Here is a 111,594-nt window from a genome sequence, read left to right as displayed (position 1 = left end):
CTCACCGGCCTTGCCAATCGTCGCCGCTTCGACGAGCGGTTGAAGGAGGAGTGGGCGCGCGCCTATCGTGACCGCTCCAGCCTCGCTTTGCTGATGATCGACGTCGACCACTTCAAGGCCTACAACGATGAATACGGCCATCCCGCCGGCGATGCCTGCCTGCGTCTGGTCGCAAAGATCATCGCGGCCGAGACGCAGCGCGCCGGTGATCTGGCGGCGCGCTATGGCGGCGAGGAGTTCGCCGTGCTGCTGCCGAACATCGACACCGCCGGCTGCGCCCGGATCGGCGAGCAGATCCGCAGTGCTATTCACGGGGCCGGCCTCGTTCATAGCACCAATCTGCCGGCCGGATGCGTCACCGTCTCGGCCGGCGGCGCGACCTGCCGGCCGGCGCTGGAGCGCACGGCGGGAGTGGCCTCGCTGGTCGAGGCTGCCGACCGGGCGCTCTACGCCGCCAAGGACGCAGGCCGCGACCGCCTGGTGATGTCCGGCGAGGTCATGAACCTGAACTTGCTGCCCAAGGCGTCCGGCCAGTAACACCGATCAATAATGCGGCGGACGCTCGTTGGCGGGCCCCGGCGCATTTGCCTCGGCCTCCTGGAGCCGGTCGTTGAGCTGCGCGATCTGCCGCGTCAGCGAGTCGATCTGTGTCCACTGTGCGGTGATGGTCTGGTTCAACGTCTCGATCGTGTCGTCCTGGTAGGCAAGGCGCGTCTCCAGCGTGTCGATGCGCTCGCTCAGCGTCTTGATCTCATTCGTCACGGCCGTGCCCCTTCTCCCGTTCGCGCAAGCCAAGTTCTCGCAAACCGTGGCCGAGCGCCACGCGCTCGTCGAACACGAAGCATTCGCCGCGCCAGCGGCTCTCCGCCTCGGGCACCTCCTCGAGATATTTGAGGATGCCGCCTTTGAGGTGATAGACCTCTGTAAAGCCGCGCGCGAGCAGATGCGCGCTCGCCTTCTCGCAGCGGATGCCGCCGGTGCAGAACATCGCAATCCTGCGGTGTTTGGCCGGATCAAGCTCAATCGCGGCAAAGTCCTTGAACTGGCCAAAGCTCTTGATGCCGGGGTCGACCGCGCCCTCGAACGTCCCCATGGCCACTTCGAAGGCGTTGCGGGTGTCGAGCAGCAGCGTGTCGGGCTTCGCAATCAGCGCATTCCACTCGGTGGCATCGACATAGGTGCCGACCTGGCGGCTCGGATCGGCAGCCTCGTCACCGAGCGTGACGATCTCCTTCTTCAACCGCACCTTGAGCCGCCCGAACGGCATCGCGTCCGCGGTCGAGAATTTCAATTCGAGATTGTTGAGCCTGCCGCCGAACATGTCGCCGTGTGCGAGTTCGTGGGCGAAGCCATCGATCGCCTCCGGCGCACCGGCGATCGTGCCGTTGATGCCCTCCTGCGCCAGCAGCACGCTGCCCTTCAGCGCGAGACCGGCGCAGAAGGCGCGCAACGGCTCGCGCAGCTCTCGGTAGTCGGGGAGGGCGACGAATTGATAGAAGGCCGCGACCTTGGTGGCCGAAATCGGATCAGACATGGCGGCTCGTTTAGCAGGCGGCAGCCATCCGGAAAACCCATGGCTGCCGGCGTCGAGAACTCCATACGCCCAGCAGATGGCAGCCATTTTCCTGGTATGCCAGCATTGCCCCGCCGGGCCGGAATGTGTCATGTAGACGCGGTTTTCGAGATGGCGCGCCACTCGCGCCGACGGCCAAGAGAGCAAGAAATTCGATGAGAAACTTCCATTTCCCCGGCAGGTCCACGGTCCATGCCACCAACGCGATGGTTGCGACCTCGCATCCGCAAGCCTCGCTCGCGGCGATCGAGGTGCTGCGCGATGGCGGCACGGCGGTGGACGCGGCCGTTGCCGCCTCTGCCCTGCTCGGCGTGATCGAGCCGCAATCGACCGGCATCGGCGGGGACTGTTTTGCGCTGATCCAGCCGCGCGGCGAGGGCAAGATCATCGCCTATAACGGCTCCGGCCGGGCGCCCAAGGCGGCGAACGCCGACTGGTATCTCGAGCGCAAGATCAACTCCGTGCCGCTGACCTCGGCGCATGCGGTCTCGATCCCCGGCGTGATCGATGCCTTCGCGACGGTTCTGCGCGACCACGGCAAGTTCGGTTTCGACCGGCTGCTTCAGCCCGCGATCAAGGCGGCCGAGGAAGGCTACGTCGTCGCGCCCCGCATCGCCTTCGACTGGAAGAACCAATTCGAGAAGCTGAAGAATGGCACCAACACCGTGCGCTACCTGCTGCCGGGCGGCAAGCCGCCGGTGGCCGGCGACGTCATTCGCCAGGCCGAGCTCGGCAAGACCCTGCGCGCGATCGCCAAGGACGGCCGCGACGCCTTCTACAAGGGGCCGATCGCGGAAGACATGGTCGAGACCCTCAGGGGAATCGGCGGCCTGCACACGCTCGACGATTTCGCCGCGCATACCACTGAGGTAGCGACGCCGATCGGCACCATGTACAAGGGCTACGACTTCTGGCAGTGCCCGCCGAACGGCCCGGGCGTCACCGCGCTCCTGATGCTCAACATCCTGTCGCGCTTCGATCTGACCAAGTACGCGCCCGTCAGCGTCGAGCGTTTCCATCTCGAGGCGGAAGCCGCCCGCATCGCCTACATGAACCGCGAGATGCACGTCGCCTCTCCCGAGCACATGAAGATCAACGTCGCCGAGATGCTCGAGAAGGGCTTTGCCGACGAGTACATCAGCAAGATCCGCATGGACGGCATGCTCGACCTGCCGAATGTCGCGCCGCCGATGAACCCCTCCACCATCTACATCACGGTCGTGGACAAGGACCGCAACGTCTGCTCGTTCATCAACTCGATCGCGCATTCCTTTGGTTCCGCTATCGTCTCGAACAAGACCGGCGTCTTGTTCCAGAACCGCGCCGGCGGCTTCCGTATCCAGCCCGGCCATCCCAACTGCATCGAAGGCGGCAAGCGCCCGCTGCATACGATCATGCCGGGCCTGCTCACCAAGGGTGGACGCTCCGTGATGCCGTTCGCCGTGATGGGCGGACAGTATCAGCCGACCGGCCAGACCCATGTCTTGACCAACATCCTCGACTATGGCTGCGACGTGCAGGAGGCGATCGACATGCCGCGCGGCCTGCACTACGAGGGCCAATATCAACTCGAGGACGGTGTGCCGGCTGCGATCGTCGAAGGCTTGAAGAAGCTTGGCCACAAGACCACCAGCGTGGTCGGCCCGCTCGGCGGCGCCCAGGCGATCTGGATCGACTGGGACAAGGGCACGCTCACCGGTGGCTCCGATCCGCGCAAGGACGGCTGCGCCCTCGGCTATTGAGTTCGCGCGGAGTTCCGCGCGGCAGATCAGGAAAAGTTGACGAAGGGCGGCGCGGCATTTGCCGCGCCGCCCTTTCTCGTTCGGAACTGCACTCATTGCTCCAGGTTAAGGGGCGATGAGCAGTGCAGGCGTGCGCTGCTTTTCAGATCGCGGCGGAGGCCGGCCCATGTCCGACAAATCAAGTTCCAGAACATCATTCGATCGGCGCGCCTTCATGGCCGGCGCTGCCGGAACTGCGCTGGTTCCGATGACGGCGCGTGCGGTTGCGCAGGATGCGACGGCGCCCGTCGCGCAGGATCCGTCGCTTCCCGTCGAGGTCACGCTGCACGTCAACGGCAAGGACAAGCGCCTGAGCATCGATGCGCGCACCACGGTGCTCGATGCGCTGCGTGAGCATCTCAAGCTCACCGGCAGCAAGAAGGGTTGCGACCACGGCCAGTGCGGCGCCTGCACGGTGCTGATCGACGATCGCCGCGTGGTGTCGTGCCTGACGCTGGCGCTCGCAGCCGAAGGGCAGGAGATCACGACGATCGAGGGCCTCGCCACCGACGACCGCCTGCATCCCATGCAGCAGGCCTTCGTCGATAACGACGCACTCCAGTGCGGCTATTGCACGCCCGGCCAGATCATGTCCGCCGTGGCTTGCGTGAAGGAGGGACACGCGGGGAGCGAGGCCGACATCCGCGAGTATATGAGCGGCAACATCTGCCGCTGCGCCGCCTATCCCAACATCGTCGCTGCCGTGAAGCAGGCCGCACCCGAGATCATGAAAGGCTAGGCGCATGCGACCGTTTTCGTATCAGAGAGCATCCGACCCCGATATGGCCGTGCGGGCGCTCGGCGCCGCCGCGGCCGCCAACAATCCGCTGACGAAGGCGGTGGCACAGCCGCTTGCCGGCGGCACCACGCTGATCGATTTGATGAAGCTCGACGTGATGCGGCCGACCGCGATCGTCGACATCAATCCGCTGGCCCACGCCTGGTCGGCGATCGAGCCAGGCAGCGAGGCCTTGCGGCTCGGCGCCCTCGCAAAGATGTCCGACGTCGCCGCCCATGGCGAGATCCAGCGCAGCTATCCGGTGATCGCAGATTCGCTGAAGCTCGCCGCCAGCGCCCAGCTGCGCAACATGGCGACGCTCGGCGGCAACGTGATGCAGCGGACGCGTTGCAACTACTTTCGCGATGTCTCCTATGAGAACTGCAACAAGCGCAATCCCGGCTCCGGCTGTGCCGCGATGGACGGCGTCCATCGCATGCATGCGGTGCTCGGCGTCTCCGACCAGTGCATCGCGACCTATCCCGGCGATTTCGCGCAGGCGCTGATCGCGCTCGATGCCGTGGTCGAGATCACCGGCAAGGCCGGCACGCGCACCATGCCCTTCGCGCAGCTTCACAAGGCGCCGGGCAGTACGCCCGACATCGAGACCACGCTTCAGCCCGGGGAGCTGATCTCGGCCTTCTCGATCCAAGGCCGGTGGCCCCGTTCGGTGTATCTCAAGGCGCGTGACCGGCAATCCTACGAATTCGCGCTGTCCTCGGCTGCGATCGCGCTCGACGTGCAGGACCGCACGATCAGGGACGCGCGCGTCGCGCTCGGCGGTGTCGCCACCGTGCCATGGCGGGCACGCGAGGCGGAGGCGCTATTGAAGGGGCAGAAGTTCGACGAAGCGCTGGCACGGCGTGTGGCCGATGCCGCCTTTGCGGACGCCCGTGGCCGCCGGCACAACAGCTTCAAGATCGCACTCGGAAGGCGCGTGGTGGCACGCGCGCTTCAGCAGGCCGTAACGATGGAGATCTGACCATGACCGCTGCAGCTCCCGCGCCCAAGGCGAATATGGGGCAGCCCGTGCCGCGCTACGATGCCGCCGCAAAGGTCACGGGGCGTGCGACCTACGCCTCCGACATGCCGCTGGACAATCCGGCCTACGCGTTCCTGGTCACCAGCGCCATCGCCAGGGGTCGCATCGACCGCTTCGATCTCGATGACGCTAGAAGCGTCCGCGGCGTGATCGACATCATTACGCACGACAACGCCCCGAAGCTGAAGGAACCGAAACTCTTCAGCAATGGCGGCTATGCCGGCACCACGATCCAGCCGCTGAAATCGGCCGAGATCGCGCATGACGGCGAGATCATCGCTGTGGTCATTGCCGAAAGCTACGAGGCGGCGCGCGAGGCCGCCAATCGCGTCAAGGTCAGCTATACGGCGACGGCACCGAGTGCGAGCTTCGAATCGCCGGGAACGACTACGGCAGCCGCAAAGGGACAGAACGCCCAGTTCAAGGAAGATCCCGAGGTCGGCGACTTCGCCAAGGCCTTCGATGCGGCCGAGGTCAAGCTCACCGCTTCTTACGACACGCCGACGCAGCACCACAATCCGATGGAGCTGTTCACGACCAGCTGCGTCTGGATGGGCGACAATCTCGTCATCTACGAGGGGAGTCAGTATGTCCACGGCCTGAAGAACGGCGTGGCCGAGCAGCTCGGCATCGACGCCGACAAGGTGCGCGTGGTCAATCCCTATGTCGGCGGCGGTTTTGGTTCGCGCGGCTCGATGACGCCGCGCACCGCCATCATCGCCGGCATTGCCAAGCGCCTGAACCGCCCGGTCAAGCTGGTCCCGACCCGCGACCAGGGCTTTACCATCGCGACCTACCGCGCCGAGACGCGGCACGAGATTAAGCTCGGTGCGAGCCGGGACGGCAGGCTGGTCGCCTTGAGGCATGAGGGAGCCGAAATCTCCTCGCGCCCCGACGCCTATTGTGTTGGCGGCACCAAGACCACGACGCGGCTCTATGCGTGCCCGAATGTCGAAAGCCTGGTGTCGATCGTGCGGGCCGACCGTAACACGCCCGGCTTCATGCGCTCGCCGCCGGAAGTGCCGTATCTGTTCGCGCTGGAAAGCGCGATGGACGAGCTCGCCGTGAAGCTCAACATGGATCCGGTCGAGCTCCGTCGCATCAACGACACCACCACCGAGCCTATTGACGGCAAGCCCTACACGTCGCGGTCGCTGATGGCATGCTTCGACGAGGCCGCCAAGGCGTTCGGCTGGTCGCAGCGCTCGCCGCAGGCAAGATCGATGTCGGAGGGCGATTGGCTGGTCGGTTACGGCTGTGCCGCCACCTGCTATCCGACGCAGATGGCGCCGTCCGCCGCGCGCGTGCGCCTCCAGCGCGATGGCCGCACCCGTGTCGAGATCGCCGGCCACGAGATCGGCACCGGCGCCTACACGGTCATCGCCCAGACGGCGGCCGAGCGGCTCGGCGTGCCGCTTGATAAAGTGGGGGTCTTCATCGGCGACAGCGACTTGCCGCCCGCGCCGGTTGCGGGCGGCTCCAACTCGACCGCCAGCACCTGCTCCGTTGTGATGATGGTGTGCGATCAAATCCGGCAGCGTCTGTTCAAGGCGGTGATGCCGAGCGACAGCCTCGCCGACAAGGCCAGGGAAACCGTCGGCATCAGCCCGGCCCCGTCGACCCAGCCGGCGAAGAGCGACCGTCCGCTCGATATCGAGAAGGCGTTCGATGCGCTTGGCGTTGGCGTTGTCGAGGAATATGGCGAATGGAAGCCGGAGGGCGCACCGCCGGATTCGTTCAGGGCCATGCATGCCGGGCAGCCTCGGCTCGTCGGCGGCCATCAGATGAAGGACAAGATCGCCTACGCCTTCGGCGCCGAGTTCGTCGAGGTCCGCGTCAACCGCTTCACGCACGAGATCCGTTGCCCCCGGCTGGTCGGCGCGTTCGCTGCAGGCAGGATCATGAATCCGCGCACCGCGCGCAGCCAGCTGATCGGCGGGCTGATCTGGGGCATGTCCTCGGCGCTGCTGGAGGCCACCGAGATCGACGAGCGCAATGCGCGCTACGTCAACGACAATCTCGCCGACTATCTCGTGCCCGTGAATGCCGATGTGCCCAGCGTCGAGGTCATCATGCTCTCCGAGCAGGACGATCACATCAATCCGGTGGGCGCAAAGGGGCTCGGCGAGCTTGCCAATGTCGGCACCAACGCCGCGATCTGCAACGCGATCTATCACGCCACCGGCCAGCGCATCCGCAAGCTGCCGGTACGGCTGGAAAATATCGAGGTCTGAGGGGTGGAAACGGCGACGTCGTTGGGTTAGACACCTCCCGCCTCAAATGGAAGGTGCCCTATGCAGCGTTTTCAGCGCATGCTCCTCGCTATCGTGTCGGCATTCGCGATCACCGTGATTGGTGGCGTGTCCGATTTCGTTTCCACCACGGCCTCGGCCCAGACCGCAGGAAAGACCATGACCACAGCTTCAGGCTTGCAGATCATCGACTCCACCGTCGGCACCGGTGCCTCGCCGCAGCCCGGTCAGATCTGCGTGATGCACTATACCGGCTGGCTCTATGAGAACGGCCAGAAGGGCAAGAAATTCGACTCCTCGGTCGATCGCAAGGAGCCGTTCGAATTCCCGATCGGCAAGGGCCGCGTCATCGCCGGCTGGGACGAGGGCGTTGCCTCGATGAAGGTCGGCGGCAAGCGCACGCTGATCATCCCGCCGCAGCTCGGCTATGGCGCGCGCGGCGCCGGCGGCGTGATTCCGCCGAACGCGACCCTGATGTTCGACGTGGAATTGCTCGCGGTGAAGTGACGGCGTAGCCGGACGTCGTCATGCCCGGGCTTGTCCCGGGCATCCACGTTCTTCGAACCGCATGCAAAGACGTGGATGGCCGGGACAAGCCCGGCCATGACGTAGCGAGCAAGACAAAACAAAAAGACCGGCCTTTCGGCCGGTCTTTTCGCATTCAGATTGCCGGGCCGTCACTCGGCCGCGCGTTTTGCCGCGGCCGCAGCGCGATCCATGGCATCCTTCGCGGCATCCTTGGCGTCGCCCATGGCCTGCTGGCCCTTGCCCTTCACTTCCTGGACCACGCCTTCGCCCTTCATGCGATCGGACCCGGTGGCTTCGCCGATGCCCTGCTTGGCCTTGCCGATCGCCTCGTTCGCGGTGCCCTTGATCTTGTCAGTGGTGCTACCCATGAAATTCTCCTCTCGGTTTGCTCGCAATGGCAACGCCGAGCGGCTACGAGGGTTCCATTTTTAGTATGGCTTGCGGCTGCGGCTTTGGGTTAGTTTGCCGCGCACGAACCAACAGAAGGCAAGTACCCATGACCGGCCATGACCACTCGCATTCCCACCATGACCACGATCATGATCGCTGGAAGCATGACGGCGTGCGCGTCATTCCGGGCAACCAGCTCGACACCAACGTGCCCTCGACGGCCGGCATGGACCGCGCGGCCGCCATCAATTTCGCTCGCGTCGGCGCGCAGAAATTGTGGGCGGGCACGGTCAGCATCAAGCCGGATGCCAAGACCGGCGCGCATCATCACGGCCATCTCGAAAGCGTCATCTACGTGGTGAAGGGGAAGGCGCGGATGCGCTGGGGCGAGAGCCTGCAGTTCACCGCGGAAGCCGGCCCCGGCGACTTCATTTTCGTCCCGCCCTACGTGCCGCACCAGGAGATCAACGCCAGCCCGGACGAGGTGCTGGAATGCGTGCTGGTGCGCAGCGACGGCGAGGCGGTGGCGATCAATCTCGACATCGAGCCGGTGGAGAAGCCCGAGACCGTGCTCTGGATCGACCCGGTGCACCGCGATCCCAACGAGAAGAAGTAAGGCTGCCCGGCGCGCGGGGTTCGGTGCGACGGAACCCCGCAGATCGGGGTCCGAAAAATTAACCGGAAGCGGTGTCGGATGGCGGCCTGGCCGTCCGTCCTTGGGCAGAACCCCACCCGAGGAGCTTCCGATGCCCAAGATGATCTTCGTCAACCTGCCGGTGACCGACCTCAAGCGCGCGACCGCCTTTTATGAGGCGGTCGGTGCGGTCAAGAACCCGCAATTCAGCGACGAGACCGCGAGCTGCATGGTCTTTTCCGAGACCATTTTCGCCATGCTGCTGACCCACGACAAATTCCGCCAGTTCACGCCGAAGCCGATCGCGGACGCCAGGACCTCGAACCAGGCGCTGTTCTGCCTGTCCGCGGACAGTCGCAGCGACGTCGACGATATCGTCGGCAAGGCCGCGGCGGCAGGCGGCGTGGCCGATCCCAGCCCGAAGGACGAATACAGCTTCATGTACGGCCGCAGCTTCGAGGATCCCGACGGCCATATGTGGGGTGTGAACTGGATGGATCTCGCGGCCGCCCCTCTGCAGCCCGAGATGGCGAACGCCTGATCCGAGCCCAGAAGATCTGAAGAGGAGCATTCACGATGTCCAAGCTCGTGCCCTGCATGTGGTTCAACGGCGATGCCGAGGACGCCGCCAAATTCTACGTCTCGCTCGTTCCGAACTCGGAGATCACGCACGTCCAGCGCAACGTTTCGGACGGCCCCTCCGGCAAGGAGGGCTCCGTGCTCGTCGTCGAGTTCACGGTGGCCGGACAGCCGCTGGTCGCGCTCAATGGCGGCATGAAGATGGAATACACCCACGCGATCTCGCTGATGATCCATTGCGGCGACCAGGCCCAGGTCGACAGCGTCTGGAACGCGTTCCTCGCCCATGGCGGCAAGGAAGAGCAGTGCGGCTGGCTCCGGGATCGCTGGGGCGTGGCCTGGCAGGTGGTGCCGAAAGTGATGTTCGAGTTCCTGTCGAGCCCGGACAAGGCAGCGGCCGCGCGCGCGATGCAGGCCATGATGAAGATGGTCAAGCTGGATGTCGAAGCCTTGCGCCGTGCGTTCGAGGGCAAGCCGGCGGCGTGAGGTCCATGCTCGCGCCACACATTCACTGTCATCGCCCCGGCCTGACCGGGCGATCCAGTACTCCCAGACAGTGACGTGATACGGAGAAGCCGCGGCGTACTGGATGTCCGGCCTTCGCGGGACATGGCAGAGCCCTAGGGTCGGTAAAGGCGCAAAGCGCCGTGCCCACCATCCATCCACAACTGGGAAAGTTGGTGGGCACGCTTCGCTTTGCCCATCCTACGAGACCTCGCCAAGTCTCTCAGTAATTGATCCGCAGCCCGACGCCGGCGTGGATCGTGTTCCCGACCGGCTGCGGGCCCAACGTGCCGTTGGCGAAGAGATCCACGATCCAGCCCTTTTGCACGCGGAAGCCGAGGCGGCCGCCATATTCGAACCAGCCCTGGTTGCCCATGGTCGGCACCACCGTGCCGTTGCCGGTCACGGTGGCGACGATGCCGCTGTGACTCGCAAACGACTGCACCCAGCCGCCATTGATGTTTGTCTCGATGTTGCTGCCGAAGAGATGCGTCCACTGGCCGCCGATCTTGACGAGGCTGGTGCGGTCGGTGCCATCAGCGATGCTGGCGTCGAATGGATTGAAGGCCACCGTACTGTCGCTATAGCCGGAGACGCGCTGCCAGAGCTGCCAGACCTCGATCGAGGCCGCGACCTCGTCGCGCGGCGAGAGGCGGCTTATCCAGCCGGCGCGACCGTAGACGGCGTAGTTCGAGGCGTTGGTCGAACTGGTCACGCTCACCGGGCCGAGACTGGTGTCGTAGCTGCGCGTGTAGCGCGCCTTCTCCCATGGCGTCAGGATCGTGCCGACGTCGAAGAACGGCCGCGACGAGCCCCAATCGGTGAAGTCATAGCGCAACGCGAAAGCGCCGATCGGTGCGCTCGTAATCTTGTAGCCGCCCTCGTCGTAATGCGTGTAGGCGATGCCGGCGAGCAGCGACAGATTGTTGGTCAGCGCCTTGCGGCCGTGGATGCCGGCCGAGAACGAGCCGGCCGAGCCGAATGCGCTGATGCAGTCACCACAATTGACCTGCTCGTTGACGCCGAGCAGCACCGTGCCGAGCACCCGGTTGGTGATCATTTGGTTGAAGCGCTGGTTGGCGAGACCGACGATCGAATTGCCGCTGGAAGCCGCGCCGGTCGGTGTCGGGGCCGGCGACGGATACGGGCTGGGGGAAGGATACGGGCTCGGCGACGGTGAGGGCGCAGGGCTTGGTGAGGGCGATGGACTCGGGGAGGGCGCTGGCGAGGGCGAGTAGGTCGGCGACGGATAAGGCGTCGGCTCGCCGCACTCGGACCCGCACTCCGACGCCTGCGCAGCCACCGGGCGGGCCCCCGAGGCGACAAGCGCAAACGCGGCCAATGCGGTCAGCACGCCGATGAGGATCAGGCGCCGGAAGCGATATTTCGTCATCGTCAGCGCCCGCACAGCATGCCGTCGTCCTGGACGGCGGGCATGATGGTCGGCGAGGCGCCGGCGTACTGGTTGACCGCGCACAGTCCGGCACTCGCGGCGCAATTGGCGGCAAACGTCCAGGGCGGCGTATTGGACTTGGTGATGCTCACCTTGCCGCCGGTCGAGGTGATGATCGCGGTGTCGCCTGGCTGGGTGAGCTGCACGCACTGGGAGCTCTTGGTGCAGACGCTGGCCGCGCCGTCCTGAAGCACGACCACCGAGCGCCCGCGTTGCGAGAGGATGTCGAGCGTGGTGCCGCGCACACCGATGGTCGCAAGCGGCGTCGTGATCTTGTAGGCGGCTTTGTCGGAACGCCCGGTGACGAAGCGGAAGGCGCCGGTGGTCATGCGGATCGCGACGTCGCGATAGCTGCGCTCGTCGTTGAAGACGGTGCGGTCGAGCTTCAGCGTGGCGCTCGGGCCGAGCGACAGATTGGTGCTGTCCGCCATCACGAAACGCGCCGCGCTGTCGGCGCCGGTGCGCACGGTCTCGTCGCGAAGCATGCTGTCGCCGACATTGATCGGCGTCGTGGTCGCGGCCACGCGCACGACCTCGTTCTGGATCACGACGGCTTCGCCGACGCGAGTCTGCGCCTGCGCGCTGGAGCCGGCGCACAATGCGGCCGACGAGAGGATGGAGAAAAGCCAAAAACGCAAATTCATTTCGCAACCGATCGATATGTCCCTGATCGTACCGGATCGCGCTCGCTTGCGATGTGGCGAAATTATCACAAGCGGCGCGGGACGTGCGCTATGCTTAGTGACAGTTGCGGCAGAATGCGTTCAATGAAAACGACGATCCTTGTTTTTGTCCGCGGTGACGCAAATTTGCCACGCAAGATATCTCAACAGCAGCCGCTCGAGGCGTTCGCAGTTCCAAAACTGTCGCGGAGCGCAGTGATTGCTGTCGCGATTTTCCTGGTTGCACATCTGGCGCTGCTGATCGGTCTCGCCACGCCGGAGAAATTCGTCTTCGACGAGGTGCATTACGTGCCGGCGGCGCGGCAGATGCTGGCGCCCGTGATGTCGCAGCCGATGCTCAATCCGATGCATCCGCCGCTGGCCAAGGAGCTGATCGCGGCATCGATCGCGACCTTCGGCGACAACGCGCTTGGCTGGCGTTACCCCGCGACGTTGTTCGGCGCGTTGGCGATCGTTGCAATCTATCTGTGCGGGCTCGCGCTGTTTTCCGCGCAAGGGCCCGCGATCGCCGCGGCGCTGATTGCGGCGTTCAACCAGATGCTGTACGTGCAGGCTCGCATCGCGATGCTCGACGTTTTTGCACTCGGCTTCGGCCTGCTTGCGACCGCGGCCTTCATGCATGGCTTTCGAGGAGAGCGGCCGCATGCCTTTTTTTCCGCGGCAGGAGCTCTGTTCGGACTTGCTGCGGCCTGCAAATGGAGCGGCCTGTTTCCGCTTGGCGTCTGCATCGGCATCGTTGCGGTGATCCGCCTGATGCAGGGCTGGCATACGCGGTTCGCCGACGCGAGGCCGGAGGACTGGTATCGGCCGGAGCTGTGGCCCGGCTTGAGGCTGCATCATGTCGCGCTCTGCTTCGCCGTCTTGCCGATGGTGACCTACCTTGCCGCTTTCGTCCCGCTCCATGGGGTGTCGCTGCCGGATTTGATCGAGGCGCAGCGGCGGATCTTCGCCGACAACACCACGACGGCCATCGCCGGCCACACCTATATGAGCGCATGGCCGTCCTGGCCGTTGCTCGCGCGCCCGGTGTGGTTCCTGTTCGACAAGACGGGAGATGACAACGTCGCTGCGATCGTCTTCCTCGGCAATCCGCTGGTGCTCTGGCCGGCTCTGCTCGCGCTCGTCATCGTGTTGCGGGATTTCATCCTGGCGCGACGGTGGGATGCATTCCTGATCGTGGCATTCTATTTCGGTCCCTGGCTCGCCTGGGCGTTACTGCCGCGTACCCTGGGCTTCATCTACTACTACCTGCCGGCGGCGACCGCGGCGTCGCTGGCGCTGGTCTATGTGCTGCGCCGGGAGGGGCTGCCGCGCTGGCTGCTGTGGGCCTATGTCGGCGTCGCTGCGGCCGGCTTTGCGGTCATGCTGCCGATTTCCGCAGCCTTCATCGGCACGTCCATGCGAACCTTCGGCCGCCTGATGCTGTTTCAAAGCTGGATATGACATCGCCGCCTGCCGGGCTGCGGCAGGCGGCGTGTCTCTTGCGCGACGATCGCGCGTCTACTTCGCTGCGGTCTTGGTGTCCATGTTCACGACCTGGACGCGGCGGTTGATCGGGTCGGTGCCGTTGGCGGCATCCTTCAGCTTGGTCTCGCCGTAGCCGACGGTGACCAGATCGGTGCCGTTGAGGCCGTAGTTCTGCATCAGGTATTTCTTGATGGTGTCGGCCCGCCGTTCGGAGAGCCCTTGATTGTACTCTTCGCCGCCGGTCGCATCGGTGTGACCGGCGACCACGAAGGTCGAGCCCTTCAGCGCCGGATCGGACAACGCCTTGCCGAGCGCCTGCACCGATGCCACCGAGGTCTTGGCGATGTCGGCCGAGTTGTAGTCGAACTGGATCTCCAGATCGATCTTCGGCTTGGTCGCCGCGAGCTCGGCGATCTGCTCGCGCTCGCCGGTCGAGAGCGACCGGGTCGAGCGGTTGCGCACCGTGTTCAGGAAGGTCGCTTCCTTGGCTTGCGCGGTCGTGTCGGCCTGCGGACCGACGGACAGGCCGCGGGTTGCCGGCTTGGGCTTCAGTGCATCGATGATTTTGTCGGTGGAGACATTGCTGTCGCCGGCCAGGGCCAGGCCCGCCGTCATCGACAGGGCTGCGGTAAGAGTAATCGCCTTCAATGCAAAAGACTTATCAAAACGGGTCATTGTCGAATCCTCGCTGCTACGCCTGATGGCGATTTGATGCTGCGAGCCTAGGGGAGGTTCGAAAGCCTCGATGTGATCTTCCTCACATTCGAAATTGCCCGCGGCTCTGATCTGTCTCGATCGTCTGCGGCTTGGGGCGGGACTGGGAACCCCGGAAATCCCCGTTCCTGATCGCCGAAAGAGCGTCGGGGGAGCGCCCAAAAGCCGCACGCCGAGAGCGGGCTGATTCGGCAATGCGGCAACGAAATGTCTTCTCCCTGAAAAACTTGCCGTTGAAGAATGGCAGTTGTGGTGGCCGGCATCAGGCCGGCTGCCTGTCCTGGAGGAGAAGATTGATGAAGACCCTGTTGCTCGCGACGGCATTCGTGGCGCTTGCGCTGTCCCCCGCATCCGCCGCCAAGATGGCGTGCACCAGTGCAAATATGGCCAAGCTCGTTGCCGGGATGGGCGGCGAAGACACGCCGGGCAAGATCGCAGCGAGGAAGTCGATGACCGCGGCCAATTCCGACATGAGCAAGGGCAACATGCGCGGCGCCTGCAAGCATTATATGAGCGCCGAGAAGGCGATGGCGATGAAGTAGGCTCCCGCGATCCCGGACGTGATGGCCGCGCTGGCAGCAGATGGCAGCGCGGCTTTTTCGCGTCCCTGCTTCTTGCCTCGCGGCGAATCCGGCTACATTGCATTCCGCAATGCCCCGCGCCCCGAAACCACTTCCGCTCTCGACCACGCAGGCCCGGCAGATCTGGCTGCATGCCCAGCGGCTCGACGTGCGCACGCCGTTCGGGGAGGGCGCGCGGGCCGTCGCCGACGCGACTGCTCATCTCGGCTATGTGCAGATCGACACCATCAACGTCATCGAGCGCTGCCATCACCACATCCTGTTCAGCAGGATCCCGTCCTACCGTCGCGCCGATCTTCGCCAGGCCCACAGCGTCGACAAGAGCGTGTTCGAATACTGGACGCACGCGCTGTCCTACGTGCCGGCCGCCGACTTCCGGTTCTTCCTGCCGGCGATGCGCGAGCACCGGCGCGAGGGACACAGATGGTTCGGCTCGGTGAAGCCGGCCGACACGCGCAAGGTGATGCGACTGCTGCGCGCCGGCCCGCTGACGATCCGCGACATCGAGGACGACGTGCTCGTCGAAAAGGAGCACCTCTGGCAGAGCCGCAAGCCGTCGAAGCGCGCGTTGCAACTCGCCTTCTATACCGGCGCCGTCACCATCAGCGAGCGCCAGGGCATGCTCAAGACCTATGAGCTGATGAACCGTCATTTCGGCTGGGACAAGCTGCCGAGGCCGGCATCGGCAAGGGAGATCACGGCCTATCTGCTCGACCGCGCGCTGCGCGCGCAGGGCGTGGTCAGTCTCGATTCGATCTGCCATCTCGACGCGCCGAGCAAGAAGCCGGTCGCGCGCCTGATCGCCTCGCGCGTCCGCCGCGGCGAGCTCGTGCCTGTTACGCTCGAGGGCGCCGGCAAGCAGGAGCATTGGGCCTCGCCCGCAGCGCTGGAGGCGGGCGGCGAAGGGCCGCCGCCCGATCTCGTCCACATTCTTTCGCCGTTCGATCCCCTGATCATCCAGCGCAAGCGCACCAATCTCATCTTCGGCTACAACCATCTGTTCGAAGCCTACGTGCCGAAGGCCAAGCGCAAGCTCGGCTACTTCGCGCTGCCCGTGCTGGTCGGCGACGAGATCGTCGCCGCGCTGGATCTCAAGACCGACCGGCAGGCGAAGAAGCTCTTGATGCAGAAATGGACCTGGGTCGGGCAGGGAAGGAAGACCGCGGGGCGCAAGGAGCTCAAGCGTGTGATCGAGGAAGAGCTCGATCGCTTCGAACGGTTTCAGCTCACGGAGTGAACGTCATCATTCCCCTGTCTAAAGCGCGATGCGATTAGGATGAATCCCTGAGTGCGTGCGAGTCTCGCGGCTCGGCCCCAGGACCGGACAGCACGTACGCATACCGGTCCAGCACCTCGGCGGCGGAATAGTCCGAACGTCGCGCGAACTCGTCGCGCAGCCCCAGTCGCGCGGAGACTCTCAGGCGCTCGGTCGTGGCAGTCGTCATCACGGGGTCGAATCCCAGTTCCCGCAGGCCCGCCGCCACGCCATCCATCTCCACCGCCCGGCGCTCGGCATGAAGGACGTCGGAGCGGACGCACATGTCCAGGAACTTGCTGAACGTGGTGGCATCCATCGACGTGCAGATCCCGCGCATGGTTTCATCGCGCACGCCGGCAAGCGTTGCGGCGGTCAGAGCTTCGACCAGCAGCGCCTCCATGCCTTTCGTCACCACGCTCCGCAACATTTTCACGGCCGCTGCGGTCCCGGCTTCGGGACCAGCCACCTCGATGCGGAAGCCGAGTGGTTTGAAGATGTCGGCGAAGCGCTCGGCACCGCTGCCGGACGTGTAGAGCGTGACCGCGGCACCATAGAGATCGACGGAGCCCATCAGGTTCGCGTCCGCGAACAGGCCGCCGCGCGCCTCGACGGCTTCGGCGACACGGTTCTTCGTTCGCGGGGTCGCAGCGTTGATGTCCACCACGAGACAGCCGGGACGGATGATCTTCGAAATGGCCTCACCCGTCTCAGCCGCGACGGCAACGACGACGGCGGAAAAGATCACGTCCGCGTCCGTGAGGTCCTCGAGCCGGTCGGCGAGCGTGACGCCACAATCGGCCGCCACCGCGCGAAAAGCCCGAGAGTAGGGCGGCGCGTTCGTCTTGCCCTGACAGAATGCGACGATCCGTGCTCGGGTCTGGGTCGCGAGATGCTTTGCGAAGCATTGCGCGGCCTCGCCAAATCCAACGAAGGCGATCTTGGGCTGCTGCATGGCTGAGCTGTCTCCTGTATCCGACCGGTCCGATTCCGATGGAGGGCGAGGTCTCCTCGCGCGACTTCCCACCGCCGCCATTGTGCTGAGTTCGACGCCAGAGTCAATGAAACGGTTCATTTGAGGGATAATCGCCGGAAAGCAATTGTTGATCAGGTTGTTCAATCGTATAGCAAATATCAGGAGAGTGACTTGCCAGAGATCGTGAACCGGTTCATATGATGCCATGCCAGCGCAGACTCGCCGATCGCAAACCGTGAAGGTCAGGGACGTCGCCCGGGAGGCTGGCGTCGCGGTCGGCACGGTATCTCGTGTGCTCAACGACCATCCCACGGTGACCCGGGAGCTGCGCGAGCGCGTCGAAAGGGCCATGGCGCATCTCGGCTATGAGGTTGACGTCACGGCCCAGAGCATGCGCGCGGGCCGGTCGCGGCTCGTCGCCTGCGCCATTCGTGATTTCGACATCCCGCGCTTCGCGCTGTTCATCAAGGAGGCCGAAGCGGTCCTGCGTGAGGCCGGATACACGTTGCTGCTGGCGAGCACGACCAATCGTCCCGAAGTCGAGATCGCCCTGCTGAGTGCTTTCCGCAGGCGCCGGGTGGATGGCGTGATGATGACGCTGAGCGATGAGCAGCATCGCGACGTGCGCGAAGCGCTGTCGGAGGCGCCGATGCCGGTCCTGCTCATCGACCGGGATCGTATCGAGGCACTGGATCGCGTCACAGCCGATCATCGCCAGGGCGCGCGCCTTGCGACGAGCCATCTGCTCGGCCTTGGGCACCGGCGAATTGCCGTGCTTGTCGGCGACACCAAGGCCTTCCCGTCGCGCAGCCGCCTCGAGGGACTTCGTGAGGCCTATGCGGCGGCGGGCGTCGTGCCGGATCCGAGGCTGCTGCGCGACAATGTGCTCTCGAGTGAAGAAGCCTATCGGGCGACGGCGTCGCTGATGAGCCTTGCCGATCCCCCGACGGCGCTCTTCGTCGCGGCGATGGATATGCTCGGCGGTTGCCTGAGAGCGCTGCGAACGATGGGCATCGCGGTCGGGGACGGGATTTCGGTGGTGGCCGGCAGCGATTCGGATCTCGCCGAACTGCATACGCCGCCCATTACGGCGATTGCGTGGGATCTCGCGGCGATGGGCCGCCATGCCGCGACCATGCTGCTGGAGCGTATGCGCGGCGATGAGATCGAGCGCGGCCGTGGTCTCACCGTGCCGACGGAACTGATCATTCGCGGGTCGACGCGGCCTGTTGCGAATTGAGCGTGTTTGGCTGGGGCTGAATCCGGTTTCTCGCAACGCGGCTGTCGAGCCAGATGCCGACGACGATACCGATCAGGTAGGCCACCAGATTCCACAGCGAGAATATGCGACCGAGCAGCAGCGCGCCGGCTGCTGTCAGCCGGAACGCATCGAGCCATGGCGTGTGCACCAGGCGGGAGAATTCCACGACGCCCGCAATCGCCACCGCGATGGCTGCAATCTGCGTCCGCGTCAGGCGTGGCAGCACAACCCCGACCAGCAAGAAAACCATCGTCGCCCATAACAGCGAGCCGCCATATTTCACCACGAAGGCCGGAAGCCCGAGCGGAAAGCCGTACCAGCGCAGCGACAACCCGCAGACGATCACCATCGCGGCGAGGGCGGCGCGGATCAGCGATGTCAGGCGCGGCGCAACAGGTTGATCCGGCTGCGCCCCGCGCATTGCTCGTTCCATTGACTCTTTGCCCGCGATGCTCAAAACCGCCACTCAGCCCTAGAAAAGCAACAACCCCGGGGGGAAGCCATGAACCAGACCACCTATGCCGGTTCTGCCGGCGGAGCCAAGAGCGCCAGCAAGAGCGACATCGAGACCTCGACCATCCGCGCCATCTCCTGGCGCCTGATTCCGTTTCTGGTGCTAGCCTACTTCTTCTCCTATCTCGACCGCGTCAATCTCGGCTTTGCCGCGCTGACCATGAATGCGGAGCTGAAGTTCACCCCGCTGATCTTCTCCTGGGGCGCCGGCATCTTCTTCATCGGCTATTTCATCTTCGAGGTGCCGAGCAACCTTGCGCTGGAAAAATTCGGCGCGAGCCGCTGGATCGCCCGCATCATGGTGACCTGGGGCATCATCTCGGCACTGATGGCAATGGTCAGCGGCGTGACGAGCTTCTACGTCCTGCGCTTCCTGCTCGGCGTCGCCGAGGCCGGCTTCTTCCCCGGCATCATCCTCTATCTCACCTACTGGTATCCGGCCCAATATCGCGCCCGCTTCCTCGCGGCCTTCGCCATCGCCGTTCCGGTCTCGACCGTGATCGGCGCGCCGATCTCGGGCCTGCTGCTCGGGCTCGACGGCATGATGGGGCTGAAGGGCTGGCAGTGGCTGTTCATCATCGAGGGCATTCCTTCCGTGCTGCTCGGCATCGTCACCTGGTTCTATCTCACCGACAGACCGGAGAAGGCGGACTGGCTCTCGGCCGAGCAGAAGGCCTGGCTGAAGGCGAAGCTCGACTCGGAGATCGCGGCAAAGCAGGCAGTGAAGCACTTCTCGCTGGGCGAGGCGCTGTCGTCACAGAAGGTGATTGCACTCAGCCTGATCTATTTCGGCTTCGTCGGCGCGCTCTATGGCATGCAGTTCTGGCTGCCGCAGATCGTCAAGGCGTTCGGCCTCACCAACGCGCAGACCGGCTTCGTCACCGCGATCCCGTATTTGTTCGGCACCATCGCCATGATCCTGTGGGCGCGGCATTCGGATGCGAGTCGCGAGCGCGTCATGCATGTCGGCGCCCCGCTGCTACTCACAGCCGTTGCTCTCGGCATCTCCTCCTCTCTCACCGATCCCACCCTGACGATGGTGGCGCTGACGGTCGCCGCGATCGGCGTGTTCTGCTGCTTCGGCGTGTTCTGGACGTTGCCGACCGCCTGGCTCTCCGGCACCGCGGCGGCCGGCGCCATCGCCCTGATCAACTCGATCGGCAATCTCGCCGGTTTCGGCGGGCCCTATTTGATCGGCTGGGTCAAGGAAGCCACCGGCCAGACCTCGACCGGTTTGCTCGTCCTCGCCGTGCTGCCCCTGATCGCCGGCTTGCTGGTCTTCGTCGGCGGCCACGACAGCAAGCACGAGTTTGCCGAGCAGGGGCGGTAAGGGCGTCAATTAGTAGGGTTGGCAAAGGCGCGCCCCTTGCGCGCCGTGCCCATCATCTTTTCCTGCGCTGATCGGGTTGGTGGGCACGCTCCGCTTTGCCCGCCCTACAATCGCACCTTCGCAACATGGCCCCCCAACCCTTACCACCGCTTAACGATCACGGTTTCCTGATGACTGACGATTATTGACTTTCGTCAGTGATTAGTCGACATTCCTCAAATCGAGATGCAGGAGTGTCCTTCGATGTTCGTCCGGTCGGTTTTATCCAGCTATTCCAAGCTCTTGGCGGGTGTGTCGCTGGCTCTGATGGCCGCAGCCCTGGCCGGGTGCAATGATACTGTCGCCGAGAAGGCCGAGCCGCCGCGGCCGGTTTTGGTTGCGACCGCGCATTATAGTGCCGAGACGCCGGAGCGCAGCTTCGTCGGCACCATCAGGCCGCGGATCGAGAGCGATCTCGGCTTCCGCGTCGCCGGCAAGGTTGCCAAGCGCTTGGTCGAGGTCGGCCAGACCGTCGAAATCGGCCAGCCATTGGCCACCCTCGACGAGGTCGACCTGAAACTCCAGGCCGAGCAGGCCGTCGCCGAGCAGACTGCCGCGACCGGTGTGCTGGCCCAGGCCGCCGCCGCCGAGCAGCGCGCCAAGGACCTGAAGGCCAAGGGCTGGACCACCGATGCCCAACTTGATTCGAGTCGCGCCGCCGCCGATGAGGCCCGTGCGCGCCTGAACCGGGCCGAGCGCTCGGTCGAACTGACCAAGAATTCCCTTTCCTACGCGACGCTCAACGCCGACGCCCGAGGCGTCGTCACCGCAACGCTGATCGAGCCCGGCCAGGTGGTTGCCGCGGGCCAGGCCTCGATCCGTGTCGCCCGCTTTGCCGAAAAGGAAGCGGTCGTCGCGATCCCTGAGACGCTGGTCGGACGCGCCAAGTCGGGCGTCGCCAGCGTCACTCTTTGGTCCGAGCCGAACAAGAAGTATGCGGCCAAGCTGCGCGAGATCGCGCCGGCGGCCGACCCGGCCACGCGCACCTATCTGGCAAAGTTCTCGCTGCCCGAGGCCGACGACAAGGTCGCGCTCGGCATGACCGCGACGCTGACGCTGTCGGACGCCGCGACCGAGCGCGTCGCGCGGCTGCCGCTGTCGGCACTGTTCAATGAAGGCGGCAAGCCGTCCTTCTACGTCGTCGACGACAACGGTGCGCTCACTTTGAAGCCGGTCACGGTGAAGTCCTACGAGAGCAACGACGTGATCATCACCAGTGGCGTCGAAGAGGGCGCCAAGATCGTCACCCTCGGTGTGCAGAAACTCGATCCGGGCCAGCGGGTGCGGATCGTGTCGTCCCTGTCTTTCTAGGTTTGTTTACGAGTTCGTCCTTGCGAGGAGAGTTTCGGCCTTTGTCCCTAAGCAAAGGCTGAAGCGGCGAAGCGATCCAGAACCTGCCCAGCCCCCTGGATTGCTTCGCTGCCTCGCGATGACGGGGTGATAGAGCGGCTGTCGTATTTGCAACTGGATCTTCTTTTCGGAGAGAGCGATGAAGCGCTTCAACCTTTCGGCCTGGGCCGTCAGCCATCCGACGCTGGTTCTCTTCCTGATGATCGTGCTCGGCGTCGCCGGCTTCTTCTCCTATGAGAAGCTCGGCCGCGCCGAGGATCCTTTCTTCACGGTGAAGGTGGTCAACGTCTCCGTGATGTGGCCGGGCGCGACCGCGCAGGAGATGCAGACCCAGGTCGCCGACCCCATCGAGAAGAAGATCCAGGAGCTGCCCTATTTCGAGAAGGTGCAGACCTATTCCAAGCCCGGCTTCACCGCGCTCCAGGTTACGTTCCGCGACAACACGCCGCCGAAGGACGTGCCTTATCTCTTCTACCTCTTGCGCAAGAAGCTGGTCGACGTGCAGGGCCAGCTGCCGTCCGGCATCCTCGGGCCCGTCGTCAACGACGAGTTCTCCGACGTCGATTCCATCCTGTACATGATGACCGGCGACGGCGCCGACTATGCCCAGCTGAAGAAGGTCTCGGAAGGTTTTCGTCAGCGCCTCCTGAAGGTGCCCGGTGTGACCAAGGTCGACGTCTACGGCAATCAGGACGAGCGCATCTTCGTCGAGTTCTCCCACGCCAAGCTCGCCACCCTCGGCATCACGCCGCAGGCGCTGTTCGATTCGCTCGCCAAGCAGAACAACGTGACGCCGGCCGGCACGGTCGAGACCTCGTCGCAGCGCGTGCCGCTGCGCGTCACCGGCGCACTCGACGGTGCCAAGGCCGTCGCCGAAACGCCGGTCGAGAGCAACGGCCGCGTGTTCCGCCTCGGCGATATCGCCACCGTCACCCATGGCTTTGTCGATCCGCCGAGCTTCGTCGTGCGCCAGGAGGGCAAGCCCGCGATCGGCATCGGCGTCGTCACCGCCAAGGGCGCCAACATTCTCGATCTCGGCAAGGAGGTCGAGAAGGCGACCAACGAGTTCATGAAGGCCGTGCCGCAGGGCATCGACGTCAAGCTGATCGCCGACCAGCCCAAGGTGGTCGAGCACGCCGTCGGCGAGTTCGTGCATTCCTTCATGGAAGCGCTCGTCATCGTGCTGTTCGTCTCGTTCCTGGCGCTCGGCTGGCGCACCGGCATCGTGGTCGCCTTGTCGGTGCCGCTGGTGCTCGGCATCGTCTTCATCGTCATGAACACGATGTCGCTCGATCTGCACCGCATCACGCTCGGCGCGCTGATCATCGCGCTCGGCCTGCTCGTCGACGACGCCATCATCGCGGTCGAGATGATGGTGGTGAAGATGGAGCAGGGCTGGGACCGCATGCGCGCGGCGTCCTTTGCCTGGGAATCGACTGCGTTCCCGATGCTCACGGGAACGCTGGTCACGGCTGCCGGCTTCCTCCCCATCGGCTTTGCCAATTCCGCGGTCGGCGAATATGCCGGCAGCATCTTCTGGATCGTGGCGATCGCGCTGGTCGCCTCTTGGTTCGTGGCGGTGATCTTCACGCCCTATATCGGCGTCAAGCTGCTCCCGGACATGAAGGCGCACCACAACCACGATCCGCACGCGGTCTACGAGACCCGCATGTACCGCGGCCTGCGTGCCATCGTGCAATGGTGCGTCAATCACCGCATCACCGTGGTGGTTGCCACCGTCGTCGTCTTCGTCGCCTCGATCGTCGGCTTCGGCCATGTGCAGCAGCAGTTCTTCCCGCTGTCGGAGCGGCCCGAGCTGTTCCTCCAGTTGCGCCTGCCCGAAGGCACCGCTTTCAACGTCACCGAAAAGGCGGTGAAGAAGGCCGAAACGCTGCTGAAGGACGACAAGGACATCGAGACCTATACCTCCTATGTCGGCCAGGGCTCGCCGCGCTTCTGGCTCGGCCTCAATCCGCAGCTTCCGAACGAGGCCTTCGCCGAGATCGTCATCGTCGCCAAGGGCGTCGAGGCGCGCGAGCGCATCAAGGCGAAGATCGAGAACGCAGCTGCCGAAGGCTTCCTGACCGAGGCGCGCGTGCGCGTCGACCGCTTCAACTTCGGTCCACCGGTTGGCTTCCCTGTCCAGTTCCGCGTTATCGGCCCCGACGCCAACAAGGTGCGCGAGATCGCCTACCAGGTCCGCGACGTGATGCGGCAGAACAAGAGCGTCAAGGACGTCCAGCTCGACTGGAACGAGCAATCGCCTTACCTCAAGCTCGTCGTTGACCAGGATCGTGCCCGTGCCATGGGCCTGACCCCGCAGGACGTCTCGCAGGCGCTGGCGATGCTGATCTCGGGTTCGCAGGTCACGACCGTGCGCGACGGCATCGAGAAGGTCGGCGTGGTCGCCCGCGCGATCCCGTCAGAACGCCTCGACCTCGGCGGTGTCGGTGATCTCACCATCACCTCGCGCAATGGCGTTGCCGTGCCGCTGCAGCAGATCGCCAAGATCGAGTATGCCCATGAGGAACCGATCATGTGGCGGCGCAACCGCGACATGGCGATCACCGTGCGCTCCGACGTCGTCGACGGCGTGCAGGCCCCTGATGTCACCAACCAGATCACGCCGAAGCTGAAGGCGATCACGGACCACCTCGAGCCGGCCTACCGGATCGAGCCCGGCGGGGCGTTCGAGGAATCCGCCAAGGGCAACGCCTCGATCTTCATCCTCTTCCCGGTGATGGTCATGGTGATGCTGACGCTGCTGATGATCCAGCTTCAGAGCTTCTCGCGCCTGATCCTGGTGTTCCTGACCGCGCCGCTCGGCATCGTCGGCGCCTCGCTCGGCCTCAACGTCGCCAATGCCCCGTTCGGCTTCGTGGCGCTGCTCGGCCTGATCGCGCTCGCCGGCATGATCATGCGCAACACGGTCATCCTGGTCGACCAGATCGAGACCGACGTCTCGCACGGCCTGCCCCGGCGCGAGGCGATCGTGGAAGCCACCGTCCGCCGCGCCCGGCCCGTGGTGCTGACGGCGCTCGCGGCCATCCTCGCCATGATCCCGCTGTCACGCTCGGCCTTCTGGGGCCCGATGGCGATCACCATCATGGGCGGCCTGTTCGTCGCGACCTTCCTCACGCTCCTGTATCTGCCGGGCCTCTACGCCCTGTGGTTCAGGAAGAGCCTGGATGAGGCAGGTATCCCCGAACAGCCTGCCGCGCCGCAGCATGGGAGCGATGAGCATTCAGCTATTCCGCTTGCTGAAGCGGCTGAATAAGTGAGATGAAGTGCTGGCGGACGAGTCCTGACAAATGACACTGGTTGCGGAACATATCGAAGGCGAGACCCGGGATCGTATTCTCGAGGTGGCTGAGCGGCTGTTCCGCCAGATCGGCTACCAGAAGACCACGGTCGGGGATATCGCCAAGGAGCTCCGGATGAGCCCCGCCAACGTCTATCGCTTCTTCGAATCGAAGAAAGCGATTCATCAGGCGGTGGCCCGCTCGCTCATGGGAGAGGTCGAGCTCGAGGCCCGGGGGATCGTCGCACAGCCCGGTCCGGTCAGGGAGCGCTTCCGCGAGCTGCTCACCACCATCCACCGCATGAACACCGAGCGCTATGTCGGCGACAACAAGTTGCACGAGATGGTCGAGATCGCGATGCAGGAGGACTGGCAGGTCTGCGTCAACCATATGGAGTGCATCGCCGGCGTGGTCGGACAGATGATCGCGCAAGGCGTCGCCTCCGGCGAGTTCGAGGCGCCGGACCTGCAGCTGGCCTCGCTGTGCGCCTGCACCGCGATGATGCGGTTCTTCCACCCCCAGATGATCGCCCAGTGTGCCACCAAGCCTGGCCCGACCATCGATCAGATGATCGATTTCGTCATCGCGGGTCTGTCGCCGCGCCACTGACGAGGCGGCGGGTTTCCCTCTATAAGCAGTCGGCCGCCCCGGGCTGACCGGCTGGAAGCGGCCAGGACGGACCAACAAACTCCGTCATTGCGAGCGCAGCGAAGCAATCCAGACTGTCTCCGGGGAGGGATTCTGGATTGCTTCGCTGCGCTCGCAATGACGAAAAGGAAGCACCCGCGTGACCGACAAAGACCTTTACTTCTACGAGCCCTCCAAGGGCCACGGCCTCAAGCACGATCCCTTCAACGCCATCATCGCGCCGCGGCCGATCGGCTGGATCTCCTCCCGCGATACCAAGGGCCACGTCAACCTCGCGCCCTACAGCTTCTTCAACGCGTTCTGTTACGTGCCGCCGATCATCGGCTTCTCCTCCACCAACTGGAAGGACACGGTCGAGAACATGCAGCAGACCGGCGAGTTCGTCTGGAATCTGGCCACGATGGACCTGGCCAAGCACATGAACGCGACCGCGGCGCATGTCGCGCCGGAGGTCGACGAGTTCAAGCTTGCGGGGCTCACCGCCGTGCCCGGCAAGCTCGTCAACGTGCCGCGGGTGGGCGAGAGCCCCGTCGCCTTCGAGTGCAAGGTGTCCGACATCGTCCGCCTCAAGGGCGCCGACGGCAAGGAGGCCGACGCCTGGCTGACGTTAGGGGAGGTCGTCGCCGTGCACATCGACAAGGCCATGATCAAGGACGGCGTCTACCAGACCGCCGCCGCCCGCCCGATCGTCCGCGCCGGCCGCCGCGGCGACTATTTCGAGATCAAGCCGGAAAACATGTTCGAGATGATCCGGCCGGATTAGGCCGGCGCTTCTCTCTCCACATGTCATTCCGGGGCGACGCGTAGCGTCGAGCCCGGAATCCATTCATCCACCGACGCTGCCGCACGATGGATTCCGGGCTCACGCTTCGCGTGCCCCGGAATGACATTCTACCCCCATTGCCCCTCCCGGAACCGCCCCCGCACCCCGGCCGTTATGGTCCGGGGCCGCCCGGCCGCGTCAATGTCGCAGCCGAAGTCTTCACATCCGCCACCCACTTTCCGCTAAAATGCCTGCGAAACGCGCCGATCATGAGGTCTGCCATGAGCTTCCGCCGCGACACCATCACGAAGCCGATCTTTTCCTGGGCGCGCGGCGTGCTGCCGGCGATGTCCGAGACCGAGCGCGAGGCCCTGGAGGCGGGTGACGTCTGGTGGGATGCCGATCTCTTCACCGGCAACCCTGATTGGTCGAAGCTGCTGAAGGTGCCGCAGGCGAGGCTGACCGATGAGGAACGGGCCTTCCTGAACGGTCCCGTCGACGAGCTCTGCGCCATGCTCGACGAGTGGAAGATCTTCTGGGAGTGGCGCGACCTGCCGCAGGATGTCTGGCATTTCGTCAAGCGCGAGAAATTCTTCGGCATGATCATCCCGAAGGAGTTCGGCGGCCTCGGCTTCTCGCCTTACGCGCATTCGGAAGTGGTGCGCAAGATCCCGACCCGCTCGATCGCGGCGGCCGTCACCGTGATGGTGCCGAACTCACTCGGCCCGGGCGAGCTCCTGATGCGCTTCGGTACCAGGGAGCAGCAGGAACGCTGGCTGCCACGCCTCGCCGACGGCCGCGACATTCCCTGCTTCGGGCTCACCAGCCCCGAAGCCGGCTCAGATGCCGCCTCGATGGTCGACACCGGCATCATCTGCAAGGGCGAGTTCGAGGGCCGCGAGACCGTCGGCCTCAGGCTCAACTGGCACAAGCGCTACATCACGCTAGGCCCGGTCGCGACGCTTTTGGGCCTCGCCTTCAAGGCTTACGACCCGGATCGTCTGGTCGGCGATCAAGAAGAGCTCGGTATCACCGTGGCGCTGATCCCGACCAACCTGCCCGGCGTCGAGATCGGCCAGCGCCATCTGCCATCGATGCAGGTGTTCCAGAACGGTCCGAATTGGGGACGCGACGTCTTCATCCCGCTCGACTATGTCATCGGCGGCAAGGAGCGGCTGGGCCAGGGCTGGAAGATGCTGATGACGGCGCTGGCCGCCGGCCGTGGCATCTCGCTGCCGTCGCTCTCTGCCGCGGGTGCCGCCTATGCGGCGCGCACCACCGGCGCCTATGCCCGCATCCGCGAGCAGTTCGGCATCTCCATCTCCAAGTTCGAAGGTGTCGAGGAGCCGCTCGCGCGCATCGTCGCCACCGCCTACCAGCTCGACGCGGCACGGCGGCTGACCTGTGCTGCGCTGAATGCCGGCATTCATCCCGCCGTCATTTCCGGCATCATGAAGCTGCATGCGACCGAGCGGATGCGCACCGCCATCGATGCCGCCATGGACATCCATGGCGGCAAGGCCGTGATCGACGGGCCGCAAAACTATCTCGGCAATCTGCACCGCGCCGTGCCGGTCGGCATCACGGTCGAGGGCGCCAACATCCTGACCCGCAACCTCATCGTGTTCGGGCAAGGTGCCATCCGCGCGCACCCCTATCTGCTCGACGAGATGAATGCGCTCGCCGATTCAGACCGCGAGCGCGGCCTTACCGCGTTCGACAAGGCGTTCTGGAAGCATGTCGGCCATAGTTTCCGGACCCTGTTCCGCGCCTTGGGCCGCAGCTGGACCTTTGGCGCATTCGCGCCGGCGCCGGACGCGGGCGATGCGACGCCATTCTATCGACAGCTCTCGCGCTACTCCGCGGCCTTTGCGCTCTGCGCCGACATGGCGCTGCTAACGCTCGGCGGCGCGCTCAAGCGCAAGGAGATGCTGTCGGCCCGCTTCGGCGACATCCTGTCCGAGCTCTATCTGCTCTCGGCCGCGCTGAAGCGCTGGCAGGACGAGGGCCGGCAGAAGGAGGATTTTGCTGCGCTGGAATGGTGCATGGCGACGGGCTTTCGGACCATCGAGAACCGGCTCGCCGAGATCCTCGCCAATCTGCCCAACCGCTTCGTCGCGGGCTTCCTCAGGCTCGTGGTCCAGCCGTTCGGTGCGCGCGTGCTCGGCCCCTCCGACAGCGTCGTGCACCAATGCGCTGGCATCGTGCTGGAGCCGTCGGCGGCACGCGAGCGCCTCACGCCGGATCTGGCCCGGGTCGATGACGACGGCGGTTTTGCCCGGCTGGAGCGCGCATTCGAGCTGGTCGCCAGCACGGACGCCATCGCCAGGCGCCTGCGCGCCGCGCAGATCCGCGACTGGAAGGAAGCGGTCGCCAAGGGCGTGATCACGCAGGCTGAGGGCGAGCAGCTCGCCGCAGCCCGCGAAGCCGTCACAAAAGTGATAGAGGTCGACGATTTTGCGCCCGAGGCGCTGTCGCCGATTTACAAGAAAACCGTCAATGTGCATCAGTTCTTCCAGGAACTCGGTGAACAGAGGGCGGCGAGCTGATGGCACGACCGGTTTTCATCGTTGACGGCAGCAGGACGCCGTTCCTGAAGGCGCGTTCGGGGCCCGGTCCGTTCACGCCGGTCGATCTTGCCGTGCAATGCGGCCGGCCGCTCCTGGCGCGCCAGCCGTTTTCGCCTGACGCTTTCGATCAGGTCATCCTCGGCTGCGTCAACGTGATCGCGGACGAGATGAACCCGGCCCGTGTCGCCGCGCTCCGGCTCGGTATGGGCGAGGACATGGTCGCCTTCACCGTGCAGATCAATTGCGGCTCCGGCATGCAGTCGATCGACACCGCCTACCGCTACATCCGCGAGGGTCATGCCGACATGATCCTCGCCGGCGGCACCGAGGCGCTGAGCCACGCGCCGCTGGTCTGGCCGAATTCCGGCGTACGCTGGTTCGCCGGCCTCGCCACCGCCAAGGGCGTTGCCGCCAAGCTCGCGGCGGCCTTCAAGCTGCGGCCGCGCTATCTCAAGCCGATTATCGGCCTCGAGCGCGGGTTGACCGATCCCGTCACCGAGCTGAACATGGGCCAGACCGCGGAGGTCGTCGGCCATCTCTTCGGCATCACGCGCGCACAGTCCGATGCCTATGCCGCCGAAAGCCATCGCCGCCTTGCGTATGCGCAGGGCGCGGGTTTTCTCAAGGGCGAGGTCGAGACCGCGTTCTCCCGCGATGGTAAGTTCTTCGACCATGACGACGGTGTGCGTCCGGATTCGACGGTCGAGTCACTTGCAAAACTCCGGCCGGTGTTCGAGCGCCCCTGGGGACAGGTCACCGCCGGCAATTCCTCGCAGATCACCGACGGTGCCTCCTGGGTGATCCTGGCGTCCGACGCCGCGGTCGCAAAGCACGGGCTGACGCCGAAGGCCGTCATCGTCGACAGCAACTGGGCCGCGCTCGATCCCAGCATCATGGGGCTCGGGCCCGTGATGTCGGCGACGCCGCTGCTCACGCGCAACAATCTCACGATCAAGGATGTCGAGACCTGGGAGCTGAACGAGGCCTTTGCGACGCAGGTGCTCGGCTGCCTCGCCGCCTGGAACGACGACAAATTCTGCCGCGAGATTCTTGGGCTGGATGGTGCGGCCGGCGAGATCGACCGTGACAGGCTCAACGTCGACGGCGGCGCCATTTCGCTCGGCCATCCCGTCGGCACGTCCGGCAACCGCATCGTGCTGCATCTCGTCAACGCCATGAAGCGGCTCGGCACACGGCGTGGCGTTGCCACCGAATGCATCGGCGGCGGGCTCGGCGGCGCCATGCTGATCGAGGCGGTGTGACCATGGATTCGAAGATCATGACCGCGCTGGGCGACCGCGTCCTGACGCTCGGGCCTCCGCCCGCGGCGGACAGCCCATACAGGCATTTCAAGCTGACGCGTGACGCCGATGGGGTTGCCTGGCTGCTGTTCGACCGCGCTGATGCAAGCGCCAACACCCTGTCCTCCGATGTGATGGAGGAGTTCGACGCCGTTCTTGCCGCGATCGAGACCGAGCGTCCGGCCGGCCTCGTGATCCGTTCGGCCAAACCCTCCGGCTTCATCGCCGGAGCCGACGTCAACGAATTCCGCGGCGCCTCTGATCCCGCCATGGTGGAGACGCGCATCCGCGCCGCGCATGCGGTGGTCGACCACCTGGAAGCCTTGAGGCTGCCGACGGTCGCGGTCATCCACGGCTTCTGTCTCGGCGGCGGGCTCGAGGTCGCGCTCGCCTGCCAGGCGCGCATCGCCATCGACGGTGCGCGCTTCGGCTTCCCTGAGGTGATGCTTGGCCTGCACCCCGGCCTCGGTGGCACGGCGCGGTTCACCGCGCTGGTCAATCCGACCCAGTCGATGGCGCTGATGCTGACCGGCCGCACCATCGATGCGCGCCGCGCCAGGGCGCTCGGCCTCGTCGATACCGTGACGCAGGAGCGCCACGTCCACGGCGCGGTGAAGGATGCGCTGTTCGGCCGGCTGAAGCGGGCCAGGCCCGGTCTGCTCGCGCGCGCGGCCAATCTCGGGCCGGTGCGTGGCCTGCTGGCCAGGCGCATGCGCGCGGAGGCGGCGAAGGCCGCATCCCGCGAGCATTATCCCGCGCCTTACGCGCTGATCGATCTCTGGGAGACCCATGGCGGCAGCAAGGCCGCGATGCTGAAGGCGGAGCAGACTTCCTTCGCCAAATTGATGGTGACGCCGACCGCGCAGAATTTGATCCGCGTGTTCTTCCTGCGCGAGCAGATGAAGAAGGCCGCAGGCAGCGGCAATGCGGTCAGGCACGTCCATGTCATCGGCGCCGGCGCGATGGGCGGCGACATCGCCGCCTGGTGTGCGGGGCAGGGGCTGCGCGTCTCGCTCGCCGACATGAAGGCGGAGCCGATCGCGGGTGCGGTGAAGCGCGCAGCCGAGCTCTACGGCAAGATCATCCGCAAGCCGACCGAGGTGCGTGACGCGCTCGATCGTCTCGTCCCCGACATCGGCGGGGAGGGCGTCCGCAACGCCGATCTCATCATCGAAGCGGTGCCCGAGAAGCTCGAGCTGAAGCAGAAGGTCTATGCCGGCCTCGAGCCGCGGATGAAGCCGGGTGCGATCCTTGCGACCAACACGTCGAGCATTCCGCTTCAGGACTTGCGCACCACTCTGGCGCGTCCGGAGCGGCTGGTCGGCCTGCATTTCTTCAATCCGGTGTCGCGGTTGCAGCTGGTCGAGGTCGTCAGTCATGACGGCAACGATCCGCAGGTGCTGAAGGACGCGCTCGCCTTTGTCGGCGCGATCGACCGCCTGCCGCTCGCCGTGAAGAGCTCGCCCGGCTTCCTCGTCAACCGCGCGCTGACGCCGTACATGCTGGAAGCGATGGTGATGCTGGACGAGAAGACCGATCAGCGCCTGATCGACGCTGCGGCCGAGCAGTTCGGGATGCCGATGGGGCCGATCGAGCTCGCCGATCAGGTCGGGCTCGACATCTGCCTCGACGTCGGCGACATGCTGCGGACCAAGTTCGGCGATCTGCTGCCGCCGACGCCGGCCTGGCTGCGCGAGAAGGTCGCCAAGGGCGAGCTCGGGCGCAAGTCCGGCAAGGGCTTCTACACCTGGAAGGACGGCAAGGCGGAGAAGGCGCCGCTTCCCGAAACCAGCCCGAGGGTCAACGACCAGATGATCGACCGCCTCGTGCTGCCGATGTCCAACGTCTGCATCGCAGCGCTTCGCGAAGGCATCGTCGACGATGCCGATGCGGTCGATGGCGCCATGATCTTCGGCACCGGCTATGCGCCGTTCCGCGGCGGCCCGCTGAACTATGCGCGCACGCGTGGCGTGGATGACGTGATCTCCACATTGCGCGCGCTGGCCGAGCGATTCGGCGCGCGCTTTGCGCCTGATCCGGGCTGGGACAGTTTCAAGTGAGAGCGATATGAGCGAACAAGCGACGACCGGGCCGAGCGGCGATCTCTGCATCCGCACGCTGGCGATGCCGGCCGACACGAACGCAAACGGCGACATCTTCGGCGGCTGGCTCCTGAGCCAGATGGACGTCGGCGGCGGCGTGTTCGCCTCGAAGGCTGCGAGGTCGCGCACCGTGACGGTCGCGATCGAGGCGATGAACTTTCGCAAAGCGGTCTATGTCGGCGATCTCGTCTCGGTCTACGCCAATCTCGTGCGCGTCGGGCGCACCTCGCTGACGGTGCATCTCGAGGCCTGGGCATTGCGGCGCAAGGAGCTTCATCCGTTCCTCGTCACCGACGGCAATTTCACCTACGTCTCGATCGACGACCACGGCCGTCCGCAGGCGATCCAGCGAAACGATGCGCCGATCGCTACGTAATCGCGCGCGACGCTCTGCCTCATCCTGCGAGACGTGGCAATCGCTGCAAAACGCGGCGCGGGTGAGTCATCCTCGTCGCGGCTTCGCCAAGAACCAGTCATAAAACGGATGAGGTCCCGGCGTACTCAATTGCGTGTCGATTCGGGGTGGAAACGGCCTCAAATGCCTGGGAACCTTTGGGCAAGAGTGTCGTTATTTGCCCGCACTGAGGGATCCACGGACCATGCCGGACAGCTACATCATTGAAGTCAATTCGCAGACCGCAGGTATCGTCGTTCGCTCTCAAGGAGGCTACTGCTTCTTCGCCTCGTCCCACCGCTTCAACCGTCTCGAAGGCCAGCTCTTCCGTAACGCCCGCGAGGCCGAACGCGCCGCGCGCAAGCTGGTTAACGGCGACGTGAAGGAGGCGGCGTAAGCGCCGTCATTCCGGGGCGAGCAAAGCGCGAGGCCGGAATTTTTTGCCGAGCACACATCTGTCCACCTTCTCCCTTGTGGGAGAAGGTGGCGCGAAGCGCCGGATGAGGGGTATGCATCCGCGAAATTGCGAGAGGTTTGCTCGTTGATAGAATCCCTCATCCGTCTCGCGGCGCGCCACCTCTTCCACAAGGGGAGAGGGTTAAGTTAATACGCCATCACAACTTCGTCGCAGCTCGCGACAGCAGCTTCCACTCGTCGCCCTGCTTCTGCCAGTTCATCAGGATGTGAAGGTTGGTCGATACTTTTTTCCCGTCGGCCGTCATCTCCTGCTCGCCCAGCCAGTGGAAACGCACGATCGCTGCGGGGCCGACCACCTTGATGGTGGGGTCCTTGTATTCGATCGACAGGAATTTCGATTTGCCGTCGGTGGCGTTGGCGATGAAGGTCGCCTTGTCCTCGACCTTGCCGCTGGAATGGCTGTAGCTGAGATCGTCCCAGCACAGCGCGGCGAGCGCTTTCGGATCAGCCGCGATCTGGGCAAGGCGGAAGGCCTCGACCTTCTTCGCCACGGCTTCCTCGTCCGCCGAAGCGGCGAGCGCCGGCGTGGCGAACGCAAGCGCGGAGACGGCGAGAGTGGAGAGAGCCAGATCGCGTCGGTTGATCGTCATCGTTTCCTCCTTTTTGATCTTGCACCAAGTGTTGCAGCCGCGCGCGACTTTGTCGAGTGTCGCATTGTCGTCATGTGAATGCGCGATTGCGCGATCGGGGCCGTATTGATACGTCTCGCGCATCGATGCGTCGCGCATTTGGGAAAGTACAGAAATGATCGAGGCCAGCTACAATGCGATGGGCAGGGCGTTGTTGTTCGACATCGACGGCACGCTCGCCGACACCGATCCGTTGCACTTGAAGGCTTTCAACCAGGTGCTCGGACCTCGCGGCCATGTCTTCGATCACGCGCGCTTCTCCAGGGAGCTGCAAGGTTTCGCCAATGTCGCGATCGGCGAGCGCTTTCTGCCCGACGAGGCGCCGGAACAGCGGGCCATGATCCTCGATGAGAAGGAGGAGGTCTTCCGCACGCTCGTGACCGGACAGATCGCACCGCTGCCCGGCCTGATGGCGCTGCTCGACCGGGCCGACAGCGCCGGCATCCCCATGGTCGCCGTGACCAATGCGCCGCGCCTCAACGCCGAGCTGCTGCTGTCCGGTCTCGGCATCACCCATCGCTTCAAGGCGCTCGTGATCGGCGCCGAGCTGCCGCACGGCAAGCCGCATCCGCTGCCCTATCAGGAAGGGCTGCGTTTGGTCGGGGCGAGGCCGGAAACCTCGATCGCATTCGAGGATTCCCGCACCGGCGTGCAATCCGCCACGGCGGCCGGAATTCCGACCGTCGGCATCCGGACCAGCCTCAGCCATGCCGACCTGGTTGCATCAGGCGCGGTCACTTCTGCCAGCGCCTTCGACGATCCGGCGCTGCTCGCGCGTCTTGCGAACGCCATGACTTGGTAAGAAATGGTGTGGTGAGGGCCTTTCATCCGTTAACCGTGATCGGCGCGCGCATTGACCGAAGGCGCGAACCGCCGCACCATGCATCCCTCTGATTTGAGGCCGTTGCCGTGACCGGACTGACCCATCGCCAAGCCGAAATCCTCAACATCGCGCGCGCTTCGGGCCGCGTCATGGTCGAGGAGCTCGCGCGCCGCTTCGAAGTCTCGGCGCAGACCATCCGCAAGGATCTCAACGATCTCTGCGAACGGAGATCGCTGACCCGCATCCATGGCGGCGCCATCATCGCCTCCGGCGTCGAAAACCTCGCCTACGAGGCGCGCCGCTTCGTCGCCGCCGACGAGAAGAAGGCGATTGGCGCGGCGGCGGCTTCGCTGATCCCGAACGGCTGCTCGCTGTTCATCAACATCGGCACCACGACGGAGGAGGTCGCGAGCGCGCTGACCTCGCACGAGGACCTGCTCGTCATCACCAACAATCTCAACGTCGCCATGCTGCTCTACCGCCATCCCCGCATCGAGGTGGTGGTCGCGGGGGGCACGGTGCGGCGCGCCGACGGCGCAGTGGTCGGCTCGACCGCGACGCAGCTGATCGGCCAGTTCAAGGTCGACTATGCCATCATCGGCGCGTCCGCGATCGACGAGGAGGGGGCGTTGCTCGACTTCGACTATCGCGAGGTGCAGGTGGCGCAGGCCATCATCGCCAATGCCCGCAGCGTCATGCTGGTCGCCGATTCCACCAAGCTTCGCCGCAGCGCGCCGGTGCGCATCGCCCACATCACCCAGATCCAGACCTTCGTCACCGACCAGGAGCTTCCCGAGCGCCTCGCCACCATCTGCCACAGCAAGGGCATCGAAGTGGTCGCGGCGATGCCGAAGGACGCGGACATCGACGATGCGCCGGCCGACGCCCAGGATGCGGTGCCTGAAGCCGCGCCGGTGGTGCGGCTGCGATAGCCCCTAGGCGTCGCCCCACGGATTGTGCAGCGGGACGCCGAAGGCCGTAAAATCCTTCACGTTGCGTGTGACGAGCGTGAGGTTGCTGACGAGCGCGCTGGCTGCAAAGAAGCCGTCCATGACGGACAGTGCAACACCAGTGCGGCGGCTCTGCGCCATCAGGTCGCCCCATCGTTCAGCCACGGCATGGTCGATCGGCAGGATGCGCCCTGCAAATCGCGCTGGCAGATCATGGGCGAGCCAAGCTGCTAAGGCCGTGCGCCGCCGGGCGTCGTCCAGCAGAGCGATGCCGCGGCGGAGCTCGGCAATCGAGGCGACGCTGATGAACGCGCGGTCCTCATCGATTGTATCGAGCCACGCCAGGACTTTCGGGGAAGGCGCCGGCCGACGAACCTCCGACAGCACATTGGTGTCGAGGAGCAGGTTCACGGCATCTCGTCGCGCGGTTCATCCCGCATGCGTTCAAGCTCGAGGTCAGTGCCGCGCAACGGCGAAGCCAGCAGGAAGTCGGCGAGCGTGCCTTTGCGTGCGGTCTTCCGTGCCCATTCCTCAGCGGAAACGACCACTGCATTTGGTTTGCCGTGCCGGGTGATGATCTGAGGGCCAGCTTGAGCGCGGTCGACCACCTCGGACAGCCGTGCCTTGGCGTTGGCGAGTGTCCAGATGTCATCAGCCGGAAGCGGATCGGGTGCAGTGTTTCGGTCGACCATGCGCGAGAGAACCAATATGACTATTATGACTATAGTTCTGTGATGCCGACCGATCAAGGGCGGCGCTGCCTCGGGAATTGGCTTCGAAATTGCTGATTTCTTCAGCCCATTGCCCACCAAAAAGTTCTGCTTTCGCTTCCTTTCGCTTCTCTTTCATCTTGCTTTCGCTTTTCGGTGTGATCTAATCAAAAGCGAAAGTAGCCGCTTGACGGAACGAGCGGTCGCCCGGGGGATGCGTCTGTTGGAGCGTATTTTCGATCTCGCCATCATTGGAGGCGGTGTTAACGGCTGCGGCATCGCGCGTGACGCGGTGGGCCGCGGCAACACAGTTTTCCTGTGCGAAATGAACGATCTGGCGAGCGGGACGTCGTCCTGGTCGACCAAGCTGGTGCATGGCGGCCTGCGCTATCTCGAATATTACGAGTTTCGCCTGGTCCGCGAGGCGCTGATCGAGCGCGAGATCCTGTGGGGGATCGCGCCCCATATCATCCGTCCCCTGCGTTTCGTCCTGCCGCACCATGCCGGCCTGCGCCCGGCCTGGCTGCTGCGCTTGGGCCTCTTCCTCTATGACCACATCGGCGGCCGGCATCTGCTGCCCGCCACGCGCTCGGTCGATCTGAGGCGCGACGAGGTCGGCAAGCCGCTGATCCCGAATCGCTATGCCCGCGCATTCGAATATTCCGACTGTTTCGTCGACGACGCCCGCCTCGTCGTGCTCAACGCGCGCGATGCCGCCGACAAGGGCGCCGAGATCCGGACCCGCACCCGCGCCACCGAGATTCGCCAGTCCGGCGGCCTCTGGACGGTCAGCATGGTCAATACGCTGACCGGCGAGCGCTCGCAGGTCCGGGCGCGTGCACTGGTCAATGCCGGCGGTCCCTGGGTCGAGGACGTGCTCGGCCGCGGCGCCGGCGTCAATGCGAAGGCAAAAGTCCGCCTGGTGCAGGGCTCACATATCGTCGTGAAGAAACTCTACGATCACGACCGTGCCTACATGTTCCAGAATGCCGATGGCCGCATCATCTTCGTCATCCCGTACCAGGACGATTTCACGCTGATCGGCACCACAGACCGCGATTATGACGGCGATCCCGCCAAGGTGAAGGCGACGGTCGAGGAGATCCAGTATCTCTGCACCGCGGCGAGCGAATATCTCGCCAAGCCGGTCACGCCGGATGACGTGGTCTGGACCTATTCCGGCGTGCGGCCGCTCTACGACGACGGCGCAAGCGAAGCCAAGGCCGCGACACGCGACTACGTGTTCGAGCTCGACACGCCCGGCGGCGTGCCGCTGCTGTCGATCTATGGCGGCAAGATCACGACCTATCGAAGGCTCGCCGAAGAGGCCCTGGAACGCCTTGCGCCCTATCTTCGCAGCGCGAAAGCGCGCGAGGGCTGGACCGGCAAATGGCCGCTGCCCGGCGGCGACATGGATGTGTCGGACATCGACGGGCTGATCGCCGAGCTCCAGCGCGGCTATCCCTTCCTCAGCCATGAGCATGCAAGGCGGCTCGCGCGCGCCTATGGCACGCGGGCGATGAAGCTGCTCGGCGATGCGAGATCATTGGCCGATCTCGGCCAGGCCTTCGGCGCGACCCTGACAGAGCGCGAGGTCAGCTATCTCATGGCCAATGAATGGGCCGTCACCGCCGAGGACGTGGTCTGGCGCCGTTCCAAGCTCGGCCTGCGACTATCTGCCGACGAGATTGCGACGCTCGACGACTGGATCAGGACCCACGCCGTGCCGCAAAGTCCCCTGCTGGAAGCGGGAGGACGCTCATGACCGTGACACTGGATCACGTGACCCGGACCGTCGAGGGTGTCGAGCACATCCGCGACGTCTCCCTGACGCTCGAGAGCGGTACGCTCAACGTCCTGCTCGGGCCGACGCTGTCGGGCAAGACTTCTATCATGCGGCTGCTCGCCGGTCTCGACAAGCCGACCACGGGCAAGGTGCTGGTCAACGGCAAGGACGTCACCGGCGTCGACGTGCGCCAGCGCTCGGTCGCGATGGTCTATCAGCAGTTCATCAACTACCCCTCGCTCACGGTCTACGAGAACATCGCCTCGCCTCTGCGCGTGCAGGGCAAGCCGCGCGGCGAGATCGAGGCGCGGGTGGCGGAGGCTGCAAAACTGCTGCGGCTCGAGCCGTTCCTGAAGCGCACGCCGCTCCAGCTCTCCGGCGGCCAGCAGCAGCGCACCGCGATCGCGCGGGCGCTGGTCAAGGGCGCCGATCTCGTGCTGCTCGACGAGCCGCTCGCCAATCTCGACTACAAGCTGCGCGAGGAGCTGCGCGCCGAGCTTCCGCGCATCTTCGAGGCCTCGGGCGCGATCTTCGTCTATGCCACCACCGAGCCGACCGAGGCGCTGCTGCTCGGCGGCAACACGGTGTGCATGTGGGAGGGCCAGGCGCTGCAGATGGGCGAGACCGCCAGCGTCTACCGCCGGCCGCAGACCTTGCGCGTCGCGCAGGTCTTTTCCGATCCGCCGCTCAACCTCGTCGGCATCGAGAAGAAGAATGGCTCCGTGCAATATGCCGGCGGCATCGCGTCACCGGCCTCGGGGCTGTATTCGTCGCTGGCTGACGGCGCCTATCGCGTCGGCTTTCGCGCGCATCAACTCGCGCTCGCCAATGGCGAGGCCGACCGCCATGCCTTCCATGCCACTGTCACGGTGACCGAGATCACCGGTTCGGAGAGTTTCGTGCATCTGACCCGCGATGGTTCGAACTGGGTGGCGGTGCTGCACGGCGTGCACGAATTCGAGCCGGGCCAGACGCTCGACGCCGTGCTCGACCCGAATGATGTGTTCGTGTTCGATGCGGCTGGCCGCCTCGTCGCGGCACCTGGTTCTTGAGGGAGGTGCGCCATGGCCCGCATTGACCTCGTCGATCTCGCGCACTCCTACGGCGGCAATGACGCCGCTCCGGAGAGCTTTGCGCTCAAGCCTGTCACGATGACGTGGCGGCAGGGCGGCGCCTACGCGCTGCTCGGCCCGAGCGGTTGCGGCAAGACCACGCTTCTCAACGTCATCTCCGGCATCATCACGCCGTCGCGCGGGAAAATCCTGTTCGACGGCAAGGACATCACGCCACTGTCGACCCAGAAGCGGAATATCGCCCAGGTGTTCCAGTTTCCGGTGATCTACGACACCATGACGGTGGGGCAGAACCTGGCGTTCCCGCTCAAGAATCGCGGCGTGCCGAAGGCCGAGATCGACAAGCGCGTCGCCGAGATCGGCCGTCTGCTCGACCTCGAACCTTATCTGAACCGCAAGGCCACCCGACTCACCGCCGATGCCAAGCAGAAGATCTCGCTCGGCCGCGGCCTCGTCCGCTCGGACGTCGCCGCCGTGCTGTTCGACGAGCCGCTGACGGTGATCGATCCCGAGCTGAAATGGCAACTCCGCTCCAAGCTGAAAGCGCTGCATCGTGAGCTCGATCTCACGATGATCTACGTCACCCACGACCAGACCGAAGCGCTGACCTTCGCCGACACCGTCGTCGTCATGCACGACGGCCGCGTCGTGCAGAGCGGCACGCCCGCCGAACTGTTCGACAAGCCGGCGCACACCTTCGTCGGCTATTTCATCGGCTCGCCCGGCATGAACATCCTGCCGGCGGAGGTGCGGGGGCGCGAGGCCAAGATCGGCGGCCTCGTCATCGCGCTCGATCGCAGCTACGACAAGCTGCCTTCGGGCGCCAAGATCGAGATCGGCGTCCGTCCCGAATTCGTGGAGGTCGTTGCGCCCGCGCCGGGCCTGCTCACCGCCAGGATCGAGCGCATCGACGATCTCGGCCGCATCCGTTTCGCGCGCGTGCGCGTCGGCGACGCGAAGCTGGCCGCGCGCGCACCGGCGGGCTTCACCAGCGCCGACGGCACCGCCGGGCTGAAATTCGATCCGTCGCACGTGCACGTCTATGCCGACAGCCTTCTGGTGGAGGGAGCCGCCTGATGGACAAGACCGTCAACCAAAAAGCCTGGTTCCTGGTGCTGCCGGTGTTCCTGGTCGTCGCCTTCTCGGCGGTGCTGCCGCTGATGACGGTGGTGAACTATTCGATGCAGGACACCTTCGGCAACAACCAGTTCTTCTGGAACGGTGTCGGCTGGTTCAAGGAGCTGCTTGATCCCTCGACCGATCTCGGCGGCCGCTTCCTCGCTTCCCTCGGCCGCAACCTGTTCTTCTCGCTGGTGATCCTCGCCATCGAGGTGCCGCTCGGCATCGTCGTCGCGCTGTCGATGCCGCGCGAGGGCTGGACGGTCGCGGCCTGCCTGATCATCCTCGCGCTGCCGCTGCTGATTCCCTGGAACGTGGTCGGCACGATCTGGCAGATTTTCGGCCGGCCCGACATCGGCCTGCTCGGCTATACCCTCAACGCCATTGGCATCGACTACAACTACGTCGCCAACGAGTTCGATGCCTGGGTCACCGTCATCGTGATGGACGTTTGGCACTGGACCAGCCTCGTCGCGCTGCTGTGCTATGCCGGCCTGAAGTCGATTCCCGAGGCCTATTACCAGGCCGCGCAGATCGACGGCGCCTCGCGCTGGGCCGTATTCAAGGCGATCCAGCTGCCGAAGATGAACCGCGTGCTGCTGATTGCGGTGCTGTTGCGCTTCATGGACAGCTTCATGATCTACACCGAGCCGTTCGTCGTCACCGGCGGCGGGCCGGGCAACTCGACGACCTTCGTGTCGATCGAGCTCGTCAAGATCGCACTCGGCCAATTCGATCTCGGCAAGGCCGCCGCGCTGTCGCTGGTCTACAACCTCATCATCCTGATCGTCTGCTGGATCTTCTACACCGTGATGACCAATGCCGGCGTCGAACGCAAAGTCCAGGCTTCGAGCGAGCCGGCGGCGGAGCCCAAGCCTTCGTCCGGGCCAAGCCCGTGCCCGTGCTGCAGCCAAAGGAAGGAGTGGCGTGATGCATTCGATTCCCGGCCGCCGCCTCATCATGGGGCTGTTCCTGGTCTTCCTGCTGCTGCCGATCTACTGGCTCGTCAACATGAGCTTCAAGACCAACAGCGAGATCGTCTCGACGATGACGCTTTGGCCGCACACCCCGACCCTGCAGCACTACAAGCGTATCTTCACGGACGAGAGCTGGTATTCCGGCTACATCAACTCGCTGACATACGTGGTCCTCAACACCATCATCTCGATCTCGGTGGCCTTGCCGGCGGCTTACGCCTTCTCGCGCTACCGTTTTCTCGGCGACAAGCATTTGTTCTTCTGGCTGTTGTCGAACCGCATGGCGCCGGCTGCGGTCTATGCGCTGCCGTTCTTCAACCTCTATTCGGCGATCGGCCTGTTCGATACGCCGTGGGCGGTGGCGCTGGCGCACTGCATCTTCAACGTGCCGCTGGCGGTGTGGATCCTCGAAGGCTTCGTCTCCGGCGTGCCGCGCGAGATCGATGAGACCGCCTTCCTCGACGGCTATTCCTTCCCGCGCTTCTTCATCAAGATCCTGGTGCCGCTGATCGCCAGCGGCATCGGCGTCGCCGCCTTCTTCTGCTTCATGTTCTCCTGGGTCGAGCTGCTGCTCGCGCGCACGCTGACCTCGGTGTCGGCCAAGCCGATCGCCGCGATCATGACGCGCACGGTGTCGGCGGCCGGCATGGACTGGGGCCTGCTCGCCGCCGCCGGCGTGCTCACCATCATTCCGGGTGCGCTGGTGATCTGGTTCGTCCGCAACTATATCGCGCGCGGTTTCGCGCTCGGCCGCGTGTAAGGAGGCAACCATGGAGTCTATCGCATGGATGGCCTGGACGCTGCCGACCGCGATCTTCTTCGTCGCGCTCGCCTGCACGCTGGCCGTGATGACCTGGCTCGCCGCGGTCTATCCCGAGGCCGAGCGCGTCGGCGTGCTGCGCATCCCGACGACGCGCGGCGATCGCCTGTTCATCTCGCTGATCGCCGCCGCCGTCATCCACCTCGCGTGGATCGGTCTCGTCGGCACCGATCCCATCGCCGCGCTGCCGATCGGAGAGGAGGGTTTCGAGATTTCGAGCCTGTGGCTCGCAAGCGGAATTTCGCTGGTCACGGCCGTGCTCATCTTCCGCACGGTCTGAAACTGGCGAAGGGACGGCCAGATCCGGGACCAACCCGGGCCTGTATAAAAGTTTGTCGCTGCAACGGAGGAATAACATGCGACAGTTTAGGAGAAGGAAAGGTCCATTGACCAGGAATAGCTTTTTGACCATGTCCAGCGCCGCCGCGATCGTTGCGGTGTCGCTTGCCGTCTCGGCGCCGGTCCGCGCCGCCGACGAGGCCGTGATCCAGAAATGGATCGCGGAATTCCAGCCCTCGACGCTGTCGAAGGAAGACCAGAAGAAGGAGCTGGAGTGGTTCGCAAAGGCCGCCGAGCCCTTCAAGGGCATGGAGATCAACGTCGTCTCCGAGACCATCACCACCCACGAATACGAGGCGCAGACGCTGGCGAAAGCGTTCTCCGAACTCACCGGCATCAAGCTCAAGCACGACCTCATCCAGGAAGGTGACGTCGTCGAGAAGCTGCAGACCCAGATGCAGTCCGGCAAGAACGTCTATGACGGCTGGATCAACGATTCCGACCTGATCGGCACCCACTTCCGCTACGGCCAGACCATCGCGCTGTCGGACTACATGGCCGGTGAGGGCAAGGACGTCACCGACCCCATGCTCGACGTCAACGACTTCATCGGCAAGTCGTTCGGCACCGGGCCGGACGGCAAGCTCTATCAGCTGCCCGACCAGCAGTTCGCCAACCTCTATTGGTTCCGCTACGACTGGTTCACCAACCCAGACTACAAGGCCAAGTTCAAGGCCAAGTATGGCTACGAGCTCGGCGTGCCCGTGAATTGGTCCGCCTATGAGGACATCGCCGAGTTCTTCACCAACGACGTCAAGGAGATCAACGGCGTCAAGGTCTATGGCCATATGGACTATGGCAAGAAAGACCCCTCGCTCGGCTGGCGCTTCACCGACGCCTGGCTGTCGATGGCCGGCAATGGCGACAAGGGCATTCCGAACGGTCTGCCGGTCGACGAATGGGGCATCCGCATGGAGGGCTGCCGTCCGGTCGGCTCTTCCGTCGAGCGTGGTGGCGACACCAACGGGCCGGCGGCGGTCTACTCGATCACCAAATACCTCGAGTGGATGAAGAAGTACGCGCCTCCGCAGGCCCAGGGCATGACCTTCTCCGAGTCCGGTCCCGTGCCGGCGCAGGGCAACATCGCCCAGCAGATGTTCTGGTACACCGCCTTCACCGCAGACATGGTGAAGCCGGGCATCGCCGTGATGAACGCGGACGGTACGCCGAAATGGCGTATGGCTCCGTCGCCGCACGGCTCGTACTGGAAGGAAGGCATGAAGCTCGGCTACCAGGACGCCGGATCGCTGACGCTGTTGAAGTCGACCCCGGCGGATCGCCGCAAGGCAGCCTGGCTCTATCTCCAGTTCATCGTCTCCAAGTCGGTGAGCTTGAAGAAGAGCCATGTCGGTCTCACCTTCATCCGTGAGTCCGACATCTGGGACAAGTCGTTCACCGAGCGTGCGCCGAAGCTCGGCGGCCTGATCGAGTTCTACCGCTCGCCCGCGCGCGTGCAGTGGACCCCGACCGGCAACAACGTGCCCGACTATCCGAAGCTTGCACAGCTCTGGTGGCAGAACATCGGCGACGCCTCGTCCGGTGCGAAGACCCCGCAGCAGGCGATGGACGCGCTCGCCGCGGCCCAGGACTCCGTCATGGAGCGCCTGGAGAAGTCCGGCGTGCAGGGTGCCTGCGGTCCGAAGCTCCACAAGAAGGAGAAGCCGGAGTACTGGTTCGCGAAGGCCGAGAAGGACGGCACCATCGCGCCCCAGCGCAAGCTCGCCAACGAGAAGCCGAAGGGCGAGACGGTCGACTACGACACCCTGATCAAGTCGTGGCCGGCGACCCCGCCCAAGCGCGCGGAAGCGAAGTAGACCTGGCGCAGAGCGCATCATCACGAACGAAAGGCCGGGAGCGATCCCGGCCTTTTTCCTTGCGCGCTGCCCTCACTCGTCGTTGCGGGCGCAGCGAAGCGGCAGCAACCCCGTCACTCCTTCCGCCGCACCAGATCCTCGATCATCGTCTGCACGTGCAGGAGCCATGTCCTCCGCCGTTCCTCGTCCGCGAGGTCGATCTGCGTATAGCTCGACAGCGTGTAGAGGTTGGCGCGGTAGAAATAGGTCAGCGACAGGATCGACAGATAAAGGTGGAAGCGGTCGCAGTCCGGCCTGAACTCGCGCCGTTCGATGCCGCTCTGGAGCACGCGATCCAGCATGCCCAGCTGGGTATTGGAGAAGCTGCGGCGGATGTTGTTCTTGACGTGACGGCCCTTGAACAGATTCTCCGTGGCGAGAATGCTCAACAGCTCCGGGTGCGCCCAGTAGTAGTTCCAGTTGAAGGCGACCAGCGCCGCGAGCGCCTGGCGCGGGTTGGAAAAATCGAGATCGAGCGCCTCTTCCGAAGCGACCAGGTCGGCATAGCAATGCTCGATGACCTGGTGAAAGAGCTTCTCCTTGCTCTTGAAATAGTAATAGAGCATCCGGTCGTTGCTCTTGGCGGCCTTGCTGATGCGATCGACTCGCGCGCCGCCATAGCCCTCGCGGGCAAACTCGGCGACGGCCGCGCGCAGAATCGCCTCGCGGGTCTGATCGGGCGCTCGCGTCCGTCGCACCGTTGAGGCCTTTTTCCGCTTGGCCGGCCGCTTGAGACGGGGGCCGGCCAGTGTGCGGGCTGGCAGCTCTGTATTGTTGGCCATCGCCTATCCCAGGGGAATCACAACCAGCAGGATGGGGCCTGCCGCTTTTTTGGCAAGCCCCGCCTTTTCTTCGTCATTGACAACCAACATCGCCTGGTATTCGCTATGTAGTAAGTACTACATACATTCGCTGATCCCAATGAAGGGAGGCTGCTGTGCGCATTTCGGCTGTTGCGAAGTTCGTTGGACTGGCCCTGGCCCTGACCTGCGGCGCGGGGTGGGCGGCCGAGCCGCCGCCGATCAAGATCGGCGAAATATCGAGCTACTCGGCGCTCCCGGTCGGGACCCGCGGCTATCGCCAGGGCTGGGAGCTCGCGCGCGACGAGATCAATGGCAAAGGCGGTGTGCTCGGCCGCAAGCTCGAAATCATCGCCCGTGACGATGCCGGCAAGCCGGACGTGGCCATCACCGCCGCCGGTCAGCTCGTCGATGGCGAGCAGGTCGATCTCCTGACGGGCACGATCCTCTCCCATGTCGGCCTCGCCGTCGCCGATTTCGCCAAGCAGAAGCGGATATTCTTCCTCGCTTCGCAGCCGCTGACCGATGCGCTCATCTGGGAGAAGGGCAGTCGCTATACGTTCAGGCTGCGGCCGAGCACGTATACGCAAGCCTCCATCCTGGCAAAGGAGGCGGCCAAGTTCCCCGCGCGACGCTGGGCGACGATTGCGCCCAACTACGAGTTCGGTCAGGCCGCGGTGGCCAGCTTCAAGCGCGAATTGAAGCGATTGAAGCCCGACGTGGAATTCGTCTCCGAGCAGTGGCCGCCGCTCGGCAAGATCGACGCGGGCGCAGTGGTGCAGGCGATGATGGCGGAGCAGCCCGATGCCATCTTCAACGCGACGTTCGGGGCCGATCTCACGAAATTCGTGCGCGAAGGCACGACACGCAATGTGTTCGCCAAGCGCGCCGTCGTCAGCATCCTGTCCGGCGAGCCCGAATATCTCGCGCCGCTGAAGGATGAGGCGCCGCCCGGCTGGGTGGTCACCGGGTATCCCTGGAGCGAGATCAAGACCCCGGCTCACGACTCGTTCCTGAAAGCCTATGTTGCGCGTTTCAAGGAGCCTCCGAACATCGGCGCGCTGATCGGCTACGCCAACACGCTGGTGCTGGCAAAGGCGATCGAGACGGCCGGCTCGACCAGGACCGACGATCTGATCAAGGCGATGGAGCATCTCAAGGTCGACACGCCGGTGGGTCCGATCTCCTTCCGGGCGATCGACCACCAATCCACCATGGGAGTCTATGTCGGCAAGCTCGCGGTGCGGGACGGCCAGGGCGTGATGACCGACTGGCGCTATGTCGACGGCGCGGACTATCAGCCCGCCGACGCCGAAGTGCTGGCCAAGCTGAAGAACTAGGAAGGACTAGGAGCTGCCATGAAACTGCTCGCGCCGCGAAACACCTGGTATCCGCTCACATGGTCGCGCAACGTGACGCGTTCCCTCGCGCGACACCGCATTCTCGGCATGGACCTCGTCGTGTACCGGGGCGAGGCCGGCCAGGTCATTGCGCTCGACGACGCCTGTCCGCATCGTTTGGCGCCCTTGTCGATGGGCAAGCTGAAGGGCGACGCCATCGAATGCGGCTATCATGGCATGACCTTCGGCGCCGACGGACGTTGTGTCCGGATTCCCGGCCAGCCCGTGATTCCGCAGAACGCGCGGGTGCCCTCCTATCCGCTCAGGGAAAAGATGGGCCTGGTCTGGATCTGGCCCGGCGATCCCGCGCTGGCCGATCCATCGCTGATCTATGACCTGCCGCAGTTCGGCGAGGCGGGCTGGCATGCCGCGGAGGGCGACGCCCTGCGGATCGAAACCAACTATCTCAATCTCGCCGACAATCTCTGCGACCCCGCCCATGTCAGCTTCGTGCACCTGTCGACGCTCGGCAACTCGGCGAGCGAAGAGATCCCGGTGGAGCACACCTACGGCGATCGTGGCGTGCTGGTATGGCGCTGGATCCGGAATGCGCCGCCGATCCCGCTGTTCGCCAAGTACGGCAATTTCAGCGGCAATGTGGATCGCTGGCATTACTACGACTATGTCGCGCCCTGCATCGCGGTGATCGATTTCGGCAGCGCGGATGCCGGTGCGATTGCCGATCCGGCGGACCGCGGCAAGGGGCTGCGCATCTTCGCCTGCCATTTCATCACGCCGGTCGACGACAATGTCTGTATCGACCACTGGCTGCACGTGCGCAATTTCGCGCTGGACGACGCCGACGTGGATCAGCGCCTGCACGGCGATTTCCGTATCGCCTTCAACGAGGACAAAGAGATACTGGAGCGCATCGAACAGGTTGCGCAGGCGCGTCCCAACGTCAAATGCATCCGGCTCGCCATCGACGCCGCCCCGCAGCGCATGCGACGCATCGTCGAGCGCATGGTGGCCGGCGAAGCCGAGACGCGCGCCTCGGCATAAGGGCGGCGAAGTCATTCCGGGGCGATGCGAAGCATCGAGCCCGGAACCAGGATTTCGACATCCGAGGGGCGCCAAAGCGCGATGCGATCAGGATGAATCGCCATCACGCCTTGGGTTGTTGTTTAAGCATGGTCTTTTCGGAAGACCGCTTCGCACTTTTCCGGATCATGCTTTGGTGACGCCCCGCAACATTGATGGGCGATCTACTCCGCCGGCTCGGCCGCCAGCGTCGGGTAGTCCGTGTATCCCTTGGCGCCGCCGCCGTAGAAGGTGTTCTTGTCCCAGTCGTTCAGAGGCGCGCCCTGCTTCAGCCGTTCGACGAGGTCGGGGTTGGAGATGAACGGCTTGCCGAAGGCGATGAGATCGGCCGCGTTCGCGTCCAGCACCTTGGTCGCAAGCTCGAAATCATAGCCGTTGTTGGCGACGTAGGCGCCGGAGAAGCGCTTGCGCAAGGACGCATAGTCGAACGGCGCGATGTCGCGCGGTCCGCCGGTGGCGCCTTCGACGACGTGGAGATAGACCAGCTTGAGCGCGTTGAGCCCGTCGACGATGTGATCGAACAGCGGCTGCGGGTTGCTGTCGGAGATGTCGTTGGCCGGCGTCACCGGCGAGATGCGGATGCCGGTGCGGTCCGCGCCGGCCTCGGCGGCGACGGCCTTGGAGACCTCAAGCATCAGACGCGCGCGGTTCTCGATCGAGCCACCGTAAGCATCCGTGCGCTTGTTGGCGCCGTCTTTCGCGAACTGGTCGAGCAGGTAGCCGTTGGCGCCGTGGATCTCGACGCCGTCGAAGCCGGCCTCGAGCGCATTCTTCGCCGCGCGCTTGAAGTCGTCGATAATCCCCGGGATTTCGGAGAGTTCGAGTGCGCGCGGCTCGGAGACGTCGGCAAAACCGCCATTCACAAAGGTTTTGCCCTTGGCGCGGATCGCACTCGGCGCGACCGGGGCGGCGCCACTCGCCTGAAGGTCGACATGCGAGATGCGGCCGACATGCCAGAGCTGGATGAAGATCTTGCCGCCGCGCGCATGCACGCGGTCGGTGACCTTGCGCCAGCCGGCGACCTGGTCCTTGTTGTAGATGCCGGGCGTGTCCTGGTAGCCCTGGCCCTGCTGCGAGATCTGGCTCGCTTCGGTGATCAGAAGCCCTGCAGAGGCCCTCTGGCCATAGTAATCGGCAGCAAGCGGGCCTGGCACGAACGTGCCGGGCACGGCACGGTTGCGCGTCAGCGGCGCCATCACGAGGCGATTGGCCAGCGTGATGGGGCCGAGCTTGTAGGTCTCGAACAATTTAGTCGAACGGCTCATGGGAAATGCTTCCAGGCGGTGAGAGGTCCCGAACACTTGTGCATCGCGGCATCAGGCGCAAGGGAAGAGCCATACGGAAAGTGCAGGTGAGCTGCGCGGCAGCGCCCGCGTAGCATAATTCATGTGCAATTCCGGCCACGACAGCAGAATCCCGCCGTCGCGGCCGTGCGATCCGGCAAGTCAGTTCGTGCCCATGAAATCGCGCTTGCCGATTTCGACGCCGTTGTGGCGCAGGATGCCGTGGGCGGTCGCGGCGTGGAAATAGAAGTTCGGCAGCGAGAACGAGCTCAGGAATTGCTGTCCCTTCATGGTGATGGATTTGTCCGGGCCGGCCGGGAAGGTAACGTCCCTGGCATCGGCGCCTTCGAACTGCTCGGGCTTGAACGACTTGACGTAGTCGATCGTCTTCGCCAGCCGCTGCTTCAATTCCGCGAAGCTGGTCTCGGTGTCGGGCGTCGTGGGCACTTCGCTGTGAGTGAGCCGGGCGCAGCCCTTGGCGGCGAAATCGCTGACGAGCTGGACCTGCCTCGACAACGGCAACATGTCCGGGAAGAGGCGCGAGCCGAGCAGGACGCCGGGATCGATCTTTTTCGCCGCGCAATGCGCCTCGGCCTTGGTGAGCAGCCCGGTCACGCTGTTCAGCATCTGCAGATAGGCGGGGACGACGGCGTCGTAGAAGGACATGTGATGCTCGCTTCAATGATGGGAAATCTCAGGAGAAAACCTGAGCCACTCACATGGGAGCCTCATGGAAAAATACAATCGCAGAGCGCGGCTTGTGCGATGCGAAAATTCTACTTCGTCACTCTCCGCCGTCATCGCCCGCGCAGGCGGGCGATCCAGTACGCCGAGACGGCAGTGACTGAATCGACAGGCCGCGGCGTACTCGATTCCCCGCCTGCCGCCTTCGCTAAAGCTTCGGCGCCTCCTGGACCTTAACTGCGGCGAAGCCTTGGCGTAGCCCCGTCGCGGGGAATGACTACGGAGAGATTGTCTATCTGACAATCCCCGCCGGCTGCGCCTGCGCCGTGCCGCCACGCATGCGGGCGAGCAACTCCGCCGTCGGCCAGGAATCGGCCGGCAGGCCGAACTTGATCTGCATCGCCTTCACGGCAGTGCGGCTCTGCTGGCCCAGCACGCCGTCGACCTTGCCGACATTGTAGCCGGCGCGCGCAAGCAGCTGCTGCAATTCCTTCAGCTCGTTGAACGGCAGCTGCGCCACCGGCGCGGAGGGCTTGCGCATCGGCGCGGCGCCGGCGATGCGCGAGGCGAGATAGCCCGCGGTGGTCGAATAGATCAGCGAGTTGTTCCATTCGGTGTAGGCCGCGAAATTCGGATAGGCGAGGAAGGCCGGACCAAAGCGGCCCATCGGCAGCAGCACGGACGCCGCAAGATTGTCATTCGGCAGCGGCCGTCCGTCGGGATAGGTGACGCCCAGCTGCGCCCATGTCGAGCGCGGCTCGCGCACCGTGAGATCGGTCTTCTCCCACGGCAGGTTGGCCGGCACCTTGATCTCCTCCAGCCACGGCTCGCCGCGCCGCCACTTCAGTCCGTTTGCGATGTAGTTCGCGGTCGAGCCGATCACGTCGGCTGGCGACCGCAACAGGTCGCGCCGTCCGTCGCCGTCATAGTCGACCGCGTAGTTGACATAGTGCACGGGCAGGAACTGCGTCTGCCCGAGCTCGCCGGCCCAGGAGCCGATCATTTCATCGGGATGCAGATCGCCGCGGTCGATGATCTTCAGCGCGGCGATGGTCTCGCCCACGAACATCTCCGAGCGGCGGCAGTCATAGGCGAGCGACACCAGCGATTTCAGCGTCGGCAGATTGCCCATGTTGGCACCGAAGTCGCTTTCGAGGCCCCAGAATGCGGCGATCACGGCCGGTGGCACGCCATATTCCTTTTCGGCGCGTGCAAAGGCCGCGGCGTATCGCTTGATATGCTGCTGTCCGTTCTGCATGCGATAGGGCGCGGCCATGCGGCCGGCGAATTCGGTGAAGAGCTGGCCGAACACGCGCTGGCCACGGTCGCGGTTGACGATGCCCTGGTCGTAGACGAGATACGGTGAAGCCTCCGCGATCGTGTGCTGCGACACGCCGGCAGCCACCGCCTGTTGCTTCACGTCGGCGAGGAAGCGATCGAAGCTCGCGCCATTGTGACACGAGGCTGCGCGTGGCGAGGGGGCCTTGGGCGCTACGGGCCTGGCGGGAGGTGGAAGCATCTGGGCGGAAGCGGTGGCGGTGCACGCGAAAAGCGTGACGGCCGCGATCAGAAATCGGGTCTGGACCATGGGAGTTCCGGCGGGGAAAGGGCGGGCGTGGATTCGCCCGAAGTTTAGGTGAAGTGACGGCCTCAAGCCATCCTTTCGATGCTCCGCCAGCAGAGGGAATGCGGGTGATACTGCGTCGGCCTAGCCGAACAGCCGCATCAGCAGCGCTTTCCCGACCGGGAGCGCCCTCACTCCCTGAAAGGCGCGAACATACTCGCCGGCATAGAATGCCCTGATCGCGTGCACGCGCGTGTCCATGCCTTCCTCGAACCGCACGGCGAATCCGTCCGCGGTCCGCCGCACCACGATGGCCGCGATCGGGCGGCCGTAGATGCGGCATTCGATCGTGCTGCCCGGCGCCGGCGGATCGGGATCGATCAGGCGCGCGCCCGTGATGGAGATGTCGGCGAGCCGCGCGAGATGCGACCTGCCATCGTGGCGCAGCAGAACGGTCTCATTGCGGCTGAACCGCTCCGCCTTTCGCTTGCGCGGCTGCTCGATGCAGACGAAGCAGACCACGGTGAGGATGACCGCGTTGTAGAGGCTCCAGGCCAGCGCCAGTCCGCCATAGGCGATGTTCTCGCCGCGCAGGTGCAGGATGAAGGCATAGGCGATGGCTGCGAGCGTGATGACGAGCGCGCCGCCATAGAGCTGCAGCAGCGGCCATTCGACGAATCGGCTGTTGCGGTCGCCGCCTTTCGCGGTGACCTTGAACTTGTGTCCTGTCGGCTTCAGCAGGCCGGCCGCCACCGCCTCGAGCACCGCAGGCGCCGCGATGAGCTGCGAGACGTCCGTCATCATCGCGAGCGAGCGGCCGCGCGACAGCCAGGCCATGCTGAGACTATGCCAGACATAGAAAGGCAGAAAGAAGCGCAACAGCTCGGTGAGGTCGGCCTGAACCGCCTTGATGCCGAACAGCAGGAACAACCAGGGCACGACGAGGCCAGCCACCTTCGACGCATACACCGCCGACCAGCTCATGAAGGCGTCGGTCAGCGAGAGCCGGTCGATGAAGGACAGCTTCGAGTCCCGCGACAGCGGTCCGCTGCGACCGCGCACGATCTGCATCAAGCCGAGGCACCAGCGGGCACGCTGGGTGATGTATTCCTTCAGCCCCTCCGGCGCGAGCCCGATGGTCAGGCGCTCGTTGAGATAGATCGTGTTGAGGCCGCATTCCTTGAGACGCAGCGTGACCAGGTAGTCCTCGGTCACCGAATCGGTCGGAAATCCGCCGATCTGCATCAGGCCGGCATAGCGAATGAGGGACGAGGTGCCGCAGCAAAACGCGACGCCCCAGGCGTCCTTGGCCGGCAGCAGGATGTCGAAGAAGAAGCGCTGCTCGTCGGGCCAGACATCGGTCGCGGCAAGGTTGGTCTGGATCGGATCTGGATTGATGAAGTGCTGCGGCGTCTGCACCACGCCGACCGACTCATCGTCCATGAGCGAGATGGTACGCGCGAGGAAATCGGGTCGCGGCACGAAGTCCGCATCGAGAATGGCGACGAATTCCGGCCGCTCCGGCAGCGTGCCGACATGCCTGAGTGCATGGTTGATGTTGCCGGCCTTGGCGTGGAGGTTGTCGTGCCGCGTGAGATAATGGCAGCCGAGCTCGCCCGAAAGGCGCCGCAGCCAGGGCCGCCGTCCGTCGTCCAGGACCCAGACGCGGTAGTGGCCGTAAGCCATGCCGGTCGCGCCGATGATAGTGCGCTCGAGAATCGACCGTTCCTCGTTGTAGGTGCAGATGAAGACATCGATCAACGGCGCGCGCGGATCGGTGGCGCGGCCGTCGACCCTCGCTGCGCCGGTGCGGTCGCGCGTCCGGCTCAGGAACAGCAGCGATAACGCGACCGCGACGAGTGAGGCCGCTTCCAGCAGCAGGAATGGGTAGCCGACCATGGCATCGAGGGTCAGATGCGGCGGCGGCAGCGTCGACGTGACACGCCAATGGAGATAACGCAGCAGCAGGGCCACCGACACGATGGTCAGGAACGAGCGCGCCATCGTGCTGTCGCGCCTGAGCAACGGCACGATCGCCATGAAGGCGCCGAGCGCGATCAGGCCGGGCGTCAGCGCTGTCATCACGGCGCGGTCTCGCGCCGTGCAAACACGACGCGACCGGTGCGCCCGACGGTGCAGGCGCGGGCCGCGGCATCGCGCGATGCCACGGTCACGCGATAGGGCTCCTTGCTCAGCGCATCCGGATTGATGGCGAGATTGGCGGGTGCGCCGGCGGCGCCGGTCAAATTGACCACGGTGCCGAAGATCGGCTCGCCGCCGTCATTCGGCTCGAAGGTCGCGCGATCGCCGAGCTGCAGGCGGTTGTAGACGGCCTCGGTGACGTTGGCGGTGATGACGGTTCCGCTGCAATCGAGCACCTTGAGCAGGGGCTGGCCGGCCTGTACGTCCTCGCCGGGCGAGGTCATCATCTCCCAGACGCGCCCCGCGACGGGTGTCGTGATGTTGGCTTCGGACAGATCGGCGAAGCGGACCTCCTCGACGATGATCTCGTTGGCAAGCCAGGCGATGTCGGTGTCGGTGCGGGCGAGATCGGCTTCGAGGTCGCCGGCGCGCTGACGCATCTCCTCTTCGCGCTGCACCGAGCTCGGCCGGTCGTTATAGCTGTCGCCGAGGAACGAGCCGTTCTGCGCCGCGGCGAGCTCGACCCTGGCGGCATCCAGCCGCTTGCGCGCGCCCAGCTCGGTCTGCTGCGACACGGAGAGCTCGCGCGTCAGCCGCGACAGCTCGACGGTCGAGATATTGCCGGATCTGGCCAGCGACGAGGCGCGCTCGACGGCGGCGCTGGCCTCCTCGCGCCGCGCCGCCGCCGCCTCTATCGAGGTCTGGATCTCGGCGATGCGGGCTTCGAGCTGGAGCACGCGTCCGTCACGGAATTGCGCGGCCTGCCGCGCCAAGTCCTTTTGCGCGGCCTGCGCCGAGGCAAGCTTGGCGGCAAGACTCGGCCGCTCGTTCTCCAGGCGCGATTTCTGCCGCCGGAGATCGTCGAGCAGGGTGCGATCGCCGCGCGAGTTGACGACGCGCAGGACGACGGTTCCGGCATCCAGCTCGGTCTGGTCGGTGACGCGCTGGGCGGCCGCGACGCGCCCACCGATGGGCGTGCGCAACGTGACGAGGCGGGAATTCAGCACCGCCTCGACGCTCGAATTCTCCCAGATCGCGCGCAGCGGCAGCCAGCCGAACACGGCGACGATGGCGAGCCCGATGGCGATCTTGGCACCGCGCCGCAGATACGACCAGCGACGTCCGGATTCCGGCGCCGTCTGCCCGTCCGGCGCGTGGCTGGGCTCGTCATTGGCGAACAGCTGCTCGTGCAGCGCCTCCTGCAAGCCTTTCGCATCAGTCTTCTGGTCAGGGGAGGGGGCAGGGACAGGGGCAGGGACAGGGGCAGGGACAGGGGCAGGGACAGGGGCAGGTGCGGGATCGACGGAGGCAGCGCGCGAGCGGTCCATCATGATGGTCACCTTGCGGACGGAATGCCGACGAGAGGGGGTCAATGCGCCGGAACTGTGCTGCGTGCCGGGTTGCTATGGCTCAATCCGAAATTGCGCTTTCCAGGTTGCTAAGCGTCCGCGCATGTTTTCGCGCAAATCCCCGTCAAGCTTTAACGAGGGCCGAAAGACTGGCCCTCCGCCAGAGGTGTGCGGCGGGGCGACGCACGAACCTTGCGGTCTCCCGCCGCATTCATACCTCGTGGACGCCGGCCGGAGGTTCGCCCGCGGCCGGTCTCGGGAGACGGCCATGAACTATTTTCGTACCGCAATGCTGCTCGCAGGTCTCACCGCCCTGTTCATGGGCGTGGGCTATCTGATCGGCGGCGCCTCGGGCGCCATGATCGCGCTCGTCATTGCCGCCGCGACCAATCTCTTCACCTACTGGAACTCCGACCGCATGGTGCTGTCGATGTACGGCGCCCATGAGGTTGACCGTTCGACCGCGCCGGAGCTGGTCGGCCTCGTCGCCGAGCTTGCCGGGCGCGCCGGCCTGCCGATGCCGCGCGTGTTCGTGATGGACGAGGTGCAGCCCAACGCGTTCGCGACCGGCCGCAACCCGGAGAACGCCGCAGTTGCCGTCACCACCGGCCTGATGAACCAGCTCAGCCGCGAGGAGCTCGCCGGCGTGATCGCGCACGAGCTCGCGCACATCAAGCATCACGACACGCTTCTGATGACCATCACTGCGACCATCGCGGGCGCGATCTCCATGCTGGCCCAGTTCGGCATGTTCTTCGGCGGCAATCGCGAGAACAACAATGGTCTGGGCATCGTCGGCTCGATCCTGATGATGATCCTCGCTCCGCTCGGCGCCATGCTGGTGCAGATGGCGATCAGCCGCACCCGCGAATACGCTGCCGACAATCTCGGCGCGCGCATCGTCGGACAGCCGATGTGGCTGGCCTCGGCGCTGGTCAAGATCGAGGGCGCCGCGCATCAGGTGCCGAACTACGAGGCCGAGCGGAATCCCGCGACCGCGCACATGTTCATCATCAATCCGCTGTCGGGCCACGGCGTGGACAATCTGTTCGCGACCCACCCCTCGACCCAGAACCGTGTCGCCGCCCTCCAACAGCTCGCCTCCGAGCTTGGCGGGCAGGCGGCGCCGTCGGTCGGGGCCAACGAGAACTACCCGCGGCGCGGTCCCTGGGGCCGCTCCTCGTCACGTGGTTCTTCCCGCGGTCCTTCTCGCGGTCCCTGGGGCTAGCTAACGGAACCGGTGAGGATTTGCGGCTTTGTGATCTGGCGCACATAGGGTCATCCTGGCCGGTGTTAACACCTCGACGTGACCATTCCTTCGAAAGGGGATGCGTGGCCGGCCCGCTTCCGGCCACCGTCGAAGATGACCAGAGCTGCCGTACTCTTGCTGATCGTTCTTTGCGTGCTCGTCGGCCTGTCCACGCACATGGTCGTCAATTGCGGCGACGAGGACGATCCCGACATCTGCTCGGCCGTGATCGGCTTCTCGCCGCTTCGCGGCTCGCTGATCGCTTTCGCCTATGCGGGGCGCGGGCGGATCGCGCTGCGTCACGGCGACTTCAGGCGGGCGATCGCCGATTTCGACGAGGCCATCCATCTCAATCCCAACCGCGGCTCGCTCTATCGCGACCGGGCGACGGCCCGTCGGCTGAACGGCGATCTGGAGCGCGCCATTGCGGATTATGACGAGGCGATCGCGCATGATCCCAAGCTCGCCGCACCCTATCACCAGCGCGGTCTTGCGCTCGCCGCCATGGGCGATCTCGATCGGGCCATCCTGAGCTTCAACACGGCGGTCCGCCTCGACCCCTCCGACGCGCAGGCCCGTCTCGATCGCGGCCTCGCGTTCCTCGCCCACGGTCAGGCCGACGATGCCCGCGCCGATTTCGAGGCCGCGCTGGCGCTGCCCGCCGGCAAGAACGGGGCCGCGCGAGAGGCAGCGCGCGCCAAGCTCGCCGAGCTCGCCAGTGCGGAACCGACACAGGTGTCGGCGCCGAGACGGTAGAAATATCCAGAGCTGCGGGCTTCTTCCCCTCGCCCCTTGTGGGAGAGGGTGGCTCGCCGAGAAGCGGCGAGACGGGTGAGGGGTATCTCTCCGCGAGTCCAACTCGCAGTTTAGACTCGCGGAGAGAAACCCCTCATCCGGCGCTTCGCGCCACCTTCTCCCACAAGGGGAGAAGGAAGAAAGCGCTTACTTCGCCTTCTTGGCCTTCGCCTTCTTCGTCTTGGCCTTGTTTTCGGGCTTGTCCTTCGCCTTCTTTTCCACCTTCACCGCAATCGGCGCACTGGCGGCCAGGCGCATCGATCGCGCGTAGCTGTCGGCGACGTTGTCGGCGGACATCTGGAGGCGCTTGGCGGCGGCGGTGGCCTGCTCCATGGTGGCCTTGGCCATCATCTTGAAGCGCTCGCCGGTCTCCTTGCCCTTGGCCTTGGCCGCAAGGCCGTTGAAGCGATCCCGCCGCTCCTTGGCGCGGGTCATCAGGCCCGTATGCAGCTGTCTGGCCAGTTGCCGGATCACGACATCCAGGTCTGCGTCCGCCATGTTCTCTCATCCTCTTCGAAAAACGGTATCGATGCGGCGGGACTATGCAGATCGGGCCCCGCCTTGGCAATTCCCGCCGGCGCGTCATCCGCAGCTTCCAGCTTGCGAAGCAAAAAAGCCGCGCAATTGCGCGGCTCTTTGGCTGGCTTGCTTGGGGAGACGCGATGTCTGCCTTACTTCAGCGAGGCCACCGGGCCGTTCGACGCCGCGGGCTCGGGGTCGAAGCCGAACACGCCGACCAGGTACTTGTAATAGTCCGGCATCTTCTCCTTGAGCGCCTCGCGCGACTTCGGGTCGTGGAATTCGCTTTTTCCGGCCAGGAAGATGCTGGCGGTCACCGCAAAGAATTCCATGGGATTCTTCATCGCATAGGCTTCCTTGGGCAACATGTCCTTGGATTTGGCCAGCGCGTAATAGGCGATCACGCCCTTGTTGGCGTAGCCGTCCGGCAGCAGCCGCGCGTGATAGGCATGGAGAAGCTCGTGCAGCAGCACGGCCTCCTTTTCGTAGCGCATCATGTCCGGCCGCAGCATGATCACGCCGAGCCCCGAGTCGACCGCGAGGTCGACGGCGTTCGGATTGGTCCAGCGCTGCTTGTCGTGGTCCCACACCGTCAGCGTCCGCGGCACGCGGCGCTCGACATTGGGAGCGACGCGGCCGTAGCAGGCGGTCGCGGCGCCCTCGTCGAGGCAGGCGAGCTCGCTCGCGATGATCGGCACGGTGCGGAAGAAGCGCAGCACGCGCGGCGACAGGCCGGCCGCTTCGACGGCGTCGATCTGCTGCTTCAGATTGTCGGTGAGCTTGTCGACGTCCTTGCGGTCGGAGTTCTCCGACAGGTCGAACATGTAGCCGCGGTAGCCCTGGAAGCCCGGCGGCAACGACGGCGCTGCGTCGGCATCGAGCGACCCCGCATGAGATGGATTGGCGAAGAGCGCGCCGACGATGGTTACGGTCAGCAGCAACGCAATGCGCATGATGAAGCCCCCTGATGTCGTTTCGCCCGGCAGAATGGGCCGCCGTTGTCTGCGAAACGTGAGTGGGGCGAGACTAAGGCGCCGATGTTGAGGCGTGCTTAATCCCTCGTTGCAGATCGCGCAGGCGGATTAGCGCGGAGTTAACCAAGCGTGGATCGGCGGCCTGCATCGGCGTATCATCGGCTCCGGGTCACGGGCCCAAAGTCCAGATAGCCGGAGGAGGATGCCATGTATGCCGCCATCCGTCAGGCCAAGGCGAAGAGCGGAAGCGCGGAAGAGCTGGCGCGCCGCATCAAGGACGGCGCCGTTCCGATCATCAGCGACGTCGATGGTTTCCGCGCCTACTACGTCGTCTATGCCGGCGACGACACGGTCACCGCGATCTCGATCTTCGACAAGTTCGAGCAGGCCGAGGAGGCGAACCGGCGCGCGATCGCCTGGATCGAGAAGAATCTGGGCCCGCTGCTGGCCGGCGACGCGCGCGCCGTGGCGGGGCCGGTGATCGTGCATACGCTGGCGTGAAGTGCGGCAGTCTCGTGCCCCGGACGCAGCGCAGCGCCTCTTCGGCGGTGCGCTGCAGAGCCGGGGCCCATGGTGCGGCGTGCGTGGCTCGCTGGGTCCCGGCTCTGCGCAGCAGCGCAAGAGCGCTGCAGCGCGTCCGGGACACGAGAGCTAAATGCCCTCACAGCTCCCGCGCATTCGAGAACGCAAAGCTCGACACCCTTCTCGTCGTCTCGTCCAGGATCAGCGTGCGCGTGATCGGGGGCTCGGCGCGCTGGGCGCAGTTTTCGCGCTCGCAGAGGCGGCAGTTGACGCCGATCGGCGTGCCTTCGGTTTTCTCCAGGTCGATGCCGGCGGCATAGGTCAGGCGTGCGGCGTGACGGATCTCGCAGCCGAGGCCGATGGCGAAGCGCGGCTGCGGCAGCGGGTGCGGCGCGACGGGGCGGCGCACCATCTGCGCGATCGAGAAATAGCGCGTGCCGTCGGGCAGCTCGATCACCTGCTTGAGCAGGCGGTCCGGCGTGTCGAAGGTCGAGTGCACGTTCCACAGCGGGCAGGTACCGCCGAATTTCGAGAACGGGAAGGTGCCGGAGGAGAAGCGCTTCGAGACGTTGCCGGCATTGTCGACGCGGAGCAGGAAGAACGGAATGCCGCGCGCGTTCGGCCTCTGCAGGGTGGTGAGGCGGTGGCAGACCTGCTCGAAGCCGGAATTGAAGCGCTGCGCCAGCACGTGGATGTCGTAGTTCAGCGCTTCGGCTGCGGCAAGGAAGGCCGGATAGGGCATCATCACCGCCGCTGCAAAGTAGTTGCCGAGAGTGATGCGGAACAGGCGGCGCGGCGCGTCGTCCAGCGGGCCGGCGCGGCCGACGATGGTCTCCAGGGCTTGCGCGCATTCGCCGAGGCCGAGCTGAAAGGCGAGCTGGAACGCGCGGCCGGGCGGGTCGACCAGCTCCGAGATCAGGAGCTGGCGGCGATGCCGGTCGAAGCGCCGCAGCGTCTCGCGCATGACGTCGACCGGCATGATGCGGGTCTGGATCGAATGCTTTTCACGCAGGCGCGCCGCGAGCGCCGCATACAGCCCTTCGGCCGGCACGTTCAGCTCATCGCGCAGAGTCTCTGCGGCCTGCTCGAGCTCCGGGAAATAGTTGCGGTTGGCCTCGATCAGCTCGCGCACGCGCTCGACCGGATTGGCCTCATAGCGCGTGCCGACGTCGCGGTCGGCCATTTGCGCGGCGGCCAGCGTCTCGCCTTGGCGCGCCTCGGTATAGGCGGCGTAGAGCCGCTGCAGCGCGTGGGTGACGCCGGGACAGAGCTCGGCGAGGTCGCGTAGCTCCTGCTTGGGCAGGTCGATCTGGCGGAACAAGGGATCGGAGAAGATCTCGTTGAGCTCGGCGAAGAAGCGGTCCTCGTCGGCGGTGGCGAGGTCGCGCAGGTCGAGGTCATAGGTCTCGGCAAGGCGCAGCAGGATTTGCGCGGTCACCGGGCGCTGGTTGCGCTCGATCAGGTTGACATAGCTCGGCGAGATTCCGAGGCCCTCGGCGATCTGGGTCTGCGACAGCCCCAATTGCTGCCGGATCCTCCGGAAACGCGGGCCGACGAAGAGTTTCTTGCCGGAAACGGCGGGCATGTCTCAGATCTCCGGACTCATCAAGGTCAGGTCTTCTGACCTATTGATTTACAAAATTTACAAAATAACATCTATTACATGTTCTGATGTTACATGACATCACCAATCGGAAACAAGCCCTCTATCCGAATTTTCCGTTTTCGCGTTTAGCTCCTGACACGCATCTCGCAATGCACTGTCAAGAATGTCGATGGACAGCCATCGCCATCGTCAGCGAAAGGATCAGGTCCATGAACTACCAGCCCCGCGGCATCAGCCCCCTCCTGCGTCCGGCCTCCTATCAGAGCGAGGTCGAGGCAGCCCAGGCGCTCCTTGAGACCCAGCCGACATGGAACGGGGTGACGGCCGAGGCCGTCGCGCGCATGCGCCTGCAGAACCGCTTCAAGACCGGTCTCGACGTCGCCCGCTACACCGCGGCCTTGATGCGCGCGGACATGGCCGCCTATGACGGCGACCCCACCAAATACACCCAGTCGCTCGGCTGCTGGCACGGCTTCATCGCCCAGCAGAAGCTGATCTCGGTCAAGAAGCACTTCGGCAAGACCGATCGCACCTACCTCTATCTCTCGGGCTGGATGATCGCCGCGCTGCGCTCCGAGTTCGGTCCGCTGCCCGACCAGTCGATGCACGAGAAGACCTCGGTGCCGGCGCTGATCGAAGAGCTCTACACCTTCCTGCGCCAGGCGGATTCGCGCGAGCTGAACGACATCTTCCGCGCCCTCGACAAGGCGCGTAAGGAAGGCGACAAGACCCGGGAGAAGGAGCTGATCGAGAAGATCGACAACTTCCAGACCCATGTCGTGCCCGTCATCGCAGACATCGACGCCGGCTTCGGCAATGCCGAGGCGACCTATCTGCTCGCCAGGAAGATGATCGAGGCGGGCGCCTGTGCGCTGCAGATCGAGAACCAGGTCTCGGACGAGAAGCAGTGCGGCCACCAGGACGGCAAGGTCACCGTGCCGCATGAGGTCTTCCTGGCGAAGATCCGTGCCTGCCGCCACGCCTTCCTCGAGCTCGGCGTCGAAGACGGCGTCATCGTGACCCGCACCGACTCGCTCGGTGCCGGCCTGACGCAGCAGATCGCCGTCAGCCACAAGCCCGGCGACATCGGCGACCAGTACAACAGCTTCCTGGATTGCGAGGAAGTCACGGCGGAGAACGCCAGGAACGGCGACGTCATCATCAACCGCAACGGCAAGATGATGCGTCCGAAGCGGCTGCCCTCCAACCTCTACCAGTTCCGTCCGGGCACCGGCGAAGACCGCTGCGTGCTGGACTGCATCACCTCGCTGCAGAACGGCGCCGACCTGCTCTGGATCGAGACGGAGAAGCCGCATATCGAGCAGATCGCGAAGATGGTCGACCGCATCCGCAAGGTGGTTCCGAACGCGAAGCTGGCCTACAACAACTCGCCCTCCTTCAACTGGACCCTCAACTTCCGTTGGCAGGTCTTCGACGCCTGGAAGGAGGCCGGCAAGGACGTCAGCAAGTACAACCGTGCCGAGCTGATGAAGGCGGAGTACGACGACACGCCGCTGGCCAAGGAAGCCGACGAGCGCATCCGCACGTTCCAGGCGGATTCGGCCAAGCGCGCCGGCATCTTCCACCACCTGATCACGTTGCCGACCTATCACACGGCAGCGCTCTCGACCGACAATCTGGCCAGGGAGTATTTCGGCGAGCAGGGCATGCTCGGCTACGTCAAGAACGTCCAGCGCGCCGAGATCCGCCAGGGCATCGCCTGCGTGAAGCATCAGAACATGGCCGGCTCCGACATCGGCGACGACCACAAGGAGTACTTCGCCGGCGAGGCAGCCCTGAAGGCGGGCGGCGCCCACAACACGATGAACCAGTTCGGCTAACGAACCACGCTACTCTCGATAGGAGACTGACAATGACCAAAGGCAGCAATTTCTGGGTGATCGGCGGCGAGTTCGGTTCGATGAACTTCCACAAGCTCGTGGAAGGTTCGGCCCAGGTCAAAGGTCCGTTCAAGTCCCGCAAGGAGGCTGAGGACTGCTGGCGCGAGGTGTCGGAAGAGAGCCGCCACAAGGCCGGCGTCCGCTTCTCGATCGTGGAAGAGCCGCAGCGCGCTCCGGCAGCCTGATCAGCTGCCGACCTAAACCAAGAAGACGTCCAAGGACGGATGATCCCATCCAGGCTTTGCCTGGGTGGGATCGTCTGCTTTTGGTACAGGTGAAACGGCTGTGGGCGCTGTAAGTATCTGGAATTGTGGGTCTTTGCGGAGGGGATGGTTGCTGATAGGTTAATGCAGGAAAGTCGAGGACGAGGCCGACCATGTCAGAGCCCGAGACCAGCGGGACCCATCCCGGCCAGCCGCGCCCGGTGCGGCTGCGCGATGCACTGCTGCGCGCACGGATCGAGGCCGCCGACCGGACCGGCGTCGTGGTCGATCTCAGGGACGCCGAGGTGGCGCGGCTCGAGATCCTCAATGACGCGCTCGATCCCCTGTTCGCGCAGGTGCCTGATCAGATCGACCTGTTCGACCGCGGCATCAGCCAGGGCGATACGCCAAGACTCTGGATCGACGTCGTCGCCCACATCGTGATGGGGCGCGACAAGCGGATGTACCGCTTCGTCCAGGACACCCGTTTCGGCCGCATCGTCCTCGCCGAATCGCACGACACCGCCGTGATCGTCGAGGCCGTCACCGATTATGTCGCGCGCCGCATGGTCGAGCGCGAGCGTGCGATGGTGGTCCCGCCCGAACCGCAAGCACCTGCCACCGCGCCGCCGCGCCGCTCGCGGCTCTGGCCGTTCGTGTTCGGGTTCGTGCTCGGCGCCGCGGCGTTGTTCGGGGTCGCGGTGCTGGCCGCCCTGCGGAGCTGGTGAATTTTTCTCTTTCGTCATTCCGGGGCATGCGAAGCATGAACCCGGAATCTCGAGATTCTCAGGTGCGCAAGGGCGCACCGGAGTTCGGCTCTTCGAGCCGCCCCGGAATGACGGTGAACTAAATCAACCTCGCATGCTTGATCTGCCCGATCTGAAATCCAGCCCCCAGGCTCCGCACCGTCTGCTCGCAGCGCCAGCCGGCATTGTCCTTCTCGATCGTCAGCAGATTATACGCCGCCGCCGGGTAGCGTCCGTGCGCGAGTGCGGAGGCCGAGGGAACGCCGAGCGCGGGAATGTTTCCGTTGGGACCTTCGACCCATATCGTCGAATGAACGTGGTCGTGCCCGTGCAGGATCAGCTCGACGCCATGGCGCTTGAGCAGCGCCAGCAGGGCGGGCGCGTCCGTCATCCGCTTCTGGCGGGCATCGGATTTCAGCGGATGATGCACCAGCAGCACGCGGAAGACGTCCTCCGCCGCGAGCCGTTCGAGCACCTGTTCGAGCGAGGCGAGCTGATCGGGCCCGAGCGTGCCCGTCGCCATCAGCGGCAGGGTCGGTACCGCCGTGGACAGGCTGATCAGCGCAAGCGGTCCGCGCCGGCGCACGGACGGAAAGCCGATGCGGCCGTCGTCGCCGGCAAGATAGGGCGCAAACGTCTCGCCGAAACGATGAAAGGTGGCACGGACATAGGCGTCATGGTTGCCGGGAATCGCGGTCACGCGCTCAGGCGGGCCGACGCTCTCGAGCCAGGCGAGGGCCGGCGCGAATTCCGCCTCCAGCGCGAGGTTGACGAGATCGCCCGTCACCGCGACGTGGTCGGGCGCCTGCGCCCTCAGATCGGCGACGAGTGCGTCGAGAACCTCGCGGCGCTGGTATTTGTGGCGGTTGCGCGTCCAGTTGACATAGCCGAGCGCGCGCTTGCCCGCGAGCTCGATCAGCCGCGGCTTCGGCAAAGGCGGCAGATGCGGGTCGGACAGATGGGCGAGCGTGAAGGGAGCCAGCGTGTTGGGAGTCATGACGCGCGATTGCCTCGCTATTGCTCTACCGTAATGGCAAGGTCGCGCCCGGCGCGCAAGCAGGGCCTGAAACGGGGCGGCAGGGAAGTCTGATGGGAGAAAGTCTGAACCGCGTCCGACGGAAAGCCGAGCCGCTGCTGCGGCGGCTCTTCCACGCCTACTTCCTGCTCGTCCGCGGCATGACGCTCGGCGTCCGCGCCGTGGTGCTGGATGCCGAGGATCGGGTCTTCCTCGTCAGGCACAGCTACGTCAGCGGCTGGTATCTGCCTGGCGGCGGCGTCGACCACGGCGAGACCATGGAGCAGGCGATGCAGCGCGAGCTCAAGGAGGAGGGCGACATCGATCTCACCGGAGAGGCCATGCTGCACGGCATCTTCCTCAACAGCCACGTCTCCCGCCGCGACCACGTCGCGGTCTACGTCGTCAGGCAGTTCAGGCAGGACCGCCTGCCCGCGCCCAACCGCGAGATCGTCGAATGCGGGTTCTTCGCGATCACCGCGCTGCCCGAGGGCACCACGCCCGGCACGCGGCTGCGGATCGCGGAAGTGCTCGACGACCGGCCCTTGATTGCGACGTGGCGCTGAGGGCGGCCTGTGCTAGTAACCGGGTCGACCGCCGCCACGGAAAACCGGATGAAGATTGCCAAACCCGCTTTCGGTCTGATCTGTCTTGCGATCCTCGCGGGCAACATCGGAATCGTGCTGGCGCTGGTCTCGATCATCCTGGCGATCGCGATCGTGATGACCTTCATCGAAACCGGCCTTGTGCCGCACCTGCCCACCGCCGTGCTGTCGATGGGCCTGATGATCATGGCCCTGCTGTCGGTCTCGTCCGGGCTCGTGCTCGACACGGTCACGCGGGGGCGGCGGGAGATGAAGATGCTGGCCTACCTGTCCCAGCCGGCGTTGAAACGGGACTGAGGTGGGTGCCGCGCCCATGGACCTCCGCATTCGCAGATGCTACTCCGCCGGATGACATGACCGACCTCTCACTGACCATCCTTCCCGAAGCCGCCGGCGACGCTCAGGCGATCGAGCGGCTGCACGAACGTACCTTCGGTCCCGGTCGCTTCGTGCTGAGCGCCTACCGGATTCGCGAGCACGTCGACCATCTGCTCGAACTGTCCTTCACCGCCCGCATCGGCACGCTGCTGGTCGGCTCGGTCAGGCAGTTGCCGATCCTGATCGGCGACACGCCCGCGCTGCTGCTCGGTCCGCTCACCGTCGAGCCGCCGTTCCGCGGCCGCGGCGTCGGCCGTGCGTTGATGGAGCGCGCGCTGAAGGATGCGAAAGCGAAAGGCCACCGCCTCGTGCTGCTGGTCGGCGACGAACCCTATTACAGCCGCGTCGGTTTCAAGCCGGTCCCCAAGGGCCGCGTCACCATGCCGGGCCCTGTCGATGCCGCCCGCATCCTGGTGTTCGAGCTCGTCGACGGCGCCTTCGAGGGCGTGTCGGGCCCAGTCGGCCCCGACTGGAGCAAGGCGCGGGGGTAGCTGCAGCCGCAGCTCCACGCCCGGATGGAGCGTCCGCCGTAGCTCGAAGGGCGAAGGCGAAAAGCGCAATCCAAGGCCGGGCGGACAAGTCCCGGCTCTCGCTCCGCTCGATCCTGGCTACGAGGCTTCGCCAGGGGATCTGACGACACCTATCGTCGCGAGAAGTGCGGCAAGCTCAGCCTGACCTCTCGTGTCGGTTTTGGCAAAGACTCGTCTGAGATGCGTTTTGACCGTATTGGCGGACAGTCCCAGCATGACGGCTGCTTCGGATGTCGTCCCGCCGGAGGACGCTGCAACTGCCACGCGCGCTTCCGCCCTGGTCAAGCCATATGCGTCGGTCAATTGCTGCGAACTCGCCGTTCCTCTTCGAGAGGGATCGATCACGAAGGCGGCGCAGGCCGCGTTGCGGATGAAGGCCCCACCGAGCATCCCGACTTCTTCGCTGCGCAGTCCCACGACGACAATAGTCAGAAGCCGCGTCCCCTCCACCGCGGGAACACTCATCGTTCCGCCGGCTCCGCCGGCCAATGTCGACCGGACAAGGTTGGCGAGGCGTCTCGAATGCGGGGCTGACCAGGTCGCCATCGAAGGCCTGAGCTTGAGCGTCCCTTCCGCTTCCAGCGAACAGGACGTCTGGTTCGCAAAGACGACATGTGCCCTGGGACCCATGACGACGACGCCGTCCGCCAGTTGATCGATCACGTCGAACGCGGCTCTCCTCAATGCGTGATACCCGGTCAGACGAAATCCCAATGTGACGGATCTCCGCAGATGGGGAGCCAGCATTTCGATGTGCTTACGGCCGGCTGCGTCGAATTCGCCGCGGCGCCTGCTGCGGCAGATGTTGAAGGCCACACGGAAGTCGTCCTTCGCTGCCAGCGCGATCATCGCGTTGTGCCCGATGCCTTGCGGCCTGAGGACCTCGTCGTAGAAGACCGATTTTTCGAGCTCGCGCAGCGGCACCACTTCGTCCGACAGGACCACTTGCCCGATCGGCTTGTCCTCCATAGCCTCAGACCAGGCATTCTGCATATGGCGTTCCTGGTAGACTTGACTGCATTGCTGGTTCAAGCGGCCGTTGAAATCGAAGTAGACCTGCTCGGCCGTGACCGATTGTCCGAACAATACCCCGCCTTCGCTTCCTGTGAGATCGGCGATAGCGGTGAGAACGGCAGGCCAGAGGTCTTGTTGGCCGGCGGCCTCGTATATCAAATCGAGGATGCGTTCCATTATTGCGATCCGGGATGCGCCAGACGAGCCCTTCTACTTCTTCAGAGACGCGAGAGGCACGTTCGTGCCTGCAGTTTGAACATCATGACTGGTCGTCAGCGCCAGCATCAGCATGACGGCCAGCAGCGATCCATAGAAGCTGACGACCGCAAGCCGCCATTTGCGCACCACGGGGCGGTCTGACTGGGGGAGATCCTGCGGGGATTTCTGCATGGGATGCTCCGAACCTTCAGAGGGGCCTGACAAAACCGATCCCGGCAGCCATCAGCAGCAGGCCCACGATGCGGTTGAACGTAGCGGTATCGACGCGGTTGAAGATCATCAGCCCGACATAGGCGCCGAGCACGGCGGGGGCTGCATAAAAGAGGAGGCCGAGCGGCATCACCTCTGACGGCCGCAAGACCATCAGCAAGGACAGCGACAGCAGCTGGTTGACCAGGATGAAGGGCTGGATGATTGCGCGGGCGCGGTGCTTGTCGAAACCTTGGACATGGCACCACATCGAAACGAAAGCGGCAGGAAATGCTGCAAGGCCTCCGGTAATGCCTCCCAGCGCGCCAACCGTGATGCGTCCCCACAAGGGATTTTTCCCGGACCGTAGAGTCGGCTTCAGTGCCGTGAAGGCGCCATAGGTGATCAACAAAGCTCCCAACATCGGCAGCAAGGTGGACGCCGAAGTGTTGCAGAGGAGATGAAGGCCGATGGGCAACGTCAAGATGCTGCCGAAGAGGTAGGGAGCGCACCGGCGCATCTCGATCGATTCACGAAGGCGCCAGACGCAGTAGACTTGTTGGGCGATCGAAGCCACCAGGAGAATCCGGACGATCGTGATCGGCTCGCTCAAGCTATGGAAGAGGAAGGCGCCGGCGATCGGCGAGAATGCGAAGCCTGCGATACTCGAAACCATCGCGGACAGCAGCACGACCCAGCAAGCGGCCTTCGTCGCACTCGACGAGACGGCAAGCGCGACGGCGAAGATTCCCAGGCAGACCGTGGGAATTGCTGGAAATGATCTGACGACGGAGAAAGCGGAAGCTGCCTTTGGATCGACAGGCGGCATGAAAACCTCCGACAGCAAGACTTTGGTGGCAATCGCGGGTATCGATCTCCGATGACCCTACTCGCGCGGCAGAACAATGCGTGTGAACCAATTCACGACGTCGAGCCGAATATCGGGCTCGGTGCTTGTGATGCTAACGACTGCGAAGCAACGCAGCGTCACCCGACCGGGTGACAAATGGTGGAACACCGGCAATCAAACACGCGCGGTGAATGTCGCGCCACGTTGCTCGAAAATTGTGCGGTTCGGTCGCAAATCTGAAACGTTTAATAGAATTGTATTTCATCGATATGCAACCAGAACGATAGTTTCCCTTTCCGTCATAGTTTCGCTGCTTAGTTTGGCAAAGCAGAACCCATGTTCTGCGCCGACGATGTCTGTGCCGCGATGTTGGCGCCTCGATGTCGAGGATGGAATGCGTCCTTCTCTGGTCAGACTGCTGGCGGCAACGGTCGGCTTGGCCGTTGGCATTGCGTTGATTGCAGGAAAGCCGCCGGCCGACGGCCATCACAAGGGCCTTCGCCACGCGCACTTCGTTGCCAACTAGAGCATGATCGAGGTTCTGTATTCCGCTCACGCGGGAGGGATAGCCCCTCCCGCACAATTCATGGCCTGATCAGCGCTAGAACTTGAAGTTCGCGAACGCCCGCACGCCGATGCCGGGCAGCAGCACCTCGTCCTTGGTGTAGGACACCGAGTTGCGGATGTTCTCGTTGAGCAGGTTGTTGCCGAGGAGGCCGACCAGCATCTCGCGCGCGCCGAACGGATTCGGCTTGAGCTTGGTCTTGTAGCTGACCTCGGCCTTCAACAGATTGTAGCCCGCGGTCGGCGTTTCCGCGATCTCGGCCACGTTGTTCTGCGCGAAGGCATGCAACAGGTTGATCCGCATCAGCCAGTTGTCGTCGCGCCAGAACACGCCGCCGCCCACGCGCATGGGTGGAATCCGCGGCACGTTGGTGCCGTCGCTGAAGGTGGCGCGGACGAAATCGAACTGGTTCTCGATGCCCCAGATGCCGCCCTGGAAGGCGCCGACGTCGAGCTGCGACTGGAATTCGCCGCCGCGGAAGTTAGCGTTCCGCTGCGAGTAGACCGCCTGGTTCAGTTCGCCGTCGGGCGCACCGCAGGAGGCGAAGTCGTCGTCGCACATGACCCCGGTGAGGCGGCGATAGATGAAATTATCGAAATGCGTGTAGTAGACGGTCGCCTCGAAGCGGAACGGCCCCGTCGCTCTGCGCACGCCGAGCTCGACCGATTTCGCGGTCTCGATGGTGAGGTTCGGGTTGCCGATGTCGAACGTCGCCGTGGCGTCATGACCGCCGCGGGAGAACAGCTCGGCCGCCTTCGGCGCGCGCTCGACATATTGCGCGGTGATGCTGCCGACCATGCCGCCCGGCAGGTCCTGCAACAGGCCGATGCTGCCGCTCTTCGGCGTGAAGGACGGATTGCGCGCGATCGGCGCCTGCGGCGTGCCGTCGGGCAGGTAATCCGCCGGGAAGTCCGGCGTCGTGCCGTGCAGTTCGACGTGTTCGATGCGCCCGGCGATCTGCGCTCGCGTCGCCTCCGTGAATTTGAACTCGTTGAAGGCGTAGCCGGCAACGCGCGTGCTGTTGTTCGGGTCCCACAGGCCGTTGAACAGCGTGCCGGGATTGTCCGGGCTCGGCGCGCTCAGTTCCTGATGGCCGACCTGGAAGCCCAGTGCGGTGGTCACCTCGGCGAAGCGGGCGTTGAACGGCATCAGCTGCACCTCGGTGCGGATCTCCTGCTCCTTGTTGGTGAAGGTCTGCCTGATGCCGTCGGTGTTGAGGTCGGCGGGATCGGCAAGGCCGATCTCGTTGTGCCGGTAGTCGGTCGCGCCGGCCCAGAAGCGGATCGCGTCGATCGCGGCCGCGTCGGGGTGGTACTCGCCCTTGACGTTGATCTTGGTCTGGTGCGCGTCGATCCGCGTGTTGTGGTCGGCGCCGTCGATGCCGGGGATATGGTAGAGCGAGTCGTTCTGCGTGATCGATGCGCCGATATAGCCGCCCTGGAAGAAGTAGGAGCCGCCGATCGAGGCGCCGTCCGAGCGCGTCGCCGAGTTGGGCTGGCGGCCGTTCACGGGACGCGACTGGTCGGTCAGATAGGGATAGCTCGGGATGTAATAGTCCGAGGTGGTGCGGCCATAAGCGTCGGCATGGAACGCAAAATTGCCGCCGCCGGTATCGAGCAGCACGCCGCTCTCGACGCCGCGATCGACCGAGCTGAACGCGGTGCGCGTCTCGGCGGTGACGCAAGGCGACGTCGCAGCGCTCGCGAGCGGGGCCTTGGTCGGCAGGCCGTAGCTCTGGAACGACGGCGCGCAGGAGGGCAGCGCATCCGGAATCCGGTTGTTGGTGGCGCTGACCACGCCGCCGATCGAGGTCGAGCCGTAACGCAGTGCCGCCGGCCCGCGCACCACTTCGACCTGGTTGGTCGCGAGCGGATCGATCGGGACGAAATGATCCTCGCCGAGATCGGAGGCGCCGCCGGCATTGGTGCCGTTCTCGACGATGCCGACGCGGTTGACGTCGAGACCCCTGATAATGGGCCGGCTGGATGCGCCGGGCGCGAAGCTCGATCCGGTGATGCCGGGCTTGGAGAACAGGAGATCGCCGAGCTGACCGCCGCCCTCGCGGCGGATCTCCTCGTTCGGCACCACGGTGACGGTGGCAAACTGGTTGGTCACGATTGGCAGCACGCCCGGCTGAGGCGCGGCGGGCGCGGGAGCCGCAGGCGTTGCTTCAGCCGTTTGCTCGCGGCTGCGCACCCGCGCGGTCCGCGTGCCGCGACCGGCGTTGCGGGACGGCACCACCGCTCTGCGCACGATCGGGCTCGGCGCCGTCACGGTGACGGCGGGGATTTCCGTCGATGATTTGTCTTGGGCCGGCTCTTGAGCGAAGGCGGGCGTGGCGGCAGCGCCGAGCAGGAGCAGGCTTGCTCCGCCAAGACGTTGCGCGCGTCGCGATTTGAATGACATTGTCCTGATTCCAGTCAGGCGCCGTCCGGATGATGGTCTGCTGATCGGAGGCGGCCTGCCGTCGCGGCGCGACGGAATTCGACTTCAACTTCTCCCAGGCATTCGCCTGAAAGCGGCGAGGCTGGGCGTGATCAAGCGTTGGAAGTCAGGACGCGGGAGGGGCGCGGGGCTGGAATGCCGTGCCGGCCGATTTCAGATGAACGAATTCGGCATCGAGGGTGCGGTGGAGCAGCTCGATCGCCTGCGGCAGCAGCAGCACGGGCGGCGTGGCCGAGACGACGGTGCCTGCCATCGCAATGATGGCGCAGATCGCACAATTGTCTTCGCCCTGATGCTCGCGGTCGGGGCTGGCCGGCGATTGCTTCTGGACCGCGGCGCGGTCGATCGCGGCAACGCCCTTGAAGCCGTCGGTCTGCTGCAGCGAGGATTGGGCGAGGGGCGCGGCCTGTGCGAACCAGTGGCTGTGGCCGAATGTCAGCGCGAACTGCACCAGCATCGCGAACAACGCGAGCCGGGCGCCGTGCCTGATATTCGACCGGAACCACTTCATCTGGAAACGCCACCCCCACGTCGCGGGGCATCAATTCCCTGATGTCGCGACGTTATAATGTAACATCGCTCGATCGGTCTGCAGATGTCAACGGCGGGCCGGGGCTGCGCATGCAGTCGGCCTGTCCGATGTGTCGTTCGGGCAACTAGCGCCCTTCGCGGACCCAGGTCGCGGCGAACGCGCCGAGCAGCAGCAACAGGCCGACCAGGCCGGAGAAGATCGGCAGCACGCCGACGCCCTTCACCACGCTGGCGTCGCGCATCCGCACGCCCATCCAGCCGTCGCCATGGAAGACGCTGGCTGAGCGCACCGGCAGGATGCGCGGCAGCTCGACGCTGGAGCCATTGGCCACGCGCACGGCGTCGCCCCCCGTTGCCTGCGTCAGCGGCTTCAGCGTATCGACCGTGGAGGTGACTTCCGAAAACTCCTTCGGATTGGTCGGGCCGACATTGATCAGTGCCTTCAGCGTGCCGTCGGTGGCCTGCCACAGGCCGAGCTCGTTCGCCGGCAGGCTGGCGCGCCACTCGCCGGGATCGGCAGCCGCCAGCGTCAAGTCGTGCGACACGCCCGATGGCGAGGTGACGCTCACCGGCTGGACGCTGTCCGCCATGGTCTGGCGCACCACGACGAGGTCCTTGCCCTGCACCTGGAGCCGCAGCGCTTCCTCGTCCAGATCAGGCTGCTTCATCAGCCAATGCGACATCCGCCTGAGCAGGTCGAGATGCGGTCCGCCGCCCTCATAGCCGCGCGCCCACAGCCAGATGTGGTCGGAGAGCAGCAGCGCGACGCGGCCCTCGCCGAAGCGCGACAGGAACAGAAGCGGCTTGCCGTCGACGCCGGTCATGACAGGCGGGTTCACCGCATTGCGGGTGTCGACGGTGCGGAAGAACCGGCTCCAGCGCGGCGGTTCGCTGGCGGAGCCCTCCAGCCCGCGCGTGACCGGATGGCGTTTGCCGATGTCGGACAGATGCGCATAGAACGGCTTTTCCGTCACGCCGACCGGCTCGGCCGGCAGCACCGAATCCAGCGGCGTGCGCCAGATGCTGGTGTTGGAGGCGTAGTCGGGCCCGGCCGAGACCAGCACCGCGCCGCCCGAGCGGACATAGCGCGCGATGTTGTCGAAATAGGCGATCGGCAGCACGCCTTGGCGGGCGTAGCGGTCGAAGATGATCAGCTGGAATTCGTTGATCTTCTGCTGGAACAGCTCGCGCGTCGGAAACGCGATCAGCGACAATTCGTTGATCGGCGTGCCGTCCTGCTTCTCCGGTGGGCGCAGGATGGTGAAATGGACGAGGTCGACGCTGGCGTCGGACTTGAGCAGATTGCGCCAGGTGCGCTCGCCCGAATGCGGCTCGCCCGAGACCAGGAGCACGCGCAGCTTGTCGCGCACGCCGTCGATGGCGACGACGGCGCGGTTGTTCACCGGCGTCAATTCGCGTTCGAGCGGCGAGGCCTCGATCTCGACGATGTTCGGACCGGCGTGCTTGATGTCGACGTCGACGCTGGCGCTCTGGCCGCTTCCCAGCGTGCGCTCGTTGATGACCTCGCCGTCCCGGCGGATCGTGACCCTGGCGCGCTCGCCGGAGACACCCTGGTCGTCGAGGCGGTAGTTGATGGTCTGGGTCTGCCCGACGATGCCGAAGCGCGGTGCCGCCGTGATCGCGATGCGGCGGTCGCGCTCGTCCTTCTGCCCCGTGACCAGGGCGTGCACCGGCGCCTGGAAACCGAGCGCGGCGGCGTTCGCCGGAATGTCGTGGACGCGGCCGTCGGTAATCAGGAACGCGCCGGCGACGCGGTCGACCGGCACGTCCGCCAATGCCGAGGCGAGGGCGCCGAACAGTTTCGTGCCGTCGGTCTCGCCGTCGGCCTGTCCGGCCTCGACGACGCGGACTTCGAGGCCCTTGATCTTCTTCAGGCTGTCGACCAGCGCTTCCTGCGCCTGGGCGGCTTCACGGTTGCGGTTGCCGAAATTCTGGCTCGGACTCTTGTCGACGACGACGGCTGCCACCGAGGTGAGGGGATCGCGGTCCTCGCGGGTGAAGGAGGGATTGGCGAGCGCCAGCAGGACCAGCGCCAGCGCGGCCACGCGCACCGCGGCGCCGCGTGCGCGTGCCAGCAGCAGCACGAGCGCGATGACGACGATCGCGGCGAGCGCGAGCCACAGCACGATCGCGGGAACAAGTGGCGTGAATGCGATGCCGTAGTTCATGGCGTCACTCTCTCGGCATCGTCATGCCCGGGCTTGTCCCGGGCATCCACGTTCTTCATGCCGCGTGGCAAGGCGTGGATGGCCGGGACGTAGGCGAGCGAAGCGACGCCGTCCTTCGGGCGGCTATGCCCGGCCATGACGGCTTCGTTCTTGCGGATGTCGCGATTCAACATCCGCATCATTGCCCCAGCCGTTCGATCAGAGCCGGAGCGTGCACCTGGTCGGCCTTGTAGTTGCCGGTCAGCGTGTACATCACGATATTGGCGCCGGCGCGGTAGGCGAATTCGCGCTGGCGGGCGTCGCCGCCGGTCACCGGCAGCATGGCTTGTCCGTCGGGCCGCACCGCCCAGGCGCCGGCGAGATCGTTCGATGTGATGATGATCGGCGAGACGCCGTCGCCGCCGCGCGCCGGCCGCTGCGCGCTGTCCTCGTCCTCTTCGCGCGGCAGCGTCTCGACCCAGGTCTGGCCGGCGGTGAAGCGGCCGGGGAAGTCGCGCAGCAGATAGAAGGTCTTGGTCAGCACGTGCTCGCGCGGCACGGGCTCGAGCTCGGGCACGTCGAGCGAGGAGAGTATCTCGCGCAGCGTCTGCATGCCCGGGGTCTGCGAGGCCCCGTTCGCGCCGGGCGGCGCCTCGATCGCGTCGCGGGTGTCGAACAGCACGGTGCCGCCCTGCTTCATGTAGGCATCGATCTTGTTGATGGCGTCCTGCGGCGGCTTGGGTGCGCCCGGTACGATCGGCCAGTAGATCAGCGGGAAGAAGGCGAGCTCGTCGCGCGCCGGGTCGATGCCGACGGGATCGCCGGCCTCGAGCGCGGTGCGCTGGGCCAGGAACAGCGTCAGCCCGTTCAACCCCGCCTTGACGATGGAATCGACGTCGGCATTGCCCGTCACGACATAGGCGAGTCGCGTCTGCGACACCGCCTTCATCGCGAACTCGTCCGCGGCGCCGTCGGCGCGCGCCGGCGTCGGCGCAAACGACATCAGGCCTGCGAGCGCCAGTGCGAACACGATCATTGCCGGCGCGGCGCGGCGGCGCAGCAGCGCGGCAATCCCGCCGCCGAGCACCGCGACGATGAGGGCGTCGACCAGGAACAGCGCGAGCGCGGTGGACAGCAGCCAGCCGCGCAGATCCCGCGGTTCGGCATTGGTGTAGGTGGCGTGCCGGGCGCGCAGGCTCGCGGTGTTCAGGGCCGCGATGCGGTCGGCGGCAGCAAGCGTGTTCACGGCAAGCGGTCCTTCTGCCGGACCATAGAAGCCCGGCGGATGATCGGGTGTGGCCCGATCGCGATAATCGGCAGGCAGCGGTTTTGCGGTCGCCGGCGGCGGGCCGAACGCGCCGAAACCGTCGAGGATGTGCAGCGGCGCCACCGTCTCGGCGGTCGCCTCGCTGGCAACGCCGGCGCCGGGCTTGGCGGTGTAGCCCGACATGTCGACCACCCGCCGCAGCATTTCGACGAAGGTGCCCGACATCGGCAGGTCCGACCAGCGCATGTCGGCGCTGACGTGGAACAGGCTGACGAGCCCCTTGCCGCGATGCTCGCCGGTCACCAGCGGCGTGCCGTCTTCCAGCGAGGCCCAGCTCTTGGTGGCGAGCACGGCGTCGGGCTCGGCCAGCACCTGGCGACTCACCGTGACGTCCTTGGGGACCACGACGCCGGCAAAGGGGCCGTCGGCCGCGAACGAGGCCAGATGCTGCGGCTTCTCCCAGGTCAGGCTGCCGCCGAGCGTCCGACCGCCCTTGCGCAGCTTGACCGGCACGAGGTCGTCCTCGGCCTGCGCCAGCCGGGGGCCGGCGAACCGCACCAGCACGCCGCCCTGGTCGACCCAGGCATTGAGGCGCTCGCGGAGTTCGGGGGAGATGGTGCCGACATCGGCGAGGATGATCATCGGCAGCTTCTGGTCCAAAAATTGTGTGATGCCCTGCTGCGGCGAGCCCTTGTCGGCGAGCCGGACGTCGGCGAACGGCGCCAGCGCGCGGGTGAGATAGAAGGTCGGCGCCAGCAGCGGCTGCGCGGTCTCGCTGGTCGAGCCCGAGACGATGCCGATGGCGCGGCGGCGCCAGCGCTTGTCGAGCAGCTGCACCGCGCCGGCCGAGCGCTCGCCGGATATTTCGAGCCGGGTGATGTCGTTGCGCAGCTCGACCGGCAGATCGAACGCGGCTTCGGTCTCCTTGTCCTGCGGGCCGAACGAATAGCGCGCTTCTCCGATCGGCGAGGCCTTCTGGTCGAGTGCGCGCACGGTGCCGACCGCGATGCCGCTGTCGGTGCGCAGCACCTTCACCGTCATCTTCGCCGCGGCGTTCTCGGCCGCGACCAGCGCCAGCGGCGAGGAGGTGCCGCCTTCGAACACGGTCAGGCTGCGATCGCCGATGGTCTTGCCGAGGCCCTGCACGAAGTCTTCGCCGCGGCCGGTGTCGATGCCGTCGGAGAGCCAGGCGATCTCGCAGTCGCCGGTGACTTTGAGGAAACGGTCGACCGCGGCCAGCGTCTCGACGCGATCGATCGAATAGGGCTTCGGCGCGAGTTGCCGCAGCGCCACGCGCGCCGCACCCGCCGGCATCAGCGTGATGTCGCGGTTCGGCTCCGACAGCGGCACCAGCGCGATGGCGCGGCCGTCGTTGTCGGCATTGGCGATCAGCTCGTCGGCGGTCCTGATCCTGACGTCCCAGTGCGATGCGGCGCTCCAGCCGTCGTCGAACATGATCATCAGCGGCACCCTGCTGCCGGCCGCGCCTGTTTGCGGATTCCAGATCGGGCCGGCGGCGGCGAAGATCACCAGCGCGGCGGCGAGCAGGCGGAGCGCCGTCAGCCACCACGGCGTCCGCGAGGGCGTCTCTTCCCTGGGGGCGATGTCGAACAGCAGGCGCGTCGGCGGAAACTCGATGCGGCGCGGCCGCGGCGGCATCACGCGGAGCAGCCACCACAGCACGGGCAGGCTGACGAGGCCGATCAGGAGCAGCGGTTGGGTGAAGGCGAGCGGCAATCCCATCATGCGGCCGGCCCCACCTTGATCGTCGTGGTGCGGGCGCCCGACTTGCTCACCTGCATGCCGGCATGCAGGAACAGCAGCAGCTCGGCGGCCGAGCGGTCGGTCGCGTGCGTCGTGAACAGCCAGTCCAGCTTGTTGGTCTCGGCGCGGATCTGGTCGCGATGCAGGGCGAGCCGCGCGGCATAGTCCTGCGCCCAGCTCTCGGCGCGACCGGCGGTGATCACGCCAAAGCCTTCGGGCTCGACGAACTCGACGCGGCCGGAATAGGGAAACGACTCCTCGGCGGGATCGACGACCTGCACCATCGTGCCGTGCGCGCCGGAGCCGGAGAGCCCTGCGAGCATCGTCCTGATCTCGGAGATCGGCGACCAGAAATCCGACAGCACGATGATCTCGGCCAGCGCCGCGGGCACGAAGGACGGCGGCAGGCTCAGCCGGTCGGCATCGTCATGCAGCATCGCCTGCGCCATCCTGTCGATGACGCTGCGGCTTGCGGTCGGCGCCATCAGCCCGGGAATGCCGACGCGCTCGCCGCCGGAGACGAGCAGCTCGGCCAGCGCGAAGGCGACGATCAGGGTCCGCTCGAGCTTGGATTCGCGCGCGGTCTTCGAGGCGAACGCCATCGAGGGCGAGCGGTCAGGCCAGATCCAGACCGTGTGCGAGGCTTCCCATTCGAGCTCGCGGACATAGAGATGGTCGTCACGCGCCGAGCGGCGCCAGTCGACATTCTGCGACGGCTCGCCGGAGACGAAGCGGCGGTACTGCCAGAAGTTTTCGCCGGCGCCGGCGCGGCGCCTTCCATGCAGGCCGTGGATAACGTTGGCGGCGATGCGGCGGGCCTCGAGCACCAGACGCGGCAGCGAAGCGGCGAGCGTGCGACTTTCGCCATCGGCACGTCGGATCGCCAGTGTTTCCTTCGCTGCGCGCCCGTTCTCCGCTGCCATCAACCGATCCGTGTCTTCAATTGCCGGATCACGTCCGGAATCGTGCGGCCTTCGGCGCGCGCCTGGAACGTCAGCGCCATGCGGTGCTTCAGCACGGGTTCGGCGAGGTCGAGCACGTCGTCGACCGAGGGCGCGAGGCGCCCGTCGATCAGCGCACGTGCGCGTACGGCCAGCATCAGCGATTGGCTGGCGCGCGGGCCGGGTCCCCAGGCGATGAACTTGCCGGCTTCGCCGGCGTCCGGACCCGGGCGGGCCGAGCGCACCAGCGACAGGATCGCCTCCACGACGGAATCGCCGACCGGCAGGCGCCGGATCAGCCGCTGCGCGGTGATCAGCGCATCCGCGGTCATCGAGCCCCTGGCCAGCGTCTCCTCCGCGCCGGTGGTCTCGAACAGGATGCGGCGCTCCGCATCGCGATCGGGATAGTCGACGTCGATCTCCATCAGAAAGCGGTCGAGCTGGGCTTCGGGCAGCGGATAGGTGCCTTCCTGCTCCAGCGGGTTTTGCGTCGCGAGCACGTGGAACGGCTTGGGTAGATCGTGCCGCGCGCCGGCAACTGTGATGTGCTGCTCCTGCATCGCCTGCAAGAGCGCCGACTGGGTGCGCGGGCTGGCGCGGTTGATCTCGTCGGCCATCAGCAGCTGCGCGAACACGGGACCGGCGATGAAGCGGAAGGCGCGCTTGCCCGCGGTGCTCTCGTCCAGCACCTCGGCGCCGAGAATGTCGGACGGCATCAGATCGGGGGTGAACTGGATGCGCTTGGCGTCGAGACCGAGCGTGACGCCGAGCGTCTCCACCAGCTTGGTCTTGGCGAGGCCCGGCACGCCGATCAGGAGCGCATGGCCGCCGGAGAGAATGGTGACCAGCGTGTTCTCGATCACGCGATCCTGGCCGAAGATGACGGAGGCGATCGCTTCCTTTGCGGCGCGAATCTGGCTCGACACCTGCTCGGCCGAACGGACGATCCCGTCCTCGAGTTTCTCGACACTCTCCGCCATTCGCTCGCTCCTTCAGCCTGCCACGCGGCTTGCCTGCATCGTCACGTCAGCACGTCACGTCGGGTCATCACGTCACGTCATCACATCACGTCATGGGCCCTATGCTAGACTTGCAGGAAGGCCATGTATTCGTTGAATTAACCTATCCCCACCTTATCGGCTTCGGGGTATGTACGGCATCACGAAGTGGCGACCTCCACACCGGACTATTCCGGATGGAACCGCACACCCGAGTACAACGTAGACCTGCACCAATCGTGCCAATCACAGAGTCAGGGCAAACCATGGCGAACCAAGGGCAGAGCGCCGATCGCGGTCTCGAGGGGCTGACTGCGGCCGCCAAAAGCGCTGCCAATGCCGAAGGCGCCAAAAAGGGTCTGCCTCCGGTGCATCTGTGGAATCCGCCGTTTTGCGGCGATCTCGACATCCGAATCGCGTCCGATGGTACTTGGTTCTACTTGGGAACGCCAATCGGACGTCCTGCCCTGGTCCGCCTGTTTTCGACCGTCCTCAAGCGCGAGGGCGACAAGCATTTCCTGGTCACGCCCGTGGAGAAGGTCGGCATCCGCGTCGACGACGCGCCGTTCATGGCGGTTGAGATGCAGAAGGACGGCGAGGGCAGCAATCGCGTGCTGCGCTTCCGCACCAATGTCGATGACTGGGTCACCTGCGACGCCACGCACCGGCTGCGTTTCGAGCAGGCACCGGATGGCGGGCTGACGCCATACCTGCACGTCCGCGCCGATCTCTGGGCCAAGGTCACAAGGGCGCTCTATTACGATCTGGTTGACATGGGCGAGGAGCGGATGGTCGATGGCCAGCCGATGTTCGGTGTCGAGTCGGCCGGCGAATTCTTCGCCATGGCCGATGCGGAGCAGGTGAGGGCCGCGCTTTGAATCTGAACAAGCCTATCCTGACGAACGCGCCCGTCGTGATGGGAGCCGAGGATTTCTTCGCCCGTTCGCGGGCGAAGCTCGGTTTCGACGTGCCGCCGGGCCTGTACGATCCGAACATCATCCCGGCCTCGGGCGATCCCGGCACCGACAAGATGCTCGAGATCATCGCGCGCGAGCAGCCGGTGCGGCCGGCGGCGGTCCTGATCGCGGTGGTCGACCATCCCGAGCCCACCATCTTGCTGACGCAGCGCTCGGCCCATCTCAACGACCATGCCGGCCAGATCGCGTTTCCCGGCGGCAAGATCGACGCGACCGATTCCTCGCCGCTGGATGCGGCGCTGCGCGAGGCCGAGGAGGAGGTCGGGCTGTCCAGAGACTTCGTCGAGCCGCTCGGCTATCTCGATCTCTACGGCACCGCCTTCGGCTTCCGCATCCTGCCGACGGTCGCGAGGGTCAGGCCCGGATTTTCGCTTACCATCAACCATTCCGAGGTTGATGATGCGTTCGAGGTGCCGCTATCCTTCCTGATGGATCCGGTGAACCACCAGGTGCACAGCAAGGAATTCCGTGGCATGGCGCGATCCTATTACGCGATGCCGTTCGCGGAACGCTACATCTGGGGTGCGACGGCCGGAATGTTGCGTGTGCTGTATGAGCGGATCTATTCATCATGATCCGGACGATTCTGACCGAGATCGGAATCTTCCTCATCCCCTTTGCCGTCTATGCGCTGTTCCTGGCCGCAACGCGGTCCGGCCTGTTCGCGCGATCCTCCTGGCCGGTCGCGATCGTCGCGCGCCTCGCGCTGGTGGCGATCGTGCTCGTCATCGCGGGCCTGATCGGTCTTGCGCATTTCTCCGGCGCGCCGCCGGATTCGACCTACGTTCCCGCCCATGTCGAGAACGGCAAGCTCGTGCCGGGCACGGAAAAATAGGGGCCGACCGATGAGCGCGGAGCCGCTGCTTGCCCATGCGCCCTGGCTGACCGCAGGTGGGACCGCGCGTGTCCTGCAACTGCTCGCCACCGACGGCGAGGAGGCGCGGGTGGTCGGCGGCGCCGTCCGCAATGCGCTGCTCGGTCTCTTGCCTGGCGACATCGACATCGCGACCACGGCGCTGCCGGACGAGGTGATGCGGCGTGCCGCGTCCGCCGGCATCAAGGGCGTGCCGACCGGCATCGACCACGGCACCGTCACGCTGGTGATCGACGGACACCCCTATGAAGTCACCACGCTGCGCGAGGACACCGAGACCTTCGGCCGCAAGGCCAGGGTCGCGTTCGGCCGCGACTGGGTGAAGGATGCCGAGCGGCGCGACTTCACCATGAACGGCTTGTCGGTCGATGCTGATGGTGTCGTGTACGACTATGTCGGCGGCATCGCCGATGCGAGAGCCCGCCGCGTGCGCTTCATCGGCGATCCCGACCAGCGCATCGCCGAGGACTATCTGCGCATCCTGCGCTTCTTCCGCATCCACGCCGCTTTCGGTGCCGGCGAGCCCGACCGCGACGGCTATCTCGCCTGCATCCGCGGGCGCGCGGGCCTGGCCAGCCTCTCGGCCGAGCGGGTGCGCATGGAGATGCTGAAATTGCTGGTGGCCGGCGGTGCAGCCGCGGCGGTGTTGGCCATGGCCGAGGGCGGATTGCTGCAGGCGCTGATCGGCGTCGTCTATACGGGCCCCCTGGCGACGATGATCGCGATCGAGCGCGAGCTCGCCCTCGCGCCAAGCAGCACGCGACGCCTGGCCGCGCTGTCGGTCGCCGTCACCGAAGACGCCAAGCGCGTCGCTGCGCGCTTGCGGCTCTCCAACGCCGAAACCAAGGCGCTGGATTCGATGGGGCACCGCTGGTGGCGCCTGGCCACCAAGGACGAAGCCGATGCACGGCGGCTGCTCTACCGGCTCGGTGCCGAGCGCTATCACGATCGCGTATTGCTGGGCTGGGCGAGGAACGGCGGCGACGTCGCCTCGTCGCGCTGGCGGGCGCTCGCCGAGCTGCCGCAGCGCTGGACCGCACCGAAATTTCCGCTCAAGGCCGCCGACTTCATCGCGCGCGGTCTGGCCGAAGGACCCGCGCTCGGACATGTGTTGACGCTCGCCGAGGACGCCTGGCTCGCGGCGGATTTTCCGCTGGAGGAAGCCGCGCTCGCGTCCATCGCCGATCAAGCTGTGGCGCGAATCCGCCGCGATCAGAAGACGTGACCTTCGGCGCCGAGCCCCCGCGGTGATGAAGCTTGATTGCTACAACGACGGAGGTGCACTCTCTCTCCCGGCGCTTCGCGCCGACCTCTTCCGCAAGCGGAAGAGAGGTGAAAGGCCCGCGGCGATCGATTCAACTAAAGCCATTCCGCTTTAGGCCGACCGCCTTCCTGCACGCATAACGCTTCGGTCCGACCGGGGCGCCCACGGGTCGCCCGAGGGATCGTCACCGAGGCTCTCTGCAAGAAAGTCGATGAAGAGGCGGAGCCGGCTCGGTACGAAGCGCCGATGCGGGTACAGGACATGCACGCCGAGGCTGCCCCAGTCGCAATCCTCCAGGATCGGGACCAGCAGGCCCGCCTCGATGTCCCTGCCGCAGACAAATGACGGAAGCCACGAGACGCCAAGCCCCGCCACCGCCGCCTTGCGCAACGTATCGGCGCTGGTCGAGGCGAGCCGAGCGGTCATCCTGACCTTGCCGTGCATCTCACGCCGGCGCCAGGACCAATCGAGACGAGGTGCGGGCTGCGAGAAGGTCAGCGCGGGCAAGGCCGAGAGCATCTCGGGCGTGTCGGGAACGCCGTGTCGGGCCAGGAAGTCCGCGCTTGCCACGACGCGAAAGTGGGTCGTCGCGAGCTTGCGTCCTATCAGCGCGGTGTCGAGCGACGGTGCGACCCGGATCGCCATGTCGAAGCCTTCCTGCACGAGATCCACCGGGCGGTTCGTCAGGTCGGCGACGACGGCAATGCCGGGATGCCGCGACATGAAATCGACGAGCAGCGGCGCCAGGTGGTCCTGGCCGAGCTCGACCGGCGCCGTCACGCGGAGCGTCCCACGCGACTCCCGGTTCTCAGCCCCCACGGTGCCCTCCGCCTCGTCGACGGCTTCGAGGATCGCGAGCACCTTGTCGAGATAGAGTTGCCCCTCCGGCGTCGGCCGGACCGACCGGGTGGTTCTATCCAGCAGCCGGGCTCCGGTGCGCTCCTCGAGATGACCGACATGCTTGGCCACCATCGCGGCCGACATCGCGCAGGCGCGGGCCGCCGCGTTGAAGCCGCCGAGCTCAACCACCCGCACGAAAACACGCATGCTGCTCAGCGTATCCATGGCCTATCCCACACTCCCAGTCAGCATCGATCCTACCAGACGGTGAATTCTCGCAAGCACGACGGCGACATAGACCGCTGCGCGAGCCCGATCGGGCGATTGCGAACAAGAGGTACCACATGAGGACATTGCTGCAATTCGACTTCGCGTTTGATGGGCCGTGGGGCGAAGATCTTCAAATCGCCTGCCGCGATCTTGCGGACGACATCGCGGCCCAGCCCGGGCTGATCTGGAAGCTCTGGGTCGAGAACCGCAGTGCGGGCCGCGCGGGGGGCGTCTATCTGTTCGAGACGCCGGAAGCTGCGGCAGCCTATGTGGTCAAGCATCGGCCGCGTCTCGCCGCCTTCGGCGTGACCGACCCGGTGATCTCGTCCTTCAGCCTCAATCTGCCGCTGTCCCGCATGACGCGCGCGCCGCTGTGAGAGGGCAAGCGATGTACACGACCATTGCCGAAGTCGAGATCGAGGATCTCGCGCGCTTTCTTTCCATCTTCGCAACGGACGGCCGCAGCAAGCGGGAGGCGCATGGGAGCCTCGGGGCCGAGGTGCTGTTCGCATCGGATGGCTCGGACAGGGTCATCGTCTTGATCGACTGGCGGGACGAAGCGGCCTGCGACGCCTTTCGATCCGACGCCTCGGTGCCGGCGACGATGGCCAAAGGCGGCGCCAAGGGCCGCCCGCGGTTCACCCCCGTCATCAGGGCGGGCCGGTTCGCCGCATGACGCCGGACGCGGCGGCCGGTTCGGCCGCCGCGTGCCTCGGCGGTTGCCTTGCCGCGGATTCTCCACTAGACGAGGCCGTGCTCGCTTCCATCGCAGATCAGGCTGCGGCTCGAATCAGCCGCGATCAGAAAAATTGACCATCGTCTCAGGCTTCGCCGACATCTCGCTTCTGCAGCTCCTGCTGGTGGCAACGATGGCGTTGTTTGCTTCGATCATCGGTGGTCTTGCCGGCTACGGCACCGGCGCCCTGATGCCGCTGGTGCTGGTGCCGCTGGTCGGCGCCGAGCCCGTGGTGCCGATCATCGCGATCTCCGCAATGTTCACCAATCTCAGCCGCGCCATCGCTTATCTGCGCTACGCCGATCGCCGCCGCGCGCTGATCGTGCTCGCCTGCGCGGCACTGACGACGGCGCTCGGCGCCTACGGCTATACGCGCCTGACCAGTGCGGGCGCGGCGCTCGTGATCGGCACCATGCTGATCTTGAGCGTGCCGCTGCGCCGCGTGCTGCGTCGGCGCAGCGTGCGGATCGGCGACACTGGCCTCGCCGCCGGCTCCGTCGGCTACGGCGTGCTGGTCGGCGGCACCTCGGGCTCCGGCGTGATCCTGCTGTCGCTCCTGATGGCCACGGGGCTCGAAGGCGCCGCCGTGATCGCGACCGATGCGATGATCTCGCTCGGCACCGGCCTCATCAAGATCTCGGTGTTCGGCCTCGCCGGCGCCGTGACGGCGCAGGTGCTCGCCTTCGCGCTTCTGATCGGCGGCATCGCAATCCCCGGCGCATTTCTCGCAAAGGCCGTCGTCGAACGGATGCCGGTGCACATCCACGCCGCGATCCTCGACGTTGCGGTCATCACGGGCGGGCTGGTGATGATCTCGGCCGCGGCGAGGCAGCTCGTCGCGTAGATGACGCCGGTTCAGTTGGCGTTCGCACCGGACCACCGTGCCCGCAGACGTCGGCCCCGAGCACAAGCCGGGAGCGGCCCGGCTTGGCCGTCCTCGGCCGCTTGGTTGGCCTGAAGCGGTTTCCGCCCCGATGGATCGGAACGGAGACGCTTTATCCTTCGAGCGAGCCGGGATGTAATTCGCTGGAGAACGCTCTAGCGCGGATGGAATTGCGGAGACGCCCCCGCGAGTTGACCTTCGTCAATAATCCCGCTCCGATTTGAGCATCATGCGCGTTCTGAGGTGGTAATCTGAATCGCGGGGAACTTGCCATGTTCAAGTTTAAGCGCGTTCCATTTACCCCTGGTGATCTGACCAATCATCAATGGGGCACCGATGACGTCCTCGCGGGTGACCCAACCAAAACTATTCTGATCGGGGATGCTGGCGGCAGCATGTTCGATTCTTCGAGGGGCGGCAACGACGCCTTTACGGGACCCTCGGTAGCGGGGGGCGCCCTCATCCACTACACCTTCTACGGTGATGCAGCCGGCGGCATGTTCGATCTTGCTCGTGGCGGCGACGATACCTTCACGTTCGCTTCACCGAGCAACACCGCTTACGGCGACGCGGGCGATGATATGTCCGATCACAGTAAGGGTGGTAACGACATTTTCAGCGGAACCGGCCCCGCGACCAACACTTTCTATGGCGATGCGGGCGGCGACATGTCCGGCCATGCTCGTGGCGGCGACGATACCTTCACGGGCGGCAGCGGTGGCGGCATCAATACTTTCTACGGCGATGCGGGCGGCAGCATGTCCGGCCATGCTCGGGGCGGCAACGACACTTTCACGGGCGGCGCCTTCACCTCCAACGTTTCCTATGGCGATGCGGGCGGCAACATGTCGGGCCACGCTCGGGGCGGCAACGATACCTTCACCGGCGGCGCCTTCTCCTTCAACACTTTCTATGGCGACGCGGGCGGCGACATGTCCGGCTGTGCCCAGGGCGGCGACGATATCTTCGCGGGCACCATCGACTTCCCTGTTCCCTCATCCAACACTTTCTATGGCGATGCGGGCGGCAACATGTCGGGCCACGCTCAGGGCGGCGGCGACGCCTTCACGGGCTCCAGCGAGGCCTCCAACGCTTTTTACGGCGATGCGGGCGGCAGCATGTCCGACCATGCTCAGGGTGGCAACGACAGCTTCACCGGCGGCGTCCTCTCCTCTCACACGTTCTATGGCGATGCGGGGGGCAACATGGCCGGCCATGCTTGGGGCGGCAACGACATTTTCAGCGGAGGCAACGACTCGATCAACACATTCTACGGAGATGCCGGCGGCGACATGTTGGGCCGTGCTCGGGGCGGCGATGACACCTTCACGGGCGGCAACAGCTCCCTTACAGGCTCCACCACCTTCTACGGCGACGCGGGCGGCGACATGTCCGGCCGCGCTCAGGGCGGCAACGACGCCTTCGCAGGCGGCGACAGCTTCGGCCCTGGCTCGACGAGCAACATTCTTCTCGGTGACGCGAAATCCATGTCCGGCTGCGCCGAGGGCGGCGACGATACTCTTGTCGGCGGCAGCAACTTCGGCACTGGCTCGGCGAGCAACATTCTCTTTGGTGATGCGGAATCGATGTCCGGCTGCGCCGAAGGCGGCGATGATATCTTGTTCGCCGGAACCGCAGCCCCCGGCGGGACAGTCAGCAATGCGATGTGGGGTGACGGATTGTTGCTAGGCGACGCTGATGGCGGCCGAGATCTGTTCGTGTTCAAGGACGATGGCCCGGCGACAGTCGGGACCCAAAACACCATCGAAGACTTCAGCCAGAGCCAGCATGATCAGATCAAGTTCAGTAATGTGGCGGGCGTGCACTCGTTCGACGATCTCGTCATCACCCAATCCGGAGCTGACACCCTCGTTACCGCGGGAGCGGATCAAGTGACTCTGCACAACTTCGCAGGTTCGCTCACAGCAAACGACTTCCTATTCGCCTGAAGACGAGATGCATTGGCTTGCAAGGCACGTTTCTGCCCGGGCACCCGACCGGGGGGAACTGACGGGCTCACCGGAGCGCAAGGACGCTCGTGGTGTGTCGCTTAGCCGGTGTTTCTGACTGCCTCAGCCAGAATGGCGTAAAGCTGCTGCCTGCTGAATTCCTTGGGCTGCTGCCTCTCCGTTGTCCTTGACGACACCTTCTGTGTGACCGGACGGGGGCAGGGTGCCGACGACGGCCTCAGCTTCGGGGCCGGCCTTATCTTGGGCCGTGCCGTGGGCGACTTATGGCCGCGCTTCAGGCCAAGACGGGTCAGCATGCCGCAGACCGCGTTGCGACTGCAGCCGAGACGGCGCGCAATCTGCGCCGCGCTCTGTCCTTCGAACCAGAGCCTCTTGAGAAGCGCTATGTCTTTTGCATCCCAGCTCATGAGAGACATTATAGCGCCGACTGCCGGACGCGGGCTAGTCTAGTCTTCGTCGGGCTCGCGCACGACCGCCGGTTCGTCAGCATCACCTTCTTCATCGTCGTCTTCGTCCTCCTCGTCTTCATCGGGATCCCGGGGCGGCATCACGACGCCCATGAGCATGAGTGGTGTCCAGCCGTTCGCTGTGGTGGAAGATGCTTCGGAGGTGTGTTGCTTCATGTCGTTGCTGCTCCTCGAAAAGCACGCGCCGTCGAATATTCCCGCCGGGCGGTGCGCGTATGTCCAGGGCGCGATCGTTGCGGGCGCGAGGATGACATCAGGTCGATTACGCGAGCAACGGCCGCACCCACCACGCAACTGTGACGTTTGGGGCTACTTCAAACCCGAAGCCCATTTTGCTCTATGTCCACCAAGACCTCGCCGGTGGTGACTTCGGGAACCCCAAGATCGAGGTCATGCAGACTCGCCTGAACAAACGCAAGTATCTTGGCGTTCGCTGCGTTGGCGCTTTCGCGGTCATCAAATATCATCACGGCGATACCGACACCGTCGCCCGCGTCCATCACATGGTAGGATCTGAATCCCTGCGATTGCCTCAGGATCTCACCGACGCCGCTCTTGGCGCGACGCGCGGCGTCCGCGACCGAACGAACCCTGGTGTACTTGCGAATGACCATGTACATGGGGCCACCACGCGCCACACGCCCCTCGCATCAAAGCATATCGTCCCGGTCGGACTAGGGCAACTTTCGATACGGGCGACATCGTCCGGCCGGGCGCCGCGCAACGCGTCCTTTCCAATGAGCCATCCTCGCCCCGCAAGTGGGGGCGAGGTGCCGAGGCTCAGGAGCCCTCGAACTTGAACGATACGTTGAGCTTGGCGCGATAGGACTCGACCTTCCCCTTGTCATCCAGTTGCATATCGAGCTTGACGACCTCTGCAACTCGAAGATCTCGGAGAGATTTTGCAGCTCGTTCGACCGCATTGGCGGCTGCCTTCTCCCATGAGTCCGTGCTGGTACCGACCAGTTCGATGACCTTGTAGACGCTATCGGGCATGTCGTCCTCCTTTTGGGCAGGAGCAGGAAATCTAGCATCGCCATCTCGACGCTGATACGTCTCTGGAGATGACGCCGAAAAGGGTCTGATTGGCTGTCACTTTCCTGCTTGACCCAAGGAGGAACTGGGCGGCGGTCCGCCGGGGGATACGTTCGTTGCAGCTTCCAACGGACGCCCACATGGAATCGCCACCCGCTCCGCGCGTGCTGACTGTCGTCGGGAGCCAGCTTCTATTCTCTTTCGAACGAAGATGCTCTGGCCTGGTTTACAACCATCACTGCGCAGTGAACCCCAGGCGTTCAGTGGCTGAGAGATGCGTGCGCTCCCGCCTGATGGAAAGGGAGCGAACATGGCCAGCACGCGTTACTTCTTCACGGTCATGGACGGCAAACTCATCGTTGATGAAGAAGGAACCCTTTGTTCCTCCTGGGAGGACATGCGTATGCAGGCGATCACCATGGCAGGACATTGCCTGAGAGATCTGGCGCCGAAATATCCCAACGGGCTGGAATGGCAAATGGTCGTCACGAATGAAGCAAGAGAGACCTTGCTTCGCATGCGCTTTTCGCTGAGCGAGCCCGGAGCACGTTCTTAGCCGGGTAGAGAGCGGCAACATGCATTGCCAGGGGTGGAACCTGGCGTTCGATCAAGTTCACCGGAAGCCAGGAGATTGCCTGTTGCAGTGGGCGCAACGTCACGCGAAGCAACCCCTGTCGCAATCGACCATCGCCAAGATTGGCCTCGCTAGTTGGTGAGGGGGGTGCTACACAGCCGGCATCACCGCACGCGTCGTGGCTGTTATCGGTGACTGAGAGCTTTGCGCTCCCGCCTCCACCCGAAAGAAGGCGGTCAGATGTCCAATCAGGTCAAATTCGATATTCGTGAGTGGCTGGTGCCACCGCTGTTGGTGCCGATCTTCCTCGTGTTGCTGATCGCGATCGTGGCCGTTCTATGAGCGGCAGGTCCGTTCAATGGGAGCCGCTTTCAAGCAAGGACTCGAGCCAGGGCGTGAACCGAGACAGGAGGCGGGAATGGCAAATACAGCAGTGATCAGGGATGCCTACGGCGTTCCGGCGATTTTCGTGGGTTCGAAAACAGGTCGGGACGATGCTCCCTTTGTTTTCGTCAGGGTCGGAGGCGAGGAGCGCAGGATGCGCTGGTCCGAATGGGATGCTCTACCGGCCTGGACCGGCGAGCGCCCCGTTTGGGCGAGCGGAACCAAATAGCGATGGAGTGTTCAGCATGAAGATGGCTCGACCAGGCACATGGATCGCGGCGCTTTTGCTGGCATCGGCGCTGGGCACATCCACGCCTGCAGCTCTTGCCGCGGAGCCGAACTGCCGTGCGATCGAAAGCGCCAACGCGCGCCTCTCCTGTTACGATGCGGCTTTTCCTCCAAAAACGGGGCGGCCCGCCAAAACCACCGTCGATTCGTCGTCCGGCTACAAGGACCCGTTTCTCGCCGAAGAAGCCCGAACCGCCGCGAAGCTGAAGAATATTTGCCGCGATTGCTGAGTGGCACCGACCGCGGCGCGCTTCTGAACGTCGCGCTCCAATTCAGAGGGCCAGCTGGATGACGAAAGAAGATGCGAAGGGGAGCCGCGTGCTTCGCCAACGAAAGCGCGCGGTTCATCTGGCCGGTGCGGCACTGGACGACAGGGCCGACGGTTCCGCGAGCTCGAAGGACCAATCGACGAGAAAGCAGCACCTGCTTGATGGGCCCACGGAATTTAGAGAGGTCCGGGTCGATCGTTCAAACGAGACTTCAAGCGACGAGAATTGATTCAATAGCGGCAAACCCGTGCATCTGCAGATGGGTTCCCGCGCGACGCGAAACAAAGCGCTCGCTATCCAGCAGATAAGGGAGCATTGTCTCGCTACCGCCGAGCGGCCCGCAGCATTTACCGGTGGTGTGAACGCGAGTTGCGCTCCCGCTCAACCCCGCAGCGGAGCATCAAACATGTCGGCTCGCCGATCCCCGGAACCAACATCGACATTCGAATACCGCCTGGCGCAAGAGGCACTCAACCTTCGTCAGCAGGCCAAAGGGATGCCCCTTGGCATCCGCCGCACAGAGCTTTTGCGAAAAGCCCGGCAGATCGATGCCGCCGGAGAGGTCAACAAGTGGCTGACCTCGCCGGGACTGCAGCCGCCAGGTTGAGATTTGCAGCATGATCCGGAGGCGTGTGCATCGGTTCTGCGAAAGGGATCTTGCTCAAACGATAGCCTGGAGCGCGATGACGATTCATCCTGATCACATCGCTTTTTAGGTCGCGCCATGGCCCGATGTGATGAACCTTGGCGCGCAACGCGGCGACTAACTCTTGTCGGGATTTTACTCTCACCCTCCCGGGGCTGGAAGGACGCCGCCTGCGCTTTATTTCAAGCGGGCGGCGTTTTTGCGTGCGTCGGCAAGCCGCCCGATGCAACGTCTGGAGGCCGGAAGCGATTTTCATACGGCTCTCGCGGAACGCCGCCGGGAGATCGGCTTTAAGCTCCATCACCTTTTCGAGAATTCCTGGGCTGCTATGGGTGACTGAGAGCTCGTTGCTCCCGCCTGCACGCCGCGGGATGCACATGTGCAACAAGTGCGACCAGATCGACAATGAGATCGAACAGTTCCGCCGATTGATATCGCCGGGAATGGACGCGCTCAGCCTTTCGATGATCCGATGCGCCATCGAATTGCTGGAGGCTGACAGGTCGGCCGTCTATTGCAGCGGTAGTCTGCACCAGTCAGCGCGCCGGAGCTCGCAACCGTCTTAGATCTCGCCGCTTGCCCTGCTGCGAAGCAGGCACGCGCGCTTTCCGGCGCCGAAGGTGCGGATCAGATGGCCGTCGCGTGTGCAGCTTTGATGGATCAGCTGGTGGATCCTGGCTGAACAACGAGGCGCCCACCGTCATGTCGGCGGTAGTCCGATCGCGGGAGTGGTTTCACCACAGCCGCCAGTTGTGACCCTAGCGGAGCTGCGACCCTATGCCCGCAGTGAGTGCGACCACTATCAAGACGTGATACTCTCGCGCCCGGCGTCCTCAACATCTGATGAGGATCAAATGAAGCGGCGGAACTTCATAGCGGCGACTGCTGTGTTGCTCGTTTCGCCCCGGCGTTTGTGGGCGCAGAGGAAGCCTCGTCGCATCGGCTTTCTTGCCATAGGTGATGGGAGCGGGCAGGCCCTTAATCCAGCCGAGCGTGTATTCCTTGATGGGCTTCGACGCTACGGCTGGGCGGATGGAAACCTGACTATCGAATTCCGCTTCTCTCATCCTCCCGATCGATTGCCAGCTTCAGTTGCCGACCTGCTGGCTCTCAATCCCGATGTACTAGTCGCGGCGGGACCTCCAGCCGCCTTAGCCCTGAAATCGGCAACCGCCACCATTCCGATCGTATTCGTGGCCGTGGCTGATCCCGTCCGCCTCGGCCTCGTGCAAAGTCTATCGCGACCGGGTGGCAACATAACGGGTATTACCACCAACGTGCCTGAAGATTTCTTCGGAAAGCGTGTCGAGATCCTTCGCGAGCTCGTGCCCGGCGCCTCGAAAATCGCGATCTTGATCAATCCAAAGAACCCAATGCTCTACCTGGTGGAAGAGACACGCAACATGGCGCGGAGGCTCGGCATAGAGCTGCTGACAGTTGAAGCGGCCACGGCCGAGGAACTCGACAGCGCCTTTGCTTCGGCCTCTGCCCAAAATGCCGATGCGATAATTGATTTCGGTGATCCGCTCACCTATGTCGAGGCTCCGCGAATAATCGCACTCGCCGCGAAACATCGTCTGCCCGCAAACTACTTGTTTCAAGTCTACGCCAATGGCGGATTGTCCGTCTACGGCGCGGATACAGCCGATCTGTTCCGCCGTGCAGGCAGTCTCGTCGACAGGATACTCAAAGGCACCAAGCCTGCCGACCTACCGGTAGAGCAACCGACGAAATTCGAGCTGGTCATCAACATGAAGACCGCCAAGGCGCTCGGCCTCACCGTGCCGCCCTCGCTACTCGTCCGCGCCGATGAGGTGATCGAGTAGAGGCGCCGTGTTGCTGCGGTGCAGGGAGTCCCGTCATGGCCCCCAAGCCGAACCACGAGGCGCCCATCTTCACGTCGGCTGTCAGTGGTGAACCGGACGCGGGGCTGACTTCGCCTCTACTACCGCTTTTGGACCCGAAGCGGACATTGGTCGGCGAGGGCGCCCAAGATTGAAAAAAGGCCGCTGGCAATATGTCCAGCGGCCTCCGCGCTCTTTGTCGCCGGGTGGCGCCCGGACTAGAGATCGATGCTAACAGCAATGTTACGGCCCTGTAGTTCGGCAATCTTCAATCCGTCAGCCATCACCTGCGCGAACTCCGGGTCCTTTGCCACGGCCTCCTGCACTTTGCCGTAGACCTCCCAATTGGCGTAGCGCGTCGCAACCAGCAACTCTCCTGCCCAATGGCCAGTGTGGAAACGGGACAGCCGAAGAAATTCGGCGCCGTGTTTTTCGAAGATTTTCTTCGCCCGCCCGACAACCTTGGTCATTTCCTCGGGCTTGTCGGTTTTGAAGCGAGTGAATTGAACGATCGGCATGGGACTACCTCCTTAGCGATGTAAAATGTCCAAGAGGCATGTATCGAGTGACCTTTGGGAGCGAACCCCAATGCAATCTCGATGAAGGTTTGTCTTCATCGATTGATTTTGGTTCAGGGTTCGCAAGAGACAGTAACGCTGCCGTATCTCGGCACATCGTTACTGGCTAAAACCGGTGGGCCGATATCAAGACCTGAGCTGTTCGGGCGTGTACCCGCGAAGGACCGCGCTCGCGTCGAGCGAGAAGGCAATCTGCTCTCGCGAGCAGAGTACGAAAAGTACCTCAGTGACGTTGGGAGCCGCGAGACTTAAGCCGCGTGACTGACGATACGAGAACGTTGGGCACGACCGCCGATGAGACGATCAAGTAAAGGCATTTTGCTGCACTGCATGAGTCCGAAAATGGCCTATCAGCGAAGTGTCCGCCCACCTCGTCGAGGTCCGGAAAGTGAGGCATGTAACGCTTACCGCGGGTGCGCTATGGTTTGCATGTCGTGTAGAGGGTTCAATGACGTTGCGCGATATATTGCCTGATAATGCTGGTCACGTCGTTGTTGAGGCGCTCCATGTCCTCTTGGCTCGTGGCAATCATCAATCCCGACTGCATTGAGCGCCTGCGCTAACCGCGAGGCATCTTGCGAATAGGAGTTCGCCAGGCAGTTCAATGTAGGCGGAAAAAACTGGTTTGCTCTTACCGAACGGGGATCAAAGCCGCCCTGAGCTACCCGGCGCAGATTCCGCGGCGAACCACCGCCGGGCGATGGCAATCTTCAGCCTCATGGTGAGCACGCTACAGTTTGCGCGGGCCGTGCCCGACGTTGCCGAAGCGCAGCAGATCTTGGATGGCGGCATCGAAGCCGCGCTGCACTTGGCGCGAGCTGCATCATACTGAATCGGAAAGGAAGGTGAGGCTCGGGCCGGACACGCTTGCAGGCTCAGATCAGCGATGTCCGCTTCCCGCCCTCCTGCGACATCCAGCGGTGTCCTCTGCTGCACTGCTGTTGGCAGAGAAGCGGAGCGTCGCAGCGGAACGCTCCGTTCCAACGAGGATGCCGTGTCAGGCGCGCCTACTCCTCCTCGTCGTCGTCCTCCTCCTCATCATCATCCTCTTCCACCTGCACGAGCACGGCCAGCGGCAGCGTCTCGCGGAACAGGTCGCCTTCCATGCCCATCCACAGGCACAGCACCTCGTCCGCCTTCACCTCCGCGACGGTCAGCGGCTGGCCGCCGGATTTCAGCATCACCACATCGCCGGCTTTCAATTCCATGGATTGTCCTTTCGGGTTGATCGGCCGTCAGGCTAACAGGCCGTCATGACATGCCGATCACGCCGGCTGCGCGTTCCGGGAGATTCCGCGGGCGCGTCGCGGTAACGGATCGATCGCGCCGTCCGCCCGCCTGGCACAGAGATCGACGCAGGATTTCATCCCATTGGGCGTGGGGTCGTTGCAGTGTTCCTCGCTGAGGCGTCCGGGATCGCCGCCGTTGTAGATCGCCCGCTTGGACTGCGGAAGATTGGCTTCGGAGGCGCAATCGAGATTGTACTTCGTGAGCAGCGTGCCGTCAGGGGATCCTGGTCGAGCGGGTGCGTGCGAAGATGGCGCCGCTCCGCCGCAAGAATGCGCGTGCTTTCCAATAGTCCGCGAGTGGTTCGAGCGTCTTCGAGCCCACCGGTATGAAGGCCGGACTTGCCTGCGCTTCAGCGAGCCGGATTGCCCGTCAAGTGTGGGTCGCGGGCTGTCGGATGTCGGGCGGCGGCAGGTCGTCGATGCGAGCGGAGAAGCTTGCCTGCAGCACCTTTCATGCGATGCTTCTGCGCGGAACGTCGCCTTGAAGTCGCAGGCAGGATCATCTAGCCTTTTGCCGTGCAGCACGGTGTGGTCCAACGTCTTCGTCAACTCGCCAGAACGGCCATGTTCCTGGCGATGGGGGCATTTGTGCTCCAGGTGGCCCTGATTTCGGTCTCGCGGGTGAAGGCGGCAGCTGGCGCCATGCCGATGCCTTCCGTTATGCTGGGCGGTTCCCTGCATTTCCACGATCAGTTGGCAGGCCACGTGCATTCTCACGCGGACGACGACGCGGAAGGTCACGTACATGATGGGCCCGATCATGACGACGAGGGCACTCCAAGCGTGCTTTGGGACATGTTTGGTCCCTCGATCGCCTCACCGCAGGCCATTCACCTGCTGAGTTCCTTCAAAGTGCTCGGCGCTGTCGAATTTCCTTTTGCGCGCGCCATTGTCGGGGTGAGTCCTGAAGCACTCATCCGGCCACCAAGTACCTTCAGCATCGCGTAGTCGGGGCGGCCCTTTGGCCGCCGCCCTTTCGCTTGCCTGAAGGAATTCTCCATGTTCATGAATCAGCGCTGCCCGAGAGGGCGGCTCGCAACCCTTTGGCTGGCCGGGTTTGTCTGCCTGGCGAGCCTGTTCTTTGGTGTCTCAGGCGCTCTTGCCCATGAAGGCCACGATCACGGCGATGCCGACAATCCGGCGATTGTGTCATCAGCCTATCCGAGGGTAGCCGCGCGCTCCGACCTTTATGAGATCGTCGGCATCCTGAAGGACGGCAAGCTTTCCGTCTTCATTGACGATGCCGTTACGAACGAACCGGTTTCGGACGCTACCTTGCAAGTCATGATCGGCGACGCCGCCCCGATCGAGGCTCCGAGCCAGAACGGAGTTCACACCGCCACGATCCCGAATGGCACACCGCAGGAATCGGTTGAAGTCATCTTCTCGATCAGTGCCAGCAAGGGAAATGATCTGCTGGTGGACTCGCTCGTGCCGACGCGTGCCGGCGATGCCCGGCCCCCGGAACAGAAGCACGAGCATGGCTGGTTTTTCCCAAGTCGAACCGCCGTCGCCGCCTCCGCGCTTGCTGTCTTGGGACTCGGCCTTCTCTTCGCTCATTGGTGGCGAGGCGGCCGCAGCACGGCCGCTCCCATTTCCGCCGCGATGGCAGGAGCGTTCGTCATCCTCGCCGCCATCATGCTCGGCGAGGGTCGGACGAACGCAACACAACCAAATCCGCCGGATGCTCCCGCGTTGAGCGACGCCCCGCGGCGCCTGCAAGACGGCACCGTCTTCGCGGCCAAGCCGACGCAGCGGTTGCTCGATGTGCGGACCGCTGCGGCGGAGCCGCAGACAATTCGACCCGCTGCCACGCTGATCGGCCGCGTCATTGCCGACCCGAACCGCAGTAGCATCGTGCAAAGCGTCTACGGGGGCCGCGTCGTTCCGGGCAATGGCGACATACCTCGCATCGGACAGAACGTCCGCAAGGGCGATCTGCTCATCCAGATCGAGCCGCATCTGCCGGTCGCGGACCGCACGACGATCCTCGAGAAGGTCGGCGAGATCGAACAGTTGATGGCAGTCACGGAGAACAAGCTGCGGCGTCTGAGGCCGCTGGCCGAGCGCGGCGCGGTGCCGCAAGGGCAGGTCAACGACCTCGAAAGCGAATTGGAGGGCCTGCGGGCGCGCCGCGAAACCGTCCGAAACTCCCGCACCGGGTTTGAGGAGCTGCGCGCATCGACCGACGGCATCATCACGTCCGCCAAGGTCGTGCCGGGGCAGGTTGTTCAGCCGCAAGACGTCCTGTTTCAGATCGCGGACCCCGGCAGCCTTTGGGTCGAGGCATTGGCATATGACGATCTCGGTTTGAAGCAGCCTGAAGCCGCAACGGCTATGACCCCTAACGGGCAGCAGATTGCGCTGACCTTCGTCGGAACGAGCCGGGCCCTCCGCCAGCATGCATCCGTCGTTCAGTTTGCGATGTCGGAGCCGCCGGCGGGCCTCAACATCGGTCAGCCGCTGAACGTGATGGTCCAGAGCGGCGCACCCGTGGCTGGCCTGATCTTTCCGCGCAACGCGGTCGTTCGGAGCAGCAACGGTGAGAATATCGTCTGGCTGCACACCGCGCCTGAGCGCTTTGAGCCGAAACCCGCTCGCGTGCTGCCGGTCGACGCGGCGCGCGTGATTGTGGCGGCCGGCATCAACGAGGGCGAGCGCATCGTCGTTCGCGGCACCGACCTCATCAACCAGATCCGGTAGAGCGATCATGTTCAAGCTCATCGTCCAGACAAGTTTGCGCAATCGCCTGTTCGTGCTGGCGGTAGCCGCCGTGTTGGTTGGCTACGGCCTGTTTGTCCTGCCGGGCGTGTCCGTCGACGTCCTGCCGGACATCAACCGCCCGACCGTGAACATCCTGACCGAAGCAGAGGGACTGGCGCCCCAGGAGGTCGAACAGTTGGTGACGTTCCCGATCGAGACCTCAATGAACGGCATGCCCGGCGTCATCCGGGTCCGCTCGGTCTCGGGCGTCGGTCTATCGGTCGTCTATGTCGAGTTCGACTGGGGCGTCGACGTCTACCGCGCGCGGCAGTTCGTCTCGGAGCGGCTGGCACTGATCCGCGATCAATTGCCGTCTTCGGTCAATCCCCAGATGGGGCCGGTGACGTCGATCATGGGCGAGATCATGCTGATCGCGCTGATGAGCGATGGCACGGCTTCGCCCATGGAAGTGCGCGAGATCGCCGACTTTGTCGTCAGGCCTCAGCTTCTCGCCATTCCCGGCGTCGCCCAGGTGATACCCATCGGCGGCGACGTCCGCCAGTATCGCGTGACGCCGAACGTTGCGACGATGCAGGCGCTCGGCGTCACCCACGAGCAGATCGAGCAGGCGGTGGCAAAGTTCGGTACCAACAGCGCCGGTGGCTTCATTGACCAGCATGGCCGCGAATATCTGATCCGCAATGTCGGACTCAGCAGGCGCATCGAGGATCTCGGCAACACTGTCGTCGTCACCCGCAGCGAGCAGCCGGTCCTGTTGAAGCAGGTCGCTTCCGTGGATTTTGCAGCGCGCACCAAGCGGGGTGACGCCGGTTACAACGGCAAGCCTGCCGTCATCGTCAGCGTCATGAAGCAGCCGGCAGCCGATACCGTGGCATTGACGCGCAACATCGAAGCCTCGCTCCGGGAGCTGCAACGCACCATGCACGGGGGGATCAACGTCACCAACGTGCAATTCCGTCAGGCCACGTTCATCGAGACGTCGATAGGCAATGTCGAGCGGGTTCTGGCCGAGGCGGCCATCGTCGTCGCCGTGGTCCTGTTCGTCTTCCTGATGAATGGACGCGCAGCGTTCGTTTCGCTGACGGCCATTCCGATATCGATCCTCGTGACAGTCCTGGTGTTCCGCGCCTTCGGCCTCACGATCAACACCATGACACTTGGCGGTCTCGCCATCGCGATCGGCGAACTGGTCGACGATGCCGTGGTGGATGTTGAAAACATCCTGCGGCGCTTGCGGGAGAACGCCGCGTCGAGCACGCCGCGTCCTGTTCTGGAGGTGATCTCCGGGGCAAGCCAGGAGGTTCGTTCCAGCATCGTCTATGCAACCATGATCATCGTTCTCGTCTTCGTGCCGCTGTTCGCCCTTCCGGGTATCGAAGGGCGGCTGTTTACTCCGCTTGGCGTGGCCTATGTGGTCTCGATCCTTGCTTCACTGCTGACATCGATCACCGTAACGCCGGTTCTGTCCTACTATCTGCTTTCGGGACGAGCTCGCTCCGCCGGCCGCGAGGGCCTGATCGTCACCAAGCTGAAGCAGGCCAATCGGCGGGTGCTCGGATGGGCGTTCGAGCAGCGCGGCCTGGTCCTCGGCTCCGTCGCGGCGGCGGTCGTGGTGGCCGGCTACGGCGCGAGCCAGATGCCCCGCAGTTTTCTGCCCCCCTTCAACGAAGGGACGCTGGTCCTGTCGCTGCAGTACAATCCCGGCATTTCGCTCGCGGAATCGAACCGTCTTGGGCTGCTGGCGGAACAATTGCTCGCAAGGGTGCCCGAAGTGAAATCGGTCGGCCGCCGCACCGGCCGCGCGGAGCTCGATGAGCACGCCGAAGGCGTGCACTTCAGCGAGGTCGATGTCGATCTCGTTCCGTCCAGACGGCAGAAGGCGGATATCTATGCGAGCATCCGGGAGGCCCTGTCCGCACTGCCGGCGTCGGTAGCCATCGGACAGCCGATCAGCCACCGCGTGGATCATCTCCAGTCGGGTATTCGTGCCCAGATCGTGCTCAAGATCTTCGGGCAGGACATCGAGATGTTGCGCCGGCTGTCCGAAACGGTGCGCCAACGACTATCGTCGATTCCCGGTCTGGTCGATCTCCAGGTCGAAAAACAGGTGCTCATTCCGCAAGTGCGGGTTCAGGTCGACCATGCTCGCGCCGCACTTCATGGCCTGACGCCGGCCGCGATCACCCAGGCGCTCGACGCGCTGTCCAATGGCCGAAAGGTCTCCCAGATCGTCGATGGCAATCGCCGTTTCGACGTCGTGATGCGTCTGTCGGAGCAAGACCGTTCGACGACGGGACTGCAAAATCTGCTCATCCCGACCGGCCTGGAATTCGTTCCGCTGAGCGCTTTGGCCGAAGTCGTCGAGACAGACGGGCCGAACCAGATTCAGCGGGAGGGGACCCAGCGCAGGATCGTTGTCTATGGCAACGGAGATGGACGTCGCGACATCGCCGATATCGCTGCGGACATTCAGATGGCGGTCCGCGAGCTTGATTTTCCGCAAGGCTACACGACCAACCTCGAAGGCGCCTTTCAGGCCCAGCAGGAGGCATCGTGGCGAATCGGCATTCTGTCGCTGGCGTCGCTGACGATGATCTTCACCGTCCTCTACAGTCGGTACAGATCAACCGCGCTGTCGCTGATCATCATGGGCGGCATACCGCTGGCCCTGATCGGCAGCGTTGCGGCGCTGAAGATATCCGGCCAGCCTCTGTCGGTGGCGTCGATGATCGGCTTCATCACGCTTGCCGGCATCTCGGCGCGAAACGGGATCTTGAAGATCTCCCATTACATCAATCTTGCCATTGATGAAGGCGAGCGTTTCGGGACCGGGCTTGTCCTTCGAGGCAGCATGGAACGCCTGAGCCCCGTTTTGATGACGGCGCTTTGCGCAGGACTGGCGCTTACGCCGCTCTTGATCGGTGCGAGCGAGCCGGGCCGGGAAATCCTGCATCCCGTGGCCGTGACAATCTTCGGCGGCCTGCTCAGTGCCACAATCCTCGACACCGTCGTGACCCCGATTCTGTTTCTGATGTTCGGCAAGCAGCCGCTGGCGCGGCTGGTGGCCGGACATGTCGCAACGTTCACCCCCGCGGAAGCCTACTGATTCGCGCAGAGCACCATCGAGGAGCCAACAATGAGAACATACATCTTCCTGGCCATGATGGCTGTGATCCTCGCTACGCCGGACGTTGCCGCGGCGCAGACGAAGGGCAGCAACGGCGGCCCCGTCGTCAAATCGCAAGGGCATCCGATCGAATTTGTCAGCAAGGGGACGGACATAGTCTTTTATGTCGGAGACGACGATGGATCGCCCCTTTCGACGAAGGATATGCGGGGACGCGCAACGATTCAGGATGGTGGCAAGACGGTCACCGTTCCGCTTGCGCCGGCCAATCCCAACATGATGACGGGAAAGCTGCAGGCCGAGCTGTCGCCAAAGGCTATCGTGGTGTTCTCGGCGAGCTTGCACGGTCATTCACTGACTGCGAGATACACTGCGGAATAGTTGGTGCGAAGGCGACCCCGGCGAGGCGCAGCCAGCGGCAGCGTCCCGCGGAACGGATCGTCTTCCATGCCCATCCGGAGGCAGAGCACCTCGTCCGCTCTCACCTGCGCCACCGTCGGCGGTTGGCGGCCGGCCTCCAGTTTTCGCGCCGATCGGTCCGGTCAAATGGGGGCGGCCGTTTGAAAGCGCACCACTGCCGAGATGTCGACGATGACATCATACCCCTGTTTTGCCCGACGGGCCAAAGCGGATTTCGCTAAATCCGCAAGTCATTGATTTTGCAGCAGCCGGCTACTGTGCATGGGGTTGTTTTCGCAGTTTTTGGTTTGCCTGGTTACGCCTGGTCAGGCAGCAGCTCGCCGAGCGAGCGGATGATGCGGTCGGGCTTGACCGTCGAGCCTTCGGGCAGGCCGTCGCCATGCACGTCCATCCAGATCGAGTAGATGCCGAGACGCTGCGGCGTCACGACTTCCCATTCGAGGTTGTCGCCGATCATCCAGGTCTCCTCGGCGGTGACGCCGAGCGCCTGCATGGCGTGCAGATAGGCGCGCTCCTCGGGCTTGCCGAAGCCGTGCTCGCCTTCGATCTGGATGTGGTGGAAGCGGTGCGCCAGCTCGAAGCGCTCGACCTTGGCGCGCTGCATGTCCGCGGCGCCGTTGGTGACCAGCGCGAGCTTGATGCCGAGCGCCTTGAACTGGTCGATCGCCTCGTGCGCACCGGGAAACACGAACATCTCCTCCTCGCGATAGGCGGTGAAGCGGTCGGCGAGGCGAACGGCGAGATCGTCGGGCAGGGCGCGATGGCCGGCCGCCGCAAGCGCGGCAAAGCCGCCCTTGACCGTCAGGTGCCGCGCCTCGGCGAGCTTCATCCGCCACGCCGCTTCCGCGTTCGCCCAGAAGTTTCGCGCGAAAGCCAGCACCGCGGTTGCGACCTCGGCCGGCGGCAGCGGCGCAAGCTCCTCGGCAAACTCGTTCGCGATCGTGTTCCAGGCGATCTCGGGCCGGCCATAGGCCGACAGGATGGTGTCGTCCATGTCGATCAGCATGGCGCGCGGCAGCGGCCTCACGGCGAGCTTCATCGTGGTCATGGCCACTTCACCTCCGGGGGCAGCGACGACAGGATGGAATCCACATTGCCGCCGGTCTTGAGCCCGAAGATGGTGCCGCGGTCGTAGAGCAGGTTGAACTCGACATAGCGGCCGCGCCGGATCAGTTGCTCCTCGCGATCCTCCGCGGTCCAGCTTGTCGCGAAATTGCGCCGCACGATCTCAGGATAGATCTTCAGGAAGGCGCGGCCGACATCCTGGGTGAAGGCGAGGTCGGCGTCCCAGTCGCCGCTGTCGTGCCAGTCGTAGAAGATGCCGCCGATGCCGCGCGCCTCCTTGCGGTGCGGCAGGTAGAAATACTCATCGCACCACTTCCTGTACTTGTCGTAGTCGGCAACGCCGTCCGGCTGCGCGCAGGCCTGTTTCATCGCGGCATGGAAGGCGATCGTGTCGGCATCCTCCTGCGTCCGCCTTCGCTCCAGCACCGGCGTGAGGTCGGCGCCGCCGCCGAACCAGGCCTTGGTGGTGACGACGAAGCGGGTGTTCATGTGCACGGCGGGTACGTTCGGATTGCGCATATGCGCGATCAGCGAGATGCCGGAGGCCCAGAACTTCGGGTCTTCCGCGGCGCCCGGGATCTGTGCGCGAAATTCGGGCGCGAACTCGCCGTGCACGGTCGAGCAGTGCACCCCGACCTTCTCGAACAGGCGGCCATGCATCATCGACATCACCCCGCCGCCGCCGGCCGCGCCGGTATGATCGGTGCGTTCCCAGGGCGTGCGCTTGAAGCGGCCGGCTTCGCCGGGATAGAGGCGTGGCGGTGCGTCGTCCTCCAGCCGCTCGAAGCTCGCGCAGATGTCGTCGCGCAATCGCTCGAACCAGGCGCGGGCGCGGGCCTTGCGGTCGTCTATCGTTGAGGCGTCGATCTGCATTCCCGGTCGCGTCCTATCTGATGCCGAGCGATTTATGCGTCTGCACGCTGAGCCGCCATTGCGGATGGCGCAGGCAGTAGTCGATCGCCTGCGCGGTGTTCCTGATGACCTCGGACCCATCCATCGGCTGCAGCGAGAAGCGCTCGAAGGCGAGGCCTTCAAAGTCCTCGGGCTCGGCCAGCGCCTGGGGATAGACCAGCTTCAGCTCGTGCCCCTGGCGGAGGATCAGCTCGCTGCCGCCCTTGGGGCTGACGCAGATCCAGTCGAGCCCCTCCGGCGCAGGGATCGTGCCGTTGGTCTCGACGCCGATCTCGAAGCCGCGGGCGTGGAGCGCTTCGATCAGCTCGGCATCGACCTGGAGCAGCGGCTCGCCGCCGGTCAGCACCACGTAGCGATTGCCGCCTGAGGCGGTCCATTGCGCGGCAATGGTGTCCGCGAGTTCCACGGCCGAAGCATAACGGCCGCCGAGGGTGCCATCGGTGCCGACGAAATCGGTGTCGCAGAACTTGCAGGTCGCGTCGGCGCGGTCGGCCTCGCGGCCGCTCCAGAGATTGCAGCCGGCAAAACGGCAGAACACGGACGCACGCCCGGCATGGGCGCCTTCGCCTTGCAGGGTCAGGAAGATCTCCTTGACCGCGTAACTCAATCGTCTCTCCTCAACCTGTCAGACTTGCGGGTTCCGGATCTGCCGCAGCGCCTCGCCTGCGGCCATGGCCGCGCTCATCGCCACATTGAGCGACCGCAGCCCCGCCTCGATCGGGATCACCAGCCGCGCATCGGCGGCCTCGACCACCGCGTCGGTGACGCCGGCGCTCTCGCGTCCGAATAGCAGGATGTCCGACCTCTGGTAATGAAAATCGCGGTAGTCGGTCGCAGCCTTGGTGGTGAACAGCAGCAGCCGGTAGCCCTGTGCCGCGCGCCAGTCCTCGAATTTCGACCAGGAGTCGTGGCGGGTCAGCCGGACATGGTCGAGGTAATCCATTCCCGCCCGGCGGAACAAGCGGTCGGAGACGGGGAAGCCCGCAGGTTCGATGATATGGGCGTCCATGCCCAGACAGGCGCAAAGCCTGAGAATCGTGCCGGTGTTCTGAGCGATGTCAGGCTGAAAAAGCGCTATCTGCATGGGCTGTGTCGGGGGTCGATGCGGGCGGGAATGTCTCAATAAAACATCGCCCGCCCGGGAATTCGTGCATGGCACGCTCCCACGCCGTTAGCGGGCTTGCGCTCGCCCGGCAAGGGTGCCAATAGAACGATTCTGGACTGCTGTTTCACCCGTTTAGAGGTGGACAAGCGAAGTTCTGCCGCCGCGGGGGGCCGCGGGCGCCGGCAGCCTTTCCGGGGACCTCTTGGGCGCCCCTCGGAGCGGTTCCACCGGTAGCACAAGAAGAAAGGGTTGGAATCGTGACGACAGCGTCTTCGGCGGACCATCCGACACGCCGTGATTTCTTATTCGTTGCAACGGGGGCAGCTGCAGCAGTAGGGGGCGCGGCTGCGCTCTGGCCCTTCATCTCCCAAATGAATCCTGACGCCTCGACCATCGCCGCCGGTGCGCCGATCGAGGTCGATCTCAGCCCGATCGCCGAGGGCCAGGACATCAAGGTGTTCTGGCGCGGCAAGCCGATCTACATCAGCCACCGCACCAAGAAGCAGATCGAGGAAGCGCGCGCCGTCAACGTGGCGAGCCTGCCCGATCCGCAGACCGACGAGGCCCGGGTCAAGTCCGGTCACGATCAATGGCTGGTCGTGATCGGCATCTGCACCCATCTCGGCTGCATCCCGATCGCTCATGAAGGCAGTTACGACGGGTTCTTCTGCCCCTGCCATGGTTCGGTTTACGATACGTCCGGCCGCATCCGCCAGGGCCCTGCGCCCTCGAACCTGGCCGTGCCGCCGTACCAGTTCGTTTCCGACACCAAAATCCAGATCGGCTGAGCTTCGGACTTTCGTCCGAAGCTTCGCGCCGTCTCGTCGTACTATTTCCTCAGGATCGCATCATGAGCGGACCATCCGACTACCAGCCGAGCAATCCGGCCCTGCAATGGATCGAGCGGCGTCTGCCGATCTTTGGTCTCATCCACTCCTCCTTCGTCGCCTATCCCACCCCTCGCAACCTGAACTACTGGTGGACCTTCGGTGCCATCCTCTCCTTCATGCTGGGGATACAGATCCTGACCGGCGTGATTCTGGCGATGCACTACACGCCGAATGCCGACCTTGCCTTCAAGTCGGTCGAGCTGATCGTCCGCGACGTGAACTACGGCTGGCTGCTGCGCAACATGCACGCGGTCGGTGCCTCGATGTTCTTCGTCGCCGTCTACGTCCATATGTTCCGCGGCCTGTACTACGGGTCGTACAAGGAGCCGCGCGAGGTGCTGTGGATCCTCGGCGTCATCATCTACCTCCTGATGATGGCGACCGGCTTCATGGGCTACGTGCTGCCTTGGGGCCAGATGAGCTTCTGGGGCGCCACCGTCATCACCAATCTGTTCTCCGCCATTCCCTATGTCGGCGAGAGCATCGTGACGCTGCTGTGGGGCGGCTATTCGGTCGGCAACCCGACGCTGAACCGCTTCTTCTCGCTGCACTATCTGCTGCCCTTCGTGATCGCGGGCGTCGTCGTGCTCCACGTCTGGGCGCTGCACGTCGCCGGCCAGAACAATCCTGACGGCGTCGAGCCGAAGACGGAGAAGGACACGGTGCCGTTCACGCCGCATGCCACCATCAAGGACATGTTCGGCGTCGCCTGCTTCCTGCTGCTGTACGCCTGGTTCATCTTCTACATGCCGAACTATCTCGGCGACGCCGACAACTACATTCCGGCGAACCCGGGCGTGACGCCGCCGCACATCGTGCCGGAATGGTATTACCTGCCGTTCTACGCGATCCTGCGCTCGATTCCGGACAAGCTCGCTGGCGTCATCGCGATGTTCGGGGCGATCATCATCCTGTGCTTCCTGCCCTGGCTCGACGGCGCCAAGACCAAGTCGTCGAAGTACCGTCCGCTCGCCAAGCAGTTCTTCTGGATCTTCGTCGCGGTCTGCATCCTGCTCGGCTATCTCGGTGCACAGCCGCCGGAGGGCATCTACGTCATTGCCGGCCGGGTCCTGACGGTCTGCTACTTCGCCTACTTCCTGATCGTGTTGCCGCTGCTCGCGCGCATCGAGAAGCCGCGGCCGGTGCCGAACTCGATCTCGGATGCAGTGCTGGCCAAGACCGGGAGCAGGTCGACGCCGATGGTCTCCACCGCGATCATGCTGGCGCTCGCCGGTTCGTTGTTCGCGGGCTCGATCGACAGCGCGAAAGCATCTGAAGGCAGCGATACGCCGCCCGGCAACAAATGGTCGTTCTCGGGCCCTTTCGGGACGTTTGACCGCGGGGCGCTGCAGCGTGGCCTGAAGGTCTACAAGGAGGTCTGCTCCAGTTGCCACGGCTTGTCCTACGTCGCCTTCCGCAACCTCGCCGAGGCCGGCGGGCCCGGCTATTCGGTGGCGCAGGCGTCGGCGTTTGCGTCCGAGTACAAGGTCAAGGACGGTCCGAACGATGCGGGTGACATGTTCGAGCGGCCGGGCCGGCCGGCGGACTATTTCCCCTCGCCGTTCCCGAACGAGCAGGCTGCGCGTGCGGCGAACGGTGGTGCGGCGCCGCCCGACCTGTCCCTGATTACCAAGGCGCGCTCCTACAAGCGCGGCTTCCCCTGGTTCATCTTCGACGCCTTCACCCAGTACCAGGAGCAGGGGCCTGACTATGTCGCCGCGCTGCTCCAGGGCTATGAGGACAAGGTGCCGGAGGGCGTCACCATCCCGGAGGGCTCCTACTTCAACAGGTACTTCCCGGGCCATGCCATCAAGATGCCGAAGCCGCTCAGCGACGGCCAGGTGACCTATGACGACGGCTCGCCGGCCACGGTCGCCCAGTACGCCAAGGACGTCACCACGTTCCTGATGTGGACTGCCGAGCCGCACATGGAAGCGCGCAAGCGCCTCGGCTTCCAGGTCTTCGTGTTCCTGATCATCTTCGCGGGCCTGATGTATTTCACCAAGAAGAAGGTCTGGGCCGCCTCGCACTGAGCGGTGCAAGACGAACGAGAAAAGAAAGAGCCCCCGTGAGGGGGCTTTTTGTTGAGTGGTCATTCCGGGCCGCGCGATAGCGCGAACCCGGAATCTGGAGATTCAGGGTTCGGTGCTGCGCACCGTCCCGGAATGACGCGAGTGAGGATTGCTTCACGCGTCCGCACCCGCCAAAATACCGCCAACCGCTCCCCAATCACCGGAGGACACCATGGGAACCGCCATCACCTTCAAGCGCCCGGACGGCAAGGACGCCTCGGGCTATCTCGCCAATGCGGCGCGCGGCAACGCGCCGGGCGTGGTCGTGATCCAGGAATGGTGGGGCTTGTCGGACCAGATCAAGGGCCTGTGCGACCGCTTTGCGCTGGCCGGCTTCGATGCGCTGGCGCCCGATCTCTACAAGGGCAAGGTCGTGCCCTATCACGACACCGATTCCGCCAACAAGGAGATGAGCTCGCTCGACTTCATGGACGCCACCACGCAGACCGTGCGCGGCGCTGCGCAATATCTTGCGCGCAACGGCGCCAAGGTCGGCCTGACCGGCTTCTGCCTCGGCGGCGCCGTGACCATCATCGGCGCGACCAAGATTCCGGAGCTCGCGGCCGGTGTCGTGTTCTACGGCATCCCGCCCGAGCAGGCGGCCAAGCCCGCCGACGTCAGGATCCCGCTCCAGGCTCACTTCGCCAACAAGGACGATTGGTGCACGCCGGAGCTGGTCAATGGCTTCGAAAAGGCCATGAAGGCCGCCGGCAAGTCGCTGGAGCTGTTCCGCTATGATGCCGAGCACGCCTTCGTCAACGAGCAGCGCCAGGCCGTGCACGACCGCGAAGCCGCCGAGCTCGCCTGGGGCCGGGCAACGGAGTTTTTCCGGAAGCATCTGGGATGATGCGAAAGAAGGCAGCCGGCATGTCGACCTCGTCTTTCTCGCACCGCCTCGTTGGCCGGATCGTGCGAACGAGCGTGGCCGCTGTCGGCCTGCTCCTGGGGGCGGCGACTCACGCAATGGCGCAGCAGGCTTTCGTGACGCTGCACGGCGATCCCAAGAAGGAGGCCTGGTGGCTCATTGCGGATTTCCATCCGTTCACGACCGAGGTTCGCGGCATTCCGGCGAACCAGATCCGCAAGAACTGGTGCAAGGCGACCGAATTCCGCAAGGACCTCATTCCCAGGGACTTGCTCTTCGAGGACGGCACGGATGCGATGGAGGAGAGTAAACTGTCCTTCGCGATCGAAGGCCAGTTCGACGGGACGGCCACCAGACAGGTTGCGTTGGTCGGCGTCTTCCAGGAATGCGCAGGTCCGAAGGGCAGGTTCATCCTGATCCTGGACCAGCCGACCGTTGGGACGCCGAATATCCGCTTTGTGAGCGCGGTGCGCGAGGACCGTCAATTCGGTGCCTTGCAGAAGGGAAAGGACAGTAGCATCGTTGTCTTGACATGCATGCAGTGCGACGACTTTTCGATCCTGAAATGGGATCGGAAGAAGCGCAAGTTCGGCCGTCAGCCTGACCCCGGCGTGCAATAGTCGGCAACTCGGCTCCCAACAAGCGGCTCTTGACGTCGTCCGTCCGCCATGGTGAGTATCCGCCCATGAGCACCGCCGTCCGCCCAGCCCGTCTTTGGTGGCGCACCTCCTGAAGAGGTGGCCGGTGCGATTTTCCTTTCCCAAATCGTCTGAGGTCGCCAGCACAGCGCGGCGGCCTGATCGTTTGTCCTGTGTGGCGTTCCCTCGGCAAGTTTCGTAAGAGGACCCCATGAACAGGACCGTCTTTGCCCTCCCGGCCCGAAGCGACTATGTGACCCGCGCAGGTCTTGCGATCACGCGCGTGGCGGAGCAGTTTACCGGCGGCGCCAACAGGCTCGACGACCTCGTCAACCTGCTCGACCGCCGCCGCGGCGTGGTGCTGTCCTCGGGCACGACCGTGCCGGGCCGCTATGAGAGCTTCGACCTCGGCTTCTCCGACCCGCCGCTCAAGCTCGAGACTGTGGGCGTCAATTTCAAGCTGGAAGCGCTGAACGAACGCGGGCAGGTGCTGATCGCCTTCCTCGGCGACGTGCTGCGCGAGCCCTGCGTGGTGATCTCCGAGAAGTCGGCCACGCGCCTTGCCGGCCACATCATCCGCGGCGATGCGCCGGTCGAGGAGGACCAGCGCACGCGGCGCGCCAGCGTGATGTCGCTGGTGCGTGACCTCGTCGCCGCCTTGTACGCCAATGATGACGGGCTGCTCGGCCTGTTCGGCGCCTTCGCCTACGACCTCGTCTTCCAGATCGAGGATCTCGTGCAGAAGCGCCCGCGCGAGGCCGACCAGCGCGACATCGTGCTCTATGTGCCCGATCGCCTGCTGGCCTATGACCGCGCCACCGGGCGCGGCGTGGTGCTCTCCTACGACTTCGCATGGAACGGCAAATCCACCGAGGGCCTGCCGCGCGAGACCGCCGACAGCCCGTACTTGAAGACGCCGCGCCAGGGCTTCGCCGATCACGCGCCTGGCGAATATCAGGCCACCGTCGAGACCGCGCGCGCGGCCTTCGCGCGGGGCGATCTGTTCGAAGCCGTGCCGGGGCAGCTCTTCGCCGAGCCTTGCGACCGCTCGCCGGCCGAAGTGTTCCAGCGGCTCTGCGTCATCAACCCGTCGCCCTATGGCGCGCTGATGAATCTCGGAGAGGGAGAGTTTCTGGTCTCGGCTTCGCCGGAAATGTTCGTGCGCTCGGACGGTCGCCGGGTCGAGACCTGCCCGATCTCGGGCACGATCGCGCGCGGCGCCGACGCGATCGGCGATGCCGAGCAGATCCGCCAGCTGCTGAACTCGGAAAAGGACGAGTTCGAGCTCAACATGTGCACCGACGTCGATCGCAACGACAAGGCGCGCGTCTGCGTGCCGGGCACGATCAAGGTGCTGGCGCGCCGCCAGATCGAGACTTACTCAAAGCTGTTCCACACCGTCGATCATGTCGAGGGTATGCTTCGCCCCGGCTTCGACGCGCTCGACGCTTTCCTCACCCATGCCTGGGCGGTGACCGTTACAGGCGCGCCAAAGCTCTGGGCGATGCAGTTCGTCGAGGATCACGAGCGCTCGCCGCGGCGCTGGTATGCGGGGGCGATCGGCGCGGTGAATTTCGACGGCAGCATCAACACCGGCCTCACCATCCGCACCATCCGCATGAAAGATGGGCTTGCCGAGGTGCGCGTCGGCGCCACCTGCCTGTTCGATTCCGATCCTGCCGCGGAGGACCGCGAGTGCCAGGTCAAGGCTGCGGCGCTGTTCCAGGCGCTGCGCGGCGATCCGCCAAAGCCGCTGTCGACCTTTGCACCCGATGCCACCGGCTCGGGCAAGCAGGTGCTGCTGATCGACCACGACGACAGCTTCGTGCACATGCTCGCCGACTATTTCCGCCAGGTCGGCGCCAGCGTCACCGTGGTCCGCTATGTGCATGCGCTCGACATGCTCAAGCAGAAGAGGTGGGATTTGCTGGTGCTGTCGCCCGGCCCGGGCAGGCCCGAAGATTTCGGGATCAAGAAGACCATCGATGCGGCGCTGGAGAACAAGCTGCCGGTGTTCGGCGTCTGCCTCGGCGTGCAGGCGATCGGTGAATATTTTGGCGGCGAACTCGGCCAGCTCACCCATCCCGCCCACGGCCGGCCGTCGCGGGTCCAGGTGCGCGGCGGGCGCTTGATGCGCAATTTGCCGAACGAGATCGTCATCGGCCGCTATCACTCGCTCTATGTCGAGCGCGACAGCATGCCGGAGGTGTTGTCGGTCACCGCCAGCACCGAGGACGGCGTCGCCATGGCGCTCGAGCACAAGACCCTGCCGGTGGCGGGCGTGCAATTCCATCCGGAATCGCTGATGTCGCTCGGCGGCGAGGTGGGCTTGCGTATCGTCGAAAATGCCTTCCGGCTGGAAGCGGGGGCGAATTGAGTGCATGCTTCATGCTCGTCATTCCGGGGCGATGCGCAGCATCAAACCCGGAATCTCGAGGTTCTCAGGTGCGCAATTGCGCACCGGAGTTCGGCCCTTCGAGCCGCCCCGGAATGACAACGAAACGAGAAACGAATGACCTTTGACCACGACATCAAGGCGAGCGTCCGCACCATCCCCGACTATCCCAAGCCGGGCATCATGTTCCGCGACATCACGACCCTGCTCGCGGACGCGCGCGCGTTCCGCCGCGCGGTGGACGAACTCGTGAATCCTTGGGCCGGCAACAAGATCGACAAGGTCGCCGGCATGGAGGCGCGCGGCTTCATCATCGGTGGCGCGGTGGCGCACCAGCTTTCGGCCGGCTTCGTGCCGATCCGCAAGAAGGGCAAGCTGCCGCACACCACCGTGCGCATCGCCTATTCCCTGGAATACGGCATCGACGAGATGGAGATGCACGTCGACGCGATCCAGCCAGGTGAACGCGTCATCCTGGTCGACGACCTCATCGCCACCGGCGGCACCGCCGAGGGCGCGGTGAAGCTGCTGCGTCAGATCGGGGCCAACGTCGTCGCCGCCTGCTTCATCATCGACCTGCCCGAGCTCGGCGGCGCCGCCAAGCTGCGCGCCATGGACGTGCCGGTGCGCACGCTGATGACGTTCGAGGGGCATTGAGCGGGACGGGCGGAGGAGACGCCCGGATGGATTGCGATCAGGACCGCTGCAGGATCAGGCTGAGCTCGAGTTCCCGGAAGGCGATGTAGTTCCGCCGGGTCCACTGGTGCAGCTCGGTCGAGGCGTCCTTTTCCTGGCGCAGATAGCCGGTGAAGGAGAAGCTCAGCCGGTCGATATAGGTCTTGAGGAAGCCGGGCAGTGCGGGCAGGCGGAACAGCCGGCCGCCCTCCATCGCGGGCGGCAGCTCGCCGCGCACGATATATTCGTTGTCCACCGTGATCAGGTTCATGCGCGGGATCTGCCCGCGCAGCATCTCATGGGCGCGGGCCGAGGCGCGGTCGGTGTCGGCGACGAACAGGATCTGCGGTGCGACATGGCGGCGCGCGGCCTCCTTCAACAGGCCGATCTCGTCGGTCATCTTGAAGAACTCGTCAAAGGCGTGGAAGCCGAGGTCGATCACCTTGGCAACGCCGTCATCGAGGATGACGCGGTCCATCAGCTGCATCTTGCCGTAGGTGTCGATCACGTCCGCGGTTTCCGTGACCTTCGGCAGATAGTCGAGCAGCGACGGCTCCTTCAGGTTGACGTCGAAGGCTGCCACGTTGCCGTTCTTGAGCAGCAGGAATTCGCTGAGGAGCCGCGCCAGCAGGGTCTTGCCGACCTGCGGGCGGGGCGAACAGATGATGTAGACGGGTGTCGCGGGCATCGGCAGCTATATCAGGCCAACTCACCACCCAATCCAGCCGTATCCGCCCGGACTGCGCAACTATTTTTCGCTGTTGCGGGTCGCGGGCTTCGAACCGACGATGTCGGTCAGCCGGATGCGGTCGAACTCGCTCCAGACATTGGCCAGCCAGTGCCGGACATAGCCGCGCAGCACGAAGGAGTAGTTGGCGGCCTCGTCGTTGATGCCCTTGTTGGCGACGAATTTCAGGAACGGGACGGAGGAGACCTCGACCT

109 protein-coding genes and 2 pseudogenes (2 of these 111 cut by a window edge) are annotated in these 111,594 nt (G+C 64.7%); 67 read left to right on the top strand and 44 right to left on the bottom strand.

The window, feature by feature from the left end; genetic code table 11:
• Positions 1-537: the 3' portion of a diguanylate cyclase gene (locus tag AC1RQP_RS23650; protein WP_492938685.1), read on the top strand. 1,374 nt of this gene lie to the left of the window's left edge; 537 of the gene's 1,911 nt are visible here — the last part of the coding sequence; its start codon lies beyond the left edge, outside the window; it ends in the stop codon at positions 535-537.
• Positions 538-543: 6 nt separating this feature from the next.
• Here AC1RQP_RS23650 and AC1RQP_RS23645 read toward each other — a convergent pair whose 3' ends face one another.
• A complete protein-coding gene (locus tag AC1RQP_RS23645; protein ID WP_492938684.1) occupies positions 544-762 on the bottom strand; it encodes a SlyX family protein in 219 nt (72 codons plus the stop codon).
• Positions 752-1,534 (bottom strand): oxygen-dependent tRNA uridine(34) hydroxylase TrhO, encoded by a 783-nt coding sequence (gene trhO, locus AC1RQP_RS23640; RefSeq protein WP_492938683.1) that lies wholly within the window; start codon positions 1,532-1,534, stop codon positions 752-754. The genes AC1RQP_RS23645 and trhO overlap by 11 nt, the downstream gene beginning before the upstream one ends.
• A 194-nt stretch (positions 1,535-1,728) precedes the next feature.
• Between trhO and ggt the strand changes: the two genes are divergently transcribed.
• The 5 genes from ggt (at position 1,729) to AC1RQP_RS23615 (ending at position 7,933) form a co-directional block, all read left to right on the top strand.
• On the top strand, positions 1,729-3,315 hold the full coding sequence (ggt, locus tag AC1RQP_RS23635) for a gamma-glutamyltransferase (RefSeq protein ID WP_492938682.1): 1,587 nt from the start codon (positions 1,729-1,731) through the stop codon (positions 3,313-3,315).
• A gap of 166 nt (positions 3,316-3,481) precedes the next feature.
• Positions 3,482-4,093, top strand: a complete 612-nt coding sequence (locus AC1RQP_RS23630) for a (2Fe-2S)-binding protein (RefSeq protein ID WP_492938681.1) — start codon at positions 3,482-3,484, stop codon at positions 4,091-4,093.
• A 4-nt stretch (positions 4,094-4,097) separates the two neighbouring features.
• Positions 4,098-5,114 (top strand): FAD binding domain-containing protein, encoded by a 1,017-nt coding sequence (locus AC1RQP_RS23625; protein WP_492938680.1) that lies wholly within the window; start codon positions 4,098-4,100, stop codon positions 5,112-5,114.
• Between the two features lie 2 nt (positions 5,115-5,116).
• Positions 5,117-7,408, top strand: coding sequence for a xanthine dehydrogenase family protein molybdopterin-binding subunit (locus AC1RQP_RS23620; RefSeq protein WP_492938679.1), 2,292 nt, complete (start codon positions 5,117-5,119; stop codon positions 7,406-7,408).
• Between the two features lie 60 nt (positions 7,409-7,468).
• Entirely contained in the window at positions 7,469-7,933 is a 465-nt protein-coding gene (locus AC1RQP_RS23615) for an FKBP-type peptidyl-prolyl cis-trans isomerase (RefSeq protein WP_239621782.1), read from the top strand.
• Positions 7,934-8,103: 170 nt separating this feature from the next.
• Here the strand turns inward: AC1RQP_RS23615 and AC1RQP_RS23610 are convergent, their stop codons facing one another.
• Complete coding sequence (locus AC1RQP_RS23610; protein WP_239621783.1) at positions 8,104-8,322, bottom strand: CsbD family protein; 219 nt, start codon at positions 8,320-8,322, stop codon at positions 8,104-8,106.
• 128 nt (positions 8,323-8,450) lie between these two features.
• On the opposite strand from AC1RQP_RS23610, the gene AC1RQP_RS23605 reads away from it, so the two are divergent.
• From AC1RQP_RS23605 to AC1RQP_RS23595, 3 genes are all read left to right on the top strand, one after another.
• On the top strand, positions 8,451-8,960 hold the full coding sequence (locus tag AC1RQP_RS23605) for a cupin domain-containing protein (protein ID WP_024341406.1): 510 nt from the start codon (positions 8,451-8,453) through the stop codon (positions 8,958-8,960).
• 130 nt (positions 8,961-9,090) lie between these two features.
• Entirely contained in the window at positions 9,091-9,519 is a 429-nt protein-coding gene (locus AC1RQP_RS23600; RefSeq protein WP_492938678.1) for a VOC family protein, read from the top strand.
• A 35-nt stretch (positions 9,520-9,554) separates the two neighbouring features.
• Entirely contained in the window at positions 9,555-10,043 is a 489-nt protein-coding gene (locus tag AC1RQP_RS23595; protein ID WP_492938677.1) for a VOC family protein, read from the top strand.
• A gap of 241 nt (positions 10,044-10,284) precedes the next feature.
• Here AC1RQP_RS23595 and AC1RQP_RS23590 read toward each other — a convergent pair whose 3' ends face one another.
• Together AC1RQP_RS23590 and AC1RQP_RS23585 are read right to left on the bottom strand one after the other, a co-directional pair.
• The gene (locus tag AC1RQP_RS23590; protein WP_492938676.1) at positions 10,285-11,454 is read right to left on the bottom strand and encodes a hypothetical protein; all 1,170 of its coding nucleotides are present in this window, start codon (positions 11,452-11,454) and stop codon (positions 10,285-10,287) included.
• A 2-nt stretch (positions 11,455-11,456) separates the two neighbouring features.
• Positions 11,457-12,158 carry a FecR family protein gene (locus AC1RQP_RS23585; RefSeq protein WP_165935710.1) on the bottom strand — a complete coding sequence of 234 codons (702 nt, stop codon included), beginning with the start codon at positions 12,156-12,158 and terminating at the stop codon, positions 11,457-11,459.
• A gap of 51 nt (positions 12,159-12,209) precedes the next feature.
• Here AC1RQP_RS23585 and AC1RQP_RS23580 point away from each other — a divergent pair, with 51 nt between their 5' ends.
• Positions 12,210-13,640, top strand: a complete 1,431-nt coding sequence (locus AC1RQP_RS23580; protein ID WP_492938675.1) for a phospholipid carrier-dependent glycosyltransferase — start codon at positions 12,210-12,212, stop codon at positions 13,638-13,640.
• A gap of 57 nt (positions 13,641-13,697) precedes the next feature.
• Here AC1RQP_RS23580 and AC1RQP_RS23575 read toward each other — a convergent pair whose 3' ends face one another.
• A complete protein-coding gene (locus AC1RQP_RS23575) occupies positions 13,698-14,339 on the bottom strand; it encodes an OmpA family protein (protein ID WP_492938674.1) in 642 nt (213 codons plus the stop codon).
• A 335-nt stretch (positions 14,340-14,674) separates the two neighbouring features.
• Between AC1RQP_RS23575 and AC1RQP_RS23570 the strand changes: the two genes are divergently transcribed.
• Positions 14,675-14,920, top strand: coding sequence for a hypothetical protein (locus AC1RQP_RS23570; protein WP_492938673.1), 246 nt, complete (start codon positions 14,675-14,677; stop codon positions 14,918-14,920).
• Between the two features lie 109 nt (positions 14,921-15,029).
• The gene (locus AC1RQP_RS23565; RefSeq protein ID WP_492938672.1) at positions 15,030-16,196 is read left to right on the top strand and encodes a winged helix-turn-helix domain-containing protein; all 1,167 of its coding nucleotides are present in this window, start codon (positions 15,030-15,032) and stop codon (positions 16,194-16,196) included.
• A gap of 34 nt (positions 16,197-16,230) precedes the next feature.
• Here the strand turns inward: AC1RQP_RS23565 and AC1RQP_RS23560 are convergent, their stop codons facing one another.
• Positions 16,231-17,334 (bottom strand): DUF1932 domain-containing protein, encoded by a 1,104-nt coding sequence (locus AC1RQP_RS23560; protein ID WP_492938671.1) that lies wholly within the window; start codon positions 17,332-17,334, stop codon positions 16,231-16,233.
• Between the two features lie 61 nt (positions 17,335-17,395).
• Here AC1RQP_RS23560 and AC1RQP_RS23555 point away from each other — a divergent pair, with 61 nt between their 5' ends.
• Entirely contained in the window at positions 17,396-18,430 is a 1,035-nt protein-coding gene (locus AC1RQP_RS23555) for a LacI family DNA-binding transcriptional regulator (RefSeq protein WP_492938670.1), read from the top strand.
• On the opposite strand, the gene AC1RQP_RS23550 is transcribed toward AC1RQP_RS23555, so the two are convergent.
• Positions 18,396-18,872: a ribosomal maturation YjgA family protein gene (locus AC1RQP_RS23550; RefSeq protein WP_492938743.1), complete on the bottom strand. Its 477-nt coding sequence runs from the start codon at positions 18,870-18,872 to the stop codon at positions 18,396-18,398. The two genes, AC1RQP_RS23555 and AC1RQP_RS23550, sit on opposite strands and share 35 nt — an antisense overlap.
• An 81-nt stretch (positions 18,873-18,953) precedes the next feature.
• Here AC1RQP_RS23550 and AC1RQP_RS23545 point away from each other — a divergent pair, with 81 nt between their 5' ends.
• The 10 genes from AC1RQP_RS23545 to AC1RQP_RS23500 all read left to right on the top strand — a co-directional run bounded on the left by AC1RQP_RS23545 (position 18,954) and on the right by AC1RQP_RS23500 (position 33,160).
• Positions 18,954-20,294, top strand: coding sequence for an MFS transporter (locus AC1RQP_RS23545; protein WP_492938669.1), 1,341 nt, complete (start codon positions 18,954-18,956; stop codon positions 20,292-20,294).
• Between the two features lie 243 nt (positions 20,295-20,537).
• Positions 20,538-21,644 (top strand): efflux RND transporter periplasmic adaptor subunit, encoded by a 1,107-nt coding sequence (locus AC1RQP_RS23540; protein ID WP_492938668.1) that lies wholly within the window; start codon positions 20,538-20,540, stop codon positions 21,642-21,644.
• 178 nt (positions 21,645-21,822) lie between these two features.
• A complete protein-coding gene (locus AC1RQP_RS23535) occupies positions 21,823-24,960 on the top strand; it encodes an efflux RND transporter permease subunit (RefSeq protein ID WP_492938667.1) in 3,138 nt (1,045 codons plus the stop codon).
• A 34-nt stretch (positions 24,961-24,994) separates the two neighbouring features.
• Positions 24,995-25,594: a TetR/AcrR family transcriptional regulator gene (locus AC1RQP_RS23530; RefSeq protein WP_492938666.1), complete on the top strand. Its 600-nt coding sequence runs from the start codon at positions 24,995-24,997 to the stop codon at positions 25,592-25,594.
• 178 nt (positions 25,595-25,772) lie between these two features.
• A complete protein-coding gene (locus tag AC1RQP_RS23525) occupies positions 25,773-26,396 on the top strand; it encodes a flavin reductase family protein (RefSeq protein ID WP_239621798.1) in 624 nt (207 codons plus the stop codon).
• Positions 26,397-26,677: 281 nt separating this feature from the next.
• Positions 26,678-28,945, top strand: coding sequence for an acyl-CoA dehydrogenase (locus AC1RQP_RS23520; RefSeq protein WP_492938665.1), 2,268 nt, complete (start codon positions 26,678-26,680; stop codon positions 28,943-28,945).
• Entirely contained in the window at positions 28,945-30,228 is a 1,284-nt protein-coding gene (locus tag AC1RQP_RS23515; protein ID WP_492938664.1) for an acetyl-CoA C-acetyltransferase, read from the top strand. The genes AC1RQP_RS23520 and AC1RQP_RS23515 overlap by 1 nt, the downstream gene beginning before the upstream one ends.
• 2 nt (positions 30,229-30,230) lie before the next feature.
• Positions 30,231-32,327, top strand: a complete 2,097-nt coding sequence (locus AC1RQP_RS23510) for a 3-hydroxyacyl-CoA dehydrogenase NAD-binding domain-containing protein (protein WP_492938663.1) — start codon at positions 30,231-30,233, stop codon at positions 32,325-32,327.
• Between the two features lie 7 nt (positions 32,328-32,334).
• On the top strand, positions 32,335-32,745 hold the full coding sequence (locus AC1RQP_RS23505) for an acyl-CoA thioesterase (RefSeq protein ID WP_492938662.1): 411 nt from the start codon (positions 32,335-32,337) through the stop codon (positions 32,743-32,745).
• 223 nt (positions 32,746-32,968) lie between these two features.
• Positions 32,969-33,160, top strand: coding sequence for a hypothetical protein (locus tag AC1RQP_RS23500; protein WP_024341426.1), 192 nt, complete (start codon positions 32,969-32,971; stop codon positions 33,158-33,160).
• Between the two features lie 217 nt (positions 33,161-33,377).
• On the opposite strand, the gene AC1RQP_RS23495 is transcribed toward AC1RQP_RS23500, so the two are convergent.
• Positions 33,378-33,830, bottom strand: a complete 453-nt coding sequence (locus AC1RQP_RS23495) for a nuclear transport factor 2 family protein (RefSeq protein WP_239621803.1) — start codon at positions 33,828-33,830, stop codon at positions 33,378-33,380.
• A gap of 154 nt (positions 33,831-33,984) precedes the next feature.
• Here AC1RQP_RS23495 and AC1RQP_RS23490 point away from each other — a divergent pair, with 154 nt between their 5' ends.
• Entirely contained in the window at positions 33,985-34,671 is a 687-nt protein-coding gene (locus tag AC1RQP_RS23490; RefSeq protein WP_492938661.1) for an HAD family hydrolase, read from the top strand.
• Between the two features lie 107 nt (positions 34,672-34,778).
• Positions 34,779-35,624, top strand: a complete 846-nt coding sequence (locus tag AC1RQP_RS23485) for a DeoR/GlpR family DNA-binding transcription regulator (protein WP_126260507.1) — start codon at positions 34,779-34,781, stop codon at positions 35,622-35,624.
• Between the two features lie 3 nt (positions 35,625-35,627).
• Here the strand turns inward: AC1RQP_RS23485 and AC1RQP_RS23480 are convergent, their stop codons facing one another.
• Both AC1RQP_RS23480 and AC1RQP_RS23475 read right to left on the bottom strand, forming a co-directional pair.
• Entirely contained in the window at positions 35,628-36,053 is a 426-nt protein-coding gene (locus AC1RQP_RS23480) for a type II toxin-antitoxin system VapC family toxin (protein ID WP_492938660.1), read from the bottom strand.
• Positions 36,050-36,334 (bottom strand): type II toxin-antitoxin system Phd/YefM family antitoxin, encoded by a 285-nt coding sequence (locus AC1RQP_RS23475; RefSeq protein ID WP_492938659.1) that lies wholly within the window; start codon positions 36,332-36,334, stop codon positions 36,050-36,052. The genes AC1RQP_RS23480 and AC1RQP_RS23475 overlap by 4 nt, the downstream gene beginning before the upstream one ends.
• Before the next feature lie 232 nt (positions 36,335-36,566).
• Here AC1RQP_RS23475 and glpD point away from each other — a divergent pair, with 232 nt between their 5' ends.
• The 7 genes and pseudogenes from glpD to AC1RQP_RS23440 all read left to right on the top strand — a co-directional run bounded on the left by glpD (position 36,567) and on the right by AC1RQP_RS23440 (position 44,280).
• Positions 36,567-38,117 carry a glycerol-3-phosphate dehydrogenase gene (glpD, locus tag AC1RQP_RS23470; RefSeq protein ID WP_492938658.1) on the top strand — a complete coding sequence of 517 codons (1,551 nt, stop codon included), beginning with the start codon at positions 36,567-36,569 and terminating at the stop codon, positions 38,115-38,117.
• Positions 38,114-39,190, top strand: coding sequence for an ABC transporter ATP-binding protein (locus AC1RQP_RS23465; protein ID WP_492938657.1), 1,077 nt, complete (start codon positions 38,114-38,116; stop codon positions 39,188-39,190). Before glpD ends, AC1RQP_RS23465 begins: the two co-directional genes overlap by 4 nt.
• Positions 39,191-39,202: 12 nt before the next feature.
• Positions 39,203-40,288 carry an ABC transporter ATP-binding protein gene (locus AC1RQP_RS23460; RefSeq protein ID WP_492938656.1) on the top strand — a complete coding sequence of 362 codons (1,086 nt, stop codon included), beginning with the start codon at positions 39,203-39,205 and terminating at the stop codon, positions 40,286-40,288.
• A pseudogene (locus tag AC1RQP_RS23455) lies at positions 40,288-41,261 on the top strand (carbohydrate ABC transporter permease). The gene AC1RQP_RS23460 and the pseudogene AC1RQP_RS23455 overlap by 1 nt, the downstream one beginning before the upstream one ends.
• Positions 41,261-42,067, top strand: a complete 807-nt coding sequence (locus AC1RQP_RS23450) for a carbohydrate ABC transporter permease (RefSeq protein WP_492938655.1) — start codon at positions 41,261-41,263, stop codon at positions 42,065-42,067. Before AC1RQP_RS23455 ends, AC1RQP_RS23450 begins: the two are co-directional and overlap by 1 nt.
• Before the next feature lie 10 nt (positions 42,068-42,077).
• Positions 42,078-42,407: a DUF2160 domain-containing protein gene (locus AC1RQP_RS23445; protein ID WP_492938654.1), complete on the top strand. Its 330-nt coding sequence runs from the start codon at positions 42,078-42,080 to the stop codon at positions 42,405-42,407.
• 130 nt (positions 42,408-42,537) lie between these two features.
• The gene (locus AC1RQP_RS23440) at positions 42,538-44,280 is read left to right on the top strand and encodes an ABC transporter substrate-binding protein (RefSeq protein ID WP_492938742.1); all 1,743 of its coding nucleotides are present in this window, start codon (positions 42,538-42,540) and stop codon (positions 44,278-44,280) included.
• A 113-nt stretch (positions 44,281-44,393) separates the two neighbouring features.
• Here AC1RQP_RS23440 and AC1RQP_RS23435 read toward each other — a convergent pair whose 3' ends face one another.
• Entirely contained in the window at positions 44,394-45,101 is a 708-nt protein-coding gene (locus AC1RQP_RS23435) for a TetR/AcrR family transcriptional regulator (protein WP_239621812.1), read from the bottom strand.
• Positions 45,102-45,262: 161 nt separating this feature from the next.
• On the opposite strand from AC1RQP_RS23435, the gene AC1RQP_RS23430 reads away from it, so the two are divergent.
• Positions 45,263-46,459, top strand: coding sequence for an ABC transporter substrate-binding protein (locus tag AC1RQP_RS23430; RefSeq protein WP_492938741.1), 1,197 nt, complete (start codon positions 45,263-45,265; stop codon positions 46,457-46,459).
• Between the two features lie 18 nt (positions 46,460-46,477).
• Positions 46,478-47,521 (top strand): aromatic ring-hydroxylating dioxygenase subunit alpha, encoded by a 1,044-nt coding sequence (locus AC1RQP_RS23425; protein WP_239621813.1) that lies wholly within the window; start codon positions 46,478-46,480, stop codon positions 47,519-47,521.
• Between the two features lie 203 nt (positions 47,522-47,724).
• On the opposite strand, the gene AC1RQP_RS23420 is transcribed toward AC1RQP_RS23425, so the two are convergent.
• The 5 genes from AC1RQP_RS23420 to AC1RQP_RS23400 all read right to left on the bottom strand — a co-directional run bounded on the left by AC1RQP_RS23420 (position 47,725) and on the right by AC1RQP_RS23400 (position 54,438).
• A complete protein-coding gene (locus tag AC1RQP_RS23420; protein WP_492938653.1) occupies positions 47,725-48,825 on the bottom strand; it encodes an alkene reductase in 1,101 nt (366 codons plus the stop codon).
• Between the two features lie 180 nt (positions 48,826-49,005).
• Entirely contained in the window at positions 49,006-49,509 is a 504-nt protein-coding gene (locus AC1RQP_RS23415; protein WP_124163322.1) for a DUF1993 domain-containing protein, read from the bottom strand.
• Between the two features lie 310 nt (positions 49,510-49,819).
• Positions 49,820-51,115 (bottom strand): lytic murein transglycosylase, encoded by a 1,296-nt coding sequence (locus AC1RQP_RS23410; RefSeq protein WP_239621815.1) that lies wholly within the window; start codon positions 51,113-51,115, stop codon positions 49,820-49,822.
• Positions 51,116-51,235: 120 nt separating this feature from the next.
• Entirely contained in the window at positions 51,236-53,173 is a 1,938-nt protein-coding gene (locus tag AC1RQP_RS23405) for a glycosyltransferase (RefSeq protein ID WP_492938740.1), read from the bottom strand.
• Positions 53,173-54,438, bottom strand: coding sequence for an HlyD family secretion protein (locus tag AC1RQP_RS23400; RefSeq protein WP_492938652.1), 1,266 nt, complete (start codon positions 54,436-54,438; stop codon positions 53,173-53,175). The genes AC1RQP_RS23405 and AC1RQP_RS23400 overlap by 1 nt, the downstream gene beginning before the upstream one ends.
• Before the next feature lie 412 nt (positions 54,439-54,850).
• On the opposite strand from AC1RQP_RS23400, the gene htpX reads away from it, so the two are divergent.
• Together htpX and AC1RQP_RS23390 are read left to right on the top strand one after the other, a co-directional pair.
• Positions 54,851-55,810, top strand: coding sequence for a zinc metalloprotease HtpX (gene htpX / locus AC1RQP_RS23395; RefSeq protein ID WP_239621817.1), 960 nt, complete (start codon positions 54,851-54,853; stop codon positions 55,808-55,810).
• 135 nt (positions 55,811-55,945) lie between these two features.
• A complete protein-coding gene (locus AC1RQP_RS23390) occupies positions 55,946-56,587 on the top strand; it encodes a tetratricopeptide repeat protein (RefSeq protein ID WP_492938651.1) in 642 nt (213 codons plus the stop codon).
• Positions 56,588-56,773: 186 nt separating this feature from the next.
• Here AC1RQP_RS23390 and AC1RQP_RS23385 read toward each other — a convergent pair whose 3' ends face one another.
• The gene (locus tag AC1RQP_RS23385) at positions 56,774-57,124 is read right to left on the bottom strand and encodes a hypothetical protein (protein ID WP_492938650.1); all 351 of its coding nucleotides are present in this window, start codon (positions 57,122-57,124) and stop codon (positions 56,774-56,776) included.
• Positions 57,125-57,297: 173 nt separating this feature from the next.
• Positions 57,298-58,098, bottom strand: coding sequence for a hypothetical protein (locus tag AC1RQP_RS23380; RefSeq protein ID WP_239621820.1), 801 nt, complete (start codon positions 58,096-58,098; stop codon positions 57,298-57,300).
• A 228-nt stretch (positions 58,099-58,326) separates the two neighbouring features.
• Between AC1RQP_RS23380 and AC1RQP_RS23375 the strand changes: the two genes are divergently transcribed.
• Positions 58,327-58,620, top strand: coding sequence for an antibiotic biosynthesis monooxygenase (locus AC1RQP_RS23375; RefSeq protein WP_035676462.1), 294 nt, complete (start codon positions 58,327-58,329; stop codon positions 58,618-58,620).
• Positions 58,621-58,780: 160 nt separating this feature from the next.
• On the opposite strand, the gene AC1RQP_RS23370 is transcribed toward AC1RQP_RS23375, so the two are convergent.
• Complete coding sequence (locus AC1RQP_RS23370) at positions 58,781-60,226, bottom strand: helix-turn-helix domain-containing protein (RefSeq protein ID WP_131866156.1); 1,446 nt, start codon at positions 60,224-60,226, stop codon at positions 58,781-58,783.
• 230 nt (positions 60,227-60,456) lie between these two features.
• Here AC1RQP_RS23370 and AC1RQP_RS23365 point away from each other — a divergent pair, with 230 nt between their 5' ends.
• The 3 genes from AC1RQP_RS23365 to AC1RQP_RS23355 all read left to right on the top strand — a co-directional run bounded on the left by AC1RQP_RS23365 (position 60,457) and on the right by AC1RQP_RS23355 (position 63,079).
• Positions 60,457-62,088, top strand: a complete 1,632-nt coding sequence (locus AC1RQP_RS23365; RefSeq protein ID WP_239621822.1) for an isocitrate lyase — start codon at positions 60,457-60,459, stop codon at positions 62,086-62,088.
• Positions 62,089-62,120: 32 nt separating this feature from the next.
• Positions 62,121-62,333, top strand: coding sequence for a DUF4170 domain-containing protein (locus AC1RQP_RS23360; protein ID WP_027575539.1), 213 nt, complete (start codon positions 62,121-62,123; stop codon positions 62,331-62,333).
• A 191-nt stretch (positions 62,334-62,524) separates the two neighbouring features.
• Positions 62,525-63,079 carry a hypothetical protein gene (locus tag AC1RQP_RS23355; protein WP_492938649.1) on the top strand — a complete coding sequence of 185 codons (555 nt, stop codon included), beginning with the start codon at positions 62,525-62,527 and terminating at the stop codon, positions 63,077-63,079.
• 118 nt (positions 63,080-63,197) lie between these two features.
• Here the strand turns inward: AC1RQP_RS23355 and AC1RQP_RS23350 are convergent, their stop codons facing one another.
• A complete protein-coding gene (locus tag AC1RQP_RS23350) occupies positions 63,198-64,079 on the bottom strand; it encodes a metallophosphoesterase family protein (protein ID WP_492938739.1) in 882 nt (293 codons plus the stop codon).
• Positions 64,080-64,186: 107 nt separating this feature from the next.
• Here AC1RQP_RS23350 and AC1RQP_RS23345 point away from each other — a divergent pair, with 107 nt between their 5' ends.
• The 3 genes and pseudogenes from AC1RQP_RS23345 (at position 64,187) to AC1RQP_RS23335 (ending at position 65,586) form a co-directional block, all read left to right on the top strand.
• Positions 64,187-64,678: an NUDIX domain-containing protein gene (locus AC1RQP_RS23345; RefSeq protein WP_492938648.1), complete on the top strand. Its 492-nt coding sequence runs from the start codon at positions 64,187-64,189 to the stop codon at positions 64,676-64,678.
• A gap of 105 nt (positions 64,679-64,783) precedes the next feature.
• A pseudogene (locus AC1RQP_RS23340) lies at positions 64,784-65,014 on the top strand (glycosyl transferase); the annotation flags it as partial.
• Positions 65,015-65,070: 56 nt separating this feature from the next.
• Entirely contained in the window at positions 65,071-65,586 is a 516-nt protein-coding gene (locus AC1RQP_RS23335) for a GNAT family N-acetyltransferase (protein WP_028180219.1), read from the top strand.
• A gap of 117 nt (positions 65,587-65,703) precedes the next feature.
• Here the strand turns inward: AC1RQP_RS23335 and AC1RQP_RS23330 are convergent, their stop codons facing one another.
• Genes AC1RQP_RS23330 through AC1RQP_RS23320 form a run of 3 tightly spaced genes read right to left on the bottom strand, consistent with a single transcriptional unit; the run spans position 65,704 to position 67,723 of the window.
• Positions 65,704-66,816, bottom strand: a complete 1,113-nt coding sequence (locus AC1RQP_RS23330; RefSeq protein WP_492938647.1) for a helix-turn-helix transcriptional regulator — start codon at positions 66,814-66,816, stop codon at positions 65,704-65,706.
• Between the two features lie 33 nt (positions 66,817-66,849).
• On the bottom strand, positions 66,850-67,029 hold the full coding sequence (locus tag AC1RQP_RS23325) for a hypothetical protein (RefSeq protein WP_492938646.1): 180 nt from the start codon (positions 67,027-67,029) through the stop codon (positions 66,850-66,852).
• 16 nt (positions 67,030-67,045) lie between these two features.
• A complete protein-coding gene (locus tag AC1RQP_RS23320; RefSeq protein ID WP_492938738.1) occupies positions 67,046-67,723 on the bottom strand; it encodes a TSUP family transporter in 678 nt (225 codons plus the stop codon).
• Between AC1RQP_RS23320 and AC1RQP_RS23315 the strand changes: the two genes are divergently transcribed.
• Positions 67,644-67,931: a hypothetical protein gene (locus AC1RQP_RS23315; protein WP_492938747.1), complete on the top strand. Its 288-nt coding sequence runs from the start codon at positions 67,644-67,646 to the stop codon at positions 67,929-67,931. The two genes, AC1RQP_RS23320 and AC1RQP_RS23315, sit on opposite strands and share 80 nt — an antisense overlap.
• Positions 67,932-68,498: 567 nt before the next feature.
• Here the strand turns inward: AC1RQP_RS23315 and AC1RQP_RS23310 are convergent.
• The 7 genes from AC1RQP_RS23310 to AC1RQP_RS23280 form a co-directional block, all read right to left on the bottom strand.
• A complete protein-coding gene (locus AC1RQP_RS23310; protein ID WP_492938645.1) occupies positions 68,499-70,868 on the bottom strand; it encodes a TonB-dependent receptor in 2,370 nt (789 codons plus the stop codon).
• A gap of 145 nt (positions 70,869-71,013) precedes the next feature.
• Positions 71,014-71,418, bottom strand: coding sequence for a DUF2946 family protein (locus tag AC1RQP_RS23305; RefSeq protein ID WP_239621830.1), 405 nt, complete (start codon positions 71,416-71,418; stop codon positions 71,014-71,016).
• Positions 71,419-71,563: 145 nt separating this feature from the next.
• The gene (locus AC1RQP_RS23300) at positions 71,564-73,627 is read right to left on the bottom strand and encodes a hypothetical protein (RefSeq protein WP_239621831.1); all 2,064 of its coding nucleotides are present in this window, start codon (positions 73,625-73,627) and stop codon (positions 71,564-71,566) included.
• A complete protein-coding gene (locus AC1RQP_RS23295; RefSeq protein WP_239621832.1) occupies positions 73,624-73,809 on the bottom strand; it encodes a hypothetical protein in 186 nt (61 codons plus the stop codon). The genes AC1RQP_RS23300 and AC1RQP_RS23295 overlap by 4 nt, the downstream gene beginning before the upstream one ends.
• A complete protein-coding gene (locus AC1RQP_RS23290; RefSeq protein WP_492938644.1) occupies positions 73,806-76,619 on the bottom strand; it encodes a DUF4159 domain-containing protein in 2,814 nt (937 codons plus the stop codon). The genes AC1RQP_RS23295 and AC1RQP_RS23290 overlap by 4 nt, the downstream gene beginning before the upstream one ends.
• Positions 76,616-77,560, bottom strand: a complete 945-nt coding sequence (locus tag AC1RQP_RS23285; protein ID WP_492938643.1) for a DUF58 domain-containing protein — start codon at positions 77,558-77,560, stop codon at positions 76,616-76,618. The genes AC1RQP_RS23290 and AC1RQP_RS23285 overlap by 4 nt, the downstream gene beginning before the upstream one ends.
• The gene (locus AC1RQP_RS23280) at positions 77,560-78,558 is read right to left on the bottom strand and encodes an AAA family ATPase (RefSeq protein WP_028181301.1); all 999 of its coding nucleotides are present in this window, start codon (positions 78,556-78,558) and stop codon (positions 77,560-77,562) included. The genes AC1RQP_RS23285 and AC1RQP_RS23280 overlap by 1 nt, the downstream gene beginning before the upstream one ends.
• Positions 78,559-78,842: 284 nt before the next feature.
• Here AC1RQP_RS23280 and AC1RQP_RS23275 point away from each other — a divergent pair, with 284 nt between their 5' ends.
• The 4 genes from AC1RQP_RS23275 to AC1RQP_RS23260 are packed head-to-tail and all read left to right on the top strand — an operon-like array spanning position 78,843 to position 81,652.
• Positions 78,843-79,454, top strand: coding sequence for a DUF1285 domain-containing protein (locus AC1RQP_RS23275; protein WP_492938642.1), 612 nt, complete (start codon positions 78,843-78,845; stop codon positions 79,452-79,454).
• Positions 79,455-79,492: 38 nt separating this feature from the next.
• Positions 79,493-80,128: a CoA pyrophosphatase gene (locus tag AC1RQP_RS23270; protein ID WP_370115329.1), complete on the top strand. Its 636-nt coding sequence runs from the start codon at positions 79,493-79,495 to the stop codon at positions 80,126-80,128.
• Complete coding sequence (locus tag AC1RQP_RS23265) at positions 80,125-80,388, top strand: DUF6111 family protein (protein ID WP_239621837.1); 264 nt, start codon at positions 80,125-80,127, stop codon at positions 80,386-80,388. Before AC1RQP_RS23270 ends, AC1RQP_RS23265 begins: the two co-directional genes overlap by 4 nt.
• 10 nt (positions 80,389-80,398) lie before the next feature.
• Entirely contained in the window at positions 80,399-81,652 is a 1,254-nt protein-coding gene (locus AC1RQP_RS23260) for a CCA tRNA nucleotidyltransferase (protein WP_492938641.1), read from the top strand.
• 150 nt (positions 81,653-81,802) lie between these two features.
• Here the strand turns inward: AC1RQP_RS23260 and AC1RQP_RS23255 are convergent, their stop codons facing one another.
• The gene (locus AC1RQP_RS23255) at positions 81,803-82,756 is read right to left on the bottom strand and encodes a LysR family transcriptional regulator (protein ID WP_492938640.1); all 954 of its coding nucleotides are present in this window, start codon (positions 82,754-82,756) and stop codon (positions 81,803-81,805) included.
• 119 nt (positions 82,757-82,875) lie between these two features.
• On the opposite strand from AC1RQP_RS23255, the gene AC1RQP_RS23250 reads away from it, so the two are divergent.
• The 4 genes from AC1RQP_RS23250 (at position 82,876) to AC1RQP_RS23235 (ending at position 86,369) form a co-directional block, all read left to right on the top strand.
• Positions 82,876-83,178: a monooxygenase gene (locus AC1RQP_RS23250; RefSeq protein ID WP_239621840.1), complete on the top strand. Its 303-nt coding sequence runs from the start codon at positions 82,876-82,878 to the stop codon at positions 83,176-83,178.
• Positions 83,179-83,189: 11 nt separating this feature from the next.
• Positions 83,190-83,477 carry an antibiotic biosynthesis monooxygenase gene (locus AC1RQP_RS23245; RefSeq protein ID WP_061029095.1) on the top strand — a complete coding sequence of 96 codons (288 nt, stop codon included), beginning with the start codon at positions 83,190-83,192 and terminating at the stop codon, positions 83,475-83,477.
• A gap of 133 nt (positions 83,478-83,610) precedes the next feature.
• Positions 83,611-84,381: a sulfite exporter TauE/SafE family protein gene (locus AC1RQP_RS23240; RefSeq protein ID WP_239621841.1), complete on the top strand. Its 771-nt coding sequence runs from the start codon at positions 83,611-83,613 to the stop codon at positions 84,379-84,381.
• Between the two features lie 311 nt (positions 84,382-84,692).
• Positions 84,693-86,369 (top strand): hypothetical protein, encoded by a 1,677-nt coding sequence (locus tag AC1RQP_RS23235; protein ID WP_492938639.1) that lies wholly within the window; start codon positions 84,693-84,695, stop codon positions 86,367-86,369.
• Positions 86,370-86,470: 101 nt separating this feature from the next.
• Here AC1RQP_RS23235 and AC1RQP_RS23230 read toward each other — a convergent pair whose 3' ends face one another.
• The 4 genes from AC1RQP_RS23230 to AC1RQP_RS23215 form a co-directional block, all read right to left on the bottom strand.
• Positions 86,471-86,797, bottom strand: a complete 327-nt coding sequence (locus tag AC1RQP_RS23230) for a GcrA family cell cycle regulator (RefSeq protein WP_239621843.1) — start codon at positions 86,795-86,797, stop codon at positions 86,471-86,473.
• Positions 86,798-86,836: 39 nt separating this feature from the next.
• On the bottom strand, positions 86,837-87,013 hold the full coding sequence (locus AC1RQP_RS23225) for a hypothetical protein (protein ID WP_239621844.1): 177 nt from the start codon (positions 87,011-87,013) through the stop codon (positions 86,837-86,839).
• 158 nt (positions 87,014-87,171) lie between these two features.
• The gene (locus tag AC1RQP_RS23220) at positions 87,172-87,477 is read right to left on the bottom strand and encodes a hypothetical protein (RefSeq protein WP_061878535.1); all 306 of its coding nucleotides are present in this window, start codon (positions 87,475-87,477) and stop codon (positions 87,172-87,174) included.
• Between the two features lie 160 nt (positions 87,478-87,637).
• Positions 87,638-87,853, bottom strand: coding sequence for a dodecin family protein (locus tag AC1RQP_RS23215; protein WP_492938638.1), 216 nt, complete (start codon positions 87,851-87,853; stop codon positions 87,638-87,640).
• A gap of 349 nt (positions 87,854-88,202) precedes the next feature.
• On the opposite strand from AC1RQP_RS23215, the gene AC1RQP_RS23210 reads away from it, so the two are divergent.
• The 4 genes from AC1RQP_RS23210 (at position 88,203) to AC1RQP_RS23195 (ending at position 91,879) form a co-directional block, all read left to right on the top strand.
• Positions 88,203-88,448 carry a DUF6894 family protein gene (locus AC1RQP_RS23210; RefSeq protein WP_239621846.1) on the top strand — a complete coding sequence of 82 codons (246 nt, stop codon included), beginning with the start codon at positions 88,203-88,205 and terminating at the stop codon, positions 88,446-88,448.
• Positions 88,449-89,095: 647 nt separating this feature from the next.
• Positions 89,096-89,368, top strand: coding sequence for a hypothetical protein (locus AC1RQP_RS23205; protein WP_492938637.1), 273 nt, complete (start codon positions 89,096-89,098; stop codon positions 89,366-89,368).
• Between the two features lie 445 nt (positions 89,369-89,813).
• Positions 89,814-90,014: a hypothetical protein gene (locus AC1RQP_RS23200; RefSeq protein ID WP_239621848.1), complete on the top strand. Its 201-nt coding sequence runs from the start codon at positions 89,814-89,816 to the stop codon at positions 90,012-90,014.
• Between the two features lie 893 nt (positions 90,015-90,907).
• Positions 90,908-91,879: an ABC transporter substrate-binding protein gene (locus tag AC1RQP_RS23195; protein WP_492938636.1), complete on the top strand. Its 972-nt coding sequence runs from the start codon at positions 90,908-90,910 to the stop codon at positions 91,877-91,879.
• A 236-nt stretch (positions 91,880-92,115) separates the two neighbouring features.
• Here the strand turns inward: AC1RQP_RS23195 and AC1RQP_RS23190 are convergent, their stop codons facing one another.
• Entirely contained in the window at positions 92,116-92,415 is a 300-nt protein-coding gene (locus tag AC1RQP_RS23190; RefSeq protein ID WP_183240544.1) for a hypothetical protein, read from the bottom strand.
• Positions 92,416-93,175: 760 nt separating this feature from the next.
• Between AC1RQP_RS23190 and AC1RQP_RS23185 the strand changes: the two genes are divergently transcribed.
• On the top strand, positions 93,176-93,307 hold the full coding sequence (locus AC1RQP_RS23185) for a hypothetical protein (protein ID WP_492938635.1): 132 nt from the start codon (positions 93,176-93,178) through the stop codon (positions 93,305-93,307).
• Between the two features lie 175 nt (positions 93,308-93,482).
• On the opposite strand, the gene AC1RQP_RS23180 is transcribed toward AC1RQP_RS23185, so the two are convergent.
• Positions 93,483-93,683 (bottom strand): YodC family protein, encoded by a 201-nt coding sequence (locus AC1RQP_RS23180; protein ID WP_239621850.1) that lies wholly within the window; start codon positions 93,681-93,683, stop codon positions 93,483-93,485.
• Between the two features lie 645 nt (positions 93,684-94,328).
• Here AC1RQP_RS23180 and AC1RQP_RS23175 point away from each other — a divergent pair.
• From AC1RQP_RS23175 to AC1RQP_RS23160, 4 genes are read left to right on the top strand one after another with little or no spacing between them, the layout of a single operon-like run.
• Positions 94,329-94,712 (top strand): hypothetical protein, encoded by a 384-nt coding sequence (locus AC1RQP_RS23175; RefSeq protein WP_239621851.1) that lies wholly within the window; start codon positions 94,329-94,331, stop codon positions 94,710-94,712.
• A 51-nt stretch (positions 94,713-94,763) separates the two neighbouring features.
• Complete coding sequence (locus AC1RQP_RS23170; protein ID WP_492938634.1) at positions 94,764-96,467, top strand: efflux RND transporter periplasmic adaptor subunit; 1,704 nt, start codon at positions 94,764-94,766, stop codon at positions 96,465-96,467.
• 7 nt (positions 96,468-96,474) lie between these two features.
• A complete protein-coding gene (locus AC1RQP_RS23165) occupies positions 96,475-99,594 on the top strand; it encodes an efflux RND transporter permease subunit (RefSeq protein WP_492938633.1) in 3,120 nt (1,039 codons plus the stop codon).
• 30 nt (positions 99,595-99,624) lie between these two features.
• Positions 99,625-99,996, top strand: a complete 372-nt coding sequence (locus tag AC1RQP_RS23160) for a hypothetical protein (protein ID WP_239621853.1) — start codon at positions 99,625-99,627, stop codon at positions 99,994-99,996.
• A gap of 334 nt (positions 99,997-100,330) precedes the next feature.
• Here the strand turns inward: AC1RQP_RS23160 and AC1RQP_RS23155 are convergent, their stop codons facing one another.
• The 4 genes from AC1RQP_RS23155 to AC1RQP_RS23140 are packed head-to-tail and all read right to left on the bottom strand — an operon-like array spanning position 100,331 to position 103,096.
• A complete protein-coding gene (locus AC1RQP_RS23155; RefSeq protein WP_239621854.1) occupies positions 100,331-101,083 on the bottom strand; it encodes an HAD family hydrolase in 753 nt (250 codons plus the stop codon).
• Positions 101,080-101,973: an oxygen-dependent coproporphyrinogen oxidase gene (hemF, locus tag AC1RQP_RS23150; RefSeq protein ID WP_492938632.1), complete on the bottom strand. Its 894-nt coding sequence runs from the start codon at positions 101,971-101,973 to the stop codon at positions 101,080-101,082. The genes AC1RQP_RS23155 and hemF overlap by 4 nt, the downstream gene beginning before the upstream one ends.
• Positions 101,974-101,986: 13 nt before the next feature.
• The gene (queE, locus tag AC1RQP_RS23145) at positions 101,987-102,619 is read right to left on the bottom strand and encodes a 7-carboxy-7-deazaguanine synthase (protein WP_492938631.1); all 633 of its coding nucleotides are present in this window, start codon (positions 102,617-102,619) and stop codon (positions 101,987-101,989) included.
• Between the two features lie 18 nt (positions 102,620-102,637).
• Positions 102,638-103,096, bottom strand: a complete 459-nt coding sequence (locus tag AC1RQP_RS23140) for a tRNA (cytidine(34)-2'-O)-methyltransferase (protein ID WP_061878523.1) — start codon at positions 103,094-103,096, stop codon at positions 102,638-102,640.
• 278 nt (positions 103,097-103,374) lie between these two features.
• Between AC1RQP_RS23140 and petA the strand changes: the two genes are divergently transcribed.
• The 6 genes from petA to AC1RQP_RS23110 all read left to right on the top strand — a co-directional run bounded on the left by petA (position 103,375) and on the right by AC1RQP_RS23110 (position 110,634).
• Entirely contained in the window at positions 103,375-103,905 is a 531-nt protein-coding gene (gene petA, locus AC1RQP_RS23135; RefSeq protein ID WP_061878522.1) for a ubiquinol-cytochrome c reductase iron-sulfur subunit, read from the top strand.
• A gap of 62 nt (positions 103,906-103,967) precedes the next feature.
• Entirely contained in the window at positions 103,968-106,040 is a 2,073-nt protein-coding gene (gene fbcH / locus AC1RQP_RS23130) for a cytochrome b/c1 (RefSeq protein WP_492938630.1), read from the top strand.
• Positions 106,041-106,251: 211 nt separating this feature from the next.
• Entirely contained in the window at positions 106,252-106,926 is a 675-nt protein-coding gene (locus AC1RQP_RS23125) for a dienelactone hydrolase family protein (RefSeq protein ID WP_492938629.1), read from the top strand.
• Entirely contained in the window at positions 106,923-107,564 is a 642-nt protein-coding gene (locus tag AC1RQP_RS23120; protein WP_492938628.1) for a hypothetical protein, read from the top strand. The genes AC1RQP_RS23125 and AC1RQP_RS23120 overlap by 4 nt, the downstream gene beginning before the upstream one ends.
• Before the next feature lie 229 nt (positions 107,565-107,793).
• Positions 107,794-109,959, top strand: a complete 2,166-nt coding sequence (locus AC1RQP_RS23115) for an anthranilate synthase component I (RefSeq protein WP_492938627.1) — start codon at positions 107,794-107,796, stop codon at positions 109,957-109,959.
• A 135-nt stretch (positions 109,960-110,094) separates the two neighbouring features.
• Positions 110,095-110,634, top strand: a complete 540-nt coding sequence (locus AC1RQP_RS23110) for an adenine phosphoribosyltransferase (protein WP_018323310.1) — start codon at positions 110,095-110,097, stop codon at positions 110,632-110,634.
• A gap of 37 nt (positions 110,635-110,671) precedes the next feature.
• On the opposite strand, the gene AC1RQP_RS23105 is transcribed toward AC1RQP_RS23110, so the two are convergent.
• Together AC1RQP_RS23105 and AC1RQP_RS23100 are read right to left on the bottom strand one after the other, a co-directional pair.
• Positions 110,672-111,340 (bottom strand): hypothetical protein, encoded by a 669-nt coding sequence (locus tag AC1RQP_RS23105; protein ID WP_028179389.1) that lies wholly within the window; start codon positions 111,338-111,340, stop codon positions 110,672-110,674.
• A 60-nt stretch (positions 111,341-111,400) separates the two neighbouring features.
• Positions 111,401-111,594 carry the 3' portion of a P-loop NTPase family protein gene (locus AC1RQP_RS23100; RefSeq protein WP_239621862.1) on the bottom strand. Its footprint extends 559 nt past the window's final position, so 194 of the gene's 753 nt are visible here — the last part of the coding sequence; its start codon lies beyond the right edge, outside the window; the stop codon is at positions 111,401-111,403.

The sequence above is a fragment of the Bradyrhizobium sp. GW821-FHT13H06 genome (assembly GCF_058803975.1).
Note: the sequence above shows the minus strand (reverse complement) of the source record. Positions and strands in the feature narration are given on the sequence as shown.

Excerpts from the sequence above, each read along its gene's own strand:
- trhO (WP_492938683.1), bottom strand. The coding sequence starts at position 1,534 with ATGTCTGATCCGATTTCGGCCACCAAGGTCGCGGCCTTCTATCAATTC.
- ggt (WP_492938682.1), top strand. The coding sequence starts at position 1,729 with ATGAGAAACTTCCATTTCCCCGGCAGGTCCACGGTCCATGCCACCAAC.
- AC1RQP_RS23630 (WP_492938681.1), top strand. The coding sequence starts at position 3,482 with ATGTCCGACAAATCAAGTTCCAGAACATCATTCGATCGGCGCGCCTTC.
- AC1RQP_RS23625 (WP_492938680.1), top strand. The coding sequence starts at position 4,098 with ATGCGACCGTTTTCGTATCAGAGAGCATCCGACCCCGATATGGCCGTG.
- AC1RQP_RS23620 (WP_492938679.1), top strand. The coding sequence starts at position 5,117 with ATGACCGCTGCAGCTCCCGCGCCCAAGGCGAATATGGGGCAGCCCGTG.
- AC1RQP_RS23615 (WP_239621782.1), top strand. The coding sequence starts at position 7,469 with ATGCAGCGTTTTCAGCGCATGCTCCTCGCTATCGTGTCGGCATTCGCG.
- AC1RQP_RS23610 (WP_239621783.1), bottom strand. The coding sequence starts at position 8,322 with ATGGGTAGCACCACTGACAAGATCAAGGGCACCGCGAACGAGGCGATC.
- AC1RQP_RS23605 (WP_024341406.1), top strand. The coding sequence starts at position 8,451 with ATGACCGGCCATGACCACTCGCATTCCCACCATGACCACGATCATGAT.
- AC1RQP_RS23600 (WP_492938678.1), top strand. The coding sequence starts at position 9,091 with ATGCCCAAGATGATCTTCGTCAACCTGCCGGTGACCGACCTCAAGCGC.
- AC1RQP_RS23595 (WP_492938677.1), top strand. The coding sequence starts at position 9,555 with ATGTCCAAGCTCGTGCCCTGCATGTGGTTCAACGGCGATGCCGAGGAC.
- AC1RQP_RS23590 (WP_492938676.1), bottom strand. The coding sequence starts at position 11,454 with ATGACGAAATATCGCTTCCGGCGCCTGATCCTCATCGGCGTGCTGACC.
- AC1RQP_RS23585 (WP_165935710.1), bottom strand. The coding sequence starts at position 12,158 with ATGAATTTGCGTTTTTGGCTTTTCTCCATCCTCTCGTCGGCCGCATTG.
- AC1RQP_RS23580 (WP_492938675.1), top strand. The coding sequence starts at position 12,210 with ATGTGGCGAAATTATCACAAGCGGCGCGGGACGTGCGCTATGCTTAGT.
- AC1RQP_RS23575 (WP_492938674.1), bottom strand. The coding sequence starts at position 14,339 with ATGACCCGTTTTGATAAGTCTTTTGCATTGAAGGCGATTACTCTTACC.
- AC1RQP_RS23570 (WP_492938673.1), top strand. The coding sequence starts at position 14,675 with ATGAAGACCCTGTTGCTCGCGACGGCATTCGTGGCGCTTGCGCTGTCC.
- AC1RQP_RS23565 (WP_492938672.1), top strand. The coding sequence starts at position 15,030 with ATGCCCCGCGCCCCGAAACCACTTCCGCTCTCGACCACGCAGGCCCGG.
- AC1RQP_RS23555 (WP_492938670.1), top strand. The coding sequence starts at position 17,396 with ATGCCAGCGCAGACTCGCCGATCGCAAACCGTGAAGGTCAGGGACGTC.
- AC1RQP_RS23550 (WP_492938743.1), bottom strand. The coding sequence starts at position 18,872 with ATGCGCGGGGCGCAGCCGGATCAACCTGTTGCGCCGCGCCTGACATCG.
- AC1RQP_RS23545 (WP_492938669.1), top strand. The coding sequence starts at position 18,954 with ATGAACCAGACCACCTATGCCGGTTCTGCCGGCGGAGCCAAGAGCGCC.
- AC1RQP_RS23540 (WP_492938668.1), top strand. The coding sequence starts at position 20,538 with ATGTTCGTCCGGTCGGTTTTATCCAGCTATTCCAAGCTCTTGGCGGGT.
- AC1RQP_RS23535 (WP_492938667.1), top strand. The coding sequence starts at position 21,823 with ATGAAGCGCTTCAACCTTTCGGCCTGGGCCGTCAGCCATCCGACGCTG.
- AC1RQP_RS23530 (WP_492938666.1), top strand. The coding sequence starts at position 24,995 with ATGACACTGGTTGCGGAACATATCGAAGGCGAGACCCGGGATCGTATT.
- AC1RQP_RS23520 (WP_492938665.1), top strand. The coding sequence starts at position 26,678 with ATGAGCTTCCGCCGCGACACCATCACGAAGCCGATCTTTTCCTGGGCG.
- AC1RQP_RS23515 (WP_492938664.1), top strand. The coding sequence starts at position 28,945 with ATGGCACGACCGGTTTTCATCGTTGACGGCAGCAGGACGCCGTTCCTG.
- AC1RQP_RS23510 (WP_492938663.1), top strand. The coding sequence starts at position 30,231 with ATGGATTCGAAGATCATGACCGCGCTGGGCGACCGCGTCCTGACGCTC.
- AC1RQP_RS23505 (WP_492938662.1), top strand. The coding sequence starts at position 32,335 with ATGAGCGAACAAGCGACGACCGGGCCGAGCGGCGATCTCTGCATCCGC.
- AC1RQP_RS23500 (WP_024341426.1), top strand. The coding sequence starts at position 32,969 with ATGCCGGACAGCTACATCATTGAAGTCAATTCGCAGACCGCAGGTATC.
- AC1RQP_RS23495 (WP_239621803.1), bottom strand. The coding sequence starts at position 33,830 with ATGACGATCAACCGACGCGATCTGGCTCTCTCCACTCTCGCCGTCTCC.
- AC1RQP_RS23490 (WP_492938661.1), top strand. The coding sequence starts at position 33,985 with ATGATCGAGGCCAGCTACAATGCGATGGGCAGGGCGTTGTTGTTCGAC.
- AC1RQP_RS23475 (WP_492938659.1), bottom strand. The coding sequence starts at position 36,334 with ATGGTCGACCGAAACACTGCACCCGATCCGCTTCCGGCTGATGACATC.
- glpD (WP_492938658.1), top strand. The coding sequence starts at position 36,567 with ATGCGTCTGTTGGAGCGTATTTTCGATCTCGCCATCATTGGAGGCGGT.
- AC1RQP_RS23465 (WP_492938657.1), top strand. The coding sequence starts at position 38,114 with ATGACCGTGACACTGGATCACGTGACCCGGACCGTCGAGGGTGTCGAG.
- AC1RQP_RS23460 (WP_492938656.1), top strand. The coding sequence starts at position 39,203 with ATGGCCCGCATTGACCTCGTCGATCTCGCGCACTCCTACGGCGGCAAT.
- AC1RQP_RS23450 (WP_492938655.1), top strand. The coding sequence starts at position 41,261 with ATGCATTCGATTCCCGGCCGCCGCCTCATCATGGGGCTGTTCCTGGTC.
- AC1RQP_RS23445 (WP_492938654.1), top strand. The coding sequence starts at position 42,078 with ATGGAGTCTATCGCATGGATGGCCTGGACGCTGCCGACCGCGATCTTC.
- AC1RQP_RS23440 (WP_492938742.1), top strand. The coding sequence starts at position 42,538 with ATGTCCAGCGCCGCCGCGATCGTTGCGGTGTCGCTTGCCGTCTCGGCG.
- AC1RQP_RS23435 (WP_239621812.1), bottom strand. The coding sequence starts at position 45,101 with ATGGCCAACAATACAGAGCTGCCAGCCCGCACACTGGCCGGCCCCCGT.
- AC1RQP_RS23425 (WP_239621813.1), top strand. The coding sequence starts at position 46,478 with ATGAAACTGCTCGCGCCGCGAAACACCTGGTATCCGCTCACATGGTCG.
- AC1RQP_RS23420 (WP_492938653.1), bottom strand. The coding sequence starts at position 48,825 with ATGAGCCGTTCGACTAAATTGTTCGAGACCTACAAGCTCGGCCCCATC.
- AC1RQP_RS23415 (WP_124163322.1), bottom strand. The coding sequence starts at position 49,509 with ATGTCCTTCTACGACGCCGTCGTCCCCGCCTATCTGCAGATGCTGAAC.
- AC1RQP_RS23410 (WP_239621815.1), bottom strand. The coding sequence starts at position 51,115 with ATGGTCCAGACCCGATTTCTGATCGCGGCCGTCACGCTTTTCGCGTGC.
- AC1RQP_RS23405 (WP_492938740.1), bottom strand. The coding sequence starts at position 53,173 with ATGACAGCGCTGACGCCCGGCCTGATCGCGCTCGGCGCCTTCATGGCG.
- htpX (WP_239621817.1), top strand. The coding sequence starts at position 54,851 with ATGAACTATTTTCGTACCGCAATGCTGCTCGCAGGTCTCACCGCCCTG.
- AC1RQP_RS23390 (WP_492938651.1), top strand. The coding sequence starts at position 55,946 with ATGACCAGAGCTGCCGTACTCTTGCTGATCGTTCTTTGCGTGCTCGTC.
- AC1RQP_RS23385 (WP_492938650.1), bottom strand. The coding sequence starts at position 57,124 with ATGGCGGACGCAGACCTGGATGTCGTGATCCGGCAACTGGCCAGACAG.
- AC1RQP_RS23380 (WP_239621820.1), bottom strand. The coding sequence starts at position 58,098 with ATGCGCATTGCGTTGCTGCTGACCGTAACCATCGTCGGCGCGCTCTTC.
- AC1RQP_RS23375 (WP_035676462.1), top strand. The coding sequence starts at position 58,327 with ATGTATGCCGCCATCCGTCAGGCCAAGGCGAAGAGCGGAAGCGCGGAA.
- AC1RQP_RS23370 (WP_131866156.1), bottom strand. The coding sequence starts at position 60,226 with ATGCCCGCCGTTTCCGGCAAGAAACTCTTCGTCGGCCCGCGTTTCCGG.
- AC1RQP_RS23365 (WP_239621822.1), top strand. The coding sequence starts at position 60,457 with ATGAACTACCAGCCCCGCGGCATCAGCCCCCTCCTGCGTCCGGCCTCC.
- AC1RQP_RS23360 (WP_027575539.1), top strand. The coding sequence starts at position 62,121 with ATGACCAAAGGCAGCAATTTCTGGGTGATCGGCGGCGAGTTCGGTTCG.
- AC1RQP_RS23355 (WP_492938649.1), top strand. The coding sequence starts at position 62,525 with ATGTCAGAGCCCGAGACCAGCGGGACCCATCCCGGCCAGCCGCGCCCG.
- AC1RQP_RS23345 (WP_492938648.1), top strand. The coding sequence starts at position 64,187 with ATGGGAGAAAGTCTGAACCGCGTCCGACGGAAAGCCGAGCCGCTGCTG.
- AC1RQP_RS23335 (WP_028180219.1), top strand. The coding sequence starts at position 65,071 with ATGACCGACCTCTCACTGACCATCCTTCCCGAAGCCGCCGGCGACGCT.
- AC1RQP_RS23330 (WP_492938647.1), bottom strand. The coding sequence starts at position 66,816 with ATGGAACGCATCCTCGATTTGATATACGAGGCCGCCGGCCAACAAGAC.
- AC1RQP_RS23325 (WP_492938646.1), bottom strand. The coding sequence starts at position 67,029 with ATGCAGAAATCCCCGCAGGATCTCCCCCAGTCAGACCGCCCCGTGGTG.
- AC1RQP_RS23320 (WP_492938738.1), bottom strand. The coding sequence starts at position 67,723 with ATGGTTTCGAGTATCGCAGGCTTCGCATTCTCGCCGATCGCCGGCGCC.
- AC1RQP_RS23310 (WP_492938645.1), bottom strand. The coding sequence starts at position 70,868 with ATGTCATTCAAATCGCGACGCGCGCAACGTCTTGGCGGAGCAAGCCTG.
- AC1RQP_RS23305 (WP_239621830.1), bottom strand. The coding sequence starts at position 71,418 with ATGAAGTGGTTCCGGTCGAATATCAGGCACGGCGCCCGGCTCGCGTTG.
- AC1RQP_RS23300 (WP_239621831.1), bottom strand. The coding sequence starts at position 73,627 with ATGAACTACGGCATCGCATTCACGCCACTTGTTCCCGCGATCGTGCTG.
- AC1RQP_RS23295 (WP_239621832.1), bottom strand. The coding sequence starts at position 73,809 with ATGATGCGGATGTTGAATCGCGACATCCGCAAGAACGAAGCCGTCATG.
- AC1RQP_RS23290 (WP_492938644.1), bottom strand. The coding sequence starts at position 76,619 with ATGATGGGATTGCCGCTCGCCTTCACCCAACCGCTGCTCCTGATCGGC.
- AC1RQP_RS23285 (WP_492938643.1), bottom strand. The coding sequence starts at position 77,560 with ATGGCAGCGGAGAACGGGCGCGCAGCGAAGGAAACACTGGCGATCCGA.
- AC1RQP_RS23280 (WP_028181301.1), bottom strand. The coding sequence starts at position 78,558 with ATGGCGGAGAGTGTCGAGAAACTCGAGGACGGGATCGTCCGTTCGGCC.
- AC1RQP_RS23275 (WP_492938642.1), top strand. The coding sequence starts at position 78,843 with ATGGCGAACCAAGGGCAGAGCGCCGATCGCGGTCTCGAGGGGCTGACT.
- AC1RQP_RS23270 (WP_370115329.1), top strand. The coding sequence starts at position 79,493 with ATGGGAGCCGAGGATTTCTTCGCCCGTTCGCGGGCGAAGCTCGGTTTC.
- AC1RQP_RS23265 (WP_239621837.1), top strand. The coding sequence starts at position 80,125 with ATGATCCGGACGATTCTGACCGAGATCGGAATCTTCCTCATCCCCTTT.
- AC1RQP_RS23260 (WP_492938641.1), top strand. The coding sequence starts at position 80,399 with ATGAGCGCGGAGCCGCTGCTTGCCCATGCGCCCTGGCTGACCGCAGGT.
- AC1RQP_RS23255 (WP_492938640.1), bottom strand. The coding sequence starts at position 82,756 with ATGGATACGCTGAGCAGCATGCGTGTTTTCGTGCGGGTGGTTGAGCTC.
- AC1RQP_RS23250 (WP_239621840.1), top strand. The coding sequence starts at position 82,876 with ATGAGGACATTGCTGCAATTCGACTTCGCGTTTGATGGGCCGTGGGGC.
- AC1RQP_RS23245 (WP_061029095.1), top strand. The coding sequence starts at position 83,190 with ATGTACACGACCATTGCCGAAGTCGAGATCGAGGATCTCGCGCGCTTT.
- AC1RQP_RS23235 (WP_492938639.1), top strand. The coding sequence starts at position 84,693 with ATGTTCAAGTTTAAGCGCGTTCCATTTACCCCTGGTGATCTGACCAAT.
- AC1RQP_RS23230 (WP_239621843.1), bottom strand. The coding sequence starts at position 86,797 with ATGAGCTGGGATGCAAAAGACATAGCGCTTCTCAAGAGGCTCTGGTTC.
- AC1RQP_RS23225 (WP_239621844.1), bottom strand. The coding sequence starts at position 87,013 with ATGAAGCAACACACCTCCGAAGCATCTTCCACCACAGCGAACGGCTGG.
- AC1RQP_RS23220 (WP_061878535.1), bottom strand. The coding sequence starts at position 87,477 with ATGTACATGGTCATTCGCAAGTACACCAGGGTTCGTTCGGTCGCGGAC.
- AC1RQP_RS23215 (WP_492938638.1), bottom strand. The coding sequence starts at position 87,853 with ATGCCCGATAGCGTCTACAAGGTCATCGAACTGGTCGGTACCAGCACG.
- AC1RQP_RS23210 (WP_239621846.1), top strand. The coding sequence starts at position 88,203 with ATGGCCAGCACGCGTTACTTCTTCACGGTCATGGACGGCAAACTCATC.
- AC1RQP_RS23205 (WP_492938637.1), top strand. The coding sequence starts at position 89,096 with ATGAAGATGGCTCGACCAGGCACATGGATCGCGGCGCTTTTGCTGGCA.
- AC1RQP_RS23200 (WP_239621848.1), top strand. The coding sequence starts at position 89,814 with ATGTCGGCTCGCCGATCCCCGGAACCAACATCGACATTCGAATACCGC.
- AC1RQP_RS23195 (WP_492938636.1), top strand. The coding sequence starts at position 90,908 with ATGAAGCGGCGGAACTTCATAGCGGCGACTGCTGTGTTGCTCGTTTCG.
- AC1RQP_RS23190 (WP_183240544.1), bottom strand. The coding sequence starts at position 92,415 with ATGCCGATCGTTCAATTCACTCGCTTCAAAACCGACAAGCCCGAGGAA.
- AC1RQP_RS23185 (WP_492938635.1), top strand. The coding sequence starts at position 93,176 with ATGGCAATCTTCAGCCTCATGGTGAGCACGCTACAGTTTGCGCGGGCC.
- AC1RQP_RS23180 (WP_239621850.1), bottom strand. The coding sequence starts at position 93,683 with ATGGAATTGAAAGCCGGCGATGTGGTGATGCTGAAATCCGGCGGCCAG.
- AC1RQP_RS23175 (WP_239621851.1), top strand. The coding sequence starts at position 94,329 with ATGTTCCTGGCGATGGGGGCATTTGTGCTCCAGGTGGCCCTGATTTCG.
- AC1RQP_RS23170 (WP_492938634.1), top strand. The coding sequence starts at position 94,764 with ATGTTCATGAATCAGCGCTGCCCGAGAGGGCGGCTCGCAACCCTTTGG.
- AC1RQP_RS23165 (WP_492938633.1), top strand. The coding sequence starts at position 96,475 with ATGTTCAAGCTCATCGTCCAGACAAGTTTGCGCAATCGCCTGTTCGTG.
- AC1RQP_RS23160 (WP_239621853.1), top strand. The coding sequence starts at position 99,625 with ATGAGAACATACATCTTCCTGGCCATGATGGCTGTGATCCTCGCTACG.
- AC1RQP_RS23155 (WP_239621854.1), bottom strand. The coding sequence starts at position 101,083 with ATGACCACGATGAAGCTCGCCGTGAGGCCGCTGCCGCGCGCCATGCTG.
- hemF (WP_492938632.1), bottom strand. The coding sequence starts at position 101,973 with ATGCAGATCGACGCCTCAACGATAGACGACCGCAAGGCCCGCGCCCGC.
- AC1RQP_RS23140 (WP_061878523.1), bottom strand. The coding sequence starts at position 103,096 with ATGCAGATAGCGCTTTTTCAGCCTGACATCGCTCAGAACACCGGCACG.
- fbcH (WP_492938630.1), top strand. The coding sequence starts at position 103,968 with ATGAGCGGACCATCCGACTACCAGCCGAGCAATCCGGCCCTGCAATGG.
- AC1RQP_RS23125 (WP_492938629.1), top strand. The coding sequence starts at position 106,252 with ATGGGAACCGCCATCACCTTCAAGCGCCCGGACGGCAAGGACGCCTCG.
- AC1RQP_RS23120 (WP_492938628.1), top strand. The coding sequence starts at position 106,923 with ATGATGCGAAAGAAGGCAGCCGGCATGTCGACCTCGTCTTTCTCGCAC.
- AC1RQP_RS23115 (WP_492938627.1), top strand. The coding sequence starts at position 107,794 with ATGAACAGGACCGTCTTTGCCCTCCCGGCCCGAAGCGACTATGTGACC.
- AC1RQP_RS23110 (WP_018323310.1), top strand. The coding sequence starts at position 110,095 with ATGACCTTTGACCACGACATCAAGGCGAGCGTCCGCACCATCCCCGAC.
- AC1RQP_RS23105 (WP_028179389.1), bottom strand. The coding sequence starts at position 111,340 with ATGCCCGCGACACCCGTCTACATCATCTGTTCGCCCCGCCCGCAGGTC.